Raw genomic sequence first — 111198 nt, 5'->3', positions numbered from 1 at the left:
GAATAAGGTCGAGGAATTGCAACCCGCGGTTGGTGTATTTCTTGGCGATGGAGATCACGAGGCGCAGGTTGGCCTCGACCATTTCCTTCTTGGCTTGCCGGGCCTCTTTCTCGCCCTTCTGGACCTGCTGCACGATGCGGCGGAATTCGCTGATGTCGAGGCCGACATACTGGCCCACTTGCGCCATGTCGGCGCGCAGTTGGTCGACCTTGTCGCGCGAACGTTCGAGCAGCGCCTGCCACCCCCGGCCCGGCTTGTCCGACATCCGGTCGAGCCACGTCGGGTCAAGCTCGTAGCCGCGATATTCCTCGATGAACTCGCGGCGGTTGATGCGGGCCTGATCGGCCAGTTTAACCATGCCGGAGTCGATGGACATGACACGGCGGTTGATGCCGTAAAGCTGGTCGATCAGCGCCTCGATCCGGTTGTTGTGCAGGTGCAGCTCGTTCACCAAAAGCACGATTTCCGAGCGCAATTGCTGGTATTCGGCCTCTTCGTCAGAGGAGAAGCTGGAATCTTCGTTCAGCGTGGCCGAGATCCGCAGATCCTGCATTTCGGACAGGCGGGTGTAATCGTCGGCGATCCGGTCGAGCGTTTCCAGCACGCGCGGCTTGAGCGCGGCCTCCATCGCGGCAAGGCTCATGTTGGCCTGATCGTCTTCGTCCTCGTCGTCATCAGAGGTGATCGGGTTGCCGTCGGCGTCAAGCTCTTGCTCTTTTTCCTTTTTCTCGGCAGCCGGGGCGGTGTCGCCCGTGGTGTCGCCAGCGGCGGCGACCGGGGTGACGCCCGGCACGACCGGGGCCTCTTCACCGTCTTCTTCCAACGCGCGGCCAAAGGTGGCGTCGAGGTCGATCACGTCGCGCAACAGGATTTCTTCATCCAGAAGTTCGTCGCGCCAGATGGTGATGGCCTGAAAGGTCAGGGGGCTTTCACACAGCCCGGCGATCATCGTGTTGCGGCCGGCCTCGATGCGTTTGGCGATGGCGATTTCGCCCTCGCGGGACAGCAGTTCGACGCTGCCCATTTCCCGCAGATACATGCGCACCGGGTCATCGGTGCGGTCGAGTTTCTCGGAATCGCCCGAGGACACGGCCACGTCGCGCGACGAGGTTTGCACAACAGCGGTGGAGCCGCCTTGCTGGTCGCCGTCGTCTTCGGCTTCTTCGTCCTCGATCACGTTGATGCCCATTTCCGACAGCATCGACATCACGTCTTCGATCTGCTCCGACCCGACCTGATCGGGTGGCAATACCGTGTTGAGCTGATCGTAGGTGATGTAGCCTCGGGTCTTGGCCTCCGCGATCATCTTCTTGACGGCGGCTTGGCTCATGTCGAGGCTGGTCTCGGGCTCGTCACCGTCGGGTTTACGATCGTCGGTATCTTTTGCCATTCGGTATCCCCTTCGCGGGCGAGGTGATTCGCCCCTCACGTTTCATGATGTTTTAATTGCGAATCGATGATTCGCACACCCGACTCAGCGGGTTTTCTTTTCCCATGCGCGGGTTTCGATCAAGTCGGCCAAGCGTTTGGACAGGGCGGTCTCATCCTCTGGGTTCGAATTTCCGTCGCCCGTCTTGGGTGCGTCGGCCTGTTGGCGGGCGTGAAGGGCGCTGTTCAGACGCCAACTGAGCCGCGAGTCGCCACCGTCGCCCAGATCTGCCAGCGCCTCGGCCATTTCATCCTCGATGCCGCGCCGCGCCGCCAATTTCGCAAATTCTTCAGCCAGACACTGGGCTGCCTTGGTCCGGTCGCCCGGCGAGCGCACGGGAGGGGCAATGCGAACGTGGCCAAGCGACAGCAGGTTTTCAAGGGTTGGCAGCAAATTAGCCTGGGCGAGTGCATCGCGCAGGCGGTTGGCGTCACGCTCGGTTGTGCCCAGCAGAAAGCCCGCCAGACGCGCCTGATCGGGGTCGGTGGGTTCCAGCCGGTCGAGCGCGTTTTCGAATTCGTCGATCATCTCGGGCGTCAGGCACAGCGTGGCAAGGATCAGGGCAGACCGCATGTCGAGATCGGACATGGCCCCGGCGGCCAGCGGCGTGGCGCGGGTGGCGGCCATGGGCGCGGCAGGGCCGCGATGTGGCCCGCCGCGCTGGCCCGGCTGCCAGTCGCTGCGGCGTGGGGCGCGGAACAGTTGGAACCGCAGGTCGTTCAGCGCCTGACCGTAATGTTTGCGCAGCGACATGTCCTTGATCCGGCTGACCGCCTGGCGCAGGGACCGGTCGAGGCTGGCGCGCCGCTCGGGGCTGTCGAAGACCTTGCCCTCGGTCTCGCGTTGCCAGAGCAGGGTGACCATCGGTTCGGCGCGCGCCAGCAACTCGGCCATCGCGTCGGCACCCTTGGCCTTGATCAGATCGTCGGGGTCCGTGCCCTGTGGCAGCAGGCAAAAGCGCAAGGATTTGCCCGCTTCCAGCAACGGCAGGGCAAGGTCGATCAAGCGCATCGCTGCTTGCAGCCCGGCCCGGTCGCCGTCGAGCGCCACGATTGGTTCGTCCGAGATGCGCCACAGCATCTGCAACTGGTGCTCGGTGATGGCGGTGCCAAGCGGCGCGACGGCACCGGTGAACCCGGCCCGGTCGAGCGCGATCACGTCCATGTAGCCTTCGGCCACGATCAGGCGCTGGCCCTTGCCGGTCGCTTCCCGCGCGGGGCCGTGGTTGTAGAGGGCGCGGCCCTTGTCGAACAGCTCGGTCTCGCGGGAGTTGAGGTATTTGGCGCGCGCGTTCGGGTCCATCGCCCGCCCGCCGAAGCCGATGCAACGCCCGCGCGGGTCGCGGATCGGAAAGGTGATGCGGTCGCGGAACGCGTCATAGGGCGTGCCGCCATCGTCGGGCTTGGTAGCGATGCCCGCGGCGATGATCAGCTCGGGGTCGAAGCCCTTGCCCTTCAATGCCTGGAATGCGCCTTGGCGGGCATTTGGGGCATAGCCGATTTCAAACCGGTCCTGCGCCGCCTGATCCAGTCCGCGCCGGTTGATATAGTCGCGCGCCGCCGCACCTGCGCCCGCACGCAACTGCATCCGGTACCACGCGACGGCGGCCTCGGTCACGTCGGCGATCTGGCTGCGCCGGTCGGCCTTTTGCTGGGCCTGCGGGTCTTGGGCGGGCATCGGCATCCCGGCCTCTTGCGCAAGGATTTCCACCGCCTCCATGAAGCCCACATTCTCGGTCGATTGGACGAAGCTGATGGCGTCGCCTTTTTCGTGGCATCCGAAGCAGTAATAGAACCCCTTGCGGTCATCGACGTGAAAACTGGCGGTCTTTTCCTGATGGAACGGGCAGGGCGCCCACATGTCGCCCTTGGCCTGATTGGATTTGCGCTGATCCCACATGACCTTGCGCCCGACCACCTGGCTAAGCGAGGTGCGGGTGCGCAGTTCGTCAAGGAAGCCGGGCGGGAGACTCATGGGCGCAAGTATCTTGTGGGGGCGAGGCGGAGTCCAGCGCTGGTGGCATGGGGCAGAGGTCACGCTCTTGTCGCATGAGCGCCGGGAAATCGCCTGATTGATGGCTCAAATATGCCGAGTTGGGGGCTTTCGCCAGAGGAATACAGAATGTTTTCCGATTTTGTGCGCGACGACGCCGGTGCGATTTCGACTGATTGGGTCGTGCTGACAGCCTTCCTTTGTGGGTTGGCCATTGCCGTGGTGTCCCTGCTGAGGACGGCGGCGGAAGACCCGGCCAGCGCACTGAACGCCCGGATGAGTTCCGGCATCGTGGCGGGCTCGGCCAGTTTCGACTGATTTCCCCTCGACGTGGCCGGGCGAGGCGGCGCATTCTGCGGCCCATGCTGACCCCGTTCGATATCCAGACCCATGGCCCCGGCCTGTATGAATTTACCGGCAAGCTGCGCCAGTGGCTGACCGGGGCAGGCGCGCGCGACGGGGTGCTGACACTGTTCATCCAACATACATCGGCCTCGCTGCTGATCCAGGAAAATGCCGACCCCGAGGTGCAGACCGACCTGACGGCCTTCTTTCACCGGCTTGTGCCACCGACGAGCGATCCGTCCATGGCCTACCTGACCCACACCTATGAAGGCCCCGACGACATGCCCGCCCATATCCAGGCGGCGATGATGCCGGTGTCGCTGTCGATCCCGGTCACCGGCGGGCAAATGGTGCTGGGCACATGGCAGGGGATCTACGTGGTCGAGCATCGGATGCGCCCGCACGCGCGCACGGTGATGGCCAAGTTTCAGGCGGGGTGAGCCTGACGATTGTGCGCCTCGCCGCACTAGGCTAAGCACCAACGGGGTGAGGGTCGGAGGAGAGACGATATGGTCAAGGCAAACAAGCTGCGCAACGCCCTGCGCAAGGCGCGATACGCGGTGCTGAGCCGCGTTTATGGCCGCGAGTCCGAGAAAGCCCGCCCCTCGCAACACTCCATCCAGGATTACTGGCGCGACCCGCCGGGCAAGAACAACCAGCCCGGCGCCTATATCGACCTGACCGAAAAGAGCGAGGCGCTTGTGCGGCTGGCCGAGGAGTTGTCGGTTCCCAAGGGGCCGGTGCTGGAGATCGGCAGTAACGTGGGCCGGTCGCTGCAAAGCTTTCTCGATCACGGCTGGAGCGACCTAAGCAGCATCGAGATCAATCCGCAGGCCGTCGCCAAGATGGCCGAGCTGTTTCCCGAAGCCGCCGACATCGCCAAGGTGCACAACATGGCAGTGGAAGACGCCATCGTTTCGATGCCGGACCGGCATTTCGACCTCGTGTTTTCCAAAGCGGTCCTGCTGCATATCCACCCCGACAGCGAATGGGTGTTCGAGCACATGGTGCGGGTGACCAAGGGCACGCTTCTGGTGGTCGAGAACGAGGATCAGCAGAGCTACAAGCTGTTTCCCCGCAAGTACCGACCGATTTTCGAGGGGCTCGGCATGGTTCAGGTCGATGAACGTATCCTGCCGGAAGTGGGCCAAACCTACATCGCCCGCAGCTTTCGCCACCCCGAGGCAGTGTGACTGTTCGGACTCCCCCACGGCGCATCATCTAGCGGTGCGCAAATCCCCCCTACCCAAGGTGTCGCGGCTGACCTATAGTGCCTGTGGATAACTGGGGCGACAGACCCCAAGAGGCGGTTCGGAAAGACGAAGGGGGGCTGGCCCATGCGGTGCCCGTTTTGCGGAAACATCGACACGCAGGTAAAGGACTCGCGTCCTGCCGAGGATCACGTCGCCATCCGGCGGCGGCGCTTCTGTCCGGCTTGTGGCGGGCGGTTCACCACCTATGAACGGGTGCAGTTGCGCGATCTGGTGGTCATCAAGACCAACGGCAAGCGCGAGGATTTCGACCGCGACAAGCTGGAACGCTCGATCCGCATCTCGATGCAAAAACGCCCCATAGACCCGGAACGCATCGACCAGATGATTTCGGGCATCGTGCGGCGGCTGGAAAGCATGGGCGATACCGATATCCCCTCCAAGACCATCGGCGAGATCGTGATGGAAGCCTTGGCGCGGATCGACACCGTCGCCTATGTGCGCTTTGCCAGCGTCTACAAGAATTTTCAGGCCGCCGACGATTTCGAGGATTTCGTCTCGGAATTGCGGCCCCCGGATCAACCCGAAAGCTGACCCATGCCGGATGACAGCCGCTGGATGCGCCTTGCCCTTGGCCTTGGCGCGCGGGGGGATGGGCAGGTCTGGCCCAACCCCGCCGTGGGCTGCGTGATCGTCAAGCATGGCCGGGTGATCGGGCGCGGATGGACGCAGCCCGGTGGCCGCCCCCATGCCGAGGTGGTCGCCCTGGCGCAGGCCGGTGACGCGGCCGCCGGAGCCACGGCTTATATCACGCTGGAACCTTGCGCCCATTGGGGCCAGACCCCGCCCTGTGCCGACGCGCTGATCCGCGCCTCGGTTGCGCGGGTGGTGGTGGCGTTGACCGACCCCGATCCGCGCACTGATGGCGGCGGGATCGCCCGGCTGCGCGCGGCGGGGATCGCGGTGACCACGGGCGTGTTGCAACAGGACGCCGCCCGCGCGCATCGCGGGTTCGTGTCGCGCGTGGTTGCAGGGCGGCCTCGCCTGACGCTGAAACTCGCCACCTCGTTCGACGGGCGTATCGCCACGGCAACCGGCGAAAGCCAGTGGATCACCGGCCCCGAGGCACGGCGCGCCGTTCACGCCATGCGGATGCGCCATGACGCGGTGATGGTGGGGGCGGGGACGGTGCGGGCCGATGACCCCTCGCTCACCGTGCGGGGCATGGGCGCGGTGCGCCAGCCTGTGCGCGTGGTGCTGTCGCGCCATCTCGACCTGCCGATGGACAGCCAACTCGCCCGCACCGCCGCCGATGTGCCGGTCTGGCTGCTCTGCGGTCCGGGGGCAGACCCCGCCCGCCGCGCGGCATGGCAAGGTCAGGGTGCCCGCTGCCTGACGGTCGCGCCGGGAGCGGGCGGCCAGATCGACCCCGCCGCCGCGCTGGCGGTTCTCGGGGGCGCCGGGCTGACCTCGGTGTTCTGCGAAGGCGGCGGGGCGCTCGCCGCCTCGCTGCTGGCAGGCGATCTTGTCGATGATCTCGTGGGGGTCACCGCAGGTCTTGCCATCGGGGCAGAGGGACAGCCGGGGATCGGGGCCATGGGGCTTGCGGCCTTGGCAGAAGCGCCGCGCTTTCGCCTGCGCGCAACCCGGCCCGTCGCGGGCGATGTGCTTCATGAATGGACCCGCGCCGACTGATCCCTTCTTCTTGGTGAAAATACTCCGGGGGGGGGGCGGGGGGCAGCGCCCCCCGCGTGTCGCCGCGCGACCGCGCGGCGACACCCTGTCACCGCCAGAGCCACGCGTGCCCTGCGAACCAGCCTTGCAGCTTGGCCAGCGCCCGCAGGCGCACCGCCGGGGCAGGGATCTGGCCCGACGCCAGCCGCTCGACCGCCACTTCCACCGGGCAGGCCTGGCCGGTGACGGGATCGTGGTAACGCGGGTAGCGGATCAGGGTGGCATGGACGAGGGCGGGCAAGCTGGGCCTTGCATGGCGGCGGGCCGGGGTCTGGCCGATGTCGTCGGTCAGGCCCCAGCCCGCGTAGAAGGGTGCGCCGGTCACCGTCACGGGCACCCCGCGCAGCAGCGCCTCGAACCCCAGAAGCGACGTCATGGTCACCACCCGGTCGGCGCGGTCGAGCAGCGCCATCGGGTCTGCATGATCCGCCACGTGATTGGCCAGCCCCGCCAGATCCTCTGCTTCGATGGCGCCGGGGCGCAGGCCGACCTCTACATCCGGGTGGGGCTTGTAGACGAGGAACGCGTCCGGGGTCAGCACCCGCGCCTGTCGCAAAAGGTCGAGATTGGTGCGGATCGCCCCCGCGCCAAGCCGGATCGAGGCGTCGTCTTCCACCTGTCCCGGCACCAGCACCACCGGGCGCCCACCCGGGTCGGGCAGGTCGGTCGCCCCGCCGAGATTGTATTTTCCGACGCGGGTGTCGCGTAGCGCCGCGATCAGCCGGTCCGCCCGCGACAACCGTTCGGGGGGCAGGGCGGCGGCCTGCGCAATCAGATGCTCCAACCGGCTTGGGCGGGTCGGGTCGTAATAAATGCCCAGATCGTCCAGCACGAGGCTGAGCGGCGGGATCAGGTTGGCCCCCAGCCCGCGCGAGCGCAGGAACCCATCCTCGACCCGGATCAGCGCGCGGCCCGCCCGGTCGCAGGTCTCGCGCAACTCGCTGGTTTCCTTGCCCGCCCAGACCATCACCGGGCGGTCATGGGCCAGCGCCGCCGCTGTTGTTCTGGCAAAGCGCAGGGGTTGGCCCGCCTGCCCGAAGACCTTTTGCAGCGGGGCCTTTTTCCATGCGCGCATTCCAAGGGCGCTGTAACCGTGGCGGTCCTCGCGCCACGTTCGGGCGCGGGCCTCCAGCGAGGCCAGCACGTCCTCGACCCCGCAGAGCCGGTCGCGGTACGAGTCATACCAGCGGGGGTAGAGGATCAGCGCGGCGGCCACCAGTTGCGCGCGCGTCAGCCGCCGGGTGCGGCGGGCAACAGGGTTGCGGTCGTCGGTCAGGGACCAGCCGGCATAGAAGGGCTGGCCGAAGACCTTGGGCTTGTGGCCCGCAAGGATCGCCTCGAATCCCAGTTGTGATGAGACGGTGTAGACGCCGACCGCGCCCTCCATGAGGGTCCAGGGGGACAGCGGCTCGGTGCAAAGGGTTATCCGGTCGCTCCCATGCTCGGGCCCGAAATGGCCTGCGCGGTGGCCCCCCGCCGTTTCGGGGTGGGTCTTGACGACGATGCGCGCGCCTGGGTTTTCCTCCTGCGCCAGCACCAGCATTTCGCGGAAGGTCGCGTCGGTTGCGCCGCCGAGACGGATCGAGGCATCGCCGCGGGTCTGGTCGATCACCAGCACATAGCCGGGGCGCGGCGCGGGCAGGGCGGGATCGACGGCGGCGTATTTCGTCAGGTGGCCTTCGCGCAGCCGGGCGATCACGTCACGCGCCCGGTCGAGCAGGGCGGTGTCGTCCAGCGGGTGGGTGGCGAGCAGATGTTCGAGGTCCGAGGGCTGGCGGCTGTCGAACCAAGCGCCGCGCCGGTCGATGGTCAGGCCAAGCGGCGGTTCGCCGTCGCGGCCGGGATGGAGCGAGCGCAGGAAGGCATCCTCGACCCGGACCAGATGGGCGCCGGTTGCCCTGGCAGCCTTTTCGCCGCGCGCCGCATAGGGGCTGTGGCCCCAGACCAGCACGTCATCCTGTGGCCCCGGCTTGCCGAGGCGCAGGTCGTGGCCTGCCAAGGCAAGGATACGGCGCACCCGGCGATTGGTCAGGAACCCGCCGGTGAAATAGAACGCCCGCCGGGGCGCGGTGGCTCCGGCGGGCGGGGTCGGGTCATGGCCCGGCATCGGATCAGCCGCCGGTGTTAGCGGCCAGGCTGCTGATGGAGCCTGCGGTGCTGAGCGTGCCGGTGAGCGCGCTGATGACCTGGTTCCACTGGGCGAAGGGGGCCACGGTGACATAGAGCGTGTCCTGGTCGCGGATCACGAAATCGCGCGCCTGGAACATGCCATTCGGTTCGGTCAGGTCCAGCACGTAGATCAAGCGCTGCGTGCCGACGATGTCGGTGCGTCCCAGAACGCCCCGGGCGATTTCCTCGGGCTCGTTGCGCAGCACGAAAACGCCGGTGGGATCGGCAAGGTTGGGGTTGAGGCCGCCCACGGTGGCGATGGCCTCGATCGCCGAGATCGTCTGCGTGTTGAACGGCACCCGCGTTTGGCTGTTGGTTGCGCCGAGCGCGGTGAACGACCGGGTATCGGCCTCGACCAGAATGCGGTCACCCGAGCGCAGGGCTATGTCCAGTTCCGGGTGAGCGTAGAGATCGTTGAACCAGATCGTGCCGGTGCGGTCGCCCCGAACCACGGTCACACGGGCGGTTTCCGCCTCGACCGCGATGCCGCCGGCGCGCGACAGCATCGCCGACAGGGTGCGGGTGGGCCGCTGGATCGCGTAAACCCCCTGAGACCCGACAGCCCCGGCCACCGAGACGGTCGCGCCATCGCCTGCCACCCGGCGCACGATGATCTGCGGATCAGGCGTTTGCGCGTCGAGATTGCGGCTGAGCGTCTGGCGCAACTGGTCGGGGGTGCTGCCCGCCGCGCGGACGCGGCCTGCGTAGGGGATGAAGATGAACCCGGCGCTGTCGACCTGCACCTCGTCCAGAACGGTGCTGGGGGCACCTTGGGCGCCGAGAAGCGGGTCGGTCACGTTTTCCCAGATCGAAAGCGACAGGGTGTCGCCCGGACTGATGGTGTCGGCCCCGATCAGGCCGGCATTGGTGAAGTCGCTGGAGAAGCCGAGCGCCTCGACCACCGAGGTGGCCCGCAGCACGCGGTCGTTGACGGAAACGACGAAGGCGTCGCCCTCTCGTTGCACGGATCCAGCGAATAGTTCACGACGATTGGGGCCAGTGCGCGGCAGACCACATGTGGCCACCAGCGACACAATGACCACGAGGGCGACGAATCGCGCCCCTCGGGAAGCCATCGATTTCACGGATTTGGCTCCTTATTGCCTGTACTGCCTCGATTATCTTTTTTCCCAACCTAGCGAATTTCGTGCGCCAAGGCCAGATTTTCCTTACTTGACGACCCGCAGGTGTTGCCTTGGTGCCGGTCGGCCTGCTTCCAATGCGTCATAGGGGTCTTCGGGGGCAAGCATCATGTCGACCACTTGCCGCAAAAGTTGCCGCCGTCCGCGGGCGGAATAGAAGCTGCCGGTGATCTGCGAGGTCTCCAGCAGGTAGTGCCGATAATCGCGATAGGCCTTGCTGTCCGGGCGGGTCGGGATCTGGAAGAAGTCTTCCAGCGATTGGGTCGAGACGAATTCCGGCTTGAGGTAGACCGCCGTTCCAAACGCCTTGAGGGGCAGGCCGCGCCACAGGGCCTGTTGCGCGGCGGTCGAGTTCACCGTGACCGCGCTGCGGGCGTCATCCAACAGCCGGGCCAACTTGCCGCCGCGCACGTAATGAACTCGGCCGTCCAGCCCGTGCTGGCGCGCGAGTCGCCGGATGGTGCGCCGGATGGGCGCGCGCCCGTCTTCCAGCGGGTGGGCCTTGAGGACAAGGTGATGGTGCTGCGGCGCACCGGCGGCAAAGCCCTCGATCAGCATCTCGAGAAACTCGGTCATGCTGGCGAAAGGGCCATGCGCCCGGAACGACGCGTCGTGTTCCAGTTGCAACAGGGCGATGTGATACGGGAAGCCGCCGGTCTTGATTCGGTAGGTGGCGATGATGCGGCTGGCGGCGATGGCGGGCATCAGCGCAATGCGGCGCAGGTAAAGGCGCAATTCGCGGGCCACGGTGATGTCGCGGTGCGGGCGGAAATTGCGGTAGCGGATGTTCAGGAACATCACGAACCAATGGTAGAGCGCGCCGTAGAAGATGTGCTGGCGCATGTCCCCCCAGCGGGCCGGGGCGTCGGGCAGGTCGAGATCAAGGCCCTTGAGCGCGGTCTGCATGATGGCGACAGTGGTCTTCATCAACCGCGAATGGCCGTTTGCCCCGCCGCGTTCGTAGGTCACCCAGTAGGGGCGCAGATAGCCCTCTTCGAAGACATGCACGGTGATCCCGCGGGCCCGTGCCGCCGCGACTGCCGCCGCGTGGATGGGGCGGGTGTCGCCATAAAGCACGATGTCGGTGGTCTTCTTTTCTTCGAGGATTTGCTCCAACCGGGCAGGCCAGCCATCCGGGCTGCCGCGATAGGCGATATAGCTGGGCCGGTGGTGCCAGAAGGCGCTGTCGCCCTGATTGAAGCCGACACGCCAGACCTCGGCCCCCGCCGCGCGCAGCATCTTGCCCAAACGATGAAAGAAGGGGCCGTGTGGCCCCTGCAAGAACAGGAAGGATCTGGATTGGTGGGCCGGAACCGGCACGGGGAACCTCTTGCGCATGATATGGGCTTAGCGTCAGGGCCAGAGCTTTGCACCTGCAATGGGCGGCATGAGGGCCGGTTTGTGCCAGCAATGTGACTCTCGCGCGGGGCTTGTTCCAGGCCGCGTGGCGGGCTACCTCGGACAGGACGTATTGAGAGAGGCAAAAGTGCCATGTTCACAGGCATCATCACCAATGTCGGAACCATCGACACGCTGGACAAGCGCGGCGACCTGCGGGCGCGGATCAAGACCGCCTACGACACCGCCACCATCGAACTGGGCGCGTCGATCGCCAGCGACGGCGTGTGCCTGACGGTCGTCGATCTCGGCCCCGGTTGGTATGACGTGGATATCTCGGAAGAGACCGTGTCGAAGACCACGATCGGCGGCTGGACCGTCGGCACGCGGGTGAACCTTGAGCGCGCGCTGAAGGTGGGGGACGAGTTGGGCGGGCATATCGTGTCTGGTCATGTCGATGGCGTGGCCGAGATCGTGGCGATGACGCCCGAGGGCGACAGCACACGGTTTTCCTTCAAGGCCCCCGACGCGCTGGCCAAGTATATCGCTCCCAAGGGCTCGGTCGCACTGAACGGCACCTCGCTGACGGTGAACGAGGTCGAGGGCGCGCGTTTTGGCGTCAACATCATTCCCCACACCCAAGAGGTGACAACCTGGGGCGCGGCCAAGGTGGGCGACCTCGTAAACCTTGAGATCGACACGCTGGCCCGCTACGTGGCGCGGTTGCAGGAATGGGACCAGTAAGGCCGCGCGTCCTCAGGTCGGTCAACGATGCAACCGAGCAACGTTGTGTCGATCTGCTGGACATGGGCAACGGTCTGTTCGAATGGCAGGAATGCCGTCGTGACCCGGAAGATACCCATGGCTGGCGCGTGGTGACCGGCGCGGGAGGGTTCGACAGCGCGGCGGCGGCATGGCAGGCTGGCCGGAACGCGGTGGCGTGGTTGGCACAGGAGACGGATGATGAGCAGCATCGGGCATAACGGAGGGCCGTCGCTGGAGCCGGGCTATGGCTTTCGCAAACATGCATGGGGCAAGGCCCGGAAATCACTGTTGAAGACACTGCCGATCGAAATTCTGCGGGTGCGCGTGGCGCGTGCCAAGCGATTGGGGATCGACTATACCACATATGCTTCGATCCGCGCGGCCTCGGGCCATGACGTGGTGGCGTTCCTGTTATCCGGCAACGCGCTGGACCTGACCCCGACGCGCACGGCACTGCCGATGGTGGCGGCGGATCGGCTGGGGGCCCTGGATGGCGCGGCAGAGCGGGTGGCGGCGATCTATGCCCCGGTCCATCCCAAGGCGGTGCTGGCGGCCAATGCCGGGCTGCTGGACCACGCCGACGCCGCGCCCCGGTTCACCGAAAGCTGGTCGGCCACGCGCGACCGTATCCGCGCGATGGTGCGGGCGCAGGGGGTGCCTGCGGATGGGGTGGTGCTGGTCTCGGCCACGGCGGTGGAACGGGAATGGTGCGCGGCGGGCAAGCTGGCCGGGGTGATTCCGGCGGACCGGTTCTTCGCTCCGGCTTAGGCGGTCCGCATCGACGCGCCGTGCCCCTCAGCCCCAGATGTCACCGACCCGAAACCCTTGCTGAAACGGATCGGTCGGGTCGAGCGTGTACTGGCTGATTCCGTAAATCCAGCCCTGTCCCGAGATCGAGGGCACGATGGCCTTGTAGGGACCGACCTGTGTCAGGTCTTCGATGCGCCCGGTGAAGGTGGTGCCGAGCGGCCCTTCGTTCACGTAGTCTTCGCCAACGTCAAGCAGCCCGCGCGCATATCGGCAGGCCATTTTCGCCGCTGTGCCGGTGCCGCAGGGCGACCGGTCGAGCGCGCCGGGCAGCGAGGCGACACTGGGCGGCGGGGCGAGGCTGTTGGACACGGTTACCGCGCTGCGGCCATGGGTGCCGGTGCGGGTCGCGGGGCCGGTCAGTTGCGAGATGGTCGGCCCGGTGAGCGCCGGGTTTTCGGGGTGGGTCACCGGCAGTTGCGCGACTGCCGCGCGGCGCAGCGCCTCGGACAGGCGCACCATGTCGGCCCCTGAATCGGGCGCGATTTCCAGCCCGAACTGTGCGGCCTCTGCGATGACATAGAACATCCCGCCCCACGCCACGTCGACAATGGCGGGGCCAAACCCCGGCACGTCGATCGTGACATCGAGATGGACGGCAAAGGATGGCACGTTGCGAAACCCCACCCGCGTAACCTTGCCCTCGGCGCAGTCGGCCCGCACGCGCACCAGCCCGGCGGGTGTTTCGAGGGTGAAGTCCGTCACCGGCTCGACCATCGGCAGGATGCCCGTTTCCAGCAGGACCGTGACCGTGCAGATCACGTTCGAGCCGGACATGGGCGGGTATTCCGTTTGTTCCATGATGATCACGCCCGCCTCCGCCTCGGGGTGGCAGGGGGCGACCAGCGCATTGCAGCACAGCGCCGGGTTGCCGCGCGGTTCGCGCAGCATCAGCAGGCGGATATGATCGGCGTTGGCCTGCATCCACTGCATCTTCTCGAAGACAGACCTTCCGGGAATCGGCGGCAGCCCGCCGGTGATGACCCGGCCCGGTTCGCCCTCGGCATGGGCCTCGACGGCGGTGATCATCCGGCTGCTGCGCATCGCGTGCCCCTGCTCTGTGCGGTTTTGCCGATGCTAGGCTGCGGCCCGACGTCGTGTCCAGCGCCTGTTTCGGCGGAGTGGCCTCTGGTCAGGGCCTGTTGGCTGCGCTATCCCCTCGACCAAGCTATCGTGAAGGGACGACCCATGACCTACGAGACCCCCGGCTCGGTCGAGACCGACTACAAGGACGCCATTTCGCCCATCGAGGAAATCATCGAGGACGCGCGCAACGGGCGGATGTTCATCCTCGTCGACCACGAGGACCGCGAGAACGAGGGCGATCTGGTGATCCCGGCGCAGATGGCGACGCCGGATGCGATCAACTTCATGGCGACCCACGGGCGGGGGCTGATCTGCCTGTCGCTGCCCGGCGAGCGGATCGACGCGCTCGGACTGCCTTTGATGGCGTCGTATAATTCCTCGCGCCACGAGACGGCCTTTACGGTGTCGATCGAGGCGCGCGAGGGTGTTTCGACCGGCATTTCGGCCCATGACCGCGCCCGCACGGTCGCGGTGGCCATCGACGCGGGCAAGACCGCGCAGGACATTGCGACGCCGGGCCATGTGTTCCCTTTGCGGGCGCGCGATGGCGGCGTGTTGGTGCGTGCGGGGCATACCGAGGCGGCGGTGGATGTAAGCCGACTGGCCGGCCTGAACCCGGCGGGGGTGATCTGCGAGATCATGAAGGAAGACGGGTCGATGGCGCGGCTGCCCGATCTGGTGGGCTTTGCGCAACTGCATGGCCTCAAGATCGGCACGATCAGCGACCTGATCGCCTATCGCCGTCGCTACGACAACCTCGTCAAGGTGGTCCGCGAGGACACGATCACCTCGGAATTCGGCGGCGAATGGGCGATGCGCGTCTATACCGACACCGCCCATGGCGATGAGCATATCGTGCTGAGCAAGGGCGACCTGACCCGAGATGAGCCGGTTCTGGTGCGGATGCATTCGCTGGACCCGCTGCTGGATATCGTCGGCACCGGCCCCACGGGCCGGGCGGCCGAGTTCGGCCACGCGATGGAGGAGGTGGCCCGCGAGGGGCGTGGTGTCGTGGTGCTCTTGCGCGATACCTCGATGAAGGTTCAGGCCTCGGAAGAGGCGTCGCCGCAGACGCTGCGGCAATACGGGCTGGGGGCGCAGATCCTGTCCTCGCTCGGCCTGTCGCAACTGGTGCTGCTGACCAACTCGCCCACGCCCAAGGTGGTGGGGCTGGATGCCTACGGGCTGGAAATCGTCGGCACCCGAAAAATCTCGGAGCTTGGATAATGGCCGGATCGGAAACCCACTACACCCTGCCGCTGCCGTCCTTTGACAAACCCGTCAAGGTGCTGATCGTCGTTGCGCCGTATTACAAGGACATCGCCGACAACATGATCGCGGGCGCGGTGGCCACGCTGGACGCGGCGGGCGCAGGCCACGAGATTATCGAAGTGCCCGGCGCGCTGGAAGTGCCCACGGCCATCCGCATCGCCTTTCGCCAATCGAATTTCGACGGTTTCGTTGCGCTTGGCTGCGTGATCCGGGGCGAGACCACCCATTACGAGACCGTGTGCAACGACTCGTCCCGCGCGCTTCAGTTGCTGGGGCTGGAAGGGGCCTGCATCGGCAACGGCATCCTGACCGTGGAAAACCGCCCGCAGGCGGACGTCCGCGCCGATCCCGCCGACCAGAACAAGGGCGGCGGCGCGGCGGCGGCGGCCTTGCACCTTATCGCGTTGACGCGCCGGTTCGCAGGGCCTAAAGGCGGCGTCGGATTCAAGCCAGCCGGTCAGGAGATGCTGATCGCCGGCGACGCAAAAGGACCAGCCAGCGCATGAGCAGCGATCAACCGAAAGGCCCCAGCCGCGAGGAAAAACGCCAGATGAAATCGGCGGCGCGGCTTTATGCCGTGCAGGCACTGTTTCAGATGGAGGCGGCGGGCCAGACGGTTGAAAAAGTGCGCCGCGAGTTCCTCGACCATCGCTTTGGCGAAGAGGTGGCGGGCGAAGCCTTGGCCGAGGGCGACCCCGAGCTGTTTTCAAGACTTCTGGACGAGGCGGTGAACTGGCAGGCCAAGATCGACCAGATGACCGACCGGGCGCTGGTGGCGACATGGCCCATCGACCGGATCGACCCGACGATCCGGGCGCTGTTTCGGGCGGCCGCTGCGGAAATTCTTGCGACCGACACGCCGCCCAAGGTGGTGATCACCGAGTTCGTCGATGTCGCGCGGGCGTTCTTCCCCGAGGGGCGCGAGCCCAAGTTCGTGAACGCCGTGCTGGATCACATGGCGCGCGAGGCCAAGCCCGAAGCGTTCTGATCCGGCGGGGCAAGAACCGGCCTGCGCTGGCGGGCCTTGGCCGATGGGCGCTGATGCCGCAGGACCGATGCTTGAAGTGTTGCGCGTGCATGTTACCTTGTTTGACAACGTCAAGGAGGTTGCCATGCCCGATCACATCCGACTCATCATAAAACACGCCTTCATCGGCTTGGGGATCTCGGTCGCCTTCACGGCGATGATCCTCTATTTCAACGTCGGCAATCTCTGGCATCTGGTCACCCATACCGCCGAGGGGCCAATTGCCGTTGTCATGCTGATCGTCTTTGGCACCATCACTTTCGGCTCGGCACAGATCGGCTACAAGATCATGTCGATGGGCGAAGAGACCGACGAAGATGATGGTCAGGGCGGCAAGCGCGACGCGCTGCCGGTGCTCGACGCCGTTGCCATCCCGGTGCGGGCCGAGCAGCGCCGCACCTGACGCGGGTCGCGCGGCGGTCGGGGCCGGTCTTGGCCCTTGCCACATCATGAAAACGCCCGGTGCGCCATGCGGCGACCGGGCGTTTTCCTTGGTAGGCGGGACCACCACAACCGTAGGGATCTCAATTCCCGAGGACCTGTATATACAGGTGGGCGCCAGGTAAACGGACCACGGCCCGGACAGAGCCAGCTCCCTCGGAATTGCTTAAGGCCACTGGAATATCGCCCGTCACGGGAAGGGCAGACCCCGCCTGCAATCGGACATAGGGCTTCGGGGGCGTTCCGGCAAGGGGCGCGTTTCAATTGCATTTGTTCGCGCAATGTTCCATTCTGCCCGGATGATGCGCGACTCTGCCCCGACCGACCTGATGCCCGGCCAATTGCTGGCGCGCGGCGTGTGCCGCCACCTGCGCCAGCACGACTTCGCCACGCTGGAGGAATTCGTGCCGGAACGTGGCAAGCGGGTGGATGTCATGGCCCTTGGCCCGAAAGGGGAAATCTGGGTGGTCGAGTGCAAATCCAGCCGGGCCGATTTTACCTCCGACTCGAAATGGGACGGCTATCTCGACTGGTGCGACCGCTATTTCTGGGCCGTCGATCAGGCCTTCCCAATCGACCTGTTGCCCGAGGGCACCGGGCTGATCATCGCCGATGCCTATGATGCCGAGATTCTGCGGATGGGGCCGGAAAGCAAATTGGCGGCGGCACGGCGCAAGGTGCTGACGCGCAGCTTCGCCCGCACGGCGGCGCAGCGTTTGCACGCCTATCGCGACCCCAAGCCCGGAAGCATTTGACTAAAATTTTCCGCGCCTTCTTCTTTGTGAAAATACTCCGGGGAGCGCGAGGGGCAGCGCCCCTCGCCGGTGCAGGGTATTACCGGTGCCGGGACGCATGGCAGGGGATCACGGTTTGCCCTTGCCCATGGCCTGCGCCGCTTCTGCCGCCGCGCGCAGTTCTTCCGCGATTTCAAGCGCCTCGTCGGGGTCGAAATCCAGCGGCAGGTCGATCCCGTCGCCCTCGACGAAGATCCGGACCATCCCCATGTTGGTGGGGCCGATTTGCAGACCTGCCGAGATATCGCTTTCCTTGTTGATGCCCATGCTGTCCTCCGGGGCGCAAACCGCCCGTTTCGCGTCAGATTTCGGAAAGCCCGTGAGGTAGCGGCTTGCCTGACGGCTGACAAGGCCAAATACTCGCGCGGGGATCGGCAGAAGGCAAGCGGAGCGTGGGCGCGCGGAATGGACGAGATCGAGTTGCGTGATATCGGAATCGGCGATGCCGGCTGGCTGATCCAGGCCCATGCCGAGCACTATGCCACCGAGGAAGGGTTCGACTGGACGTTCGAGCCGTTGGTGGCCGAGATCCTTGTGACGTTCCTGCGCCACCGTGATCCGTCCTGCGAACGGGCCTGGATCGCATGGCGCGGCGGTCACCGGCTGGGGTCGATATTCTGTGTGAACGGCCCCAAACCGGGGCAGGCCAAGCTGCGGCTTTTCCTGCTGACCCCCGAATCGCGGGGGGTGGGTCTGGGCAAGCGGATGCTGGCCACCTGCATCGCCCATGCGCGGGACAGGGGCTATCGCGAGTTGGTGCTCTGGACCCATGCCAGCCACCAAGCGGCCTGCGCGCTTTATGAAAAAGCCGGGTTCGACTGCATCGACAGTCGGCCCGTGACCTCGTTCGGCCAGCCGCTGATCGAACAGACATGGAAGCTGAAATTGAGGTGACAGAGAGGCTTGCATTCCCCGTCACGGGGGGCTATCCACCCCGCCAGTGCCGCCTTAGCTCAGTTGGTTAGAGCGCTGGATTGTGGATCCAGAGGTCCCCCGTTCAAGCCGGGGAGGCGGTACCATTTCCCCGTTCATACACCCTTAGACACGCTATTGTGTCGTGCGGTCTGCGACGCAGCGCGCCAAGGCGCGTTCACGCTCGGCGGTTTCTTCCAGAAGGCGTGTTTCGGTCTGCTGCAAACACCAAGCATAGTGACCATTCAGGTCAACATGCCATGCTTCGCCGACAAACCCGCATCCATTTATCTGATTCTGCTGCTCATGTTCACGCGCCATGCTCGCGTAGCGTCTGCAATCGAGGCGCTGATCCGTACAGGACAAAAGCGCCGCTTCGCGGGTCAAAATCTCTTGTGACGGTAGATCAGGCGGCTGGGACAGGCACCAGGCCCGATGTGCGTTCCAGTCCTGATGCCATGCTTCACCTGCGTTGCCGCACTGGGCTTGCAGATTGACCTCTGCCTGCTCGGATGCACGCCCCGCATATCGGTAGCAATATTGCTCCAGGGCTTGGGTATTCGGAGGAGGGGTTCTGACCGCAAACTCCCAGGTGTGATTATCGCGCAAGATAACTTGTGCACCGTCGGGCAACGTCACAATCTGGTCTGCCAAGCCGCTGCTTGCGCCAAGGCTGACAATCGTTGCAAAAGCCAGAGATACCGGTTTCATAAGCTCCTCCCCTCGTGGGCTTGATGGGAAAAGCATCGCAAACCGGTCCGACCCGCGGCATGATCTGCATCAAGCCGGGGCCGGGACCAATTGGTCAGATGTCGAAGGACACGCCTTGCGCCAGCGGCAGCTCGGCCGAGTAGTTGATGGTGTTGGTCTGGCGGCGCATGTAGGCCTTCCACGCGTCCGAGCCGCTTTCGCGCCCGCCGCCGGTTTCCTTTTCCCCGCCGAACGCGCCACCGATTTCGGCGCCAGAGGGGCCGATATTGACGTTGGCGATGCCACAATCCGAGCCTTCGTCAGACACGAAGCGTTCCGCCTCGCGCATGTTCATGGTGAAGATGCAGGACGACAGGCCCTGCGGCACGGCGTTTTGCATATCCAGAGCCTCGTCCAGCGCGTCATAGGCCATGACGTAGAGGATCGGGGCAAAGGTTTCGGTCTTCACCACCTCGGACTGGTCCGGCATCACGGCGATGGCGGGGGCCATGTAGACGCCGCCATCGGGCACGCCTTCGGTGACGCGGGCTCCGCCGTGGACGGTGCCGCCTTCGGCGCGTGCCTTGTCCAGCGCGTCGGCCATGGCTTGGCCTGCGGCCTCGTCCACCAGCGGGCCGACAAGGGTGCCGTCCGCCAACGGATGACCCACCGGCAAGCCGGCATAGGCCTTGGCGAGGCTGTCCACCAAGTCGTCGCGGATCGAGCGGTGCACGATCAGGCGGCGCAGCGAGGTGCAGCGTTGCCCGGCGGTGCCGACGGCGGAAAAGACGATGGCGCGCACGGCCATTTCCAGATCGGCCGAGGGGGCGACGATCATCGCGTTGTTGCCGCCAAGCTCAAGGATCGACCGCCCGAACCGGGCCGCCACGCGCGGACCGACGGCGCGGCCCATGCGGGTCGATCCGGTGGCCGAGATGACCGGCACGTCGGGGCTGTCGACCAGAGCCTCGCCCAGATCGGCGCGGCCAATGATGACCTGCAACAGGCCCTCGGGCGCGTCCTCGCCGAAGCGGGCGACGGCGCGGGCGAAGATGTTGGCGCAGGCCAGCGCGGTCAGGGGCGATTTTTCCGACGGTTTCCAGATCACCGGATCGCCGCAGACCAGCGCAAGGGCCGTGTTCCACGACCACACCGCGACGGGGAAGTTGAAGGCGGTAATGACGCCGACGGGGCCCACCGGGTGCCATGTTTCCATCATCCGGTGGCCGGGCCGTTCCGAGGCGATGGTCAGGCCGTAGAGTTGCCGTGACAGGCCAACGGCGAAGTCGCAGATGTCGATCATCTCTTGCACTTCCCCCAGACCCTCTGACGTGATCTTGCCGGCTTCGTAGCTGACAAGGCGGCCCAGATCGTCCTTGGCGGCGCGCAGTTCTTCGCCCAACAGGCGCACCAATTCGCCCCGGCGGGGGGCGGGCACAGTGCGCCATGCGGCGAAGGCTGTCTGGGCCCTGGCGATTACGGCGGGCATGTCGGCAGCCTTGGTCTCGGTCAGGTCAGCGAGCGTGCTGCCGTCGATGGGCGAGGTCACTTTCAGGCTGCCGCCGGACAGCATGTCCTCGGACAGGCCAAGGGCGGAAAGCGTTTCGCGTGCGGTCATGTGTTCGTGTCCTTTCTGGGAGGGGATCAGGCGGCGCTGTCGAGGTGGGTCAGCGCACCCTTGCCGAAGTATCGGCCAAACTCGGTGGTCATGAAATCGTCGAGGTGCACGTCCTCTTGCCGGACAAAACCCTTGGCGGGCAGCTTGCCTGTGCGCATCAGGTCCATTACGCCGGTCACGCCCGAGGCCGTCGTCAACTGGATCGCGCCCCATGTCCTGCCGTTGACCTGCCCGGCGAGGGATTTATTGATGAAGCTCTTTTCGCGGTATTCGCCGTCGATCCAGCCGGTCGCGGTGGAATAGATCAGCACCACGTCCTGATCGGTGCGGGGCAGGGCTGTCTCGAAAATCTCGCGCATCAGGTCGCGGCGGGACTCCAGCCGCAGATCCTGCAACAGCATCTTCACGATGGCGCGGTGGCCGGGGTAGCGGATCGTCCGATAGGACACTTTCCGCGCCTTGCCCGACAGGGTTTCGGTCAGCGTGCCAAGCCCGCCCGAGGTGTTGAAGCACTCATACTCCACGCCATCGAGGCCAAATTCTTCCAGCGCTTCCAGCGGCGCGGCCTTGAGCCGCTCGCCGCCGTCGATCACGTCGCAGGGGTTGCAGTATTCGTTGATCAGCCCGTCGGTGGACCACGTCAGGTTATATTTCAGCGCGTTGGTGGGGTACAGCGGCAGCGCACCCACCCGCAGCGACAGCGTGTCGAGCTGATCGAACTGCTTGGCCAAATGCGCGCCCGAGATACCGACGAAGCCCGGTGCCAGCCCGCATTGCGGCATGAAGGCGGTCCCGGCCCCCTCGGCCAGTTTGCGCACGGCCTCGGTCGCGGCGACGTCTTCGGTCAGGTCGAAGTAATGCGCGCCGGCCAGCTTGGCGGCCTCGGCGATCGTGGGGGTCAGGAAATAGGGCGCGGCGCTGATCACGGCATCGGCACCGGTGAGCGTTTCCGCCAGTGCCCTGGGGTCGCTTGCGTCGGCCTGCGCCACCCGGAACCCGGCCTGTTGGAACGGGGCGAGATTGGCGAAAACGCTGTCGACGATGGTGACGGAATAGTGGGGCGATTGTTTGAGCAGTTCGGCGATCATGCCGCCGATCTTGCCAGCCCCGACAATGCATACAGTCCAGTTCCGCATTTCCCATGCCTCCTGCTCGGTGTTCTTTCGCCAAGCCTGAGCGATCTGCGGTTCGTCCGTCGCTTACCGATTGTTCGCAATCGGGGTGATTTCCGTCATTTTGCCGGATTATGCATCGCCAGTTGCCGACAGGGCCTGCATTTGCCGGAAGATCCGTTCTGCGGTCTCGTCGGATCGGCGGTCGATCTTGCGACCGAACACGACGAAGGTGTTGGTGCGCACGATGCCCGGAATTTCGCCGATTTCATCGACCAGCACGTCGAGATCCTCGATGCGCGGTGCCTCGGCGGTGACGAAAAGGTCGAACTCGCCATTGATCGAGAAACACACCTGTATTTCGGGGTAAGCGTTCAAACGCTGCAAGATCTTGCGTGTGTCTTGTTGCCGAATCTCCAGCAGCATCAGGATCTGAACGGTCTCTTCGCCGGGGTTGCGGCTGAGAACGACCGAATATCCAGCGATCGTGCCGTCTTTCTCCATCCGGGCGATGCGTTCATGCACCGTCGAGCGCGCAACCCCTATGGATTGTGCGATGGTCGAGGTTGAGGCGCGGGCGTTCTTCTGAAGCTCGCGGATGATACGTCTGTCGAGAGAGTCACGCATACAAAATGCCATGTTCGCCGTTGATTTGTCGGAAATCTGCCGGAAGCTGCCGGATTGTCAAGCCGTGCCGGTCGTGGGGCAGCGATCCCGTCGCAGCGATAGTCCTCGATCTGGTGGGACGATCACGCAAACGTGTGAGCAAAGGAGATATGGAGGGCAGGTATGCTGCCATTGCACGGTTGACCGAATTGTTGCAGCATCGAAACTCGGAAAATCAGGGCGGTGGCGGTCGGGAAGGGGCCAGACCCGGCCTGCACCGAAAGGTTTGGAGCTGATTTTGACCTATATGAATTTTTCACAGGATTGCGCGCGTCGGGCAGGGGGCATTTCCCTGTTGCTGATGATGCTTGCCGCCCCGGCCCTTGCGACCGGCATAGAACCCGCCGACGACGCCACGATCCAGGCGCAGCTGGACGTTTACAACAGCGAAAATCCCGGCTCGATCATGGCGTTGCAGCCGTTTCGCAACGATATGTCGGCGACCGGCGACGATGGGCTGGATGTCACGCTGACCTCGATGAACCCCAATATCAATTCGTGGTTCGTATTACGGGTGCAACCCGAGGAGGGGCGCGCCGCCTTTTATCATCTGGAAAGCACCGATCCCGACCGTTGGCAGCTGTCTGTCGAACTGCGCCGGGGCGCGCCGACCCTCGTGATCGAAAGCGAGGATGACCGCGTGCGCTGCGCCCCATGGGAGGGGCGCAATTCCGAGCTGGACGAGGCGCGCGCCGAACCGCTGCCCTTTGCGCCCATCTGCGATGACACGCTCTATCTGCGCAACCGCGTGTCCGGGTCTTACACCACGCGCGAGGCGATTGCAGAGTTCCTGCGCGAAAACGTGATTTTCGGCGATTCCATCGTCAACCTGATCAAGGGCACCTTCTATCAGGACGCCTTTCTCGAAACTTCGGAAGAGGTCGAGACCGAAGATGTGGGCGCGGTTGTCGAAGCGCTCGGCCGTGCCGACCTGGACCGGTTCCCGGTGATGCGCGCCTCGCCCGGCTTTGACCTGATCGGCGCCGAAGGCGGAATGGAAGCGGGCGCATGGTACGCGGTGCAGGATGCGCCCGGCATCTATTCCAGCGTCATGCAACCGGGGATGATCAGCGAAGACATCCTCAGCCGCAGCGGTGAGACCAACTGGCTGGACGGGGTGGAAAGCCGCGCCGATGTCTACCTGGTGGCCTTCGACATGAGTCATTTCGAGATCGGCTACGAAGTGGGAACCGATCATCCTTCGTTCGAATGGTCGTCGCGCCCGCATGGCGCCGGTCGGAACTGGAACATTCCGGGCCCGGACGGGTTCTCTCGCCCCGATCCGCTGGTGATGGTCGGAATGCTCAGCCCATCGCTGACCGATCGGGTCGCGGCCACCTTTACCGGCGGCTACAAGCGGGACCACGGCGCATTCCGCTACGGCGACCTGGCCACGTTCAATCACGGCCACCATTACGGATTCATGGTGAACGGCACTGTTCTGAGCCGCCTCTGGCCGGGCCTGTCGACCATCTACGTCACCGAGGATGGCACCTTCGGCATGACCACGTGGACACAGGAACTGAACGACGAATTGCTGCCACATCTGCGCTTTGCCCGCCAGAACGGCGTGGCGCTGATCAACCCCGACCCGGAAACCGGCGAGGGCGTGCCGGGCGACCGCGTGACCCAATGGGGCGCCGGCAATTGGTCGGGGTCGGCGGATGCCCAGCTACGCACGTTGCGCGCCGGGTCTTGCCTGCGGGAAGTCAACGGGCGGCAATTCCTGCTTTATGCTTATTTCTCGACGGCGACCCCTTCGGCCATGGCGCGCACGTTCCAAGCCTATCAATGCGATTATGCGATGCTGATGGACATGAACAGCCAGGAACACACCTACATGGCGCTTTATCCCGAGAACGAAGACAGTGACTGGATCGAGGCCGAGCACTTGGTGCGCGGCATGGCGGCGGTCGATCAGGACACCCGAAACGGCACGATCCCACGCTTCGTGGGGTTCGCCGACAATCGCGATTTCTTCTACCTGCTGAGACGCGAGTAACCCAACCGGAGGAGACCCCCGATGAGATATCTCACCCGAGCGTGCGTGGCCCTTTTGATCGGCGTCATGAGCGCCGGGGCGGGGGCGGCCCAAAGCCTGCAAGACCTCAATGAACAGATGTTCCGGCAAATGCAGCAGGTGCGCGGGGTCTCGGCTGCCGAGATTGCCCGCATCCGCGACATCTTTGCCGGGTCATCCTATATCGGGCAAGGCAACCCTGCGGTGACGCGCCACCCGATGACGCCCGAAGAGGCGGCGGCCCGGATCGGTGGATCGGTGGCCAATGTGCAGCAGAGCTATCGCAATTCCCGGTGGGAGAGGATTTGCGGCGGCCCCTATCGCGCGCCGCTTTACGACCCGGCGACCGAAAGCCCCGAGGATGCCGAGGTGTGTATCGACATGTTCGAATATCCCAACATCCCGATGGTCTACCCCGTGACATGGGTGCGCGCCTCGGAGGCGGCGGCGCTGTGTGCGGCCGAAGGGGGCCGGATCGGGGACGCCCATGAATGGGAAGGGGCGGCGGCCGGGGCGCTGTTGCCGCCCGACTACCAGTTCCAGCTTGGCAGCCAACAGGCGATGCGGGCGTGGCACAACGCCCACTGGGCGTTTCAGAGCGACCTGTATTCGATTGGCCAGTGGCGCTCGGGCGTGTGCGCGACGGGCAGCCACAAATCGGCAGGCTGCAATGGCGGCAGCTTCACCGGCTGCGGGTCGAACACCTATCCGGCGGGCTCGTTTCCGCAATGTCACAGCCCACTTGGCGCCTATGACATCGACGGCAACGCCGCCGAGCATATGAACCTGCCCCTCAGCGAGGACCAGATGGCCAGCCGTGGCTCGACCACACTTGGGGTCACCGAAATGAAGGGCAGTTGGTTCATATGGGACACGGTGCGCGCGCATGAGCATTGGGCCCGGTGGCGGGCACCGTTCTGGCATGGCAGTCAGGTGTTGTCACCGTCGAGCCATCGCAACTATCACCTCGGGTTCCGTTGCTTTCACGATGTGAACTGAACCAACAAACAGGGGCACGGCACCCTGTCAGGCCAAAAAGGAAAAGGCCCCGCGCGATGGCGGGGCGTTTTCTGCATCCGTGAGTGACCTATCAGCGCGATGCGATCTGGATTGCGGGGCGGCCGATCGGCCCTTCGGTGTTCAGCAGGCTGGCATAGGTGCCATCCATCAGCAGGTCGCGCAGATCGACGGCCTGACCGTTGACAAAGGCCGTGCGGCTGACCAGCCGGATACCATGGCTGTAATCGGCGTATTCGGCACCGTGCACGGTCGACAGCGGCTGAATCGGGTTGCCGCCGGGGCGGTGCCATCCGTAAATCGCGACGCGACCGGGGTGCGAGGAGAGCCGGTTGGTCAGGACAAGATCCTTCTTGTGGCCCGACACCAGCATCCCCAGACGGCCCCCGGCATTGTGCCGTTGCTGCTCGACCGTGGCGTTATGCTGCATGAAATAGGACGTGCTCGACATTTGCGCGCCCGGCGTCATCGGCGAGGGCGACAGGCGCAGGTCGGCCTGCGCATAGATGGCATCCACCATGCGGGTTGTCGGCAGCATCATGTTGAACGATTCCGCGATCTGACCGGCGGCGGCCAACCCAAGCGGCACGCGCATGAAGTCGCGGTCATCGCCGACGGCAAGGTAGTCGGGGGTGACACAGATGGTGATCTGGGCGCTGCGGCCGTTGGGCAGAACGCCGGTAAAGGTCACAGGGGCAAGGTCCCGCAGGAAGTCGGGAACATTGCCGCGAAGCACCTCTCGCGCGACCGCAGCGTCGCGGGTGGTGCCCGAGGTGTTCTGGAGCGAGGCCGCGAAGACAGAGCCGTCCTGCGCATTGCCCGGACGGCGCGGGATTTCGCGGGCCAGACGGCGCGAGCAGGCATTCGCGCTGCGATCGAAGTTCGGTGCAAACGTTGTCTGGGGCTGTGCCACCGGGGCCGCTGCGGGGGCCGAAGCCAACACGACATTTTCCGTGGCGTCCGGCGCGCGAGTCACGAAACTGGCCGACGGCGTGGTGTCCAGATCGGCCGGGCGCGCGGCGGGGCGCGGGCTGACGGCGGTGGCGAGCGGCGAGATGTCAGCAACCTCGATCACCGGCTCTGCGATTGCTTCGGTGGGGGCCTCGACAGTCGCGGTGGCGGTCGCCGGGCGCTGTGCCGGGCGCGCCGTTGCGATGGCGGTGACGTCCGGTTGGGTTTGCCGCGCTGCGGCAAGGGCCACGATGTGATCGGGGCGCGGGGTCGATGCGACCGGCGGGCGGCCCGCGATCACGGTGGGCGCGGGGGCGGCCGGTTGCGTGGCGGCGTCCGACAGGGCGACCTGCCGATCCGGGCGCATCTGCGGCAGCGTTGCCGGCGCAGCGCGCCGTGGTGCCGGGTCGGTCGCGGCCAAATCGGTGGGCTCGGCTTCCGTCATCGGAAGGGCACCAAGGCTGGTTTGTGGAATGTCGACGCGGGCGGGTTCCACCTGGTCCACCCCGGCGAGGCGGATGGCGGGAATAACCCGGGTCACGGTCAGTGTCAGTAGGCTGGCGCAAACAACGGCAGAGACCGCCAGCGTCGCAATGACGGCTGCAGGCGATTCAAGAAATTCGGTCCGATTGTCAACGCCCCGCTGCGTAAGCAGGTTCATTTTTCTGTCCCTCATGGCAATTTGGATACACCCGAGGGATTAATGAAACAAGAACGCCGAATCGTTTTCCGCGCCACTGTTGCGCCACTGGCGGAAACCTGCCGTTTTTCTGCAAGTGCGGGCAGATTTCTGCGCGCGCAAGGTGGACCCGTCAGAGGCTTGTTTTCTTGAAGATCGCTTCCGGGATGTTCCGGATCACCATCATCACCGCCCACCAGATCGGGCGCACGTAAATGATATTGCGAGATTTATTGACGGCGGCAACGATTGCGGTGGCAACTTCGGCGGGGTCTGCGGTCAGCTTTTTGGGCAGGTCCAGGTGCGCCGTCATGGCCGTGTTCACGAAGCCCGGTTTCACCGTCACCACGTGCACATTTCGCTTGCAAAGCCGGTTACGCAGCCCCGACAGGAAAGCGGTGAAGCCAGCCTTGGCCGATCCGTAGACATAATTGGACGCGCGGCCCCGGTCGCCGGCCACCGAACTGATTCCCACCAGCGTGCCCGCCCCCCGTTCGGCGAAGCGATTGGCCAGCACCCCAAACAGGATTGCCGGCCCCTCGAAATTCGACCGCAGAACGGCCACGGCGGCGGCGGTGTCTGTCTCGTTGTCCGCTTGCTCGCCCATCTTGCCGACCGCGCAGACGGCGATGCCGGGCAGAACGGGCAGGCCATCGACAAAGGCATCGTGGCGGTCGACCTCCAACACGTCGAAATCATGCAAGGTGACCTCGACATTGTAGCGCGTTTCCAGATCGGCCTTGTCGTTTTGCAAGTCCGCGGCATGGCGGGCGGCAAGCTGGATCGGGTGTCCTTCGGCAGCAAAGGCACGGGCGGTGGCGCGGGCGATGTCGGATCGCGCGCCCAGGATCAGAACGGGGGACGTCACAGGTGGAGCCTTTCGGATTGGGCCGAGGCGAAGGCGTCGGCGAGGCCATTGTCCCGGCGCCATGCCGCGAAATCGGCTGCGCGGGGGTCGGCGGCGGTGAAAGTATCGGCGGGAAGGCGAGAATCCTTGGCGAGGTAGTAGCGCCCGCCATGGTCGAGCGTGATCGCGTCCAGGTCCGGCATCAGGGCGATGGCGCGGGCATGGCGTGGGAAATCGAGGGCCAGCGTGTAGCCTTCCATCGGGAAGGAAAAGGGGCTGTCCTGCGGGCCGAAGCGTTTCAGGACCGACAGGAACGAGGCTTGCCCGCTTTCGGAAATGGCGGTCAGCAGGCGGTTCAGGCCATCGCGCGCCGTGTCCTGCGGCAGCACGCATTGGAATTGCATGAACCCCTTGCGTCCATAGAGACGGTTCCATTTCAGGATCGCGTCAAGCGGGTAGAAATAGCCGTCCCAGTCGACGATGGATTGCCCCTTTTGCCGCGCGCCGTTCCAGTAATAAAGCGCATTGAAGGCCCGCACCGTCAGCGGATTGAGCGCAAAGGACGGGGCGTTCATCGGGAAGGTGATCTTACGGTGGCGGGGGGCGTGGAAAGGCGTTGCCCGGTGGCGCGCAGGCACCTCGCCCGGGTCGGCATGTTCGCCCAGCATCACCAGAGACCGCCCAAGCCTGTCCCCCTTGGCGGCGCAGTCGATCCACGCGACGGAATAGGTCGCGTCCATGTTGTCTTCAAAGGCGGTGATCACGGCGTCGAGATTTTCGGCCGGGATCATCTGTTGTCGTATCCAGCCGGATTTCACCGGGCGCAGGCGGATCGCGCAGCGCAGAATCACGCCGGTCAGGCCCATGCCGCCCAAGGTCCAGCCAAAGAGCACGGCGTTTTCGTCGCGGGAACAGCGGGTGACGGCGCCGTCGGGGCCCATTACGTCGATCCAGTCCACGCAGGCGCGAAAGCTGCCATCGACATGGTGGTTCTTGCCGTGCACGTCTGCCGCGATGGCGCCGCCAAGCGTGATCAGCTTGGTGCCGGGCGTCACCATGGGAAACCAGCCACGGGGCAGGAAGCTGTCGATCACATCGGCCAGCATCACCCCGGCCTCGGCCACCAGCTGCCCGGTCGCGGGGTCAAAGCCCAGCATCCGGTCGAAGCAGCGCATGTCGATTGTGTTGGCCACGCTTACCGCGCTGTCGCCATAGGACCGGCCGTTTCCACGCGCGATGGCGCGCCCCTCGGCCACCAGTGCGGCAAGGGCGGCCTCGTGGCGCGGTGCGCTCAGCCGGGCGTCGAGTTTCGGGAAATTGCCCCATCCTGAAACGGTCATCGTGCCCCCTCCGCGATGCCGCGACCATCGGTGAAGACGAAACGGCGATCCAGCAAATACTTGGTCATGTAGCCCACCATCAGGCCCAGAACGGCCCCAAGCTCTCGCATCGGGTCGGTGCCCCAGATCAGCCAAAAGGCCGTTTCGCTGCCCCAGAAGATGCAGGTCGTCACCAGCCCCATGGCTGTGTAAAGGGCGAACTTGCGGCCATGCGCCCTGAGCCCTGTCGAGGCGTCGTAGAAAATCCAGCGCTTGTCGAGCAGGTATTTCACCACCAGCCCCACCAGAGTGCCCGCCCCGACCGCCGTGGCAAAGACAAAGGCCGTCTCGCCAAAGGCCAGCACCAGCCGTTGGGTGCCGAGATTGGCGATCATCGCGATCCCGGCAAAGAGCGCGTAACGCAGCGCCAGCGATAGGCCCGTCATAGGAATGCCGCCCCCAGCCCGAGGGCGGCGATCACCGCGAAGGATACCTGGCTGGTGCGATCGGTCACTGCAAAGACCAGCGGGTCGTCTGTCATCTTGCCCTGATGGGTGATGAAAACCACCCGCGTGATCCAGAACAGAAGCAACACGCAAACCCCCCACAGCAGCACAGGTTGGCGATAGTGCATCAGCACCTCTGGCGAGTTGATATAGAGCGCCAGAACCAGCACCGAGGTCAGGCCGGAACTGGTGGCGATCTGGGTCACGATGGGCAGGTCGTCCAGCCCGTAACCGCGCCCGGCGGCCTTGGTTTGTCCAGTGGCCTGCACATGCACCAACTCGGCCTGTCGCTTGACGGCCGCAAGGGCAAAGAAGAAGAACATCGAAAACGCCAGCAGCCAGATCGACAGCGGCACGGCGGTGGCCATGCTGCCCGCCACGATGCGCAGCGTATAGAGCCCGGCCAACACGCAGATATCCACGATCACCTTGCGTTTGAGCCACAGTGAATAGCTGAGGGTCATGGTGAAGTAGAACGCGATGACGCCGAGAAAGCTTGGACCCAACGCCGCGGCGGTTGCCAGACCAAGCATCAGCAGCGCGGGGAACAGCGCGGTGCCCGCGGGCACCTGCAACCGGCCCGATGCCAGCGGGCGGTTACGCTTGCGTGCGTGAGCGCGGTCGGGGTCCAGATCGAGCAGGTCGTTCAGCACGTAGCCGGACGAAGCGACCAGACCGAAGGCCAGAAAGGCCACCAAACATTGCAGCAGGCTGAGCCCGGTCACGGAATGGCTGGCCAGCACCGGAACGAAGATCAGGATGTTCTTCAACCATTGATGTGGGCGCATGGCCTTCAGGATCGGCCATGCCAGCGGCTCGGGCGGGCTGAGATGGGACACCTCGCCGTTGACGGCCTCGACCCTGGCCCGGAAACCGCCGCTTGCGCCCACGGTGATCGCCGCCCGCGAGCGTTGCCAGACGGCCAGATCGGCGGCGCTGTCGCCCATGTAGACAAAGCTGCCCGCTCCATAGTGATCGGCAAGGAAAGCGGCTTTGCGGCTGCCCTTGAGGTTCACCTCGGGGGTGGTGCCGAAGACCTCGTCGAAAAGGCCCAGATGTGTGGCGATGCGGTCGGCGAGGGTTTGGTCGCTGGCCGTCACCAGCGCGACCCGCCCGCCCTTGGCGCGCCAGCCTTCGATATGGGCAATGACATCGGGGTTGTAAGGAAGGTGCGCCACGTCAGGGCAGGCGCTGTCGGCCATGGCCCGCTTGAGCGCCGGTATGCCCTTTTTAAGGGCGCGCGCGGCAGTGACCGGTGCCTGCCAATCCTTGGACAAGGCCGCCCAGAAGCATTCGAACAGCATGTCCGACCGCAGGAGGGTGCCGTCCAGATCAACGACGAGGACGCTGTCAGTCGTACCAGAATCGCGCATATCTCGGGTCACCTTGTCCGTCCCGGTCCTGTCCGGGCGCCCTGCCTCAGGTCCATATGGATTTTATTGTCCGGGCAGAGGCTTGCACAGGCTTGCGGCATTCGCCAGCCGCGAATGTGGTATTATTGCGAAACGGCAGGGGATCGGCTGTCGACAGGCAGGCCTGTGATTGGCTAGTCTTTGCGTTGTATTTCAGTCACAAGGCGGTCTTCGATATGTTCTCTGCCAAAACCATTCCAGCGGCCCGTTTCGGGCTGGCCCTTTTGTTGACCACAGCCCCTCTTGCCGTTGCCGCCCAGACCGAAGCCGAGGCTGCGGCGGCGCTTTGCCTTGAAACGGCCGGCCCCCCCGACGCGGGCGTTCCAATCAGCCCCGAGGCGCAGGAGGCCCAGATCGCGGCCCTGCAAGAGGCTGCGCCGTCTTGCGAACAGGCGGTCGCTGGGGGCAGCAACGTGCCCGAGGTTCTGTACACGATCGGGGCGATCCGGCAGCTTGACGGTGATCATGACGAGGCGGTTGCAGCCTTTGAAGCCGCCGCCCAAGGCGGGTTGGCGGCGGCCAATACGCGGCTTGGGGACTATCACCTGTTCGGGATCGGGCCGTTGCGGCGCGATGCCGACGCGGCAGCCGTCTATTACCGCGCTGCCGCAGAGGCCGGCGACCCGGCCGGGCAAATGACCCTTGGGTTGCTCTATCGCCTTGGCGCGGGGGTGCCGCGCGATACCGAGCGGATGGTCGCGCTGATGCGGCAGGCGGCGGATGGCGGCTATCATTTTGCGCAGTTCCGGCTGGGACAGACCTACCTGACCGGCGATGGCATTCCGGGTGGAGCGGATGCGGCCCTCGGTATTCCTGACCGGGACGAAGCGGCGCGCTACCTGTCTATGGCCGCCGAGCAGGGCAACATCGAAGCCGTGCTGGACCTGGCGCGGATCTATTCCGAACTCGACGGGCCGGGAACCGGAGACCCCGACTTGCAGTTTCGCTGGACGCAACGGGCGATGGACGAGGGCCTGCCAGAGGCGGTTGCGGCGCTCGGGTTCCTGTATGAGCGCGGGCGCGGGGTCGAGGCGGATCCGCAGCGCGCGGCAGAGCTTTACGTGCAGGCGTTGGAAACCGGGGATGTCGATCTGGACGAGATGCGGGGCCGGGTCGGTGGCCGCGTGCCGCCTTGGGACCGGGCAACCGCGATGGCGTTTCAAGTGATCTTGCAAGAGCGTGGGCTGTATCCCGGTGCCATCGACGGGGTGATCGGCCCGATGTCGCGTGCGGGGGCGGCGGCCCTGTCGGATTAATCCCTACCGGGCCGTCAGTTGCCGGTGATCTCGACGCTCTGGCGCAAGGCGCCGGTGTTGCGGTCATAGATCAGGATGATCTGATCATCGGTCACGACCGCATACCAGTCGGCCCCCATCGTGATCGCATCGGCGGTCACACCTGCCGGCAGTTCGATCTGGGACGGCAACGACAGGGTCGTGCCGCCATCGCCATTCGGGAACCGGGTGACAAAGACGATCACGACCGTTATCAGCCCGACAATCATCACCACGGTCAACGCGGTCACCAAAAGGCGCAGTACCCGCAGGTTCAGCGGGTCAGGGTCGTCCTCAGTCAACGGAGCATCCCCCATGTCCGGCCTCACATCCAAGATCGTCGCGGTCCGCATCGGTGCCGACCCTGCCGGTCGCCTTGATAAGGCAGTGGCCCGCGATGTGCCAGAGGAAGCAGCGCTGAGCCGGTCGCGTTTGGCTCGATTGATCGCAGATGGGGCCGTTGCCGTGAACGGTGCGGTCGTGACGGATGCCAAGGCCAAGCTGGCCGAGGGCGATCTGGTAGAGATCACGGTCGAGGAAGCGGCCGAGGTCGAAACCCGGCCAGAGGCGATCCCGCTCGACATCCTGTTCGAGGACGAGGATCTGATCGTCGTCAACAAGCCCGCCGGCATGGTGGTGCATCCCGCGCCTGGCTCGCCCGCGGGCACTTTGGTCAACGCCCTCTTGCACCATTTCGGCGGCAACCTGTCCGGCGTCGGTGGCGAAAAGCGGCCCGGCATCGTGCATCGCATCGACAAGGACACCTCTGGCCTGCTGGTGGTGGCGAAATCCGACCGGGCCCATCACGGGCTGGCGGCGCAGTTTGAAAAACACACGGTCGATCGGCACTATCTGGCGATCTGCCACGGTGAGCCTGACCCCTCTGACCCGCGGCTGCGCGGGGTGCGCGGCGTCAGTTTCGAGACCGGGGGCATCTTGAAGATCACCACGCAACTGGCCCGCCACAAGACCGACCGACAGCGGCAGGCGGTGCTGTTTCAGGGCGGGCGCCACGCGGTCACGCGGGCGCGGGTCGAGGAAGGGTTCGGCGCGGTGGCCCTGATCAATTGCTGGCTGGAAACCGGGCGCACCCACCAGATCCGGGTGCATCTTTCCCATGCCGGCCACGCGCTGGTGGGCGATCAGACCTATGGCGGGCGGCGTAAGGTATCCGCAAAGGAGATGGGCGAAGCCCTGGCTGACCGGTTGAACCGCTTTCCCCGGCAGGCGTTGCATGCGGCCACGCTCGGCTTTGACCACCCGGTCAGCGGTGAGCATCTGAGCTTTGCCGCGCCGTTGCCCGCCGACATGGCCGAGATACTTGAACGCTTGCGTGAAACGGCCTGACTTTATGTGCGCAATTGCACGTGAGAGATTTGAAACATCTATTGCCGTGCGCGGGCAGCCTTCGCTAGGATATGTCGTCCTTAGTCTCCGGACCTCTTGACACAGGACCGGGGGGCACCCATCTCAAGGCTAAGTTAATCGAATTTACATTCGAAGCTTGTCGAACAGGGGAACAGAAGACCGTGAGCAGCTATGCAAATCTCCCGGCGCCATCGCCGGAACAGGGCCTGAACCGATACCTGCAGGAAATCCGCAAATTTCCGATGCTGGAACCGGAAGAGGAATACATGCTGGCCAAGCGTTGGGTCGACCACGAAGACACCGAGGCCGCCCACAAGATGGTGACCTCGCACTTGCGCCTGGCCGCCAAGATCGCCATGGGCTATCGCGGCTATGGTTTGCCGCAGGCCGAGGTGATTTCCGAAGCCAACGTTGGCCTGATGCAGGCCGTCAAACGCTTTGACCCCGAAAAGGGGTTTCGTCTGGCCACCTATGCCATGTGGTGGATCCGCGCTTCGATCCAGGAATATATCCTGCGGTCGTGGTCGCTGGTGAAGCTTGGCACGACCTCGGCGCAAAAGAAGCTGTTTTTCAACCTGCGCAAGGCCAAGGCCCGGATCGGCGCGCTGGAAGACGGCGACCTGCGGCCCGAGAACGTGGCGCAGATCGCCCATGATCTCGGCGTGACCGAAACCGAAGTGATTTCCATGAACCGGCGCATGTCGGGTGGGGATGCCTCGCTCAACGCCATGGTGGGCAGCGAAGGCGAAAGCGCCACCCAATGGCAAGACTGGCTGGAAGACGAAGACGCCAATCAGGCCGAGGATTACGAAGCGCGTGACGAGATGCAGCATCGCATGGCCTTGATGGACGAAGCGATGGACGTGCTGAACGAGCGTGAACGGGATATCCTGACGCAGCGCCGCCTCAAGGATCGTCCGGTGACGCTGGAAGACCTGAGCGCGGTCTACGATGTCAGCCGCGAACGCATTCGCCAAATCGAAGTGCGGGCGTTCGAGAAACTGCAAAAACGCATGCGAGAGCTGGCTCGGGAACAGGGGCTTTTGACCTCCGCCTGACCTCGGCCCGATCCACCAGGAAGGCCCGCCTTTCCGGCGGGTCTTTTTTGTGCTTTGTTCGCGCTAACACGAGGGAGTTTCCAATGACCGATCCGATCCGATGGGGCGTTCTGGGTGCCGCGAATTTTGCCCGGAAGACGATGGCCCCCGCCATTCACGATTCCGAAAACGCCGTGCTGGCGGCGCTGGCGACCTCCAGCCCGGCCAAGGCCGCGGGCTTTCGGGCACTGGCTCCGGGACTGCGGGTGCATGACAGTTACGAGGCGCTGTTGGCCGATCCAGAGATCGACGCGATCTACATACCGCTGCCGAATGCGTTGCATGTGGAATGGGTGGAAAAGGCCGCGCGCGCGGGCAAGCATGTGCTGTGCGAAAAGCCGATTGCGATGAAAACGGAAGAGATCGACCGCCTAATCGCACTGCGCGATGACACCGGCCTGTTGATCGCCGAGGCCTATATGATTCCGCATCACCCGCAATGGCAGCAGGTCAGTGCGGCGGTGCAGGGTGGCGATATCGGCACGCTGCTGCATATCGACGGCTATTTTACCTTCCGCCTGACCGACACTGGCAATATCCGGCTCAACCCCGATCTGGGCGGCGGTGTCACCCGCGATATCGGGGTCTATACGCTCGGCTCGGCCCGGCTGGCCACGGGCGCGGAACCCACGAATGTGCAGTCCCGGTTCGGCTGGCAGAACGGCGTCGACGTCTCTGCCCGCATCTGGGCCGAATTCGGCGATGCCACCTGTTCGATTTACATGAGCATGGCCGCGCCCAACCGGCAGGTGATGACGTTCCACGGCACTGACGGTTATCTGGAACTGGTTGCGCCTTTCAACGCCGGTGTGCACCGCGAAGCCTCGGTGCGGATGGTGCGCGCCGATGGAGAAGAGCGGCTGACCCGCTATCCCATGGCCCGGCAATATGTGGCTCAGGTCGAGGCCTTTGGTCGAACGGTCCGGGATGGGGCCGATTATCCGGTGCCGTTGGAATTTTCGCGCGGCACCCAAGTGGCTCTGGAGTCAGCCTTTAATGGCGAACTGACCTGACGAAATCGCACCGCGTCCCGATTTTTTCGACTCCGAGCCCGATTCGCGTCTAGACTTGCTTGACGTTTGGTCAAGCGGGGAGAAGGGCGTTGGGCGATCCGATCAAGAATATCACCATTGTCGGGGGCGGCACGGCCGGGTGGATGGCCGCGCTGATCCTGCAAAGCTATTTCGGCACGCGGGCGGCACAGGGGCAGGGCAAGACCGTTACCCTGATCGAGTCACCGAATGTGCCGACCGTGGGCGTCGGCGAGGCCACCGTTCCGGGGATGCCGCGCACGCTGCGGATGGGGGGTGTTTCGGAACCCGAATTCTTCAAGACCTGCAATGCCTCGTTCAAACTGGGCGTTCTGTTCTCGAACTGGAACGTCGACAAGGCCGGACATCCGATCGAGTTCGTAAACCCCTTTGCGCGGGCCCACCCGATCCATGGTGTGGATCTGGGCTACTATTTTCTTCAGCACGGGGCCGGTAATCTCGACTTTACCCAAGTCTACTCGCCTGCCGTCGATCTGGGCCGGGCCTGCAAGGGGCCGCGTGCCTTGGGCGAAAAGCCCTATTCGATGTCGATCGGCCATGCCTATCACCTGGACGCTGGAAAATTCTCGGGGCTGATGCAGCGGCTCTGCACCGAAAAGGGCGTGGTTCATGTGCGCGACGACGTGGTGCATGTCGAACAGGATGAAAACGGCTACGTCACCGCGCTGCAATTGAAACGCGGCGGTCGGCACGAGACCGAGCTTGTGATTGATTGCACCGGCTTCAAGGGCGTCATCATCAACGAGGTGTTGAAAGAGCCGTTCATCTCTTATTCGAAATACCTCGCCAACGATCGCGCCATGGCGGTGCAGATCCCCCATCCCGACCCCGACAAGATACCCTCGCTGACCCGGTCCTATGCGCTTGGGGCGGGCTGGGTCTGGCGGGTGCCGCTCTTTAACCGGATTGGCACGGGCTACGTTTACTCGACCGCGCACCGCACGGATGAAGAGGCGCGGGATGAATTCGTGGCGCATCTGGGCGACACCTGGAACGGGGTCGAACCGCGCGTGATCCCGATGCGGGTGGGCCGCAACCGCAATGCGTGGGTCAAGAACGTGGTCGCCATCGGTCTGTCGGGGGGCTTTATCGAACCGCTCGAATCCACCGCGATCCACATGATCGACATGGGCGTCCGATGGCTGATTTCCTACTTCCCCGACAGCGATTTTCCTGCGCCATTGCGCGACCGCTACAACAAGATCACCGGCAATCTTTATGACGAGGTGCGCGATTTCATCTGCCTCCACTATGCCCTGAACAACCGCACCGACAGCCAATACTGGATCGACGCGCGGGAAGAGCTGGAGGTGCCGGACAGTCTTGCTGCGAACCTCGACCTCTGGCGCTATACCCTGCCGCAGCCCTACGACCTCGCGTTTGACTCGCTCTTTGACTATGGCGTCTATCAGGCGGTGATGCTGGGCAAGCGGGTCTATGACACCGACTATGCCTCGCCACATTTGTTGCGAAACATGACCTTGCCCTCCGATATCTGGGGACAATACCTGACCAAGATGCGCGGTGGCGTGGCCAATGCCATGAACCACGTGGCCGACCACCGCACCTTGTTGCTGGAATTGCGGGGCGAATTGCCGGTCCCGAACCCCCCCCCCAATTTCGCCATGGCGCAGCCCACCGTCGCCATGCCGGGCCAACCCTTGCCCAAGGTGCCGATCACCAATCCGAACCCTGCGCCGAAACCCGCCGCGCAGGCTGTGGACGACGATGGGGTCAGCCTGCTCTGACCCCTTTTCGGGACGGGGGGTGCTCTGATAACATCGTGCGATCACGCAACGGATGGTGCAATCATGGCCGGAGGATGGGCGCGCGACGGCGCGGTGTCGGAACAGATCGAAGCCTCGATCGAGGATGAGCTGAAACGCATGCAGGCGCGCGCGCAACCGCAGGGCGAAAGCCTGATCTACTGCGCGGAATGCGAGGAAGAAATACCCGAGGCGCGGCGCAAGGCGATTCCCGGCGTGAAGCTTTGCATCGACTGTGCCTCGGATCGTGACACCCGCCCGGACATGCGCGGCGGGATAAACCGCCGGGGGTCAAAGGACAGCCAGTTGAAATAGGGATGCCGAGTTGCGTCAGGGCCGAAACCCTGAACGGGGATGCGGTCCGAGCGGGGCGAAGCGACCTACTTGCGCGATTGCAGCCAACGCCAGAGCGGTGCGATATCGAGCGCCGCCACCGCGACCCCCAAGGGCAGCATCCAGAAGCCGAGTACCGGCAGAAACCCCAGTATCCCGCCCGCGATCAGGACCAACCCCAGCAGTAACCGCAGGCCGGGCGGAACGTGGGCGCGCACCCAGACGAGCATACGCTTCACCTTCATGCGAACGCGGGTCCATGTGGACGGTTGGCTCATGTCAGCCTCAAACGAAGGATGTGTTGCGGGCCGGATTGGCCGCCATGGTAGAGACCGCCCATGTCGTGCCATCCGGCTTTGACATAGGCGTCGCGCGCCACCGTGTTGCGGCAGTTCACGGTCAGATAATACAGCCTCTGACCCGGATAGCGCGCCGCCAGATAGCCCGGAAGCGCCGCCAGCAAGGCGCGGCCCAAGCCCCGACCCTGATACTGAGCACCGACCAGCACCCCGCGCAGGCCCCAGCCTTGGGCCTCGGCAAAGTCATGGGTGGGGGCGTAGTTCCGGTCGATCTTGAAGAACCCCACGCCCTCGCCCTGCATCCGCACGATATGAAAATCGCGGGTGGGCAGGGGGTCGGTCACCATCTCGCCGATGGTAGCCACGAACCGCTCCTGACCGGGACCGAGGGTGAGGTGTCCCACCTCGTCCACCCGGTCACGCGGCAGGTCGTCGATCTGGATCATTCCATCGCTTCAAGCTGGTCGATGAAGCCTTCGATCATCGACAGCCCCTTGTCCCAGAAGGCCGGGTCAGAGGCATCCAGCCCGAAGGGGGCCAGCAGTTCCTTGTGGTGCTTGGACCCGCCCGCTTTCAGCATTTCGAAATACTTTTCCTGAAAGTCGTCGCCGCTTTCCTCGTAGACCGCGTAAAGGGCATTCACGAGGCCATCGCCGAAGGCATAGGCGTAGACGTAGAACGGTGAATGCACGAAATGCGGGATATAGGCCCAGAAGGTTTCATACCCATCCATGAAGTTGAACACCGGCCCAAGGCTTTCGGCCTGCACGGACATCCACAGGGCGTTGATATCGTCGGGGGTCAACTCGCTTTCGGCACGGGCGGCGTGCAGCTTGCATTCGAAGTCGTAGAACGCGATCTGGCGCACGACGGTGTTGATCATGTCCTCGACCTTGCCCGCCAGCATGACCTTGCGTTCGGCATCCAACTTGGCCTGCGCCAGCATCTTGCGGAAGGTCAGCATCTCGCCGAAGACAGACGCGGTTTCTGCCAGCGTCAGCGGGGTGGAGGACAGCAGTTCGCCCTGACCGGCCGCCAGCCGTTGGTGGACGCCATGGCCAAGCTCATGGGCCAGCGTCATCACATCGCGCGGTTTTCCGAGGTAGTTCAGCATAACGTAGGGGTGGGCGTCGGCCACGGTAGGATGGGCAAAGGCGCCGGGAGCCTTGCCCTCTTTCACGCCCGCGTCGATCCAGCCATCGGTGAAGAAGGGCTCGGCCAGCTCCGCCATGCGCGGGTCGAAATCGGCATAGGCGTCCGAGACGGTCTTGCGGGCCTCGTCCCAGCCGACCAGCCGGTGGTCTTCCATCGGCAGGGGCGCGTTGCGGTCCCAGACCTCCAGCGTATCAAGACCCAGCCACTTGGCCTTCAGCGCGTAATAGCGATGAGACAGGCGCGGGTAGGCGGCGACGACGGCGTTGCGCAGCGCCTCCACCACTTCGGGTTCGACGTGGTTCGCCAGGTGGCGGCCTGTCTGCGGGGTGGGCAGCTTGCGCCAGCGATCCTCAATCTCCTTTTCCTTGGCCAATGTGTTGTGGACGCGGGCGAAAAGTCCGATCCGTTCGCCAAAGGTTGCGGCCAGCGCCCGCGCGCCCGCTTCGCGGCGGTCGCGGGTCTGGTCGGTCAGCAGGTTCAGCGTTGCCTCGATGCCAAGCTCCTCGCCATCTACATCGAAGGTCAGCCCGGCGATGGTTTCGTCAAACAGCTTGTTCCACGCGGCGGCCCCCACCATCGACTGATCGTGCAGGAATTTTTCCAGTTCGTCCGACAACTGATAGGGCTTCATGGCGCGCATCCGGTCAAAGATGGGCCGGTAGCGGGCGAGGTCGGCATTCGCGGCCATCAGTGCTTCGAAATGCGCATCGTCCAGCCGGTTGAATTCCAGCCCCCAGAAGACCAGCGGCGTGGTGGACACGGTAATCGCTTCTTGCATGTTCGACATGAACTGCGCGCGTTCCGGGTCTGTTGTGTGTTGGTAATAGCGCAAGCCCGCATAGGACATAAGCCGCCCTGCGATCAGGTCGATCTTTTCATAGCGCTGCACGGCGTTCAGCATCTCATCGGCAGACAGATCGGCCAGCTTACCCTCGTAATTGGCGGCGAAGGCGGCGCATTCCTTGCTCACCCAGTCTTTGTCTCGCGCGATTTCAGGCGCGTCGGGGGTGGCGTAGAGGTCGCTCAGATCCCATTCCGGCAGGTCGCCCAGATCACCGGCGCCTCCGGCAGCGTTGGCATCACGGACGGTCTGGGGGAACTGGATTGTAGGGAATTGCATGGAGAACCTCTCTGACGTTGCTTGGGCTACAGATAGGCTGCCAAGCGGGGAAAGTGCAATGCGGGGGGATGCGGGCCGGGCCGGGCTGCAGGGGCGCGGCTCACAGGTCGATCGGGCTGTCGGTCGCCGATCCTTCGGAGTCCGGTGCATCGGGGTCCAGCGGCTCGCGTCGACGGATGATGATATCGCCGTTTGGCAGCATCTCGGGCAGCTCATAGAGCGCCACATCGTCGATCAGGTCGGTCAACCGGGTGAAGAAGGGCACAAGCTGTTCGTCGACGAAGGGCTGCATCTCGTCGGCCAGTCCTTCAAGGATCATGCGCGATCCCTCGGACAAGAGGCCCCAGCCTTCGCGCAGGCGGGACGGGTCGTCTTGATCCTGCGCGCAGGCGGGCGCGGCACCAAGGGCGAGGGTGAACAGGGCAGCGGCAGCGTGTTTCATGGTCAGGTAGGTAGGCATTCGTCCGGGGTCTGTGAAGGGGGTGTGTCCGGGATCGGACCGGCCAGTTGCATGGTTACCGGGAAATGGTCAGACGCCATCAGCAAGGCGCGACGCAGGCTTTCGTCGTGCCAGCAAGCCGGGTCTTCGAAAGGGTGCCAGATCCGCCAACCATGACAGAACGGGCGCAGCGGCGGGCTGACCATGATGTAGTCGAGCAAAGCCGTCAGATACCGGTCCTCGTCGCGGATGTAGAACCGGGCAGTTGTGGGTTGTGCCGACAGGCGGGTGTGCAGCGCCCGCGTCACATGCGGGTCGAAAAGCTGATCTTCGGGGGGCAGATCGGTGCCAAGCACGATTTCCAACCCCGACCGCCCGAAGAGCCGCTCGAACGCGTCCAGCCCCGGACCGTCGTTGAAATCTCCGGCCACCAGCAGCGCGTCGCCCGCTTGCAGGTGGAGGTCGATCCGCTCTCGCAGCCAGATGCATTGCGCCAGTTGCTTGCGCCGGTTGGCGATGGCCAGCCGCATCATTTCGTCGTGGTTCCGCGCCCCGTGCGGGGCCTTCGATTTCGCGTGCACCCCGATCAGGCGAAATCGCCCCTCGACGCTGTTGATCTCGGCTTCGAGGGGCGGTTTCGAGAACCGCACCAGATCCTCGGTCGCGTCGATATCGAGGTCGATCCGATAGGTGCCGTCAAAGCGCGGCGGGGTGCGAGAGCCCTTCTTGCCGGTCTCTTGGCCGATTGGGTCATGGCGGGCCTCGATCAGATCGGGGTCGTAGAGCAGCATGATTTCCTGCTGCGTGTGATTCTCGAACCCCACAAGGGCCTTGCGGGCGCGGATGCCGGCATGGGCCGCAAAGGTTTCGAGTGCGACGCTCCCGTCGCGTCGGCTGGAACTGTCGGGTGCCTCGATCACCAGCACGGCATCGGCGTCGAGCGATTGAAACACATGCGTCAGGGCGGCGATCTGCTGCGCCCGCGTCACATCCTGCCGTCCCGACCATTGCATGTCGTCCAGCAGTTGGCCCTCGTCGTCAAAGAGGTTGGCGAACCACTCGACGTTATAGGTCGCGATGCGCATGGTCTTACGGTCCGTGGTTGGCCTCGATCTCTTCCCAGGCGCGGTTGATGGAAACGAGGCGGCTTTGCGCCAGCTTCACCGCCTCTTGCGGCACGCCGCGCGCGATCATCTGGTCGGGATGGGTGTCGAGCACCAGCCTGCGCCAGATCTTGCGGATTTCGGGCAGCGGCATCGCTGGATCGACACCAAGCACGGTATAGGGGTCGGGGGCTGCATCGGGCACGTTGCGCGCGCGCAGGGCGGCGAATTCGCGCGGCGGCATTCCGAAGATCTCGGACACCCGTTCAAGGAAGGCGTCTTCGGCGGGGTGATATTCGCCATCGGCCACGGCGATATGAAACAACCCATCCATCAGGTCGCCCAGAACCGCGCTGTCGGTCTCGAACATGCTGGCGATCTTGCGGGCATATTCCTCGAATCCCGCCACGTCTTCGCGCGCGAGGTTGAAAACACGGGCCGCCGACTTTTCATCCGCCTGCGGGATCGAAAAGACCTCGCGGAAGGCGGTCACCTCGTTTCGGGACACAACACCATCGGCCTTGGCCATCTTGGCGCCAAGGGCAATTACGGCAATGGCAAAGCCGACGCGCCGCTCGGGCGGCTCGCGCAGCTTGTCGAACATCGCGCCCAGACCCTCGCCAGCGGCAAGGGCAGACAGCGCGTCACTGATACGGGTCCACACAGACATGGGCGCTTCATAGCCCGAAAAGGCCCCGTTTGTCAGAGGACTTTTTGCATCAGCACCAGATCGAGCCAACGGTCGAATTTCCAGCCGACCTGCGGCAAGCGCCCGACATGGGCAAAGCCGAGCGCGGTATGAAAGGCGATGGCGCCCGTGTTCTCCCCGGAAATCCCGGCGATGAGGCTATGGACACTTTTGCTACGGGCGTGGGTTTCGAGCGCGTCCATCAGCCTCCGTCCAACGCCCGACCCGCGCGCCGTGGCGCAGACGTGGATCGAGTGTTCCATGGTGCGGGCATATCCCGGCCCGCTGCGAAACGGGGAGCAAGTGGCAAAGCCGGTGACCTGCCCGCCGGTTTCGGCCACCAGAAAGGCTTGGCTGGCGATGGCCTCGGCAAGCCCTTGGAGGCTTTTCTCGGCGGTTGTGAAGGTGACCGTGGTGTCGCGGATCACCGGGTTCCAGATCGCCGCGATGGCCGCCGCGTCTTGTGGCCGGGCCGGGCGGATCACAGGCGCACCGTGCCCTTCGGACCGGTCAGGTCAATCTCAAGGGCCGGTGTCGGTCCTTGCGCGATCGTCAACCGGTCCTCGGCGATCAGCGGCCCAAGGGCCATGCGAAGCGCCTCTGCCTCGGGGTGGGTCAGGTGCAGGGCAGTCAACCGCACACCTCGATCAGGCAGGCGCGGCGCGGGGTGGGCGTCGCCCTGCCACTCGATCAAGGCGGGAAACGCGTTGTCGAAGGGCAGTTTGCCATCCGTGGGCACCGCCATCCGCCAGCGCAGGTCACCGCGTTCGAGATCCCACGGCACGCCTGTGCCCGCCGGAGCAGCGGCCAAGGCGGAGGTCAGGTCCGGGCAGCGGCAAATCCAGTTTGAAACGCGGGGGGCGCCTGCGAAATTGTCGATATCGAACCAGCGGGGTTGATCCGGGCCGGGCGCATCGGGATTGATCGCGATAACCTCCAGGTATTCCTCGGGTCCGAGCGAGAGCAGCTTGTTGTGGGTGCCCATGGCCGGATGCTCGCCCCCCGGTGCCAGCGGCACCCCGAGGGCGGCTTCGACATGGGCCACGCCCGCTGCCAGCCTGTCGCAGGAAATCGCCAGATGGTCGAATGTCAGCATGGGTGCCTCCGGTCACGCTCTATGGTAAGCGGCATCAAACCCGCCCGCGCGACCGGGCGCAAGAGCGAGGCCCGCGATGGATTTGACCGAACAGAAAGCCGCCCTGCGCAAAGCCGCCTTCGCCGCTCGGGCCGAGGCGTTTGGCATCGCCTCGGTGGCTGATGCCAACGCCGCGCTGTTGCAGGAAATCGGCCCGGTCAAGGGCAGGGTGATCTCGGCCTATATGGCGATGCGGACCGAGTTGGACCCATCCACCGCGATGACCGAACTGGCGCAATCGAACCGCATTTGCGTGCCGGTGATCGCGGGCAAGGGGCTGCCGCTGACCTTTCGCGAATGGACACCGGGCTGCGAAATGGCCGATGGCCCCTTCGGTGCCCGCGTGCCCGCAACCGGCGACTGGCTGGAGCCCGAGATCCTGATTGCGCCGCTCGTGGCATTTGACGCCGATTGCAATCGCTTGGGCTATGGCGGCGGCTTCTATGATCGGACGTTGGAACGCCTGCGCGGCCTGCGGCCGACCCGCGCGATTGGCTTTGCCTATGCGGCGCAGCGCCTCGATGGTCTGGTTGTGGAACCCACCGATCAACGGTTGGATGCCGTCGTGACAGAAACGGGCATCCACCGCCCTCTTGCCGCGCCCGCCTGAACACCCTAAGCCTTTGGCCATGAGGCTTCTATTTCTTGGTGACGTGATGGGGCGTGCGGGGCGCGCCGCCATTTCGGAGACCCTGCCCAAGCTGCGGCAGGACTGGCGGCTCGATTTCGTGGTGGTGAATGGCGAAAACGCCACGTCCGGCCATGGATTGTCGCAATCTCATGCGCAGACACTGCTGGAGGCCGGGGTCGATTGCCTGACCCTGGGCGATCATGCCTTCGATCAGCGCGACATGCTGCAATATATCGAGAAAGAGCCACGGATCATCCGCCCGATCAATTACGCCAAATCCGCCCCCGGCCGAGGGTTCCAGTTGTTCGAGGCCAAGGGCGGGCGCAAGGTCCTGGTCGCTCAGGCGCTTGGGCAGGTGTTCATGAAACGGCCCTTCTCGGACCCGTTCTCGGCGTTGGAGGCGGTTTTGCGCGCGCACCCGCTCGGCGGTATCGCCTCGGCTGTCATCGTCGATATCCATTGCGAGGCCACGTCCGAGAAAATGGCGACGGGGCATTTCTGCGATGGCCGCGCCAGCCTTGTGGTGGGCACCCATACCCATGTTCCCACGGGCGATGCGCAGATCCTGCCGGGGGGCACCGCCTACCTGACCGATGCTGGCATGACCGGCGACTATGACAGCGTGATCGGCATGGAAAAGACCGAGCCACTGCGCCGTTTCATCACCGGGATGCAAAAGGACCGGTTCACCCCAGCCAACGGCGCGGCCACGCTGTCGGGCGTCTTCGTCGAGACCGACAACAAGACCGGCAAGGCGCTGAATGTTGCGCCCGTCCGGATCGGCGGACGCTTGCAGCAGACGGGGCCGGATGGCGCGCTCTGAAAAGCGGGTTCTGGTCGGATTGCTGCTCTTTTGCGGCATGGGCTGGGGCCTGACCATTCCGATGGGCAAGATCGCGGTCAGCGAAGGCTACCGCCATGTGGGTATCATCTTCTGGCAGTTCACCCTTGGTGCGGTGGTGCTGGCGCTGGTCAACTGGCGAATGGGGCGGGGGGTGCCGCTAAATCGCAGGGCGCTCGGGTTCTACCTGGTCATCGCGCTGATCGGCACCCTTTTGCCCAATGTGGCCAGCTACACCGCCGCTGTTCACCTTCCCGCCGGGATCATAGCGCTTTTGATCGCGATGGTGCCGATGATCTCCTTTCCTATTGCGCTGGCGGTCGGCAATGACCGGTTCTCGCTGGCACGGCTTTTGGGACTGGGGTTGGGAATGCTGGCGATTGTCCTGATTGCCGCCCCGGACAGCAGCCTGCCGGACCCCGCGATGTTGTTGTGGCTGCCGGTCGGGCTGATCGCCCCGACGTTCTACGCCATCGAAGGCAATTTCGTTGCCTCGCGCCAGCCCGGTGATCTGGATGCCGTTCAGGTGTTGCTGGGCGCTTCTCTGATCGGGGCGCCGATCGCGCTGATCGCGGCTTTGGCGACCGGTGAATGGATTTCCCCCCTGCCGCCATGGGGCGCGCCGGACCTGGCCATCGTCGTTTCGGCGGCGCTCCATGCTCTTGTCTATGCCGGCTATGTCTGGCTGGTCGGACGGGGCGGGGCGGTCTTTGCGGCGCAGGTCAGCTACCTTGTGACCGGGTTCGCGGTGGTCTGGTCGCGCCTGCTGTTGGGCGAGCGATATTCGCTCTGGGTCTGGGCGGCCTTCGCGTTGCTTTTCGCGGGGCTCTTCCTCGTGCAGCCGAGACCAAAACAGCCACTGGACGTGACGGGGGCACATGGGGAACATGACCCCTGACCAAATGAGACAGGATCATGAATGATCGCAAAGCTTTTTCCCCCGTGGGGGTGGGCCACCTTCGCTCTGGCTTCGGCGCTCATCCCGGTCGTCTGGCTGCGTTGAGGCGGCGCGCATGAGCGATTACGGCAAGGGCCTGTTGATCACGCTGTCGGGTGTTCTGATCCTGTCGCCGGACGTGCTGCTGATCCGGCTGGCGGATGTGCCGGAATGGACGCTGATGTTCTGGCGTGGGCTTGGCATGGCAGTGATGATCTCGCTCTGGCTGATGGCCACGCGCGGGCGGGATGCCCTCGGGCTGATGCGCGCCGTTGGTCTGCCGGGCGTGGCGATCGGGGCGAGCTACACGCTCGGCAATGTCAGCTTCCTTTACTCGGTCAACCACACGCTCGCCGCCAATACGCTGTTCATTCTGGCGACGATGCCGGTCTTTTCGGCGCTGATTGCCCGGTTCGTGATGGGGCAGCGGGTGCCACGGCGCACCCTGCTGACCATAGCGGCGGTCCTGATCGGGATCGCCCTGATTGCGCGCGGTAGCGCCGGGGGGGGTGCCGGCAGCCTGACCGGAGACCTCGCGGCCATGGTGACGGCGGTCTCTTGGGCCGTGATTTTTGCGATTGCCGAACAGCGAAAGGCGTTGTCGATGGTTCCTGCGATGGCGATTGCGGGCGCGTTCGCGGCGGTCGTGGCGGTGGTTCTTGCGCCCGGCCTGACGGTTCCCGGCGCCTCGGTCCCCGCCGTGGCCTTGATCGCGGTGATCGTCGTCCCCGGCGCGGCGGCGCTGCTCAGCCTTGGGCCGCGCTACCTGCCGCCGGCGGATGTTGCGCTGATCATGCTGCTGGAGGCCGTCTTCGGCCCGCTCTTCGTTTGGTGGGGGGTGGGCGAGGTGCCCGGTGGCTGGACCTTGGCGGGCGGCTCGGTGGTGCTGGGGGCCTTGGCGCTCAACAACCTTGCGGGGCTGTGGGGGCAGCGAAGACGGCGCCCTGTCGGCGGGGCGTGATCTGCTTAAAGCGGCCAGACCACCAGAATGGTCGGGATCGAAACGGTGATCACGATGATCTCCAATGGCAGCCCCATGCGCCAGTAATCGCCGAATCCATAGCCGCCGGGGCCAAGGATCAGCGTGTTGTTCTTGTGGCCGATCGGGGTCAGGAACGCCGCCGAGGCCGCAACCGCGACCGCCATCAGGAACGGGTCGGGATTAACGTCAAGCGTTTGAGCCATCTGGATTCCCACGGGCGCGGCCACGATTGCCGTCGCGGTGTTGTTGAGCACATCGCTCAGCGTCATGGTCACCACCATCAAGACGGTCAAAGTTCCCCATGCGGGCCAGCCTGCTGTCAGCGTCACCAGCCCATTGGCCAGCAATTCGGTCCCACCAGAGGATTGCAGCGCCGCGCCGAGTGGAATCATCGAGCCGAGCAGGACCACCACCGGCCATTCGATATGGGTATAGACCTCGGACAACGGCAGGATCTTGAACAGGACATAGGCCACCACCACCAGCCCGAGCGCGACCGGCAGATAGAGCACCCCAAAGGCCGCCGCCGCGACCGCCGCCGCGAAAAACCCGATGGCGGCCCATGTCTTGCTGTCGCGCGTCACGGCCAGCCCCCGGTCGGCCAGTGCCAGGCCGCCGAGCCAGTCAACCACGTCTTCGGTCGTGTCCGACGGGGTCAGCAGCAGCAGAATGTCGCCCGGTTCGATTACCGTCTGGCGCAGGCGTTTGGCGATCCGGGTGCCCTTGCGAGAGATCCCCATCAGCACCGTGCGCTTGCGCCAGCCAAGCCCGATGGCCTGCGATGAGCGCCCGGCGATGCGGCTGCCCTCGGGCACAACCATTTCGACAAGGCGCACACCTTCGCCTACGGCATCTTCGATGGCATGACCCTCGGGGGCGAAATCGAGGCTCGATGCACTGCGGAATTCGTCGAGCGCATCGGGCGCCGCTTCAAGGATAAGGATGTCGCCTGCCTTCAGGTCCAGATTGCGCCCGATGCCAAAGCGCCGCTGGCCGTCTCGCATCACGCCCAGAATGGCCACGTCCGACGCCTCAGCCGGGTCCAGCAGGTCGCGCAGGCGGGTGCCCACCAGCTTGTTGTTCTCGGGGATTGTCAGTTCCGCAATATAGGGGGCGAGGTCGCCCATCGGGTCTTTGCCGACCCCGGAGTCGCGCGTAGGGATCAGGCGCCAGCCGACCAACGCCACGAAGATCAGGCCAGCGATGGCAGCGATACCGCCAACGGGGGCGAAGTCGAACATGCCGAACGGCGCGCCGAGCGCATCCTGCCGAATGGACGCGATGATGATATTGGGCGGTGTGCCGATGAGCGTGGCCATGCCGCCAAGGATGGTGGCAAAGGACAGCGGCATCAGCGACAGGCCCGGCACGCGGCCCGCCTTGCGCGCGGTGGCGATGTCGACCGGCATCAGCAGGGCAAGGGCCGCGACATTGTTCATGAAGGCCGAAAGCACACCGCCGACGCCGCCCATGATGGTGATATGGGCACCGAGGGAGCGGGTGCTGTCCACCAGCGTCCGCGTGATCAGAAACACAGCACCCGACCGCACCAGACCGGCCGAGACCACCAGCACAAGCGCCACCACCAACGTGGCGGGATGGCCGAACCCGGCAAAGGCATCGTGCGACGGCACCAGCCCCAGCACCACGCCCGCCATCAGGGCACCGAAGGCGACAAGATCATAGCGGAACCGGCCCCACAGCAGCAGGCCGAACACGGTTCCAAACAGGGTGAAAAGCAGGATCTGGTCTGTGGTCATGACGCGAGGCTATCGCGCCATGACGCCGCCGTCACCTGTCAGATGAACTCTGCCGTGGGACCGGGGCGGGCATTGGCCACGGCCAATGCGTCGCACAGGTCGATCGACTTGTCGAACAGGGCGCGCCCGATGACCGCCCCCGAGATATGGGGCACGTATTTCAGGCGGGCGATGTCGTCGAGGCTGCGCGACAGACCGCGGGCGATGACCGGGGCGCGGGCCCCGTCGGCGAGCCCACTGATGACGCCGAGCGAACCGTCGCTCTCTTCGATATCCGAATCGATGTCGGTGATCAGGATCGCGGCCAGCGGATCTTCATCGAAGGCGGCAATGAAATCGGCTGGGGTGATCGCGGCGGTCGACCGCCAGCCATCGCTCATCAACCCGCCCTTGTAGACATCGACGGCGATCACGATCTGGTCGGGGAAGCGCTTGGCGGCCTGCTTCACGAGATCGGGGTTTTGCACGGCGAGCGAGCTGACCACGATCCGTCCGGCGCCCATGTCAATCCAGTTGGCAATGGCTTCGAGGCTGCGGAACCCGCCGCCGAGCTGGACCGGAATACCGCATTGCAGGATGATATCCTTGACGATTTCGGCGGTGCCGTCATTGCCGGCAACCCAGTCGAAATTGGTCAAATGCAGCCATTCGGCCCCATCTTCGGCATAGCTCTTGGCCTTGGCGACCGGATCGACATGCCAGATCTGGGGGTCATCCAGACGGCCCCGGCGCAGGCTCACGCAGTGGCCATTTTGCAGTTCGATAGTGGGGTATATCATCATGGGTCAGGTTCTCCCGGGGTTTCCCCGGTTACATAGCCGAGTCGCGCGTCCACGCAGTGGCCCGAAAACGGCATTCAGCCTGTGCAACGCGTCGCCAAAGGCCGCTTGCGCCCCGTGGGGGCAGTGCAGTAGAACCGCGCCGATCAAGTATTGCAGGAGAGGCGAGATGGCAGGCCATTCAAAATGGGCGAACATCCAGCACCGGAAGGGCCGTCAGGATGCGGCGCGGTCCAAGCTGTTTTCCAAGCTGGCCAAGGAAATCACCGTGGCCGCCAAGATGGGCGACCCCGACCCGGACAAGAACCCGAGGTTGCGCCTTGCGGTGAAGGAAGCCAAATCGCAGTCGGTGCCCAAGGACGTGATCCAGCGCGCCATCGACAAATCGCAGGCTGCGGGCGGCGATGATTACGAGGAAATCCGTTACGAGGGCTATGGCCCCGGCGGCGTGGCCGTGATCGTCGAGGCGATGACCGACAACCGCAACCGCACGGCGTCGACCGTGCGCTCGACCTTCGGCAAACACGGCGGAAACCTTGGGGAAACCGGGTCTGTTTCGTTCATGTTCGAGCGCAAGGGCGAGATCGTCTACCCGGCCTCGATCGGTGATGAAGACACGGTGATGGAGGCCGCGATCGAAGCTGGCGCCGAGAACGTCGAGTCGACCGAGGACCAGCACATCATCACCTGTGCCGACACCGATCTGAACGAGGTTTCAACCGCGCTGGAAGAGGCCTTGGGCGAGTCCGAGACCGCCAAGCTGATCTGGCAGCCGACGACCACGACCGATCTGGATCTGGACGGGGCGCAAAAGCTGATGAAGCTGATCGAGGTGCTGGAAGACGACGAAGACGTGCAGCGCGTCACCGCCAATTTCGAGATTTCGGACGAGGTGATGGAGCAGCTCGCGGGCTGAAAATCGGCCCGTCGTCCCCCGTACACCCCCTGTGCACCCCCCGTACACCGGGCGTGCATACGGAATCGCAAAAGCCCCGGCACCGCGTCGGGGCTTTTTGCCGTTTAGAGCGGGGCGAAGGTTGGGTGACTCGGTTTGGATGGTGTGGCATGTTCCAAGGAGCCGCCAAGATCTCCTGTTGGGTCCAAACCAAAGTGATGGATGATTTGCCGGCGCGATTGCTTGCGCGGGGTTATCGACTGGGCTAGTGGACGAATTGGAAACAATCGCAGATTGGAACCCCTCCATGCCTTCCCAACCTCTCCGAACGGAGAAAACGCAGTTCGTGATGGAGAGCCGCCGCGCATGGTCGATTTTGACGATTGTCTGGGCGGCGTTTTCGATGGTTTTGCTGGCGCCGGGCAATCTTGTGATCACATCGCATTGGGCCGATGCACTGCATCTAGTCGATATTCTCGACCGGATGTCGCAAGGACAGCGGCCGCATCTCGATTTTGTGACGCCACTCGGCGAATTGGCGTTTTCTCCCATCTCGGATTTGATGGCCGCAGGGGTGCCCACAGGGCAGGCCTTTCTCGTCGTGCAGATCTTGATGGCCGGGGGGCTTGCGGCTGCCGGTTTGGCGATCGCGGTCAAACGGATGCCTTGGGTCTGGGCGCTTGCGTTCGCTTGTGCGGTCATGGTCATCACGCTCGCCCTTGTCCACGGGCGTCCCGAATTCAGCCTGTCGATAAATGTTCATTACAACCGCTGGTGCTGGGCGCTGAGCTTTGTTGCGCTTCTGGCTGCCCTGCTTCAACCGGATAAGCCTGCGCTCTGGGAAGCTGTCTTCATCGGCGTGGCCTTGGCCGGACTTGCACTGATCAAGATCACGTATTTCGTCGCCTTCCTGCCCTTGGCTGTGTTGGGCCTGCTCGTGACTCGTCAGACCAGGGTCGTGATCATCGCCCTTGCGACCGGTTTGACGATAGCGATCCTACTGACCGTTCTTTGGGGCATGGATTATTGGTTGGCCTACCTGGACGATCTGCTTTACATCGCCCGGTCCGACGCGCGGCCATATGCGGGCGGCGGGGTTCTGCGCATGGTCACCAGTGCGCAAATGCTGGCTCCTGCGGTTTTGACCGCTATCGCCGCGTATCTTTTGGTCCGTGACGGGGCGCAGCGTAAAGGTCTTCTGCTTGTGTGCACCTTTCTGGCAGGGGCCTATGTCAGCGACCAGAATGCTGGCTTTGATCCTCTGTTTCTGGGCTTTGAGGCCCTGCTTTTGCTGGTGTGGGCCCCGAAGCTGACGGATTTCCGACGCTTTGGCTTGACGGTGATCAGCCTTGGCCTTGCGGTGGCCGTGGCGCCGAATTTCTTCAATCTTGCGACCAGCCCTGTGCGCGCGGCGCTGGCTGATCGGTCGGGCTTTGTTCCGCTGGTGATTGGAAGCTCTCACCATCAGGATGTATTGTTGGAACGCGGCGCGGCCCTGTCCGGCGGTCAGTACTTCGTGGTTGACGATGGACAGAGAGAGTTCTTCGGGCAGCGGCCAGCGGGTCCGGTCGAGTTCTTGAACGAAGCGTTGCCGGACTGCCAGAGTATGGTCAGCCCCCGATATTTCGCTTCGATCGCCGCTGATCTTGAGGAGCGCGATCTGGCGCAGGGGCAGGCGATCTTTGTCGCCGACTATTTGAGCCCGCTTTGGCTGTTTGGGGATTTCCCGCCGCTGGTGGGAGCCGCCCCTTGGAGCTATGGTGGATTGAACGGGATTGAGAATGCCGATTTCGTCCTTTTCCCGGTGTGCCCCAACCGGGTTTCAGTAAATCGCAGTATCCTGCGTGAACTTGCAGAAGTGCCGATGACAGAGGTCCTGCGCACACCGCTCTACCGACTGTATGCGCTTTAGGGCCTGAACCCTAGACTGCTCGCATTTGAGTTTTTTTGGCGCGTCCCGTCCGGCTGCCAGCGCCCGGATCAGGTCGAGCCAGAGTGAGAAACCGCGTGTCATGGTCATTCCGCCGGGGTTTGGGGCTGGGAGGGGGCTTGGTCTTGCGCGGCGGGCGCAACCCGCGCGCGGATCGCCTGCCAGCTTTCGACGAAGGGGTGGAGCAGGGCGGCGCGCAGGGTCGGGTGCGGTTGTGCGATCATGGTGCCGTCCGCGTCGGCCACGCCATAGGTCAGATCTTCGTAGCTTTCCGGGATGTAGAGCGAGCCGAACATCCAGTCCCACAGCGCAAAGATCGAACCGTAGTTCTTGTTGTGGTGCTTGCGCGCGGCGGAATGGTGGATCTGGTGCTGCGCGGGCGAGATCAGGATATGTTCCATCACGCGGCCATAGCTCAGCCAGATATGGCTGTGGCGCAGGTTCGAGCCGAGCGCGTTGAACGCCACGTAAAACACGTTGGCGCCGCCGACCGCAACGAGGCTGACATCACCCATCAGGGCATAGAGCGTCAGGCCCTGGGCCATGCCGACCATGACACTGGTCAGGATGTTGCGGATGAAGATTTCGACCGGGTGGACGCGGGCCACTGTGACCGGGGTCAGAACATCTGCCGAATGGTGCACCGCGTGGAAGGGCCACAGGGACGGCCATTCATGGTGAATGCGGTGGGTCCAGTATTTGGCGAAATCACTGACGATGACGACGATGAAGGTCAGGGCCAGCGCGCGGCCCGGCGTGACCGGCGGCGGGGTGTAGTCGCCGCCTGCCAACGTCGCGATGGTGACCAATGCATGATAGGCGATGAAGGGGGTGAACAGCAGGACGCCGAAGATACCCGCCACGCCGAGCATTTGATTGGTGAGGAAAAGCTTCACGTCCACGTAGGTGGAGCGGTGCCGATAAACCGAGCGGGGCAGCAGCCATGACCAGAACGGTTGGGACCGGTCGCGGACCAGCCAGATCACGAAGGCGATCGCGACGGTGGGGGCCAGATAATACAGTGCGAAGCGGATGGCGGGATCGAACGGTGCCCGCAGCACGTTCGCCAGATAGGTGGCCAGAGTGTCCATGGTGTTATGCCTTGCCCGGTTTTTTGTTACCGTGACGTTAGGCGGCAAAAGGGGCGGAAACTGGGCGTCAATCGGATGATACGGGGCCGATTGTTCACGAATTCTGCAAAAGATGCGCCGCTGCCTGATGGCGCAGGGCCCGCGTCAGGGGGGCAAGGGCCAGGGCGATCTGGCGCGCCACCTGCCATGTCAGCGGCGTCGATTGGGTCTGGCCCGGTGCCAGATCGACCAGATGTCCCGCGGCCAGATCGGCCTCGACCAGGGCGCGCGGGTTCATGCCCCAGCCAAGGCCGAGCCGCGCGGCGGTCACGAAATCGTGGCTCGACGGCAGGAAATGGGTGGGCAGCGCGATGCGCCGCCCGAGCAGGCGCTCGGCCCATGCCGCTTGCAACGTGTCCTTGCGGTTGAAAGTAAGGCAGGGCGCGTGTGACAGGGCCTCGGCGGTCAGGCCATCGGCAAACCAGCGGGCGCGGAAGGCTGGCGAGCAGGTGGCGACATAGGGCAGCGCCCCAAGCGCGGTGGCATCGCAACCGGGGATCGGTGCACCATGAGAAGTGATCGCGCCCGAGACCTCGCCGCGTTTGAGCCAATCCGCCGAATGGTCCTGATCGTCGAGGGTCAGCTCGAAGAGAAAGCCCTGACCCTCGGTGAGGGCGGGCAACACCCATGTGGCAAGGCTGTCGGCATTGACGGCGAGGCGCAGGGGGCGGTCGGCCTCGCCCGGCAGCGCCCCCAGATCGCGGGCAAGCGTCTGTTCCAGCAACCCGACCTCTTCAGCGTGGCGCATCAGGCGGGCGCCTGTTGGTGTGGCCATACAGGGCCGGGCGCGGGTGACGAGGATGCTGCCGACCCGATCCTCCAACCTCTTGATGCGCAGGGAAACGGCAGGCTGGGTCAGGCCAAGCGCCGTGGCCGCCGCGTCGAAAGAGCCGGTGCGCAAGACCGAAGCGAGGGCGGCAAGGGCGTCGTAGTCGAATTTCATAAGAATGAATTATGACGACAAAGAAATAGTAAATCGACCTTATTTTCCGCAGCAGGTAATGCGGAGGGGATCTATCGGAGGCCGCCACCATGTTTCATGCCGTCTATGCCGGGTTCAGCCTTGGCTTGAGCCTGATCCTTGCCATCGGGGCACAGAATGCCTTTGTCCTGCGGCAAGGGCTGCGCCGCGTGCATGTTTTGCCGGTGGTGCTGGTCTGCGCGGTGTCGGACGCAGTGTTGGTCACGGTGGGGGTGTCCAGCTTTTCCATCATTGCCGGACTACTGCCATGGATCGCCCCGGCGTTACGCTATGGCGGGGCGGCGTTCCTGATCTGGTACGGCGCGCGGAGTGTCCTGTCGGCGTGGCGGGGCGGAGACGTGTTGCGTGCCGCCGATACCGGCGAGGGCAGCCTGCGGGCGGCCGTGCTGACCTGCCTGGCGCTGACATGGCTCAACCCGCATGTCTATCTCGATACGGTGATGCTGATTGGCACGGTCTCGACCCAGTATGGCGCTGGTGCGGTCTGGTTCGGGGCGGGGGCTGTCGCGGCGAGCTTCGTGTTCTTCTTCGCGCTTGGCTATGGGGCCCGGCTGCTGGCGCCGGTCTTTGCGCGGCCAAGGGCGTGGCAGGTGCTGGACGTGGTGATCGCGGGCGTCATGTGGGCGATTGCGGCAAAACTGATCGTGATGGGCTGAAAAATGGCGCCTGGATGTGATCTTGGATCGGGTTTTGTCGATCTGGTCCGGACGGACGGGCTGCGGTTTTGCCCCGCTGCGCGGCGTGGTCGTGACGTTGCCCGCCCGGTGCGCGTCTATCGCCTTGCTCCTCGTCACGCTTTCCGGTTGAGTGCTTCACATGGCAACCACTTCCTCTTCTGCTGAGTCGATCCCGGCCAATCGTCCCGTTGCGGGCGTGCTTTGGATGCTGCTGACCGGCGCGTGTTTCGTGGCGGTCACGGCGACGGTAAAGGTGGTGGGCCCCGGTGTGCCGCCCGCGCAATCGGCGTTCCTGCGTTACTTGCTGGGGTTGGTTTTCGTCATCCCGATGATCCGCCCGATCCTGCGGGCCAAGGTTTCGCCGCGTGGCTGGCGGCTGTTCGCGCTGCGGGGCGTGGCGCATACGGTCGGGGTGATCTTGTGGTTCTACGCGATGACCCAGATCCCGATCGCCGAGGTCACGGCGATGAACTATCTCAACCCGATCTACGTGACGATCATGGCGGCGCTGTTTCTGGGCGAGCGGATGGCCGCGCGCCGGATCATGGCCATCGTGGTGGCCTTTCTCGGGGCGCTGATCATTCTGCGGCCCGGATTTCGAGAAGTGACGTCAGGCCACTACGCGATGCTGGTGACGGCGGCGGTGTTCGCGGTCGGCTATCTGGTGGCCAAGATCATGGCCGACGAAACCTCGCCCGCCGTGGTCGTGGGGATGCTGTCGTTGACCGTGACCATCGGCCTTGCGCCCTTTGCGTGGTGGGTCTGGGTGCCGGTCAGCTTCGAGCAATTGGCATGGCTGTTCCTGGTGTCGGTATTTGCGACGGCGGGGCATTTTTCCATGACCATGGCGTTCAAGGCGGCGCCGTTGACGGTGACGCAACCGGTGACCTTCCTGCAACTGGTCTGGGCGACGCTGCTTGGCGCGATCGTCTTTCACGAACCCGCCGATCTCTACGTGATCCTCGGGGGGGCGATGATCATCGCGTCGATCAGCTATATCACCCTGCGAGAGGCAATGTTGCGTCGGCGTCAGATCACGCCGGCTGTCGGGCAGACCAAACTCTGACCGCTCCATTCGGTTAATGCCGCCGGATTGGGCAGCAGGGCCGCGCAACGCCTAGCGAAAATTCAACTGGCAACGCTGCAACGCGGCAAATCGCGGGGCGCGCTTGATCCTCGATCCCCGGTCCCGTCCTGCTTGGGCAATGGAGGATTGCCAGTGACTATGGACGCGATCTTGTTCGGGGGGATCGGAGCGGTTTCGGAATGCGCCGATCTCGACCGGACTGCATGGAATTCGGCCTTTCGGGCCCATGGGCTTGAATGGACGTGGAGCTGGGACACGTATCAGCGACTGGTCTCGACCCGCGACGCGCGATCCCCGGTGGCGCGCCATGCTGCGCATCTTGGGGAATCGGTGGCTGTCGAGGCAGTGGAACGTACGCAATCGCGGCTTTTTGCCGCGATGCTGGCCGAGGGGCTGCCGTTGCGGCCCGGTGTGGCGCAGGTGGTCCGGTGGGCGGCCACGCGGGGCATGAAGCTGGGGTTGATCAGCCGGTCGGCGGCGGACCCGGTGCGCGCGATGTTGAAGGCCACGGCGCGGGCGCGCGGCGGTGTCGGGTTCGACGTGGCGATCCTGCGCGATGACCTGACCCATTTTCCACCCCATCCGCAGGCCTATCAAATGGCCATCGACCAGATCGGCGTGGCCCCCGCCGCAACGTTGGCGGTGGTCGACAGCGCAGCCGCGTTGCAGGCCGCCGAGGCGGCGGGGGTGCACACGCTCGGCTTTCCCGGCGCGCTGGCGCGGCACAAGGGCATGGGCGTGCCCGGACGTGGCGGCGAGGTGGCGATTCTGTCGCCCGACGAGATCGAGGCCGCATGGCGGCGCAGCGTCCGGCACGCAGCGGAATAACATCGGAAATTCCGGCGGCGGGGCCGTGCGTTTGACCTCTGTCAAAGTGGGGCAGGGGCGCGGGCTGCTATGCCTGTGACAATCGCAGGACACAGAACAAGAGGAACGCGACATGTCCCATACACCCCATGAACTGGCCGAGGAATTTCCTGAACAAATCGACGCCATCCACGCGTTGAAAACCGGCAATGCCCATTTCGCGAAACTGGTGGATGAATACCACGACGTGAACCGCGCCGTGCATCGCGCCGAAACCGGGGTGGAGCCGGTCGAGGAACTGGCCGAGGTCGATATGCGCAAGACCCGGATGCGCCTGAAAGACGAGATTGCCGCGATGCTGGCCGAAGCCTGATCGCAGCAAGACCCCAAGGGGGGGACGGCGCGGCCGGTGGCGATTGCCCCGGCCGCGTTGCCGTTTCAGGCCGCGTTGTCGCCTTCGACGTTGGCTTGGAAATTCTCGAAGAATTGGTCGGCCATCTTGCGGGCAAACCCGTCGATCAGCCGCGATCCCAGTTGCGCCAGCTTGCCGCCGACCTTGGCGTCGACATCGTAAAACAGCTCGGTGCCGCCCTCGACCTCTTCCAGACGCACATTGGCCACGCCCTTGGCAAAGCCCGCAACGCCGCCCTTGCCTTCGCCGGTGATGGTGTAGCTTTCGCGGGCGACAACGTTCGACAGGGTGACGTCGCCCTTGAAGGTGGCCTTCACCGGGCCGACCTTTTGCTTGACGATGGCCGAGAAGCCCTCTTCCGGCGAGCCGGTCAATTCCTCACAGCCGGGAATGCATTCCTTCAGAACCTCGGCCGAATTCAGGGCCGCCCATATCGTGGCCCGATCCGCCGCAATCACGCGGCTTGAATGCATTTCCATGGTGAACCTCCCGCAAACGTTTCCTGACCAAAGTGTATCGGGATTGCACCGGCCGCCGTCAACGCCCGATCTCGTAGGGCAGGGTGCCGCGATGGTGCGGGTCGATGCGCAATTGGCGTTCCAGCGGTGGAACCGAGCGTTGGTGGCAATGGGCGCGCTCGCAGATGCGGCAGGAAATGCCAATGGGCTGGTAGGCGGCATCGTTGCCGAGGTCGAGGTCATCGGCATAGACGACCGCTTCGGCGTGCTGCACCTCGCAGCCCAGCCCGATGGCGAAGCGCCGCGTCGGCGCGTGGAACGAGCCCCCTGATTTCGACACGTCGCGGGCAAGGCAGAAATACCGCACGCCGTCCGGGGTTTCGGCCAGCTGGCGCAGGAAGCGGCCCGGCGTTTCAAACGCCTGATGCACGTTCCACAGCGGGCAGGCACCGCCGAAGCGCGCGAATTGCAGCCGCGTGGCACTGTGGCGCTTGGTGATGGTGCCCGCCTGATCGACGCGGACGAAGAAAAAGGGCACGCCCTTGGCGCCGGGGCGCTGCATGGTGGACAGCCGGTGCGCCACCTGCTCGACCGAGGCGCCGAAGCGGATCGAAAGCTCTTCAAGGTCGTGGCGGGTCTCGGACGCGGCTTCCAGAAACCGGGTGTAGGGCATCAGCACCGCGCCTGCGTAGTAATTGGCCATGCCGATCTTGGCGATGGCGCGCGCGGTGTCTGTCTGGAAGCGGGCAAGGTCGAGCGTCGCCTCCAACAGCCGATCCTGCGCCAGCAGCGCGTATTGGTGCAACAGTTGAAAGCGCTGCGTTTCCGGCGCGGTGCGCGGCGACAGGGTCAGTTCCTTGCGCCCGGTGTCGTAGCGGCGGATGCCTTCGCCGTCGGCATAGCGGATCGCCACGCCCTCATCCTCGAAGCTGGCGCGGATATGGGCATCAAGATCGCTGCCGGCCTTGTCGGCAAAGCGTTCGGCGGCATGGTCCACCGCGTCGATGTAGTTGTCGCAATAGTGGAAGAAGTCGCGCACCTCTTCCCATGGCGAGGCCGCCACCCGGCCCGCGTCACGCCCAAGTGCCTCGTCCAGCGAGGCAAGGCGTTCATGGGTCTGGCGATAGGCGCGGTGCAGGTGCAGGAACGCGCGCGCCAGCGCCGGGGCATTGGACGCGGTCAGGCGCAGGTCGGGCAGGGGCGGGGCGGCGTCGGTGAAGACCGGGTCGGCCAGCGCCTCTCGCATATCCGAGACGAGGCGTTCGGTGTCGCCCGAGGACAGTTCGGACAGGTCAAAGCCGAATTCCTGCACCAGCGCCAGCAACACGGTCGACGACAGCGGCCGGTTATTGTTTTCCATCTGGTTGAGATAGGGCAGCGAAATGCCGAGCTTGGCGGCGAAATCCTTTTGGGTCAGCGCCAGCCGCCCGCGCAATTCGCGCAGCTTTGCCCCGGCATAGAGTTTCTGAATTGCCATGACCCGGCCTTTGCAGCTTTGCTTTTCGCCAGCGTAGGCTTTGCAAAGACCAGAGGCAATACGCCCGCGTCAGGCCCCGACGACGAAGCGCTCGCGCCGGATGGTGTAGACGATCGCTACCAGCGACATGGCCGAGCTGGACAGCATGATGACGATCAGGGGCAGGGCGTGGGGGCTGCCGGTCAGCCACGACCCCGCCAGGTCGGCCAGTGCCGCGCCCCCGGCCAGCATCACCGCGCCCCCCACGCCCGAAGCCGACCCCGCCAGATGCGGCCGCACCGAGAGCATGCCGGAATTGCCGTTGGGCATGGTCATGCCGTTGCCAAGCCCGACCAGCGTGATCGAACCGAAAAACAACAGGGCGGAGTCGAACCCGAGGAAATGGAAGACGAAGGGGATGGCGACCCCAGCGGTGGAGATCGAGGTGCCATAGAGGATCATGGTGTTGATCCCCAGCCGTGTCGACAGCCGGGCCGAGACGAAATTGCCGACGAAATAGCCAAGCGCCGGGGCGCCGAAATAGTAGCCGACCTGCGATTCCGTCAGGCCGTAGATCTCGGACCCGACATAGGGTGCACCGCCGAGGAACGCGAAAAACGCGCCCGAGGCAAAGGTCGTCGCGCCGCAATACCCCCAGAACCGGCGCGAGGTGAACAGCTCGGGGTATTCGCGTACCTGGTCGCGGAAGCGCCCGGTCGAGACCGGAGCGGTTTCGCCCAGATCGAACCACGTGAGGGCCAGCACCACGACGCCGGTGACCAGAAGCAGCACGAAATTGGCCTGCCAGCCAAAGGTCTCGCCCAGAACGCCACCAATGGCGGGGCCGATCATCGGCACCAGCGCCATGCCCATCGTGACATAGCCGATCATCGCCGCAGCCTGGTTCGCGGGCACCATGTCACGCACCACGGCGCGGCCAAGCACCAGCCCGGCAACGACCACCGCCTGCGCGATCCGGAAACCAAGGAAGATTTCCGCAGTGGGTGCCAGCAGGCAACCGACGGTGGCCAGCGAGAACAGCAGGAAGCTGCCCAACAGGACCGGACGCCGCCCGAACTTGTCGGAAATCGGACCGATGCCCAGTTGCAGGATTGCATTCACCATCAGGTAGAGCGTGACCGAGCGCTGCATCAGCGCGTAATCGACCTCGAAATGCTCGGCCATCTGCGGCAGGCTCGGCAGAAAGATGTTCATCGACATCGCGCCAAGACTGGTCGCCGCGATCAGGGTCGAGATATGCGGGGGCGTGGACCGGTCGAGATACCGGGCAGGGGGTTTTGCGGTCATGACGATACTTAATGCCGCAAGTTTCCCTTTGTCCATGTGCGTCGGCGCACAGAATCCCCGATGCTTTGCTAATTTGCAATTGCAACTTCTGTAAAGCGAAGGACTTTGCAAATATTCCGGATTCTTCTGGCATTGCCTCGCGCAGCCGTTAGGGTGTCCGCAGAATTCGCACCGCGCCCGATGGCGTGGCACGGGAGGAAGGGGACCCATGAAAGACATCCTGCAGGAACTGGAGCATCGCCGCGAAGAGGCCCGCATGGGCGGTGGCGAGAAACGGATCGACAGCCAGCATGCGAAGGGCAAGCTGACGGCCCGCGAGCGGATCGACCTGCTGCTGGATGAGGGGTCTTTCGAAGAATTCGACATGTTCAAGACCCATCGCTGCACCGATTTCGGCATGGCGGCCTCCAAGCCGCGCGGTGACGGGGTGGTCACAGGCTGGGGCACGGTGAACGGCCGCATGGTCTATGTCTTCAGTCAGGATTTCACGGTATTCGGCGGCTCGCTGTCGGAAACCCATGCCGAGAAGATCTGCAAGATCATGGATATGGCGGTGCAGAACGGCGCCCCCGTGATTGGCATCAACGACTCGGGCGGGGCGCGCATTCAGGAAGGCGTCGCCTCGCTGGCGGGCTATGCCGAGGTGTTCCAGCGCAACATCATGGCGAGCGGTGTCGTGCCGCAGATTTCTGTCATCATGGGCCCCTGCGCCGGTGGTGCGGTCTATTCGCCGGCGATGACCGACTTCATCTTCATGGTGAAAGACAGCTCTTACATGTTCGTGACCGGCCCCGACGTGGTCAAGACGGTGACGAACGAGCATGTGACCGCCGAGGAACTGGGCGGGGCCTCGACCCATACCAAGAAATCCTCGGTCGCCGATGGCGCGTTCGACGATGACGTGGAAGCGATGGCCGAAGTGCGCCGCCTCGTCGACTTCCTGCCGCTGAACAACCGCGAAAAACCCCCCGTCCGGCCGTTCTTTGACGATCCGGGCCGGATCGAGGACAGCCTCGATACGCTGATCCCCGACAACGCCAACAGCCCCTATGACATGAAAGAGCTGATCCTGAAGGTCGCGGACGAGGGCGATTTTTACGAGATCCAGGAAGATTTCGCCAAGAACATCCTGACCGGCTTCATCCGGCTGGAAGGGTCCACCGTGGGCGTGGTGGCGAACCAGCCGATGGTGCTGGCGGGCTGTCTGGATATTGACAGTTCCCGCAAGGCGGCGCGGTTCGTTCGGTTCTGCGATGCGTTTGAAATTCCGATCCTGACGCTTGTCGATGTGCCCGGCTTCCTGCCGGGGACCAGCCAGGAATATGGCGGGGTCATCAAGCACGGAGCCAAGCTGCTGTTTGCCTATGGTGAGGCGACGGTGCCGAAAGTGACGGTGATCACCCGCAAGGCTTATGGCGGCGCTTATGACGTGATGAGTTCCAAGCACATCCGGGGCGATTTCAACTATGCGTGGCCGACGGCGGAAATCGCGGTGATGGGGGCCAAGGGCGCGACCGAGATCATCCACCGCGGCGACCTGGGCGATGCCGGGAAGATCGCGGCCCATACAGCCGATTACGAAGACCGGTTCGCCAACCCTTTCGTCGCGGCCGAGCGTGGCTTCATCGACGAGGTGATCCAGCCCCGGTCCACCCGCCGCCGCGTTTGCCGGGCCTTTGCCTCGCTGCGGGGCAAGCGGCTACAGAATCCGTGGAAGAAGCACGATAACATTCCCCTTTGAGCTTCTTTCCCGGCCAGCCCCCGTCCCATACCTCTTCAGGTCAGTGGGGCGGGGGAAACCCAAGGATACCCAAACGATGTGCCAGACACAGATTGTCATATGGATCGGAGCGTGCCGCGCATGAGCGCGCGCCGCTGGCATATCCTGCGCGATGGCGCGTCTCTCACACTGGCGCGGCGCCTGCCGCCGCGTTTCGATATCGGTGTGATGGCCGAGTTTCCCAAGATGGGAAAGCTGCGCCTTGCGCAACAGGTCCGTCAGGACATGTGGCGCGCTTTGAAGGACGTGCGCGGCTTTTCCCCCGTGGTTCATGTTGAGGAGCGGGACCATGGGCTGAGGCTGCGTGCGGGCGGGCGGGTCGAGGGCCCCGCCCCCCGCGCGGGCCTCGAAACCCGGATCGCGGCTGTGCTGTCCTGTCCCATGAACCGCGCCCGATGGGCGGCCCATGCCGGGGCACGGACATGAGGCGCGCGCTGTTGATATTCGCCGTGGCCGCGCTGGCAGGGTGCCGGGACGACGGCGCGACCATGACCTTGCCCGGCGGGCTGGAGGTCGAGCGCGCGGGCACGCTGTTGGAGGAACAGCCCGGTGGCGAAACCTGGATGATCCTTCAGGTGCTGGCCCCCGGTCTGGCCGGGCAACGGATCACGGCGGCGGACATGGCCGAGGATACCGTCCTGCTCTGCACCGAATGGGGCTTGCCCGCCGCGCAGGAACAGGTGACATCGCCCGACCAGATCGTCGTGCAGATCATGAGCGAGATGGTGGAACGCGGCACGCCCGCCCCTGACGTCACGCAGGTTTTCGCCGGATACCGCCTTCAGGACGGCGCCTGCATCTGGGAGGATTTCTGATGATATCGCCTTGTCTTTCGCCCCTCGCCCCCGTTTGCCGGTTCATCGGGGGGGCAGGCGCATGATCAAGCATCGTGGTTTCCCCAGCCGTATGCCGGGCACCGACTACCAGTTCACCATTCGCCGCGACAACAAGAACGGACCGACGCCGCTGGTTGCCCGCGAACGCTTTGCCGACCGTCGCCCCGCCGACCGGCGCGCGGACGCCGCCTTTGTCGAGGCGCTGTGGCTGTTCTTCGGGGAAGATCCCTTCGCGCGCGGCAACCTTGATGCCGGACGCCTGTCATGGCTGTTTGGCCGAGAGGTGATCGCCGTCGACGATCCCTTCGATCCGTCCGATTACGAGGCCCTGTTGCGCCTGGACGTGCCCCGCGCGCGGGCCTCGTTCCCCGAGGCGTTCGATGGATCTGGCATCTGGGAAGAGGGGTCGGCATGAACCTGCCTACGCTGCCCGGAATTGCGCAGTTTTGCGCCCATATATTCGCCGGACTCTATCAGTGCTTTCCCGGCAGCGCAGCCCGTGCAAACGTCAGCTTGCCGACCCAAGTCCCCAGCTTCAACCGGGTCGGTGGTAATGTGACGTGTTACCCTTCCCCTTCAGAGCGGCCCGTCGGCAATGACGGCGGGCCGTCTTTTTTACAGGGTGACGCACGCCACGCAAAAAAAGAACGGGAAGAGGCACGAGTAAGATGCGAATTTTCAGAATTGTTGCGGTTTGCGCCATTGCGGGCAGCCTGTCGGGCTGTTTCGCCACGACTGACCTTGACCGCGCGGCGGTTGGCGCCGCTGTCGGCGGTGTCGGTGCAGCCGCCGTGGGCGGCAGTGTTGCAACCGGTGTCATCGGCGGCGCCGCTGTTGGCGCGCTCTGCGACGAAGTGTTCAGGGCCTGCCGCTGAACTGAGGCATAACGGCTGCGCTTCGGCGCAGACCGCATCCGTAGTGACCGGACCATCAGGGGCTGACAGCCCCCGGTGGTCTTTTTTCGTTTTCACGCCCGCCGCGACGGCCCCGGCGTAAGAGGAGGACAAGGGACCCATGTTCAACAAGATCCTGATCGCGAACCGGGGCGAAATCGCCTGCCGCGTCATGAAAACCGCCCGCAAGATGGGGATTCCCACCGTCGCGATCTATTCAGACGCGGACAAGCACGCGCTGCATGTGCAGATGGCGGATGAGGCCATCCATATCGGCCCGCCCCCGGCCAACCAGTCCTATATCGTCATCGACAAGGTGATGGAGGCCATTCGCGCCTCGGGCGCGAAGGCTGTGCATCCGGGCTATGGGTTCCTGTCCGAAAACGCCAAATTCGCCGAGGCGTTGGCCGCCGAGGGCGTGGCCTTCGTTGGCCCGCCCGTCGGTGCCATCGAAGCCATGGGCGACAAGATCACCTCGAAAAAGATCGCCCAAGAGGCCGAGGTCAGCACGGTTCCGGGCTATATGGGCCTGATCGAGGATGCCGACGAAGCGGTAAAGATCTCGAACCAGATCGGTTATCCCGTGATGATCAAGGCCAGTGCCGGCGGCGGCGGCAAGGGGATGCGGATCGCGTGGACCGACGAGGAAGCGCGCGAAGGTTTCCAATCCTCCAAGAACGAGGCCGCCAGCAGCTTTGGCGATGACCGGATCTTCATCGAAAAATTCGTCACGCAGCCGCGCCACATCGAAATCCAGGTGCTTTGCGACCAGCATGGCAACGGCGTATATCTGGGCGAACGCGAATGCTCGATCCAGCGCCGCAACCAGAAGGTGGTGGAAGAGGCGCCGTCGCCCTTCCTCGACGAAGAAACACGCCGCGCCATGGGCGAACAGGCCGTCGCGCTGGCCAAGGCCGTGGGCTATGCCAGCGCGGGCACCGTGGAATTCATCGTCGATGGCGAAAAGAACTTCTACTTCCTGGAAATGAACACCCGCCTTCAGGTGGAACATCCGGTGACCGAACTGATCACCGGCGTGGACCTTGTGGAACAGATGATCCGCGTCGCCGCTGGCGAGCCGCTCAGCATCACGCAAGACGATGTGAAGCTGACCGGGTGGGCCATCGAGAACCGCCTCTACGCGGAAGATCCCTATCGCAATTTCCTGCCGTCGATCGGGCGGCTGACCCGCTATCGCCCGCCGCTGGAAATCGCTGCCGGGCCGCTTTTGGCCAATGGCAAATGGCAGGGCGACGCCCCCGCCGGAGAGATCGCCGTGCGCAACGATACCGGCGTGTTCGAAGGTGGCGAAATCAGCATGTATTACGACCCGATGATCGCCAAACTCTGCACATGGGCGCCGACCCGCGCCGAGGCCATCGAGGCGATGCGCAACGCGCTCGACGCGTTCGAGGTGGAAGGCATTGGCCACAACCTGCCCTTCCTTGCAGCCGTGATGGACCACCCCCGGTTCACCTCCGGCAACATAACCACGGCTTTCATCGCCGAGGAATACCCTGACGGGTTCGCAGGCGTGACGCCGGACCAGAAAACGGTCGAGCGGCTTGCCGCCGTGGCCGCCCACTTGAAGATCCTGAAGGAAGAGCGCGCGGCGCAGATTTCGGGTGCGATGGCCAACCACAAACGCCGTGTCGATCCCGATTGGGTGGCCTTCATCGGCAAAGAGGCGGTCCCGGTGCATGTGGAACATGCCGATGGCGGCACCGATGTGCGGCTGGCGGATGGCACCACGCTGCGGGTGGTGTCGGACTGGACGCTTGGCGACACCGTATTCAGCGGCACCGTGGGCGGCGCGCCGATGATCGTGAAGACCGAGTTCATTCGCGGCGGTGCGCGTCTGCGCTATCGCGGGGCGGATCTGAAGGTGGTCGTGCGCACGCCGCGCCAAGCCGAACTGGCCGCGCTGATGCCGGAAAAACTGCCGCCCGACACGTCCAAGCTGTTGTTGTGCCCAATGCCTGGCCTGATCGTGAAGGTCGACGTGGAGGTGGGGCAAGAGGTGCAGGAGGGCCAGGCGCTCTGCACGGTCGAGGCGATGAAGATGGAGAACATCCTGCGCGCCGAGCGCAAGGGCGTGGTCGCCAAGGTCAATGCCGGCCCCGGCGACAGCCTGGCGGTGGACGACGTGATCATGGAGTTCGAATAAGGCGATGACCTGCGCGGCCCGGATATGTTTGGCTTTCCGCCAGCGGCGCAGTTCGGGCCGGGCGACCCGGCCCCCGCAGGGTTACTGCGACTGGCCGATCTCTTCGATCCGCATCGGCAAATTGTCGATGGCACGGGTGATTTCGCGCACGTCCCACGGGTTGGGCTTGCGGAACGCGACCTGCCCGTCGCGTTGCAGCAGAACCAGCGAAAAGCCGCGCGGGCGCAAATGCTGCCTGATAGCGCTGTTTCCGTCGGGGTTGGAGTCGAAGATCACCACCACGTCCCGCTCGATCAGCGGGCCGGGGCGGGCCAGCAGCAGGTCGAGCTGTTCCTGGAAGCGCGGGTCGCGCGGGGTGTCGGCAAAGACGACCAGCGGGCGAGAGGCCCACAAATGCTCGTCCAGCGTGGTTTCGGCCGCGTCGATGATCATAAGCGTCGGGGGGGCGTCTTCGGCCTCTTCCGTCAGCGTGGGGGGAACGTCCTGCGCCAGCGCCAGCCCGGGCAGGGCGATCGCGACGGCGAGGATCAGGGATAGGGCTGCGCGCATGGAACCTCCGTTTGTCAAAGATATAGGCGGGGTCTGCGCGAAAGCGAAGAGGGATGATTGCGCGGGGCACCCCCCGCGTCGGGACGCCGCGCGGGCGGGGGCCACCGGCCACACCGCGCAGAGCGAAGCAAGAGAGGACCGGACACGATGAGCGAAAAGACCGACGCCTGGCGCGAGCTGGCCGAAAAGGAATTGCGGGGCCGTCCGCTGGAGGCCCTGGATTGGGACACGCTGGAGGGGATCACCGTCAAGCCCCTCTACACCCAAGACGACACCGCCGCGCTGCCGCATATGGGCAGCGTTCCGGGGCAAGAGCCGTTTACCCGGGGCGTCAAGGCCACGATGTATGCGGGCCGCCCGTGGACGATCCGGCAATATGCGGGCTTTTCCACGGCAGAGGACTCCAACGCCTTCTACCGCAAGGCGCTGGCCGCCGGGCAACAGGGCGTCTCGGTCGCCTTCGACCTTGCCACGCACCGGGGTTATGACAGCGACCACCCGCGCGTCGAGGGCGATGTGGGCAAGGCAGGCGTCGCCATCGACAGCGTCGAGGACATGAAGATCCTGTTCGACGGCATCCCGCTGGATCAGATTTCCGTGTCGATGACCATGAATGGCGCGGTCATTCCGATCCTCGCCAATTTCATCGTCACCGGCGAAGAGCAGGGCCATTCCCGTGACGTGCTGTCGGGGACCATTCAGAACGACATTCTGAAGGAGTTCATGGTCCGCAATACCTATATCTATCCGCCCGAGCCGTCGATGCGGATCATCTCGGACATTATCGAATATACCTCGAACGAGATGCCGCGCTTCAACTCGATCTCGATTTCCGGCTATCACATGCAGGAAGCGGGCGCGAACCTGGTGCAAGAGCTGGCCTATACCCTGGCCGATGGGCGCGAATATGTGCGCGCCGCGATCGAGGCCGGAATGGACGTGGACAAGTTCGCTGGGCGGCTGAGCTTTTTCTTCGCCATCGGCATGAATTTCTTCATGGAGGCCGCCAAGCTGCGCGCCGCGCGGCTGCTGTGGCACCGCATCATGGATGAGTTCGGGGCGAAGAACCCGCGCTCCAAGATGCTGCGGACGCATTGCCAGACCAGCGGCGTGAGCTTGCAGGAGCAGGACCCCTACAACAACGTCATCCGCACGGCCTACGAGGCGATGGCGGCAGCGCTTGGCGGCACGCAGTCGTTGCACACCAACGCGCTGGACGAAGCGATTGCCCTGCCGACCGAATTCAGCGCCCGCATTGCCCGCAACACGCAGTTGATCTTGCAGGAAGAGACCGGCATCACCAACGTGGTCGATCCGCTGGCGGGGTCTTACTACGTCGAAAGCCTGACCGCCGAACTGGCCGAGAAGGCCTGGGCACTGATCGAGGAAGTCGAGGAGATGGGCGGCATGACCAAGGCCGTGGCCTCGGGCATGCCCAAGTTGCGCATCGAGGAATCGGCGGCGCGGCGTCAGGCGATGATCGACCGGGGCGAAGAAGTGATCGTCGGCGTCAACAAGTACCGCAAGGATCATGAAGACCCGATCGACATTCTCGACGTCGACAACGTCAAGGTGCGCGCAGGCCAGATCGCCAGTCTGGAAAAGATCCGCGCCACCCGCGACGAGGCCGCGTGTCAGGCCGCGCTCGACGAGCTTACCCGCCGCGCCAAAGAGGGCGGCAACCTGCTGGAGGCAGCCGTGGAAGCGGCCCGCACCCGCGCAACCGTCGGAGAAATCAGCATGGCGATGGAAAAGGAATTCGGCCGCCACCGCGCCGAGGTCAAGACGCTGGCCGGGGTCTATGGCGCTGCCTACGAGGGGGATGAAGGCTTTGCCGCGATCCAGAAGGATGTGGACGCTTTCGCCGAAGAAGAAGGCCGCCGCCCCCGAATGCTGGTCGTCAAGATGGGGCAGGACGGGCACGACCGGGGCGCAAAGGTGATCGCCACGGCCTTCGCCGATATCGGGTTCGACGTGGATGTCGGCCCGCTGTTCCAGACCCCGGAAGAGGCCGCGCAGGATGCCATTGACAACGATGTGCATATCGTCGGGATTTCCTCGCAGGCGGCGGGCCACAAGACGCTGGCGCCCAAGCTGATCGCCGCGCTGAAAGAGCAGGGCGCCGAGGATATCATCGTGATCTGCGGCGGCGTCATCCCGCATCAGGACTACGAGTTCCTGCAAGACGCGGGTGTGAAGGCCATCTTTGGCCCGGGCACCAACATTCCCGACGCGGCGCGCGATATCCTCAAGCTGGTGCGCGCAGCGCGCGGCTGAGTGCCAGAGGACATGTTAAAAAGGCCCCGTGATTTGCGGGGCCTTTTTCGTGATCTGACAGTGGTCAGCGAATGACGGCCGGGGCGGCGGTGTCTTCCGCCGGGGCACTGCTGAAGCGAAGAACCGCATAGCCGAGCAGCCCCGACACCAGTGACCCCGAGAGCACGCCCAAGCGGACCGCGTCCATCATCGCTGGATCGGCAAAGCTGAGCGACCCGATGAACAGCGACATGGTAAAGCCGATACCCGCAAGACAGGCCAGACCGTAGATATGCAGCCACGTCACCGCGTTCGGCAGTTGCGCAAAGCCCAGCTTCACCACCAGCCACGCCATGCCGAACACGCCCACCTGCTTGCCGATGACAAGGCCAAGCGCGATGCCCAGGGGCAGCGGGGCCAGCATGTCGGACAGGGCAATGCTGTCCAGTGCCACGCCCGCATTGGCAAAGGCGAAAACCGGCACGATGAAGAACAGGACATAGGGTGAGAGCCCATGCTCCAGCGCGTGCAGCGGAGATTTGCCCCACTTGTCCTTGAGCGGGATCAGGAAGGCGGTGATAACACCAGCCAGCGTTGCGTGAACGCCCGATTTCAGCACCAGAACCCACAGCACCAAACCAAGCAACAGGATTGGTGCCACCCGGTGCGCGCCCTTCATGTTCATCCAAAGCATCGCGGCCAGCGGCAGCAGCGCCAGCATCAGGTAGGTGGTCTTGAGGTCAGCCGTGTAGAACAGCGCAATGATCACGATGGCGCCCAGGTCATCGAGAATGGCCAGCGTCAGCAGGAACACCTTGAGCGCGGCCGGCACGCGAGAACCCACAAGGGCCAGCACGCCGAGCGCGAAGGCAATGTCGGTGGCGGCGGGGATTGCCCATCCGCTGATGGTCTCGGGGTTGCCCCAGTTGAAAAACGCGAAGACCACCGCCGGCACGGCCATGCCGCCCACGGCGGCAAGGCCCGGCAGGATCACATCGCGCGGGTTCTTGAGCTTGCCTTCAAGGATTTCGCGTTTCAGTTCCAACCCGATGAGGAAGAAGAAGATCGCCATCAGCCCGTCGTTGATCCACAGGATCAGGGGTTTTTCCAGCCCGTCGCCGTTCAGCGTGACTGCAAAAGGCAGGTTTAGCAGCCAGTCATACAACGGTTGCAGGCCGGTATTGGCCACGATCAGGGCAGCGATGGCCGACAGGCCCAATAAAATCCCGCCCGAAGCTTCATGTGAAAAAAACCTGTCAATGGCGCGTAGCAGCATGTTGTCCCCTGAGAATTATCTGTTCGAGTAGGCAGATGGGGGGTGAGAGGCGGTATTCAACGATTTTTGTCGGAAATTCGATCCATAGTGGCGAAAATACCGCCCCGGGCGCTGGCTTGGCTTGAAAAGCCCGCGACAGGCGGGCAGCTTGGGGCAGACACAGCCGCGCGCACTGCGTGCGGATTCCAGCATAGGACGCAGCCAAGATGGCCCTGCCCGTAAAACAGCAAGCGACGATCTGGGGGATCGCTACGGCGGTGTTCTTTCTGCTGATGTGGTTCCTCGGGCAGGTGTTGCTGCCCTTCGTGGTGGGCGGTGCGATTGCCTATTGTCTCGACCCGTTGGCCGACAAGCTGGAACGGCGCGGCTTGTCCCGCATCACGGCTACGGTGGTGATCTTCGCCATCGTGGTGCTGCTTGGCATCCTGACGCTGGTGCTGGTCCTGCCCTTGCTGATCAGCCAGATCATCGCGCTGGTGCAGACCGCGCCCGATCTCTATGAAACCGTGCGCGGCTTTACCGCCGACCAGTTCCCGTCACTGTTCAACGAGCAGTCGGTGGTGCGGCAGGCCGTGGCTGATATTCTGGCCTCGGCACGGTCGCAGATCGGCTCGGTCATGTCATCGGTCCTGTCCTCGGCCACGTCGGCACTGAACGGGCTGGTGGTGCTGGTGGTCTCTCCGGTGGTAGCGTTTTACCTGCTGTTGGACTGGGACCGGATGACCGCCGCAATTGATGAGCTTTTGCCGCGCGACCATGCCCCGGTGATCCGGCGGCTGGCGGCAGACATCGACAAGACGCTGGCCAGTTTCGTGCGCGGGCAGGGGACGGTCTGCCTGATCCTTGGCACGTTCTATGCCATTGCGCTGATGCTGGTGGGGCTGCAATTCGGCCTTGTGGTGGGGCTGACGGCGGGCTTGCTGACCTTCATTCCCTATGTCGGTGCAATGGTGGGGGGGGTCTTGTCGGTGGGGCTGGCCCTGTTCCAGTTCTGGGGGCAATGGGGCTGGATCATTGCGGTCGCCGCGATCTTCGTCATCGGGCAGGCGGTCGAGGGCAATATCCTGACGCCGAACCTCGTCGGCAGCTCGGTCGGGTTGCACCCGGTTTGGCTGCTCTTTGCGCTTGCCGCCTTCGGCTCGCTCTTTGGCTTCGTGGGGATGCTGGTGGCTGTCCCGATGGCGGCGATGATCGGGGTGCTGGTGCGCTATGGCCTGTCGCAATACCGAGAGGGGCGGCTTTACAAAGGGCTTGAAGCCGCAGGCCAAGACGACGATAGCTGAGCCATGGCCGAGCAACTTATTCTGGACCTGCCAATTCGCACCGCACTGGGGCGCGACGACTTTTTCGTCTCGTCTGCAAATGCCGTGGCGGTTGCCGGAATCGATGGCTGGCAGGACTGGCCGCATGGAAAGATGGTGCTGGCCGGTCCCGAGGCGTCGGGCAAGACGCATCTGGCCCATGTCTGGGCCGCGATGACCGGTGCCGAGGTGATCGAGGGCGCATCGGTGGCGGGGCTGACACCCGAGGCGCCGGGCCCGATGCTGGTGGTCGAGGATGCCGACCGACTCGAGGGCGAGGCCGCCGAGACCGCGTTGTTCCATCTGCACAACGCCGTGGTGGGGCAAGGGGGGCGGCTGCTGTTGACCGCGCGCCTTGCGCCCGCACGATGGCCGGTCACGCTGCCCGATCTGAAAAGCCGTATTCAGCAAGCGGGCGTCTTGCAACTGGACGCGCCGGACGATGCCCTGCTTGCTGCTGTCATGGTCAAGCTTGCCGCCGATCGCCAGCTTGCCCTTGGCCCCGACCTGATGTCCTACGCGCTGCTGCGGATGGAGCGTTCTTTCGCCGCTGCCCGGCGGCTGATCGAGGCCATAGATGCCCGCGCACTTCGTGATAAGACGCGGCCGACCAAACCGATGATCGCTACGCTGCTTGCAGAAATGGCGGATTGATTGTCACGCTCTTGTCACACGTCAGCACTATCGGACGCCCCCATGACCAATGCCGATTTTCTCAACGCCCCGCTTCCCGACCCGGTCGAATTGCCCGAGGCGCAGACCAATGGTCCGCAACGGTTCTTCAATCGTGAACTCAGCTGGCTCGCCTTCAACTGGCGCGTTCTGGAAGAGTCCGAGAACCCGCGTGTGCCACTGTTGGAACGCCTGCGTTTCGTGTCGATCTCGTCGGCCAACCTCGATGAGTTCTACACGGTGCGCGTCGCGGGCCTGCGCGAACTGGCCAACGAGGGCAACACCACGCCCTCTGACGATGGCCGCACCCCGGCCGAGCAACTCAAGCTGATCAACGCCGACGCACGGCGCCTGATGCAGTCGCAGCAGGCGGCATGGAACACGATCAAGGCCGAGCTTGAGGCAGAGAACATCACCGTCGTGACACGCTCGGCGCTGAAATCGGCGGACAAGAAGGCGTTGGAAGAGGTGTTCCTGACCAAGGTTTTCCCGGTGCTGTCGCCGCTGGCCATCGACCCGGCGCATCCGTTCCCCTTCATCCCCAACGAAGGCTTCTCGCTGGCGCTGCAAATGAAGCGCGAAAAGGATGGGCGCAGCTTGCAGGCCCTGTTGCCGATCCCGACCCAGATCGACCGCTTCGTGCGCCTGCCCGCGCCCGAGGGCGAGGCCCGGTTCCTGCCGCTTGAGGAACTGCTGCTTCTGCATATCGGCGCGCTTTTTCCGGGCTACACGCTGACCGGCTCTTGCAGTTTCCGGGTGCTGCGCGACAGCGATCTCGAAGTCGAGGAAGAGGCCGAGGATCTGGTGCGCGAGTTTGAAACCGCGCTCAAGCGCCGTCGCCGTGGCCATGTCGTGCGTCTGCAATTCTCGGCTGGTGCGCCTGCCTCATTGAAAGAGGAAATCATCGAACAGCTCGACGTCAGCGGCGACGAGGTGATCGAAGTGCGCGGCATGATCGGCCTTGCCCGGCTCAAGGAGCTTGTGCTGGACGCGCGGCCCGACCTGCTGTGGCCCAGCTTTACCCCCCGCGTGCCGGAACGGGTGCAGGACCACGAAGGCGACATGTTCTCGGCCATTCGGCAAAAGGACATGCTGCTGCATCACCCCTACGAGACCTTCGACATGGTGATCCGCTTCCTCGCGCAGGCGGCCCGCGATCCCAATGTTGTGGCGATCAAGCAGACGCTTTACCGGACCTCGAATGAATCGCCCATCGTCGACGCGCTTTGCGAAGCCGCGGAAAACGGCAAGTCGGTGACCGCGCTGGTCGAACTCAAGGCCCGGTTCGACGAGGCCGCCAATATCCGCCAGTCGCGCAAGCTGGAACGGGCGGGCGCGCATGTGGTCTACGGCTTTATCAACTACAAGACCCACGCCAAGATCAGCACCGTGGTCCGGCGCGAAGGCGACCGGCTGGTGACCTATACCCATTTCGGCACCGGCAACTACCACCCGATCACCGCGCGGATCTACACCGACCTCAGCCTGTTCACCTGCGACGACGCGCTTGGGCGCGATGCCACCAAGGTGTTCAACTATGTCGGCGGCTATGCCGAGCCCGAGGGGCTGGAGAACCTGTCGATCTCGCCTTTGTCGATGAAAAAGACCCTGCTCGACAGCCTCAAGGCCGAGATCGCCCACGCCAAGGCAGGCAGGCCCGCGACGGTCTGGGCCAAGATGAACAGCCTGATCGAACCGGACGTGATCGACGCACTCTACGAGGCGAGCAAGGCTGGGGTGCGGATCGACCTGATCATTCGCGGCATCTGCGGCGTGCGCCCCGGCGTGAAGGGCCTGAGCGAGAATATCCGCATCAAGTCGATCGTTGGCCGCTTCCTGGAACACAGCCGGATCGTGTGCTTCGGCAACGGGCAGGGGCTGCCGTCGAAAAAGGCACGCGTCTATATCAGCTCGGCAGACTGGATGGGGCGCAACCTCAACCGCCGGGTGGAAACGCTGGTGGAATGCACCAATCCCACCGTGAAAGCGCAGATCGTCGATCAGATCATGGCGGCGAACCTTGCCGATGTGGCGCAAAGCTGGGTATTGCAGGCCGATGGCACCTTCGTGCGGCCCGATCTGGACAAGATCGACAAGCCGTTTTCCTGCCACCGGTTCTTCATGCAGTATCCGTCGCTGTCGGGGCGCGGCTCTGCGGGGGCCAAGGACGTGCCGGAATTGACCCATTCGCACGATTGACCTGCGTATCCGCCGCGTGCAATGACCAATGCCATGATGCGACAAGCCGAACTGGCGGACCCGATGCTGGCGGGGTCCGGGACCAAGGCGGATGGGGGGCTGTTCGGCACTCCTCTGTTCGAAGATCCCAAGGCGCGGGCGTTGGCCCGGGTCGGGGTTATTGATATCGGATCTAACTCGGTCCGGTTGGTCGTCTTCAATGGCGCGGCGCGCTCGCCAGCCTATTTCTACAACGAAAAGATCCTCTGCGGGCTTGGCGCCGGCTTCTCGGAAACCGGGCGCCTGTCGTCGGAGGGCCGCCCACGGGCCTTGGCCGCGCTCAAACGGTTCGCAGCCCTTGCCAAGGGAATGAACGTCAGCACGCTTGTGACCGTGGCCACCGCTGCTGTGCGAGAGGCCGAGGACGGGCCGGAGTTCCGCGCCGAAGCCGAGCGAGAAACCGGCCTCAAGATCCATGTCGTCGATGGGCGCGAAGAGGCGCGGCTATCTGCGCAGGGGGTATTGCTTGGCTGGCCGGGCGCACAAGGCATGATCTGCGATATCGGCGGCTCGTCCATGGAACTGGCCGAGCTTCTGGGCGACGGGCAGGTCGGGCAACGCGAAACCTCGCCGCTTGGGCCGCTCAAGCTACAGGGGCTGAAGGGCGGCAAGAAGGCGATAAAGGCGCGGATCAAGGCCACCATTTCCGAACTGGGCGAGACATTCCCGTCCAAGCCCGGTCGGCTGTTCCTGGTGGGCGGGTCGTGGCGGGCCATTGCGCGGATCGACATGGAACGGCGGGGCTATCCGCTCAAGGTGCTGCATGAATATCGGATGACCCGCAAGGACATCCGCGACACCATCTCCTTCATCGAGACGTCCGATCTGGACGACCTGCGCGGCGATACCGGCACCAGCGCCGAGCGGATGCGGCTGGTGCCGCTGGCCTCGCTGGTGCTCAAGGAACTGGTGCGCGCTTTCAAGCCGGACGAAGTGGCGATCTCGTCCTACGGCATCCGCGAAGGTCTTTTGTACGAGCAGATGTCGGAAGAGCAGCGCCAGCGCGATCCGCTGATCGAGGCGGCCTATCACATGGAACTGGCCAATGCGCGGATGCCGGGCTTTGGCCGGGCGCTGTATCGCTTTATCGAGCCGCTCTTCGGGCGCGTGACCCCGGCCCGCAAACGAGTGATGCGGGCAGCCTGCCTGCTGCATGATGTCAGTTGGCGGGCCCATCCCGATTATCGTGCCGAGGTCTGTTTCGACAACGCCACCCGCGCCAACCTTGGCGGGCTGACCCACCCCGAACGGGTCTTTCTGGGGCTGGCTTTGCAGCATCGCTACAAGTCCAGCCGCAAGGGCACCCAGATCGCGGACCTGACTACGCTGCTGTCGGACAAGGACGTGCTGGAGGCCGAGATCCTTGGCCGCGCCATGCGCTTCGGGGCCATGTTCACGCTGGAGCGGCCCCTCGACCATGGGGAATTGAAGCTCTACCCAAAGAAAGGCGTGCTGGAATTGCGGCTCAAGACCGACACCGGGCGCGACCTCTTCGGCGAAGTGGCGCAGGCCCGGTTCAAGGCGTTGGCCGGGGCAATCGGCGCGGACTCCGTGGTCAAGGGCGGCTAACCGGCCGGGTGTCGTCGCCTTGCGGCGCCGACACGGGCGAGGGGCGCTGCCCCTCGCGCTCCCCGGAGTATTTTTACCAAGAAGAAGGGCAAGGACCGGTTTCGCGATGCGTCCTGCGGATCGGCTTGACACCGCGCCGAGGCTCGGCCCTGATGCGAGCCGAGCAGAAAGGACCTTGCCATGCGCACCGAGTTCGATACCGATCTGGAAACCCGTCTTGTCCGCTACGCCGCGATCGACACGCAAAGCGACGAGACATCTGCGACATCGCCCAGCACGGCGATCCAGTTCGATCTGGCGCGGGTGCTGGTGGCGGAGCTGACAGAGATTGGCGCCGAGGAGGTGACCCTGACGGACTATGGCGCGGTGCTGGCCACCATCCCGGCGACGGTCGACGGAACCGGGCCGGTGGTGGGGTTCTGCGCCCATATGGACACCGCACCGGCGTTTCATGCCGAGGGAGTGAAGCCCGTCGTCCATCGCGGCTACAATGGCGGCGACATCACCTTTGCAGACGCGCCTGGGCTGAAACTGTCGCCCGAAAATGCGCCCTATCTGGGCGAAAAGGTCGGCGATGACATCATCACCGCCAGCGGCACGACGCTGCTGGGGGCCGACGACAAGGCGGGGATTGCCATCATCATGACCATGGCGGCGCGGCTTCTGGCTGACCGGTCGATCCCGCATGGCAAGATCCGGCTGGCCTTTACCCCCGACGAGGAGATCGGCCGGGGCGTCGATGAACGGCTGCCCAAGGACCTGGGGGCGGATTTCGCCTATACGCTGGACGGCTCTGTCCCGGGCGATCTGGAATACGAAAGTTTCTCGGCCGACGGCGCGGTGGTCACGGTCAAGGGCGTTGCGGCGCATCCGGGGTGGGCCAAGGACAAGCTGGTCAACGCGCTGCATCTGGCCGCCAAGATCGTGCAGACCCTGCCGCATGTCACACTGACCCCGGAGGTGACCGAGGGCAAGCAGGGCTTCCTGCATCTCTATGCCATGTCGGGCACCGCCGCCGAGGCCGAGTTGAATTTCATCCTGCGCGATTTCGAACTGGACGGGCTGGAAGCCAAGGGCGCGCTGCTGAAGCAGGTCTGCGACACCGTTGCCGCCACGGACCCGCGCGCCGAGATCACCTGCGCCATCCGGCCCCAGTATCGCAACATGCGCTACTGGCTGGAAACCGACATGGCGCCTGTCGATCTGGCCCGCACGGCCTATCGCGACCAAGGGCTGGACCCGCAATCGGTGGCGATCCGGGGCGGCACCGATGGCTCTCGCCTGACCGAGATGGGGGTGCCGTGCCCCAATATCTTTACCGGGATGCAGGAAATCCACGGGCCGCTGGAATGGATCAGCGTGCAGGACATGGCGCTGGCGACCAAGGTCTGCCTGTCGCTGGTGGGCCGCGCGGCCCAAGCCTGATTGCCCCCGCGCGCCCTTTCCCCTAATCAGGGTCAAACCCAACCGATAGGTCTGCCCACATGCGTCTGTCCCGCTACTTCCTGCCCGTTCTGAAAGAAACCCCAGCCGAAGCCCAGATCGTCAGCCACCGCTACATGCTGCGCGCCGGCATGATCAAGCAGCAGGCGGCTGGCATCTATTCCTGGCTGCCGCTTGGCTTCAAGGTGCTGCGCAAGATCGAGGCGATTGTGCACGAGGAACAGCAGCGCGCCGGGCACATCCCCTTGTTGATGCCGACGCTGCAACCCGCCGACCTGTGGCGCGAATCCGGTCGTTATGACGACTACGGCGAGGAAATGCTGCGCGTCCGCGACCGGCACGACCGCGACATGCTGTATGGTCCCACCAACGAAGAGATGATCACCGACATCTTCCGCAGCCATGTGGCCAGCTACAAGGACTTGCCGCTGACGCTGTATCACATCCAGTGGAAATTCCGTGACGAGATCCGCCCGCGCTTTGGCGTGATGCGGGGGCGCGAGTTCTACATGAAGGACGGCTACAATTTCGACCTGACCAGGGAAGACGCGCTTCACGCCTATAACCGTCACCTCGTCAGCTACCTGCGCACCTATGAGCGGATGGGGTTGCAAGCGATCCCGATGCGCGCCGATTCCGGCCCCATTGGTGGCGACGACACCCATGAATTCCTGGTGCTGGCCGAAACCGGCGAGTCCGAGGTGTTCTACGATTCCGAGATTACCGACCTGAAGTTCGGTGACCGCGAGATCGACTACGAATCCAAGGAACAGTGCCAGGCGATCCTTGAAGAATTTACCTCGCGCTACGCCCGCACGGATGAAACCCATGATGCGGACGCCTTCAACGAGGTGCCGGAAGAACGGCGCCGCGTGGCGCGTGGCATCGAGGTTGGCCAGATCTTCTATTTCGGCACCAAGTATTCCGAACCGATGGGCGCGACCGTGCAAGGCCCCGATGGCAAGCAGGTTCCGGTTCACATGGGCAGCCATGGCATTGGCGTCAGCCGCCTTCTGGGCGCGATCATCGAGGCCAGCCACGACGACAAGGGCATCATCTGGCCCGAGGGTGTGACGCCCTTCCATGTCGGCATTGTCAACTTGCGCCAGGGCGACGAGGCCACCGATGCTGCCTGTGAAAAGCTCTACGGGGCGCTGACCGCTGCCGGGTTGGAGCCGCTCTACGACGACCGCGACGAACGCGCGGGCGCGAAATTCGCGTCGATGGATCTTGTCGGTTTGCCGTGGCGTATCACCGTGGGGCCACGGGGCCTGAAGAACGGTGTCGTGGAACTGACCAGCCGCCGCACCGGCGAAAGTGAAGAGTTGAGCCTTGCGGACGCGGTGAAGAAGGTGTTGGAAATCTACGCGCCGCACCATGCGCCCGCCGCCGTCGCGCTGGAAGAGCCGATGAAGGGCCGCAGCTTCCACACCTGGCTGTAGGCGGAAGTTGCACCCCGCGTGATCGTCGGACCGCGTGGGGTGCACAGGCAGGGCTTTGCCTTTGAGATGGCCGGGAGCGGTGTGTTGGCGACAGGCGCCAGTGCCCGTGCTACCCTCGCTTCAAAACAGGCAACCCACAGAGCAGCGCCATGAAAGCATTCGCCCTTGTCGCAGGGATCGCCGGGGCAGGGGCCTTGGCGCAGTTTCCCGAAGCATCGCAGAACTACCTGCAACGTCTTGCCGGGGCGGTCGACGAACTCTCCGTCGTCGTGGCCGATTTCGACCGATCAGCGCAAGGCGCGGGCCTGACGCGGGACGAGGCGCTGGCCGAGCTTTCCGGTTCTGCCTTCCTCAACGCCCGCAATGCCGACATGACCCGAACCATCACCCGATACGAGGCGCTGTCTTCGGACCTCTCCTTGCTGCGAGAAGCTGGGCCCCTAGAGCGGTTCGTGCTGATCCCCGCCCGGCTCGATGCCGAGATCGGGCGCCGCGCGATGGAAGATTTCCAGCCCGCCCTGCCGGTTACGCCAGCGGGGCTGGGTTTTGCCGGGGCCGGGTTCGTCGCGGGATACGGGCTGCTCGCTGCCATCGTCGCGCTTCTGGCGCGGCTCTTGCGTCGGCGGCGCCCCGCCGAAACGTGACCCTACCCGATACGAAGGGCGGTTTCCGCCATCCCCCGCTTGCGCTAGGCTTTGCCGCGAGCGCGCCCCGAGAGGCGTGAGTGCTTGAGGAGCAGCCATGCCAACCCCGCCCAAACCCTTTGCTGGTTTCGAATTCATGATCGCGTGGCGCTACATCCGGGCCAAGCGGGCCGAGGGCGGTGTCAGCGTGATGACGTGGATCAGTTTTCTGGGCATCACGCTGGCGGTGATGGCGCTGATTGCCACGCTCGCCGTGCGCTCGGGCTTTCGGCATGAATTTGTCGGGACGATCCTTGGCGCGAATCCCCACGCGACCCTGATGCCGCTGGCGCGGCAGGTCGAGGGCGGGCGCATCGACCGAACCCTGCATGACTATGACGCCGTGGCCGAGGCTGTGCGTGCGGTGCCCGGCGTGACCCATGCCTACCCCGTCATTCGCGGGCAGGTCATGGCCACCGCCAACGGCCGCAATGCAGGGGTCGAGGTGCTGGGGATCACTGCGGGCGATCTGGGCCAGATCCCCTTGGTGGCCCATCCCGAACAGCAACAAGGCAGGCTTGACGATTTCAGCGGTGGCGTTGCCATCGGTATGGGTGTTGCGCGCGAACTCGGGGTCAGCGTGGGTGATCGCATCCGCCTGATTTCCCCCGACGGCGCGCGCACGGCCTTCGGCACCAGCCCGCGCGTGTCGGCCTACGAGGTCGCCTATATCTTTCAGGTCGGGCGCTACGATATCGACCGGGTGCGCGTCTACATGCCTTTCGCCGAGGCGCAGACTTATTTCAACCGCGATGGCGTTGCCGACGAGATAGAGCTGACGGTTGCCGATCCCGATACGGTCGACACCATGGTGCTGTCGCTGACGCGCGCGGCGGGCGATGCGCAGGTCTATGTCTGGACATGGCGCGACAGTGCCGGGGCGTTCCTGCAGGCGTTGAAGATGGAAGACAACGTGATGTTCATCATCCTCTCGATCCTTGTTCTGATTGCCACGATGAACATCGTTTCGGGCCTGATCATGCTGGTCAAGAACAAGAGCCGCGACATCGGTATCCTGCGCACCATGGGCCTGAGCGAAGGCTCGATCCTGCGGGTCTTCTTCATTTGCGGCGCGTCCATCGGCGTGGCGGGTACGCTGGCGGGGGTGGCCTTGGGCTGTGCTTTCGCGATCTGGATCGACCCGATCTTCGCCTTCGTCAACTGGATGGCGGGGGGCGGGGTCTGGGACCCCTCGGTGCGCTTCCTGTCCACCTTGCCCGCACGGCTGGAAGTTGGCGACGTGATGTCGGCGGTGACGCTCTCGCTTGGTCTGTCTTTCGTGATCACGATCTTTCCCGCCCGCCGCGCGGCCCGGATGAACCCGGTGGAGGCGCTGCGCTATGAGTGAGGTGGTGCTGAGGTTGGACGGGATCGAGAAGGGTTACAAACTGGGCACGCCCGGCGAAATCCGCGTGCTGCGCGGCGCGTCGGTGGCCATCGAGGCGGGCGAGGCCGTGGCGTTGGTAGCACCCTCTGGCGCGGGCAAGTCGACCTTGCTGCATATCGCGGGGCTGCTTGACACGCCCGATAGCGGCACGGTGGAAATCGCGGGCCAAAACCTGAGCAAGGCGCGCGACCGGGCGCGCACGGCGGCGCGGCGTGATCATGTCGGCTTTATCTACCAGTTCCACCACTTGTTGCCGGAATTCACCGCCGCCGAAAACGTGGTGTTGCCGCAACTGGCCCACGGCACTGCAAAGGCCGAGGCCGAGGCACGGGCGGCGGATCTGCTGGCGCGCGTGGGGCTGGCCGCGCGGGCCGACCACCGGCCTTCGGCCCTGTCGGGCGGCGAACAGCAGCGCGTGGCCTTTTGCCGGGCGCTCGCCAACCGCCCGCGTGTTCTGTTGGCCGATGAGCCGACGGGAAATCTGGACCCGGCCACGGCGGACACGGTGTTCGATGCGCTTCTGGGGTTGGTGAAGGAAACCGGGATGGGCGCGCTGATCGCCACCCACAACCTGGAACTTGCCGCGCGCATGGACAGGGTTCTGCGCCTGGAAGAGGGCGCGTTGCGCGACGGCGCGACCGGCTGACCGGTTTGGCGCGGCCCTACACCATCCGGTGCGGGGCCGACACCAGCTGGTCGCACCAATTGGTGATCGCGGCAAGACAAGCGTCGCGCTTGTCGGGGGCTTCCATCAGCACTTCGTGTCGCGCACCCTCGATAATCTGCAACCGGCTGCCCGGCCAACTGGCCGCGCGTTCATGCACGGCGCTGGATTCCACGATCGCTTCCTCCGACCCCAGCAGCACCAGCATGGGCAGGTTCGGCGGCTCCATGGCCAGCAGGGTTCCGGTCTCGGCCAAGGCCGCGTTGACCCACCGCATCGACGGGCCGCCGAGGGCCAGCTCGGGGTGCTTTTCGACCTGGCCTTCCATGTAGTTGAAATTGTCGCGGTCCGTGGTCAGCGGGTTGTCGTTGAAGACCATCGGCTCGAACGGGCCGGTGGTTGGGGCGAAGGTCTTGTCGAGGCCGAGCGGTTTCGACAGCCCCAGCACCACGCCCGAGATCGCCTTGAGAAACCCCGACATGCGAATACCCCACATCGGTGCCGAGAAGATCGCGCCGCGCACCGGCAGACCGTCATGCAAGGCCCGAAGGCCGATCGCCCCGCCCATGGAATGGCCGAGCAGGAACCAGGGCTGCGGCAGGTCGAGCGTGTCGAGCGCCGCGCGCACCACGGCCACATCCTCACGGTATTCGTCGAAGCTGACGACATGGCCCATGTCGCGGCGATGTGCGGGCCGGTCGGCCAGACCCTGCCCGCGCCAGTCGATGGCGATCGTCGCATAGCCACGCGCGGCCATGTCCCGCGCGAAACGGCCATATTTCTCGATATACTCGGTGCGGCCCGGAAACATCAGGATGGTTCCCTTGGCGCCCTCGGGCGCAGGCCAGACCCCCAGCCGGATGCGGGTGCCGTCATCGGTGGTCAGCCAGAAGGCGCGCCCACCCGCTGGTCCATCCGCGATCTCGTGAAGGAAAGGGGCTGGTTCCATCGCCTTAACCGAGCATCCCCCCGAGGCGCATGGCGGTGCCCATGTCACCGTCGAGCTTGAGACGCCCGCCCATGAATGCCGATGTCGGGTTCAACTCGCCCGACAGGATTTCCTGAAAGGTGTCTGCATCGGCTGACAGGGTGACGTCGGCGTCTTCGTCGTCTTCGGCCGCGCGCACGCCCGAGCCGTCGATCAGGATGGCCCCTTCACCTTCGATGGCAAATTTGGCCGAGCCGTCAAAGCCGCCGTCGATTTTTTCCTGAAGCGCGGCAACCGCCGCGGAAATGATCTCGCTCATGTGAAACCTCCTGTTACGGAAACGACCGGAAATCACTGGATCACACGGCCCCGGATGTTACATTCGGAAGTGACCATGCGGAATATGATCTCAACATACAACACTGTCGTGACGGCAGCTATCGCCTTGGTGATCGTCCTTGCCGGGGCCGTGGCCAGCGCGTCCGATCTGGATGAGCTGTTCACCCGTCTGGCCGACCCGCAAGAGCCTGACTGGCAGCGCGTCGAGAGCCAGATCGAACGCCAGCTCAACCTGTCGGGGTCGGCCTCGGCGGACCTGTTGCTGCGGCGCGGCCAGCAGGCGCTGGACGCGGGCGATTTCGAGGCCGCGATCGACCACCTCACGGCGCTGACCGACCACGCGCCCGAGTTTGCCGAGGGCTGGAACACCCGTGCCGCCGCCTATTTCGGGGCGGGGCTCTACGGGCCTGCGATCAATGACCTGCGCCAGGTTCTGGCGTTGGAACCGCGTCACTACGGTGCGTTGGCGGGGCTTGGCATGATTCTTGAAGAGATCGGCAATCAAGAGGCTGCTCTGGCGGCCTATCAACGGGCGGCCGCTATACATCCGCATCTGGCCAGCCTACAAGCGGCGGTGGATCGGCTGCAACACGCCGCCGGGGGCACGGCCCTCTGACGGGGACCGCCTGACAAGAGGCCAAGAGCAAGACCATGCAACGCCAAGGGCGTATCACGGCCGTTCTCGGGCCGACCAATACCGGCAAGACTCACTATGCCATCGAGCGGATGCTCGCTTACCGCACCGGGGTGATCGGCCTGCCGCTGCGGCTGTTGGCGCGCGAGGTCTATGACCGCATCGTCGCCCTGCGCGGCCCGCGCGTCGTGGCGCTGATCACCGGCGAGGAACGCATCGTGCCCGACAGCGCCCAATACTGGGTCTGCACGGTCGAAGCGATGCCGCCGGGCATGGGCTGCGATTTCCTCGCCGTGGACGAAATCCAGCTTTGCGCCGACCCGGAACGCGGCCATGTGTTTACCGACAGGTTGCTGAATGCGCGCGGGATGCACGAGACGCTGTTTCTGGGCTCTGACACCATGCGCGGTGCGATCGCGGCGCTGGTGCCGGGGGTTCAGTTCATGCGGCGCGAGCGGTTTTCCGAGCTGACCTATACCGGCTCCAAGAAGATCAGCCGCATGGTGCCGCGCGCGGCCATCGTCGGCTTTTCGGTGGAAAACGTCTATGCCATTGCCGAACTGCTACGCCGCCAGCGCGGTGGCGCTGCGGTGGTGATGGGCGCGCTGTCCCCCCGCACGCGGAACGCGCAGGTCGAGCTTTACCAGAACGGCGATGTCGATTTCCTTGTGGCCACCGACGCCATCGGCATGGGGTTGAACCTCGACATTCGCCATGTCGCCTTTTCCGGCCTGCGCAAATTCGACGGTCGCCGGATGCGCGAGCTGGCCCCGAACGAACTGGCACAGATCGCGGGCCGTGCCGGGCGGCACACGCAGGCGGGCACGTTCGGCGTGACCGGCGAGGCCCACGCGCTGGACGAGGGCGTGGTCGAGGCGATCACCAGCCACAGCTTTACCCCGATCCGCAAGCTGCACTGGCGAAATTCCCGGCTGGAATTCGGCACGGTGGGGCGGCTTATCGCTTCGCTTGAGGCGCCGACCAACGACGAATGGCTGACCCGCGCGCGCGCCGCCGACGATCTTGTGGTGCTCAAGACCCTCGCCGAAACGCCCGATGTGGCCGACCGGGTGCGCACCGCACGCGATGTGCACTTGCTGTGGGATGTGTGCTGCATTCCCGACTTTCGCGGCATCAGCCACGCCGAACATGCGACGCTGCTGGCGCGAATCTTCGAGTTTCTGCATGATGTGGGCCGTGTGCCGGATGACTGGATGGCGCGACAGGTCAAACGGCTCGACCGTGCCGAGGGCGACATTGACACATTGTCGAAACGCTTGGCGTATATCCGCACATGGACCTATGTCGCGCAACGGTCGGGCTGGGTCGATGACGAAAGCCATTGGCGCGGGGCGACTCGTGCCGTAGAAGACCGACTGTCAGACGCCTTGCATGAGCGTTTGACCCAAAGATTTGTAGATCGGCGCACCTCTGTGCTTTTGCGCCGGTTGAAGCAGAAGGAGGGCCTTGTGGCCGACGTGAATGAAAAGGGTGAAGTGACGGTTGAGGGCGAATTCGTCGGCCGTCTGGAAGGGTTCCGCTTTCGGCAGGATGCCAGCGCGACCCCCGATGAGGCAAAGACGCTGCGCCAAGCGGCTGTCGCGGCACTCCGCCCGGAGTTTCATCTGCGCGCCGACCGGTTTTACAACGCCCCCGATACAGAGTTCGATTTTACCGAACAGGGTGGCCTCATGTGGGGCGATCAGGCGATTGGCAAACTGGTCAAGGGCGCCGAGCCGCTGAAACCCGTGGCCGAAGCTTTCGTCGATGACGAGGCAGGCCCCGAGGTGATGCAAAAGGTGCAGCGCCGTCTGCAACATTTCATCGACCGCAAGATCGCCACCCTGTTCGAACCGCTGCTGGCCATGAGCCGGGACGAGACCATCACCGGCCTCGCCCGCGGCTTTGCCTTCCAACTGGTCGAAGCGCTCGGCATCCTGCCCCGCGCCGAAGTGGCCGACGATGTGAAGGCGCTGGACCAAGAGGCGCGCGGCCTGTTGCGCAAGCATGGCGTCCGCTTCGGTCAGTTCACGATCTTCCAGCAACTCCTGCTCAAGCCCGCGCCGACCCGGCTGCGGCTGGTGCTTTGGGGTCTGGCAAGCGATCACGCCGAGTTCCACGAAAGCCCGCCTCCGGGCCTCGTGACCATTCCCGCCGTCGAAGGCGCGCCGCGCGAGTATTACACCAATTCGGGCTACCGCCTGGCCGGTGGCCGCGCGATCCGCATCGACATGCTGGAACGTCTCGCCGACATGCTGCGCGGGCAGGACAGCCGGGGCGGGTTCGAGGCGACCGCCGATATGCTCTCGATCACCGGCATGACGCTGGACCAGTTCGCCGACCTGATGCAGGGGCTTGGCTACAAGGCCGAGCAGGGCGCGCGACCCAAGGTCAAGGCCGCCGAGGCCAGCGACACCCCCGATCCGCAAACGCCAAGCGAAGTGCCCGGCGATGCGCCCGCCGAGGCACCCGAGATCCCGTCAGAGGCCCCGGTGGAAACGCCCACCGAGACCCCGGTCGAACAGCCTGTCGAAACACCCGATGTGCCGCCGTCGGAACTGCCCGCGGACGACGCCGGCGCCGCACCGGCCGAAGCGGCGGACCCCGAGATCGAAACCTTCTACACCTTTACCTGGGCCCCGCGCCGCCGGACCGGCGGCAACGCCCCGCGCCGCGACGGCGCCAAGCCTGCGGGCAAACCGCGTGGCAAGGGCAAGCCGCAGGGCAAGGGCGGTCCGAAAGGTCCGCGCAACGACAAGCCAAAGACCTACTCGGCCAAGCCCGAGCGCAAGGAAAAGAAGATCGACCCTGACAACCCGTTCGCGCAGGCGCTGGCGGGGCTCAAGGGCAACTCCTGACGGCCGACGTGCAACCCCGGCTGCGCCTCGACAAGTGGCTGTGGCATGCGCGGTTCTTCAAGACCCGCACCCTGGCCGCGCGCCTTGTTGCGGGCGGCCATGTGCGGGTGAACAGCCAGAAGGTTCACAAACCCGCGTCCACGGTCGGGCCGGGCGACGTGCTGACCTTTGCGCAGGGGCGGGACGTGCGCGTGATCCGCGTGGTTGCCATCGGCGCGCGGCGCGGCCCCGCACCGGAGGCGCAGGCGCTCTACGAGGATTTGACACCGGTCAAGGAAACCGTTCCGCAAAACCCGTCATACGAGGGAAAGGGGCGGCCCTCGGGCAAGGATCGCCGGGCGCTTGGTTCTTTACGCCGCAGCCCGCTTGAATGATCCGCGGCGGGAGACTAAACCACCGGGGACTTGTATTGACGGACGTGCCATGACCTACGCTGTGATCGAGAACTGCATCAACTGCAAGTACACCGACTGTGTTGAAGTGTGCCCGGTGGATTGCTTTTACGAGGGGGAAAACTTCCTCGTGATTCATCCGGATGAGTGCATCGACTGCGGCGTCTGCGAGCCGGAATGCCCCGCCGACGCGATCCGCCCCGACACCGAGCCGGACATGGAAAAGTGGGTCGAACTGAATCGGAAATACTCCGAGATGTGGCCGGTCATCGTCTCGAAAAAAGACCCGCTGCCCACGGCAGAGGAATTTGACGGCAAGGATGGCAAGCTACCATTGCTGTCCGAGACGCCCGGCGAGGGCGGCTGAGCCGATTCGCAGGCGGTTCGGGCGCTGCACCGGGCCGCGAAGACATGTTGCAGCGCGGCAAAACCCTGTGAAAACAGGGCTTTTTGCGATTGTTGTTCTGCGAATCTTTTAAAACGTCAATTTTTGTGCTACATTTCCGTTACAAATGATGTCTGTAACACCCTCCGACGCGACGCTTCGTCGTCGCGCATGATTTCAGCGCCATAGCACACTGTCGCGGAAAGCCCTGCTTTCCACGCAGTGTTTTTGACGCCTAAACATGGGGTTCAAGAGGAATACCGTATGAGCAAGTCGCGCAAATCGCAGGAGTTCCGCCCGAACGATTACGTCGTGTATCCCGCACATGGCGTCGGGCAGATCGTCTCGATCGAAGAACAGGAAATCGCCGGGCTCTCGCTGGAGTTGTTCGTGATTTCCTTCGAGAAGGACAAGATGACCCTGCGCGTGCCCACGGCCAAGGCCACCGAGGTTGGGATGCGCTCGCTTTCCAGCCCCGATGTGGTCAAGAAAGCGCTGGAAACGCTCAAGGGCAAGGCCCGGGTCAAGCGCGCCATGTGGTCGCGCCGGGCGCAGGAATATGAACAGAAGATCAACTCGGGCGATCTGATTTCCATCGCCGAGGTGGTCCGCGACCTGCACCGCGCCGACGATCAGCGCGAACAATCCTATTCCGAGCGTCAGCTTTACGAGGCTGCACTGGAACGCCTGACCCGCGAACTCGCCGCCGTGAACGGCATGGACGAGGTCGGTGCCCAGAAGCGCGTGGACGAGGTTCTGACCGCCCGCGCGGCCTGAGCCCGCGCGCATTCGACAGACGAAGCCCCTGTCGCGGCGACGCGGCGGGGGCTTTTTCGTGCCTGTGGTTTCGCCGCCCCTGGCGCCGATCCGGCGGCGGTCCGCCTCACCCTCCCCAAGGGAGGGCTCGCCGGACCGCTTGGGGCGCTGCCCCAAACCCGGGGAGTATTTGCACCAAGAAGAAGGGGAAGGCCGCGCGGTTCAGGGCAATGCGCTGCTCAGCACGGCCAGCACCGCGATCTCGGACAATTGCTGGCTCGCCCCAAGCACGTCGCCCGTCTGCCCGCCGACCTTGGCTTGCGCCACCCGGCCAAGCGCGACGGCCACCACGACAGCCGCCAGCGCCGCCCAGATCGCCGCCCCGCCACAGAGCAGCAGCGCCAACAGCAACGCCACGCCGCCGCCGAGCCATGCCGCCGACAAGGGCGGCCGCCCCACGGCGCGCGACAGGCCGCCGGGCCGGGCGGGCTCCATCCATGCCATCAGCCCGACCATCGGTCCCCGCGACAGCATGGCCGCCGACAGAACCACCGGCGCAAACGCGTCGCTGCCCACCAGCCCGGCCACCAGCGACCAGCGCGCCAGCAGCGACAGGATCAGCGCCAACACGCCATAGGTGCCGATCCGGCTGTCCTTCATGATCTCCAGCCGACGCTCCACCGTCCAGCCGCCCCAGAACCCGTCGGCGGTATCGGCCAGCCCGTCTTCGTGCATCGCGCCGGTGGCCATCGCGGCCACGGCCAGACCAAGCGCCGCCGCAAGGCCCTCGCCCAACCCGCTGGCCGCCCAGACCGCAAGCACCATCAATCCCCCCGGCGCCAGCCCCGCCAATGGCCAGGCCCAGGCCGCCGCCGCGCCGCGGCCCATGTCCGGGGCGCCGGGCAGGGGCAGCCGCGTCAGCAGCCCGAGCGCCAGCCGCAAGTCGCCGGAAATCCGATGCAGGATGTCGCGTGGGGCCATGTATCGCGGTCCTTTTCGGTCGCATTCTCTCTGACGATCCGGCATATCCGCCGCACGCCCCCGAGGCAATGATACAAGAGAGACCGTCCACCATGACAGCCCCGTTCCAGACCCTTGCAGAGTTCCGCGCCCAACTGGCGGGGGCCGCGGGCCCCGACACCGCCGCCCGCGCAGGGGCCGAGGCGCGCAACGGTCAGTTGACCAAACCGCCGGGCGCGCTTGGCCGGTTGGAGGATCTGGCGATCTGGTACGCGGGTTGGCGCGGCGATGCGCGGCCCACCATAACCGCCCCGCAGGTCATCGTCTTTGCTGGCAATCACGGCGTCACCGCGCGCGGCGTCTCGGCGTTTCCGGCAGAAGTCACCATGCAGATGGTGGCCAATTTCGAGGCGGGCGGCGCTGCGATCAACCAGCTTTCAAAGGCAGCAGGCGCGCAGATGTCGGTCCACGCGCTGGACCTGGACCGCCCGACCGCCGACTTTACCCAAGGCCCCGCGATGTCCGAGGCCGAGGTCGTGGCGGCGCTTGCCACCGGCTGGGACGCGGTCGATGCAAACGCCGATTTGCTGGTCACCGGCGAGATGGGGATCGGCAACACCACGTCGGCGGCGGCAATTGCGCACGCGCTCTTCGGGGGCGACGCGGCGGACTGGACGGGCCGGGGGACCGGCGTCGATGACGCGGGCCTGACGCTCAAGGCGCAGGTGGTGTCCCAAGGACTGATCGCCAACCCAAGCGCGGCCCAAGACCCGCTGGAGGCGCTGCGTTGCCTCGGTGGGCGCGAGGTCGCGGCGATGGCGGGCGCGATTGCACGGGCGCGGGTCGCGGGCATCCCGGTGATCCTCGATGGCTACATCTGCACCGCCGCGGCGGCCACGCTCGACCGCTCCGTTCCAGGGGCGCTGGATCATGCTGTCGCGGGCCATGTCTCGGCCGAGGCGGCCCACGGCGCGATTCTGAAGCATCTCGGGAAAGAGCCGCTCCTGTCGCTCGGGATGCGGCTTGGCGAAGGCTCTGGCGCGGCGCTGGCGATTACCCTGCTCAAGGGCGCGATGGCCTGCCATTCCGGCATGGCGTCCTTTGCCGAGGCGGGCGTGTCCGACGGCTGACCGCAACGGCGCCGGCGTCAGGCGACGCCGGGCGCTGGCCCCCCGGTGTCGGTGTCGTCCTCCTCGACCGGAACGGGCAGCTCGGCTTCGTTCACCTTGGTGGCCAGCGCCGTTTCCAGCGTGTTGTTCAACTCGCGTGCGCGCGCCACGTAGTCCTCGTTTTCGGACAGCGGCGTCCCCGGCTGCCAAAGCTCGGCCAGTTCGCGCAGGGTTTGGCGGTCATGGTGGTAAAACGCCGTCTCCATCTCGTGCGCTTCGTATTGCGTGAGCCCCATGTTTTCCAGCACGTAGCGCCCGGCCCGCAGCGAGCTGTCGAACATCTCGCGCACGATGTCATTCGCCCCCGCCTGATACAGTTCGTAGGTATGCACCCGGTCATAGGCGCGGGCGACGATATGCAGGTCGGGTCGGCGGTTGCGGGCGTAGCGGACCAGTTTCACCACGTCTTCCTTGCCGTCCATGGCCACCACCAGCACCTTGGCGTGGTCGATCCCGGCAGCGTGCAGCAGTTCGGGCCGCGTCGGGTCGCCGAAATAGCCGTGGATGCCAAAGCGCCGCAACAACTGGATCGTCGACAGGTCCGCGTCCAGCACCACGGTCTTGAACCCGGCCAGTTGCAGCATCCGGTTGACCACCTGCCCGAACCGCCCGGTGCCCGCGATAATGATCTCTTCGGGCGCGTCGATCTCGTCTTCTTCGGGCCGGTCGCCTTCGTCGGCGTCCTTGGTGCGCGACGACAGAAATTCGTAGAGAATGAAAAAGAGCGGTGTCAGCAGCATCGACAGCGCCACGACCAACAGCAGGATGTCCGCGATGCGCTGCGGCAAGACGGCCTGCGCCATGGCAAAGGAAATCAGCACGAAGCCGAACTCCCCCGCCTGCGCAAGGCTGAGGGTGAACAGCCATTCGTCGCGCCCGCGCAGGCCAAAGCCGCGCCCGATGGCGTAGAGGATCAGGCCCTTGGATACCATCACCGCCAGCGTGATCCCAAGGATCGGCAGCAGGTTTGACCACAGCACGGCGAAATGGATGCTCGCGCCCACCGAGATGAAGAACAGGCCAAGCAGCAGTCCCTTGAAGGGCTCGATATTGGCTTCCAGCTCGTGCTTGAACTCGGAATTGGCCAGCACAACACCCGCCACGAAGGCGCCAAGCGCGGGCGACAGGCCGACCAGCACCATCAGAAAGGCAATGCCCACCACGATGACCAGCGCCACCGCCGTATACATTTCGCGCAGTCGAGCCATGTGGATGAACTGGAACAGCGGCCGCGTCAGGTAGCGCCCGCCCGCAATCACCGCGCCCACGGCGGCAAGGGTGATCAGCGTCACCGCCCATGCTGGCAGCCCCGCCACCAGCGACAACCCGGTGTCGGCCTGCTCAGCCGAGGTCCGCAGGATCGACCCGTCTTCGGTGAAGGACGCCGTCGGCACCGTTGCCAGCAGCGGCATCAACGCCAGCATCGGGATCACCGCGATATCCTGTGTCAGCAGCACCGAAAAGGCCGACCGCCCGCCAGTGGTGCGTAGCAGGTTCTTTTCGGTCAACGTTTGCAGCACGATCGCGGTCGAGGACAGCGCGAAGATCAGCCCCACCGCCAGCGATTGCTGCCACGTCAGCCCAAGCGCAAGGGCCCCGCCGCCAATGACCACCGTCGACAGCACGATTTGCGCGCCGCCCTGACCGATCAGCTTGTGACGCATTTCCCAAAGGCCCTTTGGGTTCAGTTCCAACCCGATCAGGAACAGCATCATCACGACTCCGAACTCGGCGACATGTTGCAGGTCATGGGGGTCTGCACCGGTCTGCCTCAGGATCGGCGCCAGCGCGATCCCCGCCACCAGGTATCCCAGCACCGAGCCGAGCCCCAAGCGCACCGATAACGGCACCGCCACCACCATTGCGACGAGGTAAAGCGTGGCTTCAAAGAGAATACTGTCCATAAAGATGTCCGGTCAAAAAAACTGTTCGCAATTGCAGCATCGCTTGGGCCGGGCCCTTTGGCAACCGCGCCTGTCAGCGCCGCCGCACCTCAGATCGGCAGCGGCGCGTCCTGTTTCAACTGGTCCATCACGATTTGGCTTTGCACCCGAGCCACGGCGGGAATGGGCAAGATGACCTCGTGAATCAATTGGTGCAGCGCCGCCAGGTCGGTGCAATAGACCCGCAGCAGGTAATCCGCCTCGCCCGTCAGGGTCCAGGCCGAAACAATCTGGGGCCGGGTCTTTACGATACGGGTAAAGGCGCGCACTTTTTCAGGTTCGTGCGTGGCCATCTGCACCTGCACGAAGGCCTGCACCTGCAGCCCTGTTCCCTCGGGCGAAACCACGGCGCGCGCGCCGGTCACGATCCCTGATTGTTCGAGCCGTTGCCGCCGCCGCCCGGCCTGACTGGCCGACAGGTTCAGCCGCTCGCCCAATTCCTGTGCGGTCAGTTGGGCGTCGGTCTGAATCGCACTCAGCAAGCGCCGGTCGGTGTCGTCGATCATATGCGGATACCTCGCATCAAAATGACATAATCTGCGGGTTTATCGCACAAATCACCTGTTTAGGCAAAACATTCGCGCAAACAGCGCACCATTCACGCGGTAAATTCATCTCAGCGAACATCAATACAGGAGGAAACGCCATGGGACCGTTCCCGCACGACGCGCCGCGCGCCACGATTTCCGCAGAAAACCCCGCCGGAACCGACGGCTTCGAATTCGTCGAATTTGCCCATCCCGAGCCGCAGCAATTGCGGGACCTCTTTACCAAGATGGGCTTCGTTCACACCGCCACTCACAAAACCAAGGCGGTCGAGCTGTGGCAGCAGGGCGACATCTCCTATCTCCTGAACGCCGAGCCGGGCAGCTTTGCCGCCAGGTTCGTCGAGGAACACGGTCCCTGCGCCCCCGCCATGGCGTGGCGCGTGGTCGACGCGCAGCACGCCTTTGACCATGCAGTGTCGAAAGGCGCGGAACCCTACGAAGGCGAGGACAAGACGCTCGACTGGCCCGCGATCAAAGGCATCGGCGGCAGCCTGATCTACTTTACCGACCAGTATTGGGACGCCTCGCCCTACAACGAGAATTTCGACTGGGTCCACGACGCCCACCCGATCGGCGCGGGCTTCTACTATCTCGACCACCTGACCCACAACGTCCACAAGGGCAACATGGACACCTGGTTCCGGTTCTACGGCGACCTGTTCAACTTCCGCGAAATCCGCTTCTTCGACATCGAGGGCAAGTTCACCGGCCTCTTCAGCCGCGCCCTGACCTCGCCCTGCGGCCGCATCCGCATCCCGATCAACGAGGACCGGGGCGAAAAGGGCCAGATCGTCGAATACCTGCGCCGCTACAACGGCGAAGGCATCCAGCACATCGCCGTCGGATCGGAAGACATCTACGCCTCGACCGACCAGATCGCCGAGAACGGCATCAGGTTCATGCCCGGCCCGCCGGAAACCTACTACGACCTGTCCTATGACCGGGTCACTGGCCATGACGAGCCGAAAGAGAAGATGATGAAACACGGCATCCTGATCGACGGCGAAGGCGTTGTTGACGGGGGCGAGACCAAGATCCTGTTGCAGATCTTCTCGAAAACCGTGATCGGCCCGATCTTCTTCGAGTTCATCCAGCGCAAGGGCGACGATGGCTTCGGCGAGGGCAATTTCAAGGCGCTGTTCGAATCGATCGAGGCCGAGCAGATCGAGCGCGGCGTGTTCAAGGACGACAAGAGCACCGACGCCGCCTGATTTTCCACGCACGGGCATAGCGCGACACGCGTTCGCATCCCTCCGTCCGGTCCGTCCGGGCGGAGGGTTTCGTGTCAATTGAAGGCGACGACACCGAAGATGATGGCAATCCCGACCCCGATCCGCGCGACACTGGACATCTGCTTGAGATAGCCGAGATTTGGCGGCGTCTCGGCCTTTTCGGACCCGATCGCATGGGCCGTCATCATGCTGACCGGCACCAGCACCATCGTGGCCCCGACCATCTTGACCCAAAAGGTCCAGTCCAGCAGCGACAGGTGGTAAGAGGTGGCGATCATCCCGATCCCGCTGATCCACAACAAGACCACGGCGGCGAAACCGATCCGCCCGATCAGCCGCATCGCTTGCACCACGATTGGCGGCGGCGGGGCCTTGGAGGCGATAACCTTTTTCAGCAGCACCCCGTTCCCGATCCCCGAGGCGCCCCCGGCAAACAGGCTGAACATGTGGATGACCTTAAGAAAGATAAACATGGCCGACATCCTTGCCCCCAAAAGGGAAAACCCTAGGGCCAAGCGGCCCTTTGGGTCAAATTGTAAGGGGTGCCAACCGATATTCCGCATTGCAGGTGCAGGATGCTCCGGGCATTCCTGCCTGATCAGGGCCAACAGGAGACGCATGTGAAACGCTCGCAAATCAACGACATCATGGCCGAGGCCGACGCCTTCATCCGGTCCTTTGGCTTTGCCCTGCCGCCTTTCGCCTATTGGACACCCGATGACATGCAGGCGCGCCGGGCCCAGATCGACGGCATTGTCCATGGCCGCATGGGCTGGGACATCACCGATTACGGGCAGGGGCGTTTTGATGATTTGGGCCTGTTCCTGTTTACATTGCGTAACGGTCGGCAAGAGGATCTGCGGCGTGGCGGCGGCATGTGCTACGCGGAAAAGCTGCTGATTTCCCGCAAGGACCAGCTCAGCCCGATGCATCGCCACTACCTGAAGGCCGAGGACATCATCAATCGCGGCGGCGCGACCATGGCGATCGAGCTTTATGGATCGGCCCCCGATGGCGGCTTCGATGAAACGGCGGGCGGAACGGTCATTTGCGACGGGGTCGAACATCGGTATTCGCCCGGCGAAGTTCTCCTGTTTCAGCCCGGCGAAAGCATCACCCTGCGCCCCGGCGACTGGCACGCTTTCTGGGGCGAGGGCGGCGATGTGCTGATCGGCGAGGTCTCGACCGTCAATGACGACGAAACCGACAATTGGTTCCGCGATCCCATTGGCCGCTTTGCCGAGGTGGACGAGGACGCAGCCCCCACCCACCTGCTGGTCTCCGACTACGCCCGCTGGTTGGGCTGACGCGGCTTGGGGGCGGGCTTGCGGGCAATCAGGTCGATCAAGGCCGAGCGTCCGCTATGCCCCTCGCCTTCGTTCACGTCCCGCTCATAGGCGGCGAGACGCTGGATGTGCCAACCGCCAAAGGCGTCGCGCAGCAAACCCTCGGTATACATATGCGCCGGGTTTCCCGGGCCGCCGGTGCCGTAATCGACCTGCTCGGGCGTGTAGCCATGCAACAGCAGCACGCCACCGGGGCGCACCGCGCTGCGCAGGTCGGCGAATTGGCGGGCGCGGGCAGACGGGTCGGCGTATTGGATGAAGATCGCAACGGCAAGGTCATAGCCCGCCGCCGCCCAATCCCAGCTTTGCCATTCGGAGACATGAAAATCGACCGACACCCCCTTGTCGGCGGCCAGCGCACGCGCCCGGTCCACCGCCGTGGGGGCCATGTCGAAGGCGGTGACGTTCAGGCCCAGTTCGGCCAGATGCACCGAATTGCGCCCCTCGCCATCCGACACGCACAGCGCCCGTTCCCCCGGCTTGAACCAGCCGGGGTTTTCCAGAAGAACGCCCGCCGGGACGGTGCCGAACAGGTAGTCCTCAGACGCTTTGTATCTGTCGTCCCACATCGGCTCAGGCCGCCGGCATCCGCCGTTCCACGATTTCGGCCCACCAACTGCACCCCGCAGGGATCGCCTCGTCGTTGAAGTTATAGGCGGGGTTGTGGACATTGGCGCTGTCGCCGTTGCCGACTAGAATATAGGCGCCGGGGCGTTCCTCCAGCATGAAGGCGAAATCCTCGCCCCCCATGACCAGCGGCGCATCCTCGCACTGGCCGGAAATGCCCTTGGCGACATCGGCGGCGAACTCGGTCTGGGCGTCGCTGTTCACCATGCAGGGATAGCCGCGATAATACGTCACCTCGGCCTCGCCGCCCATGGCTGCGCAGACCTGATCGGCCACGGCCTTGAGCCGCGTTTCGGCAAGGTTGCGCATTTCGGGTGACATCGTGCGCACGGTGCCCTTCAGATGCACCTGCATCGGGATCACGTTGAACGCCTTGGAACTGCTTTCGATCGACGTGACCGAGACCACCACTTGGTCGATGGGGTCGGCGTTGCGGCTGGCGATGGTCTGCAACATTGTTACCAGATGCGCTGCCGTCACGGTCGGGTCGATGGTGTCATGCGGTTTCGCCGCGTGGCCGCCCCGGCCCTTTACGAAGATCTCGAACTGGTCCGTTGCCGCAAAGAACGCGCCCGGACGGATCGCGAACTGCCCCGTCGGCAGGCCCGGCCAATTGTGCATCCCGTAGACTTCCTGGATACCGAACCGCTCCATCATGCCGTCTTCGCACATCTCCCGGCCACCGCCGCCGCCCTCTTCGGCGGGCTGGAAGATCACCACGACGGTGCCGTCGAAATTGCGCGTTTCCGACAGGTATTTCGCGGCGCCAAGCAGCATCGCGGTGTGGCCGTCATGGCCGCAGGCATGCATCGCGTTCGGCGTTTTCGAGGCATAGTCCAGCCCGGTTTCCTCGTTCATCGGCAGCGCGTCCATATCGGCGCGCAGACCCAGAACCTTGCCCGACCCGTTGCTCTTGCCCTTGATGACGCCGACCACACCGGTGCGTCCGATACCGGTGACCACCTCGTCGCAGCCAAAGGCCTTGAGCTTTTCCTCGACCAGCGCCGAGGTGCGGTGTGTGTCGAACAGGATTTCGGGGTTTTCGTGCAGATCCCGTCGCCATTCGGTGATTTCGGGCAGCAGTTCGGCAAAGCGGTTCTTGACGGGCATTCGGGTCTCTCCTGTTCGCGCAAATAGGGGTCAGGCCGCAGGCATGCGGCGTTCGACGATCTCGGCAAACCAGCTTACGCCGGCGGGCATCAGGTCGTCGTCAAACTCATAGGACGGATGGTGGCACATGGCCGTGTCGCCATTGCCTACAAACATATAGGCGCCGGGGCGCTGTTCCAACATGTAGGCGAAATCTTCTGACGGCATGATGGGATCGACATTCTCGATCACATGGGCGGAAACGGCCTTGGCGGCGTCCAGCGCGTGGGCGGTTTCGTCGGGGGTGTTGATGGTTACTGGGTAGCCGGGTGTCCAGATCACCTCTGCCGTGGCGCCGAAACTGGCGGCCGTGCCCTCGACCACGCGGCGCACCGCCTCTTCCGCGCGCAGGCGATACTCCGGGTCGAGCGTGCGCACCGTCCCGGTCAGCGTCGCGGTGTGTGCGATGATGTTGCTTTGCGAACTGTCGGTCTCGAACGTGCCCACTGTCAGCACCACCCGCTTGATCGGGTCCACGTTGCGCGACACGATCGAATGCAGGCTGACCACCATTTGCGAGGCGACCAGCGTCGTATCCACCGTTTCATGCGGCGCGGCGGCATGGCCGCCCTTGCCGGTCACGCGAATTTCAAACTCGTCGGACGAAGCCAGAAGCGGGCCGGGCCGGGTGGCGAACTGGCCCGTGGCGAGGCCGGGCATGTTGTGCATGCCATAGACCTCCTGAATGCCCCAACGCTCCATCAGCCCGTCATCGCACATCGCCTTGCCGCCCGCGCCGCCCTCTTCGGCGGGTTGGAAGATCAGCACCACGGTGCCGTCGAAATTGCGCGTCTCGGACAGGTATTTCGCCGCGCCAAGCAGCATCGTGGTGTGCCCGTCATGGCCGCAGGCGTGCATCTTGCCCGGCACGGTCGAGGCATAGGGCAGCCCTGTCGCCTCGGTGATCGGCAGCGCATCCATGTCGGCGCGCAGCCCGATCACCTTGCCCGAGCCGCTGGACCTGCCCTTGATGGTCGCCACCACGCCGGTCTTGCCGATGCCGGTGGTGATGTCGGCAATTCCGAATTCCTTCAGCCGATCCACCACGAACCCGGCGGTTTCCTCCACATTATACAACAGTTCTGGATGGGCATGCAGGTGGTGCCGCCATTCGGTCAGGTCGGGATGCAGTTCGGCAATGCGGTTGCGCACGGGCATGACGGTTTCCTTTCGGTGCTCAGGCGGCGGGCATACGACGTTCGACAAGTTCCGCGAAGAAGCTGCACCCGTAGGGAATCGCCTCGTCGTTGAAGTTGTATTCGGGGTGGTGGACCTTCTGGCTGTCGCCATTTCCCACGTTGATGAAGGCCCCGGGGCGGGCGCGCAGCATGTAGCTGAAATCCTCGGCCCCCATGCGCGGCGGGCGTCCGTAATGCACATGGCCCTCACCGGCCACCGCACGGGCGACCTCTGCCGCCAGTTCGGCGTTTGCCTCGTGGTTCACCGTCACCGGATAGCCGCGCTCATAGTCGATCTCGGCGGTACAGCCATAGGCGGCGGCGGTCGACTGGATGATCTCGATGATCCGCACTTCGGCCATGTCGCGCACATCCTCGTCCAGTGTGCGGATGGTCCCGGCCAGCCGCACGCAATCGTCGATCACGTTGGTCGCGGCGCTTTCCGTCTGCATCACGCAGATCGAGACCACCACCGATTTGATCGGGTCCACGTTGCGGCTGGCCACGGTTTGCAGCGCCATAACCGTCGCGCAGGCGGCGGGAACCGGGTCGATCACGTTGTGGGGCTGCGCCGCGTGGCCGCCCTTGCCGCGAATGGTGACCTTGATTTCATCGGCGGCGGCCATGATCGGGCCGGGGGCCACGCCGAACTCGCCCAAAGGCAGGCCCGGCTCGTTGTGCATGCCGTAAACCTCCTGAATGCCGAAGCGTTCCATCATGCCGTCTTCCACCATGGCCTTGCCGCCCGCGCCGCCCTCTTCGGCGGGCTGGAAGATCAGCACCACGGTGCCGTCGAAATTGCGCGTCTCGGCCAGGTATTTCGCCGCGCCGAGCAGCATCGCGGTATGGCCGTCATGGCCGCAGGCGTGCATTTTCCCATTGGTTTTCGAGGCATAGGGCAGCCCCGTCTTTTCATCCATCGGCAGCGCGTCCATATCGGCGCGCAGCCCCACGCAGCGGCCAGAGGCAGAGGACTTGCCGCGAATCACGCCGACCACGCCCGAGCGTCCGATGCCGGTCACCACCTCGTCACAGCCAAAGGCCCTCAGCTTTTCCTCGACCATCGCCGAAGTGCGCGGCAGATCGTACAGAAGCTCTGGATTCTCGTGGATGTCACGGCGCCATTCGGTGATTTCGGGCAGAAGCTCGGCAAAGCGATTCTTCACGGGCATTGGGGTCGTCCTTCCTGAATTCGGGCCTGTTCGCGGGTGGGAATGCTCAAAACCTGACCGATTGTTCAAATTCCGGCAAGCCCGACGCGACGGCGGACCGCCAAAGCGCCGGGCCTGGGCGTCAGATCTCCGGCCCGAGCACAAGTTTTGAGCCATCGGTGAAGCGACCCAGCCGAAAGCGGGTCAGGTCGTGGCCCGGATCGTCGCCCGCCACCAGCGATGCCATCACCCGGCCAAAGCCCGGCCCGATTCCGAACCCGTGGCCGCACATGCCGGTGCAGACGGCAAGGCCGGGGATCGCCGCGATCTCGTCCACCACGGGCACATCGTCGGGCATGGTGTCGATCATTCCGGCCCAGCTTTGCCCTTCCTCCACCGCGCCCAGAACGGGGTATTCCCGTGCGAACCGGGCCAGAAGCTCCGCCACCTTCGGGCGGTTCGGGGCCGGGTTCAGAACGCGCATCTTCTCAAAGGGCGACTCGTCGGTTTCCGACCAGCGCCGCGCGGTGCCCCACGCGTCGGGGTAGTGCTTGGGCGAAAGCGGGGAATAGCGCCGCCCCCACGGGTCACGCCATAGCTGTGGCAGGAACCTGGCAAAGGCGCGAAAGGCGTCGGGACCGATATAAAACTCGTGAAACCCGCCTGCGGCCAGCGAATAGCCCCCGTCCTTGCGCCGTCGAAAGGCCAACCCGTCGCCATCCGCGCCACCGGCGTGAATCTCGGGCAACGCCTTGGTGGCAACCACCGTGGCCTTGACGGAGAGTTGCGGAATCGAAACCCCATGACGCCGCAGGAACAGGGACGACCAAGCCCCGCCCGCGACCACCACCCGTGACGCGCTGATGTGGCCTTGTTCGGTCATCACGCCCGCGACCGCGCCGCCTTGCAGATCCAGCGTCCGGGCGGCACAGTTTTCGACGATCACCGCCCCCTTGCGCACGGCGGCGCGCGCCAGCGCTGGCACCGCGATCCACGGTTCGGCCCGCATGTCGCTGGCCGTGTGTAACGCCCCGGCCCACGCTGTCTGACCGTCGGGCAGCATCGCCTTGACCTCGCCCGCGCTCATCAACCGGCTGTCCACGCCCGATCCCGCGACCTCGTCCAGCCAGCCCTGAAACCCGGTCATCTCGGCCTCGGTCTTGGCAAGGTAGGTCAGCCCGCATTGCACCAGCCCAAGGTCTTCGCCGACCTCCGCCGCCAACCGTGCCCACAGCCGGTTGGCCTCCATCATGATCGGCAATTCGCCGGGGTCGCGCCCTTGCTGACGCACCCAGCCCCAGTTGCGGCTGCTTTGTTCTGCAGCAACGCGCCCCTTTTCCAGCAAGACGGGTCGCAGCCCGGCCACGGCCATATAATAGGCCGTCATCACCCCGATGACACCGCCCCCGATCACCACCACATCCGCGTGGGCGGGCAGGGGGGCGGCATGTTCCACGGGCCGGTGCAGGCCCAAGGGAAAGGCAGTCATTCGCAGAGGGTCTCCAGCAATCGGTCCATGAAGCGTTGACCGGCTTCGAATTGCGCCACGGTCATGAACTCATCGGGCTGGTGCGCCTGCGCGATGTCGCCCGGTCCACAGACGACCGCGGAATATCCCCCGGTCTGGAACTGCCCTGCCTCGGTGCCGTAGCTGACCACATGGGTGGCGTTGTCGCCGGTCAGGCCGCGGACCAGCGATTCGGCGGCGCCGTCGTCTTCGGGCTTCAGCCCCGGCACGTTGAACCGCTTGTCCAGCGCGATGTAGCACGAAGGCTGGATCTTCTGCATTTCGGTTTCCAGTCGGCGCACCTCTTCTTCATATCGGTGTCCCCACTCTTCGGGGTCGTCGCCCGGCACGCAGCGGAAGGACAGCAGGAACTTGCAGTCCTTGGCGGTGATGTTGTGGGCGGTGCCGCCCTCGATCACGCCGACATGCAGCGTGGTGTAGGGCGGATCGAACAGCGCGTCGGTGCCGGTCGCGGCGCGCGCCTTGTTCTCGGCGTTCATCCTGTTTGCCCAATCAATAAGCTTTGCGCCTTCCATGATGGCAGACACGCCGCGATCCATCAGCGAGCTATGGATTTCGAATCCCCTGATGTGGGTGTCATAGCCAAGCCCGCCCTTGTGGCCGGTCACCGCCTGCATGGTGGTGGGCTCTCCGATGATGGCCAGTTCGGCCTTGGGCAGCTTGCCCTGCATCGCCTCGATCATCGGTGGCGCGCCGGTGCAGCCGATTTCCTCGTCGCGGCTCAGGCAGATCTGAAGAGGTCTTTTCAAAGGGGCTTTCGCGGCCTTGGCGGCAATCCACAGCGCCAGCGCGTCAAAGCCCTTCATGTCACAGCAGCCACGGCCAAAGAGCTTGCCGTCCTTTTCCACCACGGTGAACGGGTCGGTGCTCCAGTCCTGCCCATCGACCGGCACAACGTCGGTGTGTCCCGACAGAATGACGCCTCCGTCGATGTCCGGGCCGATATGCGCATAGAGGCTCGCCTTGGTTCCGTCCTCATTGTAATCGCGGAAACAGCGGGCGCCGAGATCGGTCAGATAGGCCTCTGCCCAATCCACCAGATCAAGGTTGCTGTCACGGCTAACGGTCGGATAGGAAACGAGTTTTTCCAGCAACTCGCGCGCTGTCATCGGGGTGGTCATCCGGGGGGTCCTTCGCTGTTCGAGGGCGAGCCTGTGCAGCCCGTGCCGCATCGTCAAGCCTGAGGGCGACATTTGCACAGATTTTGCCCGAACGGTCAAAAAACGACGCATGGTCACTCGTTAACCGCTTGCGGGGGGCAATTTTCCTGATACCGTGACTGAACAACGCACCTTCCCGAGAGAGGAAGGGCATACCCAACCGGTGAGGAGCGTCGCGTGATGCTTGATGGGGCAGAGCCCTCCGTCCTTGATGTCAAGGACCTCAAAACCGTTTTCAAGACCCGCCGCGGCGAAGTCCACGCGGTCAACAACGTGAGTTTTCACCTCAAGGCAGGCGAACTTCTGGGCGTTGTTGGGGAAAGCGGGTCAGGAAAATCGGTGACCATGATGTCGCTTATCGGGCTTCTGCCCTCTCCGCCAGCTATGGTGAAAGGGGGGCAGGTGATGTTCGAGGGGCAAGACCTGCTGACAGCAACCGACGAGCAACTGCGCGCCGTGCGCGGGGCGCGGATCGGCTTTGTCTTTCAGGATCCGATGACATCGCTGAACCCCGTGTTCAATGTCGGCTTTCAGGTGATGGAGCCACTGCGCAAGCACATGGGCCTGAACAAGAAGGCCGCGCGGAAGCGGGCGCAGGAATTGCTGGAACTGGTGGGCATCCCCGACGCCGAGCGGCGGCTGGATGATTACCCGCACCAGTTTTCCGGTGGTATGCGACAGCGGGTGATGATCGCCATCGCGCTGGCCTGCGACCCCAAGGTGCTGATCGCGGACGAGCCGACCACCGCGCTCGACGTGACCATTCAGGCGCAGATCCTCGAATTGATGAAAGACCTGCGCGACAAGCTGGGGATGGCGGTGATCTGGATCACCCACGACCTTGGCGTGATCGCCGGGATCGCCGACCGGGTGCTGGTGATGTATGGTGGCCAGATCGTCGAGCACGCGCCGGTTCGCGAATTGTTCGCCAACCCCAAACACCCCTATACCCGTGCGCTATTGGAAACGGTGCCGTCTGTCACCGGCGACCGCGCCGAACGGTTGCGGGTGATCGAAGGCCAGCCGCCGATGCTGACCGCGCAGCCCAATGCCTGCCCGTTCCGGGCGCGGTGTGACAAGGCGTTCGATCGCTGCCAGCGGGAAAACCCGGCCCGCTACAGCGTCGGCCCGATCCACGATGTGGCCTGTTTCTGGAACCCCGATACCGGAGGCGCGCGCGATGTTTGACGACACCAGCCGCAAGACCTTGGTCACCGTGCGCGGCCTCAAGATGTATTTTCCGATTCGCACCGGCCTGCTGCGCCGCCATACCGGCGACGTGAAGGCGGTCGACGACGTCAGCTTTGACATCTACGAGGGCGAGACGCTTGGCCTTGTCGGGGAATCGGGCTGCGGGAAATCGACCTGCGGGCGGGTGGTGCTGCGGCTCTACGATCCGACCGAGGGCACGATCAGCATTGATGGCACCGACATTTCCACGCAGGGGCAGGGCGCGCTGCGCAAGATGCGGCCGGTCATGCAGATGGTGTTCCAGGACCCGCAGGCCAGCCTCAACCCCCGCATGACCGTGGCCGACATCATCGGCGAGCCGCTGGTCGAGCACACCAAGCTCAAAAAGGCCGAACGGCTGGACCGCATCTACGACCTGATGGACGCCGTGGGCCTGAACCGCGACTTCGCCAACCGCTATCCGCACGAATTCTCGGGCGGTCAGCGCCAGCGCATCGGCATTGCCCGCGCTTTGGCCCTGAACCCCAAGTTCATCGTTTGCGACGAACCCATTGCAGCGCTCGACGTGTCGATTCAGGCGCAGGTGGTGAACCTGCTGGAAGAGTTGCAGGAAGAATTTGGCCTGACCTACCTGTTCATCAGCCACGACCTGTCGATGGTGCGCCACATCGCCGACCGCGTGGCGGTGATGTATCTGGGCAAGATCGTTGAACTGGCGCCGCGCGACGGGCTCTATACCGCGCCGCTGCACCCCTACACCGAGGCGCTTTTGTCGGCGGTGCCGGAACCCGACCCGGTTGCCCATGACACCGCCAACCGCACCATCCTGCAAGGCGACGTGCCAAGCCCGGCGAACCCGCCCAAGGGCTGCAACTTCTGCACCCGCTGTCCGCGCGTGATGGACATCTGTCATCACGAAGACCCCGCCTTCCGCGAGGTTCAGCCCGGCCGCTTCGTCGCGTGCCACCTGCATAATTCATAAGACGATCGCCGGAACAACGGCGGCATCCAACGAGGTCAATAAGAGCTACGACCAACAAGGAGAGAGAGACGAAATGAAATTTAGACATCTCGTGCTCGGGGCCATGGCGGCATTCGCCTTCGCCCCGACGACCGCGATGGCCGAGCGTGGCACGGACGGCCAGCTCAACATCATCTACTGGCAAGCGCCCTCGACGCTGAACCCCTATCTTTCGGGCGGCACCAAAGAGGTGGAAGCCGCCTCGCTGGTGCTGGAATCGATGGCTCGTTTCGACGAAACCGGCGCCCTCGTGCCCTTTATGGCCGCAGATATCCCGACCGTGGAAAACGGCGGCGTGGCCGAGGATCTGACCTCGATCACCTGGACCCTGCGCGAAGGCCTGATGTGGTCGGACGGCACCCCGGTGACGGCCAATGACGCCGTGTTCACATGGCAATACTGCACCCACCCCGAAGGCGGCTGCGCGCAGGCCAGCTACTTCGACGGCGTGGACAGCGTGGAAGCTGTGGATGATCGCACCGTGCGTGTGAACTTCACCGAAGCCAAACCCTTCCCCTACACCGCCTTCGTCGGCGCAGAGAGCCCGATCATCCAGGCCGCCCAGTTCGCGGACTGCCTCGGCGCGGCCGCGCCCGAGTGCACCGAAGCCAACTTCGGCCCGATCGGCACTGGTCCCTTCGCAGTGGAAGAATTCCGCCCGAATGACGTGATCGTCTTCGCGGCGAATGAAAACTACCGCAACCCCGACCAGCCCGCCTTCTCGCGCGTGGTGTTCAAGGGTGGCGGCGACGCGGCATCGGCGGCCCGCTCGGTTCTGGAAACCGGCGAGTTCGACTATGCGTGGAACCTTCAGATCGACCCGACCCTGCTGGCTGAAATGGAAGCCAACGGCATCGGCACCGTCGTGACCGCCTTCGGCACCTCGGTGGAACGTCTGCACCTCAACCAGTTCAACCCCGATCCGGCGCTTGGCGACATCCGCTCGACCGCCGAGGCAGGTCCGCATCCGTTCCTGACCGACCCGATCGTGGGGCAGGCCCTGTCCATGGCCATCGACCGGTCGCTGCTGGTGGAAGTGGGCTACGGCGCAGGCGGCCAGCCGACCTGTAACGTGCTGCCGGCACCCGAGCTCTATGCCTCGACCGCCAACGATGACTGCCTGGTGCAGGATATCGACGGTGCCAACGCGCTGCTCGACGAAGCGGGCATCGTGGACACCGATGGGGACGGCATCCGCGAATACAACGGCATCCCGATGCGCGTTCTCTACCAGACCTCGACCAACGCCGTCCGTCAGGACACGCAGGCCCTGGTCAAGCAGTGGTGGAGCGAAATCGGCGTCGACGCCGAGCTGCGCAACATCGACGCTTCCGTGTTCTTCGGTGGCGATCCGGCATCGCCCGACACCTTCCAGAAGTTCTATGCAGACATCGAGATGTACACCAACAACTTCTCCGGTGTGGACCCCGAGGCCTACATGGCCAACTGGCGCTGCTCGGACATCCCGAGCCCCGAAAGCCAGTGGCAGGGTGCGAACATCCAGCGCTTCTGCTCGGAAGACTATGACGCCCTCGTCACCGAGATGAGCCGGACCGCCCCGCTCGAAGAGCGTGGCCGCCTGGCCCGCGAGATGAACGACATGCTGATGCAGTCCTACTCGATCATCCCGCTGATCCACCGTGGCGGCGTCTCGGCTCATGCCAACAGCCTTGGCGGCGTGCGCATGTCCGACTGGGACTCTGAACTGTGGAACATCGCAGAATGGTATCGCATCGCCGAGTGATCGGTGCCGCGACCTGAAAAATCCCTCCCCCGGCACGCGCCGGGGGAGGCCCCCCGAGCCCCTGAACAACAGACTTCTGAACCGAGGCGCCCATGCTGACATTCACGATCCGTCGCTTGCTGATGGCAATTCCGACGCTTCTGTTCATAAGCCTGATCATCTTCCTGATCCTCGATCTGGCCCCGTCCGATCCCACGGCCAGCCTGCCGCTGACGATCCCGCCCGATGTGCGCGCCGATATCCGCGCCTCGCTGGGGCTGGACGAGCCGATCCACATCCGCTTCCTGCTGTGGCTGAACCAGTTTTTCGTGAACGAGCCGCTGAACCTGCTGCAACACTGGACCGGCTGGGATCTGGGCGGCGAGGGCCGCACCCGCGTGATTTCGTGGCAGACGCGCAGCCCCGTCGTGGACATCATCGCGCAGCGGATGCCGCAGACCCTTTGGGTGGTCGGCACCTCTTACATCGTCGGTATCCTGATCGCGCTGCCCATCGGCATCTATTCCGCCTATCGGCAATACTCGATCTTCGATCAGGCGGGCACTTTCGTGACCATGGTCGGCTTTTCGGTGCCGCCCTTCTTCTCGGGCGTGCTGGTGATCGTGATCTTCGCGGTCAATCTGGGGTGGTTCCCATCGGTCTATGACACCACGCATGTGGTGGTCGATTGGCCCAGTTTCGTGATCCAGCTCAAACAGATGATCCTGCCGGTGATGGTGCTGGCCCTGCAAATCACCAGCCAGATCAGCCGGTTCATGCGCGCGTCCATGCTGGACAACCTCAATCAGGACTACGTCCGCACCGCCCGCGCCAAGGGACTGACCGAAACCGTGGTGGTCATGGTCCATGTCCTGCGAAATTCCATGATCCCCGTCGTCACCGTGATCGCCCTTGGCGTGCCGCAGGTCTTTGGCGGTGCCATCATCACCGAGCAGGTGTTCAAGGTAAACGGCCTTGGCCACCTGCTGATCGGCGCCATCCAGGGCGGCGACATTCCCACGGTCCAGACCCTGACCTTTATCTTCGCGGTGCTGATCGTGCTCTTCAACCTTGTTGCCGATGTTCTCTACGGCATTCTTGACCCGAGGATCCGCTATGACTGACGCCTCCTCCTCCACCTCCGAACAGGTCGGCTACACCAAGCCCCGCAGCCAATGGTGGGATGTCTGGGACCAGTTCAAGACCCACAAGGGCGCCGTGATGGGCGCGGCCTTCTTCATCGCCGTGCTGATCTTCGTCTATGTCGGCCCCTATATCTGGACGCTGGACGCGCAATATATCGACATCCGGGCGCGCAATCAGGGTCCGTCTCTGGCGCATCCGATGGGCGCCGACCAGTTGGGCCGCGACATGCTGGCCCGGATCATGGCGGGGGGGCGCACCTCGATCGCCGTGGGCCTGACCGCGATGCTGCTGTCGCTGGTGGTGGGCACCTTCGTCGGCGTGCTGGCGGGCTATTTCAGGCGGGTGGACGGGCTTTTGATGCGCCTGACCGACCTGTTCCTCGCCCTGCCGCTGCTGCCGCTGCTTCTGGTCATCATCATGCTGTTCCGCGACCCTCTGCGCGCCACCTTCGGGCCGGAACAAGGCATCTTCATCCTGATCGTCTTCGTGATCGGCATCACAAGCTGGATGCAGACCGCGCGGATCGTGCGTGGCGACGTGCTGGCGCTGAAGGAACGCGAATTCGTGCTGGCTGCCCGTTCGATCGGGACTCCGCCACACCGGATGATCCTGCGCCATGTGCTGCCCAACGTGCTGTCGCCGATCATGGTGTCGGCCACGCTGGGCATCGCCACCGCGATCATCACGGAATCGGCGCTGTCCTTCCTCGGCCTTGGCTTCCCCTCGGACTTCCCGACATGGGGACGGCTGCTGTTCGATGGCACCGACTGGTTGCAAAGGAACCCCGAGCGGGTGATCTGGCCCGGTCTCGCCATCTCGCTGACGGTGCTGTCGGTGAACTATATCGGCGATGGCCTGCGCGACGCGCTGGACCCGCGCATTCGCGGGCGCTGACGCCCCCCGAAACCGAAACCGCCGCTCGTCTCGGGGCGGCGGTTTTGCGTTCAGCCCCCGGTGTGGCTCATGTGGCGGCTCATCTGGCCGTCCACGGTCTGCCGGGAATAGTCGAAATCGTGGCCCTTGGGCTTGCGCGCAATGGCGGCGCGGATGGCCTCTTCCAACTGGCGGTCATCGGCCGAAGCCCGCAACGGCGCGCGAAGGTCGGCCATGTCTTCCTGCCCCAGACACATGAAAAGCTGCCCGGTGCAGGTCAGACGCACGCGGTTGCAGCTTTCGCAGAAATTATGGGTGAGCGGTGTGATAAAGCCGATCTTCTGCCCCGTCTCCTCGATCCGCACATAGCGCGCGGGGCCGCCCGAGCGTTCGTCCAGATCGGTCAGCGTGAACCGCTCGGCCAGGCGGGCGCGCAGATCCTTGAGGTTCCAATACTGGTCCAGCCGGTCCTCGTTGCCCAGATCACCCATCGGCATGACCTCGATCCAGGTCATGTCCATGTCCCGCTCGGCGCACCACTCTTGCAAGGTAAACAGCTCGTCTTCGTTGAAAGCCTTGAGCGCCACGGCGTTGATCTTGATCCGCAGCCCGGCCCTTTGCGCCGCATCCACGCCTTCCAGAACCTGCTTCAACCGGCCCCAGCGGGTGATGTCGGCAAACTTCTTCTCATCCAGCGTGTCGAGCGAGATGTTCACCCGCCGCACGCCAGCGGCATAGAGATCATCCGCAAAGCGCGCCAATTGGCTGCCATTGGTGGTCAGCGTCAATTCGCGCAACGCGCCCGACTCCAGGTGCCGACTCATCGAGTTGAAGAAGGTCATGATGCCCTTGCGCACCAGCGGCTCGCCGCCCGTGATCCGCAGCTTCTTCACGCCCAACCGGATGAAGGTGGAACACATGCGGTCCAGTTCTTCCAGCGTCAGAAGCTCTTTCTTTGGCAGGAAGGTCATGTTTTCCGCCATGCAATAGACACAGCGGAAGTCACAACGATCGGTGACCGAAACGCGCAAGTAGTCGATTGCGCGGGCGAAGGGGTCAATCAGGGGGGCGGGCGTATCCATACACGGAACGTAAGACTCGCGGGCAGGCGCGGCAAGCGTTGTCGGCGACCATTTTTGGGCCTACTCTGCCATTCATGACACGTTATTCCCGCCTCGCCCTTGGTCTTTGCCTGCTCGCCGCGCTGTCGGCCTGCGGCAATGGCAATGGCTTCCGCCCGCTCAGCTTCCTGTCCCCGGACCGTGCCCCAAGCGCGGTGCCGCCACCGCCCGATGCCTCGGGCGGGGCCACGGCAGACGAGGCCGCCGACATCCCCGCAGACGAGGCCGCGATGCCGACCCCGCCCGCCGCTGGTCCGCTTGGCACCACCGTGGCCACGCTCGGCGATCCGGCGCGCCCCGGCATGTGGCTGGAAACGCCGCTGGTCGCGGTCGAGACCCAAGGCACGATCACGGCAAATGGGCAAACCCTGACCGTGACGCTCTACCCGAGCGGCGGCTTGCCCGGCTCTGGCAGCCGCATTTCGCTGGCCGCCATGCAGGCGCTAGGGCTGCCGCTGACCAGCCTGCCCGAACTCTCTGTCTCCGCAGGGGGCTGATCTTGGATCGTCGGTTGTTCGCGGGCGCGGCCCGGTGGGCCCCCCTGCGCGAGACGTTCCGGTGGGACATCCCCGAGCGCGTGAATATCGCCAATCTCTGTTGCGATGACTGGGCGGCAGAGGTGCCTGACCGCGTGGCGATTATCCATCGCGGGCAGGATGGCAGCCGCACCGAGTGGACCTATGGTGACCTCAAACGCGCCTCGGACGGGCTGGCGGTGGCGCTGGCGGCGCGGGGTGTGGGCCGGGGCGACAGGGTGGCCGTTTTGCTGGCGCAGCATCCGCTGGTGATGGTGGCGCATATGGCGGCGCTGAAACTGGGCTCGGTGGTGCTGCCGCTGTTTACCCTGTTCGGGGAAGACGCGTTGCGCTACCGGCTGGCCGACAGCGGCGCGCGGGCGGTGGTGACGGACCCCGCCAACCTGCCCCGCGTGGCGGCGCTGCGCCCGGATTTGCCAGATCTGGAGCTGCTGATTTCCACCGGCGCGGCAGAGGGCGACGCGCTGGCGCTGGCTGACCTGATGTCCACCCCCGCCGCGGGCTTTGCCGCCGCCGATACCGCCGCCGAAGACCCGGCGGTGATGATCTATACCTCCGGCACGACGGGCGATCCCAAGGGCGTGCTGCACGCGCACCGGTTCCTCTTTGGCCACATGCCCTGCGTCGAGCTGAGCCTGGGCTTGTTCGGTCAACCCGGCGATGTGGGCTGGACCCCCGCCGATTGGGCGTGGATCGGCGGGCTGATGGATATGGCGATCCCCTGCCTTTACTACGGCGTGCCGCTGGTCAGCCACCGCTTTGCCAAATTCGAGGCCGAGGCGGCCTATGCCCTGCTGGTCGAGGAAAAGGTGACGGCGGGCTTCATCCCGCCGACCGCGCTGCGGCTGATGAAACAGGTCGCCCCGCCCGAGGGGCTGCGCCTGCGCGCCGTCAGTTCCGGGGGGGAACCGCTTGGCGCCGATATGCTGGACTGGGGCGAGCGCGT

General features: G+C 64.5%; 110 protein-coding genes, 1 tRNA gene and 1 other RNA gene (2 of these 112 cut by a window edge). 64 read left to right on the top strand and 48 right to left on the bottom strand.

Annotated elements, in window-relative coordinates:
* Together rpoD and dnaG are read right to left on the bottom strand one after the other, a co-directional pair.
* A protein-coding gene (rpoD, locus tag BKY27_RS02310) for an RNA polymerase sigma factor RpoD (RefSeq protein ID WP_071672816.1) crosses the window boundary here: on the bottom strand, positions 1–1390 show its 5' portion. Its footprint begins 626 nt before the window's first position; 1390 of the gene's 2016 nt are visible here — the first part of the coding sequence; it begins with the start codon at positions 1388–1390; its stop codon lies beyond the left edge, outside the window.
* An 84-nt stretch (positions 1391–1474) separates the two neighbouring features.
* Positions 1475–3403: a DNA primase gene (gene dnaG, locus BKY27_RS02305; RefSeq protein ID WP_071672815.1), complete on the bottom strand. Its 1929-nt coding sequence runs from the start codon at positions 3401–3403 to the stop codon at positions 1475–1477.
* 147 nt (positions 3404–3550) lie between these two features.
* Between dnaG and BKY27_RS02300 the strand changes: the two genes are divergently transcribed.
* The 5 genes from BKY27_RS02300 (at position 3551) to ribD (ending at position 6672) form a co-directional block, all read left to right on the top strand.
* Positions 3551–3739 carry a hypothetical protein gene (locus BKY27_RS02300; RefSeq protein ID WP_084667820.1) on the top strand — a complete coding sequence of 63 codons (189 nt, stop codon included), beginning with the start codon at positions 3551–3553 and terminating at the stop codon, positions 3737–3739.
* Between the two features lie 44 nt (positions 3740–3783).
* The gene (locus BKY27_RS02295; protein ID WP_071672813.1) at positions 3784–4206 is read left to right on the top strand and encodes a secondary thiamine-phosphate synthase enzyme YjbQ; all 423 of its coding nucleotides are present in this window, start codon (positions 3784–3786) and stop codon (positions 4204–4206) included.
* A gap of 69 nt (positions 4207–4275) precedes the next feature.
* Complete coding sequence (locus tag BKY27_RS02290) at positions 4276–4959, top strand: class I SAM-dependent methyltransferase (RefSeq protein ID WP_071672812.1); 684 nt, start codon at positions 4276–4278, stop codon at positions 4957–4959.
* Positions 4960–5103: 144 nt separating this feature from the next.
* Positions 5104–5571, top strand: coding sequence for a transcriptional regulator NrdR (gene nrdR, locus BKY27_RS02285; RefSeq protein ID WP_071672811.1), 468 nt, complete (start codon positions 5104–5106; stop codon positions 5569–5571).
* A gap of 3 nt (positions 5572–5574) precedes the next feature.
* Positions 5575–6672, top strand: a complete 1098-nt coding sequence (gene ribD / locus BKY27_RS02280) for a bifunctional diaminohydroxyphosphoribosylaminopyrimidine deaminase/5-amino-6-(5-phosphoribosylamino)uracil reductase RibD (protein ID WP_071672810.1) — start codon at positions 5575–5577, stop codon at positions 6670–6672.
* 88 nt (positions 6673–6760) lie between these two features.
* Here the strand turns inward: ribD and BKY27_RS02275 are convergent, their stop codons facing one another.
* The 3 genes from BKY27_RS02275 to BKY27_RS02265 form a co-directional block, all read right to left on the bottom strand.
* Positions 6761–8818 carry a capsular polysaccharide biosynthesis protein gene (locus BKY27_RS02275; RefSeq protein WP_071672809.1) on the bottom strand — a complete coding sequence of 686 codons (2058 nt, stop codon included), beginning with the start codon at positions 8816–8818 and terminating at the stop codon, positions 6761–6763.
* A gap of 4 nt (positions 8819–8822) precedes the next feature.
* Positions 8823–9965 carry a polysaccharide biosynthesis/export family protein gene (locus BKY27_RS02270; protein ID WP_071672808.1) on the bottom strand — a complete coding sequence of 381 codons (1143 nt, stop codon included), beginning with the start codon at positions 9963–9965 and terminating at the stop codon, positions 8823–8825.
* Positions 9966–10049: 84 nt separating this feature from the next.
* Positions 10050–11360, bottom strand: coding sequence for a capsule biosynthesis protein (locus BKY27_RS02265; protein ID WP_071672807.1), 1311 nt, complete (start codon positions 11358–11360; stop codon positions 10050–10052).
* Between the two features lie 153 nt (positions 11361–11513).
* Here BKY27_RS02265 and BKY27_RS02260 point away from each other — a divergent pair, with 153 nt between their 5' ends.
* From BKY27_RS02260 to BKY27_RS02250, 3 genes are read left to right on the top strand one after another with little or no spacing between them, the layout of a single operon-like run.
* Positions 11514–12104 (top strand): riboflavin synthase, encoded by a 591-nt coding sequence (locus tag BKY27_RS02260; protein ID WP_071672806.1) that lies wholly within the window; start codon positions 11514–11516, stop codon positions 12102–12104.
* A complete protein-coding gene (locus BKY27_RS02255; protein WP_071672805.1) occupies positions 12092–12343 on the top strand; it encodes a hypothetical protein in 252 nt (83 codons plus the stop codon). Before BKY27_RS02260 ends, BKY27_RS02255 begins: the two co-directional genes overlap by 13 nt.
* Positions 12324–12893 carry a hypothetical protein gene (locus tag BKY27_RS02250; protein WP_233491762.1) on the top strand — a complete coding sequence of 190 codons (570 nt, stop codon included), beginning with the start codon at positions 12324–12326 and terminating at the stop codon, positions 12891–12893. Before BKY27_RS02255 ends, BKY27_RS02250 begins: the two co-directional genes overlap by 20 nt.
* Positions 12894–12920: 27 nt before the next feature.
* On the opposite strand, the gene BKY27_RS02245 is transcribed toward BKY27_RS02250, so the two are convergent.
* A complete protein-coding gene (locus BKY27_RS02245) occupies positions 12921–13976 on the bottom strand; it encodes a proline racemase family protein (protein WP_071672803.1) in 1056 nt (351 codons plus the stop codon).
* Between the two features lie 144 nt (positions 13977–14120).
* Between BKY27_RS02245 and ribB the strand changes: the two genes are divergently transcribed.
* From ribB to BKY27_RS02225, 4 genes are all read left to right on the top strand, one after another.
* Positions 14121–15245, top strand: coding sequence for a 3,4-dihydroxy-2-butanone-4-phosphate synthase (gene ribB / locus BKY27_RS02240; RefSeq protein ID WP_071672802.1), 1125 nt, complete (start codon positions 14121–14123; stop codon positions 15243–15245).
* Entirely contained in the window at positions 15245–15796 is a 552-nt protein-coding gene (locus BKY27_RS02235) for a 6,7-dimethyl-8-ribityllumazine synthase (protein WP_071672801.1), read from the top strand. Before ribB ends, BKY27_RS02235 begins: the two co-directional genes overlap by 1 nt.
* A complete protein-coding gene (gene nusB / locus BKY27_RS02230) occupies positions 15793–16278 on the top strand; it encodes a transcription antitermination factor NusB (protein WP_071672800.1) in 486 nt (161 codons plus the stop codon). Before BKY27_RS02235 ends, nusB begins: the two co-directional genes overlap by 4 nt.
* A gap of 124 nt (positions 16279–16402) precedes the next feature.
* Positions 16403–16720: a hypothetical protein gene (locus BKY27_RS02225; protein ID WP_071672941.1), complete on the top strand. Its 318-nt coding sequence runs from the start codon at positions 16403–16405 to the stop codon at positions 16718–16720.
* A 94-nt stretch (positions 16721–16814) separates the two neighbouring features.
* Here BKY27_RS02225 and ssrS read toward each other — a convergent pair.
* A non-coding RNA gene (gene ssrS, locus BKY27_RS20710) (6S RNA) lies at positions 16815–16969 on the bottom strand.
* 70 nt (positions 16970–17039) lie between these two features.
* On the opposite strand from ssrS, the gene BKY27_RS02220 reads away from it, so the two are divergent.
* Positions 17040–17513 (top strand): MmcB family DNA repair protein, encoded by a 474-nt coding sequence (locus tag BKY27_RS02220; protein WP_233491761.1) that lies wholly within the window; start codon positions 17040–17042, stop codon positions 17511–17513.
* A gap of 108 nt (positions 17514–17621) precedes the next feature.
* Here BKY27_RS02220 and BKY27_RS02215 read toward each other — a convergent pair whose 3' ends face one another.
* The gene (locus BKY27_RS02215) at positions 17622–17819 is read right to left on the bottom strand and encodes a DUF6324 family protein (protein WP_071672799.1); all 198 of its coding nucleotides are present in this window, start codon (positions 17817–17819) and stop codon (positions 17622–17624) included.
* A gap of 138 nt (positions 17820–17957) precedes the next feature.
* On the opposite strand from BKY27_RS02215, the gene BKY27_RS02210 reads away from it, so the two are divergent.
* Positions 17958–18446, top strand: coding sequence for a GNAT family N-acetyltransferase (locus BKY27_RS02210; protein WP_071672798.1), 489 nt, complete (start codon positions 17958–17960; stop codon positions 18444–18446).
* 48 nt (positions 18447–18494) lie between these two features.
* Positions 18495–18571, top strand: a tRNA-His gene (locus BKY27_RS02205).
* A 28-nt stretch (positions 18572–18599) separates the two neighbouring features.
* Here BKY27_RS02205 and BKY27_RS19855 read toward each other — a convergent pair.
* From BKY27_RS19855 to BKY27_RS02185, 4 genes are all read right to left on the bottom strand, one after another.
* Entirely contained in the window at positions 18600–19175 is a 576-nt protein-coding gene (locus tag BKY27_RS19855) for a DUF3157 family protein (RefSeq protein ID WP_158514952.1), read from the bottom strand.
* 94 nt (positions 19176–19269) lie between these two features.
* Positions 19270–20772 (bottom strand): L-piperidine-6-carboxylate dehydrogenase, encoded by a 1503-nt coding sequence (gene amaB, locus BKY27_RS02195; protein ID WP_071672796.1) that lies wholly within the window; start codon positions 20770–20772, stop codon positions 19270–19272.
* A 26-nt stretch (positions 20773–20798) separates the two neighbouring features.
* Positions 20799–21908 carry a saccharopine dehydrogenase family protein gene (locus tag BKY27_RS02190; RefSeq protein WP_071672795.1) on the bottom strand — a complete coding sequence of 370 codons (1110 nt, stop codon included), beginning with the start codon at positions 21906–21908 and terminating at the stop codon, positions 20799–20801.
* Between the two features lie 108 nt (positions 21909–22016).
* Positions 22017–22511 carry an Lrp/AsnC family transcriptional regulator gene (locus tag BKY27_RS02185; RefSeq protein ID WP_084667818.1) on the bottom strand — a complete coding sequence of 165 codons (495 nt, stop codon included), beginning with the start codon at positions 22509–22511 and terminating at the stop codon, positions 22017–22019.
* Positions 22512–22851: 340 nt separating this feature from the next.
* Between BKY27_RS02185 and BKY27_RS02180 the strand changes: the two genes are divergently transcribed.
* Positions 22852–24552: a hypothetical protein gene (locus BKY27_RS02180; protein WP_233491759.1), complete on the top strand. Its 1701-nt coding sequence runs from the start codon at positions 22852–22854 to the stop codon at positions 24550–24552.
* Positions 24553–24573: 21 nt separating this feature from the next.
* Complete coding sequence (locus BKY27_RS02175; RefSeq protein ID WP_071672793.1) at positions 24574–25569, top strand: SUMF1/EgtB/PvdO family nonheme iron enzyme; 996 nt, start codon at positions 24574–24576, stop codon at positions 25567–25569.
* 91 nt (positions 25570–25660) lie between these two features.
* On the opposite strand, the gene BKY27_RS02170 is transcribed toward BKY27_RS02175, so the two are convergent.
* From BKY27_RS02170 to BKY27_RS02150, 5 genes are all read right to left on the bottom strand, one after another.
* Positions 25661–27199 carry a hypothetical protein gene (locus BKY27_RS02170; RefSeq protein ID WP_071672792.1) on the bottom strand — a complete coding sequence of 513 codons (1539 nt, stop codon included), beginning with the start codon at positions 27197–27199 and terminating at the stop codon, positions 25661–25663.
* 151 nt (positions 27200–27350) lie between these two features.
* Positions 27351–28085, bottom strand: a complete 735-nt coding sequence (locus tag BKY27_RS02165; protein WP_071672791.1) for an SDR family oxidoreductase — start codon at positions 28083–28085, stop codon at positions 27351–27353.
* Positions 28082–29404, bottom strand: a complete 1323-nt coding sequence (locus BKY27_RS02160; protein ID WP_071672790.1) for an FAD-binding oxidoreductase — start codon at positions 29402–29404, stop codon at positions 28082–28084. Before BKY27_RS02160 ends, BKY27_RS02165 begins: the two co-directional genes overlap by 4 nt.
* Positions 29401–29829 (bottom strand): GtrA family protein, encoded by a 429-nt coding sequence (locus tag BKY27_RS02155; RefSeq protein ID WP_071672789.1) that lies wholly within the window; start codon positions 29827–29829, stop codon positions 29401–29403. Before BKY27_RS02155 ends, BKY27_RS02160 begins: the two co-directional genes overlap by 4 nt.
* Positions 29826–31262, bottom strand: a complete 1437-nt coding sequence (locus BKY27_RS02150) for a UbiA family prenyltransferase (protein ID WP_071672788.1) — start codon at positions 31260–31262, stop codon at positions 29826–29828. The genes BKY27_RS02155 and BKY27_RS02150 overlap by 4 nt, the downstream gene beginning before the upstream one ends.
* Positions 31263–31477: 215 nt before the next feature.
* Here BKY27_RS02150 and BKY27_RS02145 point away from each other — a divergent pair, with 215 nt between their 5' ends.
* Positions 31478–32557: a tetratricopeptide repeat protein gene (locus BKY27_RS02145; protein WP_158514951.1), complete on the top strand. Its 1080-nt coding sequence runs from the start codon at positions 31478–31480 to the stop codon at positions 32555–32557.
* Between the two features lie 14 nt (positions 32558–32571).
* On the opposite strand, the gene BKY27_RS02140 is transcribed toward BKY27_RS02145, so the two are convergent.
* The gene (locus tag BKY27_RS02140; RefSeq protein WP_324609971.1) at positions 32572–32877 is read right to left on the bottom strand and encodes a DUF6476 family protein; all 306 of its coding nucleotides are present in this window, start codon (positions 32875–32877) and stop codon (positions 32572–32574) included.
* Positions 32878–32890: 13 nt separating this feature from the next.
* Here BKY27_RS02140 and BKY27_RS02135 point away from each other — a divergent pair, with 13 nt between their 5' ends.
* The 5 genes from BKY27_RS02135 (at position 32891) to BKY27_RS02115 (ending at position 38173) form a co-directional block, all read left to right on the top strand.
* The gene (locus BKY27_RS02135; RefSeq protein ID WP_071672785.1) at positions 32891–33922 is read left to right on the top strand and encodes an RluA family pseudouridine synthase; all 1032 of its coding nucleotides are present in this window, start codon (positions 32891–32893) and stop codon (positions 33920–33922) included.
* A gap of 182 nt (positions 33923–34104) precedes the next feature.
* A complete protein-coding gene (gene rpoH / locus BKY27_RS02130; RefSeq protein ID WP_071672784.1) occupies positions 34105–35001 on the top strand; it encodes an RNA polymerase sigma factor RpoH in 897 nt (298 codons plus the stop codon).
* 83 nt (positions 35002–35084) lie between these two features.
* Positions 35085–36053, top strand: coding sequence for a Gfo/Idh/MocA family protein (locus BKY27_RS02125; protein WP_071672783.1), 969 nt, complete (start codon positions 35085–35087; stop codon positions 36051–36053).
* Positions 36054–36142: 89 nt separating this feature from the next.
* Complete coding sequence (locus tag BKY27_RS02120; RefSeq protein ID WP_071672782.1) at positions 36143–37840, top strand: tryptophan halogenase family protein; 1698 nt, start codon at positions 36143–36145, stop codon at positions 37838–37840.
* A 63-nt stretch (positions 37841–37903) separates the two neighbouring features.
* Positions 37904–38173, top strand: a complete 270-nt coding sequence (locus BKY27_RS02115) for a DksA/TraR family C4-type zinc finger protein (RefSeq protein WP_071672781.1) — start codon at positions 37904–37906, stop codon at positions 38171–38173.
* Positions 38174–38238: 65 nt separating this feature from the next.
* Here the strand turns inward: BKY27_RS02115 and BKY27_RS02110 are convergent, their stop codons facing one another.
* From BKY27_RS02110 to BKY27_RS02075, 8 genes are all read right to left on the bottom strand, one after another.
* Positions 38239–38469: a hypothetical protein gene (locus BKY27_RS02110; RefSeq protein WP_071672780.1), complete on the bottom strand. Its 231-nt coding sequence runs from the start codon at positions 38467–38469 to the stop codon at positions 38239–38241.
* A complete protein-coding gene (locus BKY27_RS02105; RefSeq protein WP_071672779.1) occupies positions 38466–38936 on the bottom strand; it encodes a GNAT family N-acetyltransferase in 471 nt (156 codons plus the stop codon). The genes BKY27_RS02110 and BKY27_RS02105 overlap by 4 nt, the downstream gene beginning before the upstream one ends.
* On the bottom strand, positions 38933–40765 hold the full coding sequence (locus BKY27_RS02100) for a M3 family oligoendopeptidase (RefSeq protein WP_071672778.1): 1833 nt from the start codon (positions 40763–40765) through the stop codon (positions 38933–38935). Before BKY27_RS02100 ends, BKY27_RS02105 begins: the two co-directional genes overlap by 4 nt.
* Before the next feature lie 100 nt (positions 40766–40865).
* Positions 40866–41207 (bottom strand): hypothetical protein, encoded by a 342-nt coding sequence (locus BKY27_RS02095; protein ID WP_071672938.1) that lies wholly within the window; start codon positions 41205–41207, stop codon positions 40866–40868.
* Positions 41208–41209: 2 nt separating this feature from the next.
* A complete protein-coding gene (locus BKY27_RS02090; protein WP_071672777.1) occupies positions 41210–42289 on the bottom strand; it encodes an endonuclease/exonuclease/phosphatase family protein in 1080 nt (359 codons plus the stop codon).
* 4 nt (positions 42290–42293) lie between these two features.
* Complete coding sequence (locus BKY27_RS02085) at positions 42294–42977, bottom strand: molecular chaperone DjiA (RefSeq protein ID WP_071672776.1); 684 nt, start codon at positions 42975–42977, stop codon at positions 42294–42296.
* A gap of 32 nt (positions 42978–43009) precedes the next feature.
* Positions 43010–43480: a GNAT family N-acetyltransferase gene (locus BKY27_RS02080; protein ID WP_071672775.1), complete on the bottom strand. Its 471-nt coding sequence runs from the start codon at positions 43478–43480 to the stop codon at positions 43010–43012.
* Positions 43477–44091: a VOC family protein gene (locus BKY27_RS02075; RefSeq protein ID WP_071672774.1), complete on the bottom strand. Its 615-nt coding sequence runs from the start codon at positions 44089–44091 to the stop codon at positions 43477–43479. Before BKY27_RS02075 ends, BKY27_RS02080 begins: the two co-directional genes overlap by 4 nt.
* A gap of 76 nt (positions 44092–44167) precedes the next feature.
* On the opposite strand from BKY27_RS02075, the gene BKY27_RS02070 reads away from it, so the two are divergent.
* The 4 genes from BKY27_RS02070 to BKY27_RS02055 all read left to right on the top strand — a co-directional run bounded on the left by BKY27_RS02070 (position 44168) and on the right by BKY27_RS02055 (position 47500).
* The gene (locus BKY27_RS02070) at positions 44168–44740 is read left to right on the top strand and encodes a 5-formyltetrahydrofolate cyclo-ligase (protein WP_071672773.1); all 573 of its coding nucleotides are present in this window, start codon (positions 44168–44170) and stop codon (positions 44738–44740) included.
* Positions 44741–44759: 19 nt separating this feature from the next.
* Positions 44760–45584 (top strand): TIGR00282 family metallophosphoesterase, encoded by an 825-nt coding sequence (locus tag BKY27_RS02065; protein ID WP_071672772.1) that lies wholly within the window; start codon positions 44760–44762, stop codon positions 45582–45584.
* Entirely contained in the window at positions 45571–46500 is a 930-nt protein-coding gene (locus BKY27_RS02060; protein ID WP_071672771.1) for a DMT family transporter, read from the top strand. The genes BKY27_RS02065 and BKY27_RS02060 overlap by 14 nt, the downstream gene beginning before the upstream one ends.
* 115 nt (positions 46501–46615) lie before the next feature.
* A complete protein-coding gene (locus BKY27_RS02055) occupies positions 46616–47500 on the top strand; it encodes a DMT family transporter (RefSeq protein WP_071672770.1) in 885 nt (294 codons plus the stop codon).
* A 5-nt stretch (positions 47501–47505) separates the two neighbouring features.
* Here BKY27_RS02055 and BKY27_RS02050 read toward each other — a convergent pair whose 3' ends face one another.
* Positions 47506–49281 carry an SLC13 family permease gene (locus tag BKY27_RS02050; protein ID WP_071672769.1) on the bottom strand — a complete coding sequence of 592 codons (1776 nt, stop codon included), beginning with the start codon at positions 49279–49281 and terminating at the stop codon, positions 47506–47508.
* A gap of 38 nt (positions 49282–49319) precedes the next feature.
* Entirely contained in the window at positions 49320–50063 is a 744-nt protein-coding gene (locus BKY27_RS02045; protein ID WP_071672768.1) for a 1-(5-phosphoribosyl)-5-[(5-phosphoribosylamino)methylideneamino]imidazole-4-carboxamide isomerase, read from the bottom strand.
* A gap of 166 nt (positions 50064–50229) precedes the next feature.
* On the opposite strand from BKY27_RS02045, the gene BKY27_RS02040 reads away from it, so the two are divergent.
* The gene (locus BKY27_RS02040) at positions 50230–50976 is read left to right on the top strand and encodes a YebC/PmpR family DNA-binding transcriptional regulator (protein ID WP_071672767.1); all 747 of its coding nucleotides are present in this window, start codon (positions 50230–50232) and stop codon (positions 50974–50976) included.
* A gap of 247 nt (positions 50977–51223) precedes the next feature.
* Entirely contained in the window at positions 51224–52867 is a 1644-nt protein-coding gene (locus BKY27_RS02035; RefSeq protein WP_146636147.1) for a hypothetical protein, read from the top strand.
* Between the two features lie 104 nt (positions 52868–52971).
* Here BKY27_RS02035 and BKY27_RS02030 read toward each other — a convergent pair whose 3' ends face one another.
* Positions 52972–53976, bottom strand: coding sequence for a sterol desaturase family protein (locus BKY27_RS02030; protein WP_071672765.1), 1005 nt, complete (start codon positions 53974–53976; stop codon positions 52972–52974).
* 94 nt (positions 53977–54070) lie between these two features.
* Positions 54071–54958, bottom strand: coding sequence for a LysR family transcriptional regulator ArgP (locus BKY27_RS02025; protein ID WP_071672764.1), 888 nt, complete (start codon positions 54956–54958; stop codon positions 54071–54073).
* A gap of 89 nt (positions 54959–55047) precedes the next feature.
* On the opposite strand from BKY27_RS02025, the gene BKY27_RS02020 reads away from it, so the two are divergent.
* The 4 genes from BKY27_RS02020 (at position 55048) to BKY27_RS02005 (ending at position 57941) form a co-directional block, all read left to right on the top strand.
* A complete protein-coding gene (locus BKY27_RS02020) occupies positions 55048–55653 on the top strand; it encodes a LysE/ArgO family amino acid transporter (RefSeq protein ID WP_071672763.1) in 606 nt (201 codons plus the stop codon).
* 160 nt (positions 55654–55813) lie between these two features.
* Positions 55814–56740: a DMT family transporter gene (locus tag BKY27_RS02015; RefSeq protein WP_071672762.1), complete on the top strand. Its 927-nt coding sequence runs from the start codon at positions 55814–55816 to the stop codon at positions 56738–56740.
* 159 nt (positions 56741–56899) lie between these two features.
* The gene (locus BKY27_RS02010) at positions 56900–57589 is read left to right on the top strand and encodes an HAD family hydrolase (RefSeq protein ID WP_071672761.1); all 690 of its coding nucleotides are present in this window, start codon (positions 56900–56902) and stop codon (positions 57587–57589) included.
* Between the two features lie 112 nt (positions 57590–57701).
* A complete protein-coding gene (locus BKY27_RS02005) occupies positions 57702–57941 on the top strand; it encodes a YdcH family protein (protein WP_071672760.1) in 240 nt (79 codons plus the stop codon).
* 65 nt (positions 57942–58006) lie between these two features.
* Here the strand turns inward: BKY27_RS02005 and BKY27_RS02000 are convergent, their stop codons facing one another.
* The 3 genes from BKY27_RS02000 to BKY27_RS01990 all read right to left on the bottom strand — a co-directional run bounded on the left by BKY27_RS02000 (position 58007) and on the right by BKY27_RS01990 (position 61202).
* Positions 58007–58459 (bottom strand): CoxG family protein, encoded by a 453-nt coding sequence (locus BKY27_RS02000; RefSeq protein WP_071672759.1) that lies wholly within the window; start codon positions 58457–58459, stop codon positions 58007–58009.
* A gap of 58 nt (positions 58460–58517) precedes the next feature.
* On the bottom strand, positions 58518–59915 hold the full coding sequence (locus tag BKY27_RS01995; protein WP_071672758.1) for a helix-turn-helix domain-containing protein: 1398 nt from the start codon (positions 59913–59915) through the stop codon (positions 58518–58520).
* A gap of 69 nt (positions 59916–59984) precedes the next feature.
* The gene (locus BKY27_RS01990) at positions 59985–61202 is read right to left on the bottom strand and encodes a multidrug effflux MFS transporter (protein WP_071672757.1); all 1218 of its coding nucleotides are present in this window, start codon (positions 61200–61202) and stop codon (positions 59985–59987) included.
* Between the two features lie 208 nt (positions 61203–61410).
* Here BKY27_RS01990 and BKY27_RS01985 point away from each other — a divergent pair, with 208 nt between their 5' ends.
* From BKY27_RS01985 to BKY27_RS01960, 6 genes are all read left to right on the top strand, one after another.
* A complete protein-coding gene (locus BKY27_RS01985) occupies positions 61411–62943 on the top strand; it encodes an acyl-CoA carboxylase subunit beta (RefSeq protein WP_071672756.1) in 1533 nt (510 codons plus the stop codon).
* Positions 62944–63063: 120 nt separating this feature from the next.
* Positions 63064–63408, top strand: coding sequence for a hypothetical protein (locus BKY27_RS01980; RefSeq protein WP_071672937.1), 345 nt, complete (start codon positions 63064–63066; stop codon positions 63406–63408).
* The gene (locus tag BKY27_RS01975) at positions 63405–63797 is read left to right on the top strand and encodes a DUF6497 family protein (protein WP_071672755.1); all 393 of its coding nucleotides are present in this window, start codon (positions 63405–63407) and stop codon (positions 63795–63797) included. The genes BKY27_RS01980 and BKY27_RS01975 overlap by 4 nt, the downstream gene beginning before the upstream one ends.
* 61 nt (positions 63798–63858) lie before the next feature.
* Complete coding sequence (locus BKY27_RS01970; protein WP_071672754.1) at positions 63859–64233, top strand: hypothetical protein; 375 nt, start codon at positions 63859–63861, stop codon at positions 64231–64233.
* Positions 64234–64486: 253 nt separating this feature from the next.
* Positions 64487–64693 carry a hypothetical protein gene (locus tag BKY27_RS01965; protein WP_071672753.1) on the top strand — a complete coding sequence of 69 codons (207 nt, stop codon included), beginning with the start codon at positions 64487–64489 and terminating at the stop codon, positions 64691–64693.
* Positions 64694–64832: 139 nt separating this feature from the next.
* Positions 64833–66878: an acetyl-CoA carboxylase biotin carboxylase subunit gene (locus BKY27_RS01960; RefSeq protein ID WP_071672752.1), complete on the top strand. Its 2046-nt coding sequence runs from the start codon at positions 64833–64835 to the stop codon at positions 66876–66878.
* Positions 66879–66959: 81 nt separating this feature from the next.
* On the opposite strand, the gene BKY27_RS01955 is transcribed toward BKY27_RS01960, so the two are convergent.
* Complete coding sequence (locus tag BKY27_RS01955) at positions 66960–67427, bottom strand: DUF4174 domain-containing protein (protein ID WP_071672751.1); 468 nt, start codon at positions 67425–67427, stop codon at positions 66960–66962.
* A 147-nt stretch (positions 67428–67574) separates the two neighbouring features.
* Here BKY27_RS01955 and scpA point away from each other — a divergent pair, with 147 nt between their 5' ends.
* Complete coding sequence (scpA, locus tag BKY27_RS01950) at positions 67575–69704, top strand: methylmalonyl-CoA mutase (RefSeq protein WP_071672750.1); 2130 nt, start codon at positions 67575–67577, stop codon at positions 69702–69704.
* 64 nt (positions 69705–69768) lie between these two features.
* On the opposite strand, the gene nhaA is transcribed toward scpA, so the two are convergent.
* On the bottom strand, positions 69769–70959 hold the full coding sequence (gene nhaA, locus BKY27_RS01945; RefSeq protein WP_071672749.1) for a Na+/H+ antiporter NhaA: 1191 nt from the start codon (positions 70957–70959) through the stop codon (positions 69769–69771).
* A gap of 206 nt (positions 70960–71165) precedes the next feature.
* Between nhaA and BKY27_RS01940 the strand changes: the two genes are divergently transcribed.
* The 9 genes from BKY27_RS01940 (at position 71166) to BKY27_RS01900 (ending at position 82340) form a co-directional block, all read left to right on the top strand.
* Positions 71166–72242: an AI-2E family transporter gene (locus BKY27_RS01940; RefSeq protein WP_071672748.1), complete on the top strand. Its 1077-nt coding sequence runs from the start codon at positions 71166–71168 to the stop codon at positions 72240–72242.
* Between the two features lie 3 nt (positions 72243–72245).
* A complete protein-coding gene (locus tag BKY27_RS01935; protein ID WP_071672747.1) occupies positions 72246–72914 on the top strand; it encodes a P-loop NTPase family protein in 669 nt (222 codons plus the stop codon).
* 42 nt (positions 72915–72956) lie between these two features.
* The gene (locus BKY27_RS01930) at positions 72957–75131 is read left to right on the top strand and encodes an RNA degradosome polyphosphate kinase (protein WP_071672746.1); all 2175 of its coding nucleotides are present in this window, start codon (positions 72957–72959) and stop codon (positions 75129–75131) included.
* Between the two features lie 63 nt (positions 75132–75194).
* Entirely contained in the window at positions 75195–76739 is a 1545-nt protein-coding gene (locus BKY27_RS01925; protein ID WP_071672936.1) for a Ppx/GppA family phosphatase, read from the top strand.
* Positions 76740–76919: 180 nt separating this feature from the next.
* Positions 76920–78164 (top strand): peptidase T, encoded by a 1245-nt coding sequence (pepT, locus tag BKY27_RS01920; RefSeq protein ID WP_071672745.1) that lies wholly within the window; start codon positions 76920–76922, stop codon positions 78162–78164.
* A gap of 59 nt (positions 78165–78223) precedes the next feature.
* On the top strand, positions 78224–79624 hold the full coding sequence (gene proS, locus BKY27_RS01915; RefSeq protein ID WP_071672744.1) for a proline--tRNA ligase: 1401 nt from the start codon (positions 78224–78226) through the stop codon (positions 79622–79624).
* A 149-nt stretch (positions 79625–79773) separates the two neighbouring features.
* On the top strand, positions 79774–80268 hold the full coding sequence (locus tag BKY27_RS01910) for a DUF2937 family protein (protein ID WP_071672743.1): 495 nt from the start codon (positions 79774–79776) through the stop codon (positions 80266–80268).
* 97 nt (positions 80269–80365) lie between these two features.
* Entirely contained in the window at positions 80366–81655 is a 1290-nt protein-coding gene (locus BKY27_RS01905; protein ID WP_071672742.1) for a lipoprotein-releasing ABC transporter permease subunit, read from the top strand.
* On the top strand, positions 81648–82340 hold the full coding sequence (locus tag BKY27_RS01900; RefSeq protein ID WP_071672741.1) for an ABC transporter ATP-binding protein: 693 nt from the start codon (positions 81648–81650) through the stop codon (positions 82338–82340). Before BKY27_RS01905 ends, BKY27_RS01900 begins: the two co-directional genes overlap by 8 nt.
* A 16-nt stretch (positions 82341–82356) precedes the next feature.
* Here BKY27_RS01900 and BKY27_RS01895 read toward each other — a convergent pair whose 3' ends face one another.
* Together BKY27_RS01895 and BKY27_RS01890 are read right to left on the bottom strand one after the other, a co-directional pair.
* A complete protein-coding gene (locus tag BKY27_RS01895) occupies positions 82357–83307 on the bottom strand; it encodes an alpha/beta hydrolase (RefSeq protein WP_071672740.1) in 951 nt (316 codons plus the stop codon).
* A gap of 4 nt (positions 83308–83311) precedes the next feature.
* A complete protein-coding gene (locus BKY27_RS01890; RefSeq protein WP_071672739.1) occupies positions 83312–83605 on the bottom strand; it encodes an SCP2 sterol-binding domain-containing protein in 294 nt (97 codons plus the stop codon).
* Positions 83606–83680: 75 nt separating this feature from the next.
* On the opposite strand from BKY27_RS01890, the gene BKY27_RS01885 reads away from it, so the two are divergent.
* The 5 genes from BKY27_RS01885 (at position 83681) to BKY27_RS01865 (ending at position 88671) form a co-directional block, all read left to right on the top strand.
* The gene (locus BKY27_RS01885; RefSeq protein WP_071672935.1) at positions 83681–84241 is read left to right on the top strand and encodes a tetratricopeptide repeat protein; all 561 of its coding nucleotides are present in this window, start codon (positions 83681–83683) and stop codon (positions 84239–84241) included.
* Between the two features lie 35 nt (positions 84242–84276).
* The gene (locus tag BKY27_RS01880; protein ID WP_071672738.1) at positions 84277–87117 is read left to right on the top strand and encodes a helicase-related protein; all 2841 of its coding nucleotides are present in this window, start codon (positions 84277–84279) and stop codon (positions 87115–87117) included.
* Between the two features lie 8 nt (positions 87118–87125).
* Positions 87126–87491 (top strand): RNA-binding S4 domain-containing protein, encoded by a 366-nt coding sequence (locus tag BKY27_RS01875; RefSeq protein ID WP_071672737.1) that lies wholly within the window; start codon positions 87126–87128, stop codon positions 87489–87491.
* 49 nt (positions 87492–87540) lie between these two features.
* Positions 87541–87876 (top strand): ferredoxin FdxA, encoded by a 336-nt coding sequence (gene fdxA / locus BKY27_RS01870; RefSeq protein WP_071672736.1) that lies wholly within the window; start codon positions 87541–87543, stop codon positions 87874–87876.
* A gap of 282 nt (positions 87877–88158) precedes the next feature.
* Positions 88159–88671, top strand: coding sequence for a CarD family transcriptional regulator (locus BKY27_RS01865; RefSeq protein ID WP_071672735.1), 513 nt, complete (start codon positions 88159–88161; stop codon positions 88669–88671).
* Positions 88672–88872: 201 nt separating this feature from the next.
* Here the strand turns inward: BKY27_RS01865 and cobS are convergent, their stop codons facing one another.
* Positions 88873–89631: an adenosylcobinamide-GDP ribazoletransferase gene (cobS, locus tag BKY27_RS01860; protein WP_084667814.1), complete on the bottom strand. Its 759-nt coding sequence runs from the start codon at positions 89629–89631 to the stop codon at positions 88873–88875.
* A gap of 92 nt (positions 89632–89723) precedes the next feature.
* Here cobS and cobT point away from each other — a divergent pair, with 92 nt between their 5' ends.
* On the top strand, positions 89724–90740 hold the full coding sequence (cobT, locus tag BKY27_RS01855; protein WP_071672733.1) for a nicotinate-nucleotide--dimethylbenzimidazole phosphoribosyltransferase: 1017 nt from the start codon (positions 89724–89726) through the stop codon (positions 90738–90740).
* Positions 90741–90757: 17 nt separating this feature from the next.
* On the opposite strand, the gene BKY27_RS01850 is transcribed toward cobT, so the two are convergent.
* Together BKY27_RS01850 and BKY27_RS01845 are read right to left on the bottom strand one after the other, a co-directional pair.
* On the bottom strand, positions 90758–92683 hold the full coding sequence (locus BKY27_RS01850; RefSeq protein ID WP_071672732.1) for a monovalent cation:proton antiporter-2 (CPA2) family protein: 1926 nt from the start codon (positions 92681–92683) through the stop codon (positions 90758–90760).
* Between the two features lie 89 nt (positions 92684–92772).
* Entirely contained in the window at positions 92773–93228 is a 456-nt protein-coding gene (locus BKY27_RS01845; protein ID WP_071672731.1) for an Lrp/AsnC family transcriptional regulator, read from the bottom strand.
* Positions 93229–93368: 140 nt separating this feature from the next.
* Between BKY27_RS01845 and hppD the strand changes: the two genes are divergently transcribed.
* On the top strand, positions 93369–94481 hold the full coding sequence (hppD, locus tag BKY27_RS01840) for a 4-hydroxyphenylpyruvate dioxygenase (RefSeq protein ID WP_071672730.1): 1113 nt from the start codon (positions 93369–93371) through the stop codon (positions 94479–94481).
* A gap of 74 nt (positions 94482–94555) precedes the next feature.
* Here the strand turns inward: hppD and BKY27_RS01835 are convergent, their stop codons facing one another.
* The gene (locus tag BKY27_RS01835) at positions 94556–94975 is read right to left on the bottom strand and encodes a hypothetical protein (RefSeq protein ID WP_071672729.1); all 420 of its coding nucleotides are present in this window, start codon (positions 94973–94975) and stop codon (positions 94556–94558) included.
* A gap of 147 nt (positions 94976–95122) precedes the next feature.
* On the opposite strand from BKY27_RS01835, the gene BKY27_RS01830 reads away from it, so the two are divergent.
* A complete protein-coding gene (locus BKY27_RS01830) occupies positions 95123–95809 on the top strand; it encodes a D-lyxose/D-mannose family sugar isomerase (RefSeq protein ID WP_071672934.1) in 687 nt (228 codons plus the stop codon).
* Here BKY27_RS01830 and BKY27_RS01825 read toward each other — a convergent pair.
* The 6 genes from BKY27_RS01825 to argE form a co-directional block, all read right to left on the bottom strand.
* Positions 95788–96417, bottom strand: a complete 630-nt coding sequence (locus BKY27_RS01825; RefSeq protein WP_071672728.1) for an SAM-dependent methyltransferase — start codon at positions 96415–96417, stop codon at positions 95788–95790. The genes BKY27_RS01830 and BKY27_RS01825 overlap by 22 nt on opposite strands.
* A 4-nt stretch (positions 96418–96421) precedes the next feature.
* Entirely contained in the window at positions 96422–97585 is a 1164-nt protein-coding gene (locus BKY27_RS01820) for a M20 aminoacylase family protein (RefSeq protein WP_071672727.1), read from the bottom strand.
* A 30-nt stretch (positions 97586–97615) separates the two neighbouring features.
* The gene (locus tag BKY27_RS01815; protein ID WP_071672726.1) at positions 97616–98782 is read right to left on the bottom strand and encodes a M20 aminoacylase family protein; all 1167 of its coding nucleotides are present in this window, start codon (positions 98780–98782) and stop codon (positions 97616–97618) included.
* Positions 98783–98801: 19 nt separating this feature from the next.
* Positions 98802–99974 (bottom strand): M20 aminoacylase family protein, encoded by a 1173-nt coding sequence (locus tag BKY27_RS01810; protein WP_071672725.1) that lies wholly within the window; start codon positions 99972–99974, stop codon positions 98802–98804.
* 121 nt (positions 99975–100095) lie between these two features.
* The gene (locus tag BKY27_RS01805; protein ID WP_071672724.1) at positions 100096–101442 is read right to left on the bottom strand and encodes an NAD(P)/FAD-dependent oxidoreductase; all 1347 of its coding nucleotides are present in this window, start codon (positions 101440–101442) and stop codon (positions 100096–100098) included.
* Positions 101439–102602 carry an acetylornithine deacetylase gene (argE, locus tag BKY27_RS01800; RefSeq protein WP_071672723.1) on the bottom strand — a complete coding sequence of 388 codons (1164 nt, stop codon included), beginning with the start codon at positions 102600–102602 and terminating at the stop codon, positions 101439–101441. Before argE ends, BKY27_RS01805 begins: the two co-directional genes overlap by 4 nt.
* A gap of 219 nt (positions 102603–102821) precedes the next feature.
* On the opposite strand from argE, the gene BKY27_RS01795 reads away from it, so the two are divergent.
* The 5 genes from BKY27_RS01795 to BKY27_RS01775 all read left to right on the top strand — a co-directional run bounded on the left by BKY27_RS01795 (position 102822) and on the right by BKY27_RS01775 (position 108616).
* The gene (locus BKY27_RS01795) at positions 102822–103829 is read left to right on the top strand and encodes an ABC transporter ATP-binding protein (protein WP_071672722.1); all 1008 of its coding nucleotides are present in this window, start codon (positions 102822–102824) and stop codon (positions 103827–103829) included.
* Complete coding sequence (locus BKY27_RS01790) at positions 103822–104814, top strand: ABC transporter ATP-binding protein (protein ID WP_071672721.1); 993 nt, start codon at positions 103822–103824, stop codon at positions 104812–104814. Before BKY27_RS01795 ends, BKY27_RS01790 begins: the two co-directional genes overlap by 8 nt.
* A 73-nt stretch (positions 104815–104887) precedes the next feature.
* On the top strand, positions 104888–106597 hold the full coding sequence (locus BKY27_RS01785; protein ID WP_071672720.1) for a peptide ABC transporter substrate-binding protein: 1710 nt from the start codon (positions 104888–104890) through the stop codon (positions 106595–106597).
* 92 nt (positions 106598–106689) lie between these two features.
* Entirely contained in the window at positions 106690–107700 is a 1011-nt protein-coding gene (locus BKY27_RS01780) for an ABC transporter permease (protein WP_071672719.1), read from the top strand.
* The gene (locus BKY27_RS01775; protein WP_071672718.1) at positions 107693–108616 is read left to right on the top strand and encodes an ABC transporter permease; all 924 of its coding nucleotides are present in this window, start codon (positions 107693–107695) and stop codon (positions 108614–108616) included. Before BKY27_RS01780 ends, BKY27_RS01775 begins: the two co-directional genes overlap by 8 nt.
* Positions 108617–108666: 50 nt before the next feature.
* Here BKY27_RS01775 and moaA read toward each other — a convergent pair whose 3' ends face one another.
* A complete protein-coding gene (gene moaA / locus BKY27_RS01770) occupies positions 108667–109677 on the bottom strand; it encodes a GTP 3',8-cyclase MoaA (RefSeq protein ID WP_071672717.1) in 1011 nt (336 codons plus the stop codon).
* A 74-nt stretch (positions 109678–109751) separates the two neighbouring features.
* Between moaA and BKY27_RS01765 the strand changes: the two genes are divergently transcribed.
* Both BKY27_RS01765 and BKY27_RS01760 read left to right on the top strand, forming a co-directional pair.
* The gene (locus BKY27_RS01765; protein ID WP_146636145.1) at positions 109752–110213 is read left to right on the top strand and encodes a D-galactarate dehydratase; all 462 of its coding nucleotides are present in this window, start codon (positions 109752–109754) and stop codon (positions 110211–110213) included.
* Between the two features lie 2 nt (positions 110214–110215).
* Positions 110216–111198, top strand: the 5' portion of a protein-coding gene (locus BKY27_RS01760) for an AMP-binding protein (protein ID WP_233491758.1). 631 nt of this gene lie beyond the right edge of the window; the window shows 983 of its 1614 coding nt (coding positions 1–983); its start codon is at positions 110216–110218; the stop codon falls past the right edge of the window.

This window comes from Nioella nitratireducens (genome assembly GCF_001879715.1).
Taxonomy (GTDB): domain Bacteria; phylum Pseudomonadota; class Alphaproteobacteria; order Rhodobacterales; family Rhodobacteraceae; genus Nioella; species Nioella nitratireducens.
This window is presented reverse-complemented; position numbering and strand designations above follow the sequence as displayed.

Bases quoted from the DNA above. Each gene is read 5' to 3' on its own strand.
- dnaG (WP_071672815.1), bottom strand. From the start codon at position 3,403: ATGAGTCTCCCGCCCGGCTTCCTTGACGAACTGCGCACCCGCACCTCG.
- BKY27_RS02300 (WP_084667820.1), top strand. From the start codon at position 3,551: ATGTTTTCCGATTTTGTGCGCGACGACGCCGGTGCGATTTCGACTGAT.
- BKY27_RS02295 (WP_071672813.1), top strand. From the start codon at position 3,784: ATGCTGACCCCGTTCGATATCCAGACCCATGGCCCCGGCCTGTATGAA.
- BKY27_RS02290 (WP_071672812.1), top strand. From the start codon at position 4,276: ATGGTCAAGGCAAACAAGCTGCGCAACGCCCTGCGCAAGGCGCGATAC.
- nrdR (WP_071672811.1), top strand. From the start codon at position 5,104: ATGCGGTGCCCGTTTTGCGGAAACATCGACACGCAGGTAAAGGACTCG.
- ribD (WP_071672810.1), top strand. From the start codon at position 5,575: ATGCCGGATGACAGCCGCTGGATGCGCCTTGCCCTTGGCCTTGGCGCG.
- BKY27_RS02275 (WP_071672809.1), bottom strand. From the start codon at position 8,818: ATGCCGGGCCATGACCCGACCCCGCCCGCCGGAGCCACCGCGCCCCGG.
- BKY27_RS02265 (WP_071672807.1), bottom strand. From the start codon at position 11,360: ATGCGCAAGAGGTTCCCCGTGCCGGTTCCGGCCCACCAATCCAGATCC.
- BKY27_RS02260 (WP_071672806.1), top strand. From the start codon at position 11,514: ATGTTCACAGGCATCATCACCAATGTCGGAACCATCGACACGCTGGAC.
- BKY27_RS02255 (WP_071672805.1), top strand. From the start codon at position 12,092: ATGGGACCAGTAAGGCCGCGCGTCCTCAGGTCGGTCAACGATGCAACC.
- BKY27_RS02250 (WP_233491762.1), top strand. From the start codon at position 12,324: ATGAGCAGCATCGGGCATAACGGAGGGCCGTCGCTGGAGCCGGGCTAT.
- BKY27_RS02245 (WP_071672803.1), bottom strand. From the start codon at position 13,976: ATGCGCAGCAGCCGGATGATCACCGCCGTCGAGGCCCATGCCGAGGGC.
- ribB (WP_071672802.1), top strand. From the start codon at position 14,121: ATGACCTACGAGACCCCCGGCTCGGTCGAGACCGACTACAAGGACGCC.
- BKY27_RS02235 (WP_071672801.1), top strand. From the start codon at position 15,245: ATGGCCGGATCGGAAACCCACTACACCCTGCCGCTGCCGTCCTTTGAC.
- nusB (WP_071672800.1), top strand. From the start codon at position 15,793: ATGAGCAGCGATCAACCGAAAGGCCCCAGCCGCGAGGAAAAACGCCAG.
- BKY27_RS02225 (WP_071672941.1), top strand. From the start codon at position 16,403: ATGCCCGATCACATCCGACTCATCATAAAACACGCCTTCATCGGCTTG.
- BKY27_RS02220 (WP_233491761.1), top strand. From the start codon at position 17,040: ATGTTCCATTCTGCCCGGATGATGCGCGACTCTGCCCCGACCGACCTG.
- BKY27_RS02215 (WP_071672799.1), bottom strand. From the start codon at position 17,819: ATGGGCATCAACAAGGAAAGCGATATCTCGGCAGGTCTGCAAATCGGC.
- BKY27_RS02210 (WP_071672798.1), top strand. From the start codon at position 17,958: ATGGACGAGATCGAGTTGCGTGATATCGGAATCGGCGATGCCGGCTGG.
- BKY27_RS19855 (WP_158514952.1), bottom strand. From the start codon at position 19,175: ATGAAACCGGTATCTCTGGCTTTTGCAACGATTGTCAGCCTTGGCGCA.
- amaB (WP_071672796.1), bottom strand. From the start codon at position 20,772: ATGACCGCACGCGAAACGCTTTCCGCCCTTGGCCTGTCCGAGGACATG.
- BKY27_RS02190 (WP_071672795.1), bottom strand. From the start codon at position 21,908: ATGCGGAACTGGACTGTATGCATTGTCGGGGCTGGCAAGATCGGCGGC.
- BKY27_RS02185 (WP_084667818.1), bottom strand. From the start codon at position 22,511: ATGCGTGACTCTCTCGACAGACGTATCATCCGCGAGCTTCAGAAGAAC.
- BKY27_RS02180 (WP_233491759.1), top strand. From the start codon at position 22,852: ATGATGCTTGCCGCCCCGGCCCTTGCGACCGGCATAGAACCCGCCGAC.
- BKY27_RS02175 (WP_071672793.1), top strand. From the start codon at position 24,574: ATGAGATATCTCACCCGAGCGTGCGTGGCCCTTTTGATCGGCGTCATG.
- BKY27_RS02170 (WP_071672792.1), bottom strand. From the start codon at position 27,199: ATGAACCTGCTTACGCAGCGGGGCGTTGACAATCGGACCGAATTTCTT.
- BKY27_RS02160 (WP_071672790.1), bottom strand. From the start codon at position 29,404: ATGACCGTTTCAGGATGGGGCAATTTCCCGAAACTCGACGCCCGGCTG.
- BKY27_RS02155 (WP_071672789.1), bottom strand. From the start codon at position 29,829: ATGACGGGCCTATCGCTGGCGCTGCGTTACGCGCTCTTTGCCGGGATC.
- BKY27_RS02150 (WP_071672788.1), bottom strand. From the start codon at position 31,262: ATGCGCGATTCTGGTACGACTGACAGCGTCCTCGTCGTTGATCTGGAC.
- BKY27_RS02145 (WP_158514951.1), top strand. From the start codon at position 31,478: ATGTTCTCTGCCAAAACCATTCCAGCGGCCCGTTTCGGGCTGGCCCTT.
- BKY27_RS02135 (WP_071672785.1), top strand. From the start codon at position 32,891: ATGTCCGGCCTCACATCCAAGATCGTCGCGGTCCGCATCGGTGCCGAC.
- BKY27_RS02125 (WP_071672783.1), top strand. From the start codon at position 35,085: ATGACCGATCCGATCCGATGGGGCGTTCTGGGTGCCGCGAATTTTGCC.
- BKY27_RS02115 (WP_071672781.1), top strand. From the start codon at position 37,904: ATGGCCGGAGGATGGGCGCGCGACGGCGCGGTGTCGGAACAGATCGAA.
- BKY27_RS02110 (WP_071672780.1), bottom strand. From the start codon at position 38,469: ATGAGCCAACCGTCCACATGGACCCGCGTTCGCATGAAGGTGAAGCGT.
- BKY27_RS02105 (WP_071672779.1), bottom strand. From the start codon at position 38,936: ATGATCCAGATCGACGACCTGCCGCGTGACCGGGTGGACGAGGTGGGA.
- BKY27_RS02100 (WP_071672778.1), bottom strand. From the start codon at position 40,765: ATGCAATTCCCTACAATCCAGTTCCCCCAGACCGTCCGTGATGCCAAC.
- BKY27_RS02095 (WP_071672938.1), bottom strand. From the start codon at position 41,207: ATGAAACACGCTGCCGCTGCCCTGTTCACCCTCGCCCTTGGTGCCGCG.
- BKY27_RS02090 (WP_071672777.1), bottom strand. From the start codon at position 42,289: ATGCGCATCGCGACCTATAACGTCGAGTGGTTCGCCAACCTCTTTGAC.
- BKY27_RS02085 (WP_071672776.1), bottom strand. From the start codon at position 42,977: ATGTCTGTGTGGACCCGTATCAGTGACGCGCTGTCTGCCCTTGCCGCT.
- BKY27_RS02075 (WP_071672774.1), bottom strand. From the start codon at position 44,091: ATGCTGACATTCGACCATCTGGCGATTTCCTGCGACAGGCTGGCAGCG.
- BKY27_RS02070 (WP_071672773.1), top strand. From the start codon at position 44,168: ATGGATTTGACCGAACAGAAAGCCGCCCTGCGCAAAGCCGCCTTCGCC.
- BKY27_RS02065 (WP_071672772.1), top strand. From the start codon at position 44,760: ATGAGGCTTCTATTTCTTGGTGACGTGATGGGGCGTGCGGGGCGCGCC.
- BKY27_RS02060 (WP_071672771.1), top strand. From the start codon at position 45,571: ATGGCGCGCTCTGAAAAGCGGGTTCTGGTCGGATTGCTGCTCTTTTGC.
- BKY27_RS02055 (WP_071672770.1), top strand. From the start codon at position 46,616: ATGAGCGATTACGGCAAGGGCCTGTTGATCACGCTGTCGGGTGTTCTG.
- BKY27_RS02050 (WP_071672769.1), bottom strand. From the start codon at position 49,281: ATGACCACAGACCAGATCCTGCTTTTCACCCTGTTTGGAACCGTGTTC.
- BKY27_RS02045 (WP_071672768.1), bottom strand. From the start codon at position 50,063: ATGATGATATACCCCACTATCGAACTGCAAAATGGCCACTGCGTGAGC.
- BKY27_RS02040 (WP_071672767.1), top strand. From the start codon at position 50,230: ATGGCAGGCCATTCAAAATGGGCGAACATCCAGCACCGGAAGGGCCGT.
- BKY27_RS02030 (WP_071672765.1), bottom strand. From the start codon at position 53,976: ATGGACACTCTGGCCACCTATCTGGCGAACGTGCTGCGGGCACCGTTC.
- BKY27_RS02025 (WP_071672764.1), bottom strand. From the start codon at position 54,958: ATGAAATTCGACTACGACGCCCTTGCCGCCCTCGCTTCGGTCTTGCGC.
- BKY27_RS02020 (WP_071672763.1), top strand. From the start codon at position 55,048: ATGTTTCATGCCGTCTATGCCGGGTTCAGCCTTGGCTTGAGCCTGATC.
- BKY27_RS02015 (WP_071672762.1), top strand. From the start codon at position 55,814: ATGGCAACCACTTCCTCTTCTGCTGAGTCGATCCCGGCCAATCGTCCC.
- BKY27_RS02010 (WP_071672761.1), top strand. From the start codon at position 56,900: ATGGACGCGATCTTGTTCGGGGGGATCGGAGCGGTTTCGGAATGCGCC.
- BKY27_RS02005 (WP_071672760.1), top strand. From the start codon at position 57,702: ATGTCCCATACACCCCATGAACTGGCCGAGGAATTTCCTGAACAAATC.
- BKY27_RS02000 (WP_071672759.1), bottom strand. From the start codon at position 58,459: ATGGAAATGCATTCAAGCCGCGTGATTGCGGCGGATCGGGCCACGATA.
- BKY27_RS01995 (WP_071672758.1), bottom strand. From the start codon at position 59,915: ATGGCAATTCAGAAACTCTATGCCGGGGCAAAGCTGCGCGAATTGCGC.
- BKY27_RS01990 (WP_071672757.1), bottom strand. From the start codon at position 61,202: ATGACCGCAAAACCCCCTGCCCGGTATCTCGACCGGTCCACGCCCCCG.
- BKY27_RS01985 (WP_071672756.1), top strand. From the start codon at position 61,411: ATGAAAGACATCCTGCAGGAACTGGAGCATCGCCGCGAAGAGGCCCGC.
- BKY27_RS01980 (WP_071672937.1), top strand. From the start codon at position 63,064: ATGAGCGCGCGCCGCTGGCATATCCTGCGCGATGGCGCGTCTCTCACA.
- BKY27_RS01975 (WP_071672755.1), top strand. From the start codon at position 63,405: ATGAGGCGCGCGCTGTTGATATTCGCCGTGGCCGCGCTGGCAGGGTGC.
- BKY27_RS01970 (WP_071672754.1), top strand. From the start codon at position 63,859: ATGATCAAGCATCGTGGTTTCCCCAGCCGTATGCCGGGCACCGACTAC.
- BKY27_RS01965 (WP_071672753.1), top strand. From the start codon at position 64,487: ATGCGAATTTTCAGAATTGTTGCGGTTTGCGCCATTGCGGGCAGCCTG.
- BKY27_RS01960 (WP_071672752.1), top strand. From the start codon at position 64,833: ATGTTCAACAAGATCCTGATCGCGAACCGGGGCGAAATCGCCTGCCGC.
- BKY27_RS01955 (WP_071672751.1), bottom strand. From the start codon at position 67,427: ATGCGCGCAGCCCTATCCCTGATCCTCGCCGTCGCGATCGCCCTGCCC.
- scpA (WP_071672750.1), top strand. From the start codon at position 67,575: ATGAGCGAAAAGACCGACGCCTGGCGCGAGCTGGCCGAAAAGGAATTG.
- nhaA (WP_071672749.1), bottom strand. From the start codon at position 70,959: ATGCTGCTACGCGCCATTGACAGGTTTTTTTCACATGAAGCTTCGGGC.
- BKY27_RS01940 (WP_071672748.1), top strand. From the start codon at position 71,166: ATGGCCCTGCCCGTAAAACAGCAAGCGACGATCTGGGGGATCGCTACG.
- BKY27_RS01935 (WP_071672747.1), top strand. From the start codon at position 72,246: ATGGCCGAGCAACTTATTCTGGACCTGCCAATTCGCACCGCACTGGGG.
- BKY27_RS01930 (WP_071672746.1), top strand. From the start codon at position 72,957: ATGACCAATGCCGATTTTCTCAACGCCCCGCTTCCCGACCCGGTCGAA.
- BKY27_RS01925 (WP_071672936.1), top strand. From the start codon at position 75,195: ATGCTGGCGGGGTCCGGGACCAAGGCGGATGGGGGGCTGTTCGGCACT.
- pepT (WP_071672745.1), top strand. From the start codon at position 76,920: ATGCGCACCGAGTTCGATACCGATCTGGAAACCCGTCTTGTCCGCTAC.
- proS (WP_071672744.1), top strand. From the start codon at position 78,224: ATGCGTCTGTCCCGCTACTTCCTGCCCGTTCTGAAAGAAACCCCAGCC.
- BKY27_RS01910 (WP_071672743.1), top strand. From the start codon at position 79,774: ATGAAAGCATTCGCCCTTGTCGCAGGGATCGCCGGGGCAGGGGCCTTG.
- BKY27_RS01905 (WP_071672742.1), top strand. From the start codon at position 80,366: ATGCCAACCCCGCCCAAACCCTTTGCTGGTTTCGAATTCATGATCGCG.
- BKY27_RS01900 (WP_071672741.1), top strand. From the start codon at position 81,648: ATGAGTGAGGTGGTGCTGAGGTTGGACGGGATCGAGAAGGGTTACAAA.
- BKY27_RS01895 (WP_071672740.1), bottom strand. From the start codon at position 83,307: ATGGAACCAGCCCCTTTCCTTCACGAGATCGCGGATGGACCAGCGGGT.
- BKY27_RS01890 (WP_071672739.1), bottom strand. From the start codon at position 83,605: ATGAGCGAGATCATTTCCGCGGCGGTTGCCGCGCTTCAGGAAAAAATC.
- BKY27_RS01885 (WP_071672935.1), top strand. From the start codon at position 83,681: ATGCGGAATATGATCTCAACATACAACACTGTCGTGACGGCAGCTATC.
- BKY27_RS01880 (WP_071672738.1), top strand. From the start codon at position 84,277: ATGCAACGCCAAGGGCGTATCACGGCCGTTCTCGGGCCGACCAATACC.
- fdxA (WP_071672736.1), top strand. From the start codon at position 87,541: ATGACCTACGCTGTGATCGAGAACTGCATCAACTGCAAGTACACCGAC.
- BKY27_RS01865 (WP_071672735.1), top strand. From the start codon at position 88,159: ATGAGCAAGTCGCGCAAATCGCAGGAGTTCCGCCCGAACGATTACGTC.
- cobS (WP_084667814.1), bottom strand. From the start codon at position 89,631: ATGGCCCCACGCGACATCCTGCATCGGATTTCCGGCGACTTGCGGCTG.
- cobT (WP_071672733.1), top strand. From the start codon at position 89,724: ATGACAGCCCCGTTCCAGACCCTTGCAGAGTTCCGCGCCCAACTGGCG.
- BKY27_RS01850 (WP_071672732.1), bottom strand. From the start codon at position 92,683: ATGGACAGTATTCTCTTTGAAGCCACGCTTTACCTCGTCGCAATGGTG.
- BKY27_RS01845 (WP_071672731.1), bottom strand. From the start codon at position 93,228: ATGATCGACGACACCGACCGGCGCTTGCTGAGTGCGATTCAGACCGAC.
- hppD (WP_071672730.1), top strand. From the start codon at position 93,369: ATGGGACCGTTCCCGCACGACGCGCCGCGCGCCACGATTTCCGCAGAA.
- BKY27_RS01835 (WP_071672729.1), bottom strand. From the start codon at position 94,975: ATGTTTATCTTTCTTAAGGTCATCCACATGTTCAGCCTGTTTGCCGGG.
- BKY27_RS01825 (WP_071672728.1), bottom strand. From the start codon at position 96,417: ATGTGGGACGACAGATACAAAGCGTCTGAGGACTACCTGTTCGGCACC.
- BKY27_RS01820 (WP_071672727.1), bottom strand. From the start codon at position 97,585: ATGCCCGTCAAGAACCGCTTTGCCGAACTGCTGCCCGAAATCACCGAA.
- BKY27_RS01815 (WP_071672726.1), bottom strand. From the start codon at position 98,782: ATGCCCGTGCGCAACCGCATTGCCGAACTGCATCCCGACCTGACCGAA.
- BKY27_RS01810 (WP_071672725.1), bottom strand. From the start codon at position 99,974: ATGCCCGTGAAGAATCGCTTTGCCGAGCTTCTGCCCGAAATCACCGAA.
- BKY27_RS01805 (WP_071672724.1), bottom strand. From the start codon at position 101,442: ATGACTGCCTTTCCCTTGGGCCTGCACCGGCCCGTGGAACATGCCGCC.
- argE (WP_071672723.1), bottom strand. From the start codon at position 102,602: ATGACCACCCCGATGACAGCGCGCGAGTTGCTGGAAAAACTCGTTTCC.
- BKY27_RS01795 (WP_071672722.1), top strand. From the start codon at position 102,822: ATGCTTGATGGGGCAGAGCCCTCCGTCCTTGATGTCAAGGACCTCAAA.
- BKY27_RS01790 (WP_071672721.1), top strand. From the start codon at position 103,822: ATGTTTGACGACACCAGCCGCAAGACCTTGGTCACCGTGCGCGGCCTC.
- BKY27_RS01785 (WP_071672720.1), top strand. From the start codon at position 104,888: ATGAAATTTAGACATCTCGTGCTCGGGGCCATGGCGGCATTCGCCTTC.
- BKY27_RS01780 (WP_071672719.1), top strand. From the start codon at position 106,690: ATGCTGACATTCACGATCCGTCGCTTGCTGATGGCAATTCCGACGCTT.
- BKY27_RS01775 (WP_071672718.1), top strand. From the start codon at position 107,693: ATGACTGACGCCTCCTCCTCCACCTCCGAACAGGTCGGCTACACCAAG.
- moaA (WP_071672717.1), bottom strand. From the start codon at position 109,677: ATGGATACGCCCGCCCCCCTGATTGACCCCTTCGCCCGCGCAATCGAC.
- BKY27_RS01765 (WP_146636145.1), top strand. From the start codon at position 109,752: ATGACACGTTATTCCCGCCTCGCCCTTGGTCTTTGCCTGCTCGCCGCG.